Origin of the sequence: Staphylococcus caprae (genome assembly GCF_003966625.1) — a bacterium.
In the GTDB taxonomy this organism is placed as follows: domain Bacteria; phylum Bacillota; class Bacilli; order Staphylococcales; family Staphylococcaceae; genus Staphylococcus; species Staphylococcus caprae.
In genome coordinates, this window is record NZ_AP018587.1 from 2,421,132 (window position 1) to 2,536,474 (window position 115,343).

96 protein-coding genes, 10 tRNA genes, 7 rRNA genes, 1 other RNA gene and 2 riboswitches (1 of these 116 only partly in view) are annotated in these 115,343 nt (G+C 36.0%); of the genes, 19 read left to right on the plus strand and 95 right to left on the minus strand.

Features of this window, described 5'->3' with window-relative positions:
* Nucleotides 1–585: the 5' portion of a pyridoxal 5'-phosphate synthase lyase subunit PdxS gene (gene pdxS, locus JMUB898_RS11695; RefSeq protein ID WP_002441054.1), read on the minus strand. It extends 303 nt beyond the left edge of the window; the window shows 585 of its 888 coding nt (coding positions 1–585); it begins with the start codon at nucleotides 583–585; its stop codon lies beyond the left edge, outside the window.
* 97 nt (nucleotides 586–682) lie between these two features.
* Between pdxS and pdxR the strand changes: the two genes are divergently transcribed.
* Nucleotides 683–2,062 (plus strand): MocR-like pyridoxine biosynthesis transcription factor PdxR, encoded by a 1,380-nt coding sequence (gene pdxR, locus JMUB898_RS11700; RefSeq protein ID WP_002441051.1) that lies wholly within the window; start codon nucleotides 683–685, stop codon nucleotides 2,060–2,062.
* Nucleotides 2,063–2,731: 669 nt separating this feature from the next.
* Here the strand turns inward: pdxR and rrf (JMUB898_RS11705) are convergent.
* The 66 genes from rrf (JMUB898_RS11705) to gltB form a co-directional block, all read right to left on the minus strand.
* Nucleotides 2,732–2,846: ribosomal RNA gene (rrf, locus tag JMUB898_RS11705) — 5S ribosomal RNA — on the minus strand.
* A 69-nt stretch (nucleotides 2,847–2,915) separates the two neighbouring features.
* Nucleotides 2,916–5,837, minus strand: a 23S ribosomal RNA gene (locus JMUB898_RS11710).
* 145 nt (nucleotides 5,838–5,982) lie between these two features.
* A tRNA-Ile gene (locus tag JMUB898_RS11715) sits at nucleotides 5,983–6,059 on the minus strand.
* Between the two features lie 97 nt (nucleotides 6,060–6,156).
* Nucleotides 6,157–7,707: ribosomal RNA gene (locus JMUB898_RS11720) — 16S ribosomal RNA — on the minus strand.
* 132 nt (nucleotides 7,708–7,839) lie between these two features.
* Nucleotides 7,840–7,915, minus strand: a tRNA-Ala gene (locus JMUB898_RS11725).
* Nucleotides 7,916–7,933: 18 nt separating this feature from the next.
* Nucleotides 7,934–8,007 (minus strand) — tRNA-Pro (locus JMUB898_RS11730).
* Between the two features lie 30 nt (nucleotides 8,008–8,037).
* Nucleotides 8,038–8,111, minus strand: a tRNA-Arg gene (locus JMUB898_RS11735).
* Nucleotides 8,112–8,121: 10 nt separating this feature from the next.
* A tRNA-Leu gene (locus JMUB898_RS11740) sits at nucleotides 8,122–8,210 on the minus strand.
* Between the two features lie 7 nt (nucleotides 8,211–8,217).
* Nucleotides 8,218–8,292, minus strand: a tRNA-Gly gene (locus JMUB898_RS11745).
* Between the two features lie 18 nt (nucleotides 8,293–8,310).
* A tRNA-Lys gene (locus tag JMUB898_RS11750) sits at nucleotides 8,311–8,383 on the minus strand.
* 6 nt (nucleotides 8,384–8,389) lie between these two features.
* Nucleotides 8,390–8,465 (minus strand) — tRNA-Thr (locus JMUB898_RS11755).
* A 5-nt stretch (nucleotides 8,466–8,470) separates the two neighbouring features.
* A tRNA-Val gene (locus JMUB898_RS11760) sits at nucleotides 8,471–8,546 on the minus strand.
* Nucleotides 8,547–8,559: 13 nt separating this feature from the next.
* Nucleotides 8,560–8,674: ribosomal RNA gene (rrf, locus tag JMUB898_RS11765) — 5S ribosomal RNA — on the minus strand.
* The 16S, 23S and 5S rRNA genes sit together here with 9 tRNA genes alongside, the layout of an rRNA operon.
* 522 nt (nucleotides 8,675–9,196) lie before the next feature.
* Complete coding sequence (lysS, locus tag JMUB898_RS11770; RefSeq protein WP_002445679.1) at nucleotides 9,197–10,684, minus strand: lysine--tRNA ligase; 1,488 nt, start codon at nucleotides 10,682–10,684, stop codon at nucleotides 9,197–9,199.
* Between the two features lie 13 nt (nucleotides 10,685–10,697).
* Nucleotides 10,698–10,937: a tRNA-dihydrouridine synthase gene (locus JMUB898_RS11775; RefSeq protein ID WP_002445680.1), complete on the minus strand. Its 240-nt coding sequence runs from the start codon at nucleotides 10,935–10,937 to the stop codon at nucleotides 10,698–10,700.
* Entirely contained in the window at nucleotides 10,934–11,413 is a 480-nt protein-coding gene (folK, locus tag JMUB898_RS11780; RefSeq protein WP_002445681.1) for a 2-amino-4-hydroxy-6-hydroxymethyldihydropteridine diphosphokinase, read from the minus strand. The genes JMUB898_RS11775 and folK overlap by 4 nt, the downstream gene beginning before the upstream one ends.
* Nucleotides 11,414–11,779 carry a dihydroneopterin aldolase gene (gene folB, locus JMUB898_RS11785; RefSeq protein ID WP_037541880.1) on the minus strand — a complete coding sequence of 122 codons (366 nt, stop codon included), beginning with the start codon at nucleotides 11,777–11,779 and terminating at the stop codon, nucleotides 11,414–11,416.
* Nucleotides 11,757–12,560: a dihydropteroate synthase gene (gene folP / locus JMUB898_RS11790; RefSeq protein WP_002445684.1), complete on the minus strand. Its 804-nt coding sequence runs from the start codon at nucleotides 12,558–12,560 to the stop codon at nucleotides 11,757–11,759. Before folP ends, folB begins: the two co-directional genes overlap by 23 nt.
* A gap of 311 nt (nucleotides 12,561–12,871) precedes the next feature.
* Nucleotides 12,872–13,804 (minus strand): cysteine synthase A, encoded by a 933-nt coding sequence (cysK, locus tag JMUB898_RS11795; protein WP_002445685.1) that lies wholly within the window; start codon nucleotides 13,802–13,804, stop codon nucleotides 12,872–12,874.
* 320 nt (nucleotides 13,805–14,124) lie between these two features.
* A complete protein-coding gene (hslO, locus tag JMUB898_RS11800; RefSeq protein WP_002445686.1) occupies nucleotides 14,125–15,006 on the minus strand; it encodes an Hsp33 family molecular chaperone HslO in 882 nt (293 codons plus the stop codon).
* A 301-nt stretch (nucleotides 15,007–15,307) separates the two neighbouring features.
* Nucleotides 15,308–17,437, minus strand: a complete 2,130-nt coding sequence (gene ftsH / locus JMUB898_RS11805) for an ATP-dependent zinc metalloprotease FtsH (RefSeq protein WP_002445687.1) — start codon at nucleotides 17,435–17,437, stop codon at nucleotides 15,308–15,310.
* A 299-nt stretch (nucleotides 17,438–17,736) separates the two neighbouring features.
* On the minus strand, nucleotides 17,737–18,276 hold the full coding sequence (gene hpt, locus JMUB898_RS11810; RefSeq protein WP_002445689.1) for a hypoxanthine phosphoribosyltransferase: 540 nt from the start codon (nucleotides 18,274–18,276) through the stop codon (nucleotides 17,737–17,739).
* 2 nt (nucleotides 18,277–18,278) lie between these two features.
* A complete protein-coding gene (tilS, locus tag JMUB898_RS11815; protein ID WP_002445690.1) occupies nucleotides 18,279–19,577 on the minus strand; it encodes a tRNA lysidine(34) synthetase TilS in 1,299 nt (432 codons plus the stop codon).
* A 205-nt stretch (nucleotides 19,578–19,782) separates the two neighbouring features.
* Nucleotides 19,783–20,187: a S1 domain-containing RNA-binding protein gene (locus tag JMUB898_RS11820; protein WP_002445691.1), complete on the minus strand. Its 405-nt coding sequence runs from the start codon at nucleotides 20,185–20,187 to the stop codon at nucleotides 19,783–19,785.
* A 96-nt stretch (nucleotides 20,188–20,283) separates the two neighbouring features.
* Entirely contained in the window at nucleotides 20,284–20,685 is a 402-nt protein-coding gene (divIC, locus tag JMUB898_RS11825) for a cell division protein DivIC (RefSeq protein WP_002445692.1), read from the minus strand.
* Between the two features lie 23 nt (nucleotides 20,686–20,708).
* The gene (locus tag JMUB898_RS11830; protein ID WP_002445693.1) at nucleotides 20,709–20,972 is read right to left on the minus strand and encodes an RNA-binding S4 domain-containing protein; all 264 of its coding nucleotides are present in this window, start codon (nucleotides 20,970–20,972) and stop codon (nucleotides 20,709–20,711) included.
* The gene (locus JMUB898_RS11835; RefSeq protein ID WP_002445695.1) at nucleotides 20,969–22,159 is read right to left on the minus strand and encodes a MazG nucleotide pyrophosphohydrolase domain-containing protein; all 1,191 of its coding nucleotides are present in this window, start codon (nucleotides 22,157–22,159) and stop codon (nucleotides 20,969–20,971) included. Before JMUB898_RS11835 ends, JMUB898_RS11830 begins: the two co-directional genes overlap by 4 nt.
* Nucleotides 22,156–23,697 (minus strand): polysaccharide biosynthesis protein, encoded by a 1,542-nt coding sequence (locus tag JMUB898_RS11840; protein ID WP_002445696.1) that lies wholly within the window; start codon nucleotides 23,695–23,697, stop codon nucleotides 22,156–22,158. Before JMUB898_RS11840 ends, JMUB898_RS11835 begins: the two co-directional genes overlap by 4 nt.
* Nucleotides 23,687–27,187, minus strand: a complete 3,501-nt coding sequence (gene mfd, locus JMUB898_RS11845; protein ID WP_172594859.1) for a transcription-repair coupling factor — start codon at nucleotides 27,185–27,187, stop codon at nucleotides 23,687–23,689. The genes JMUB898_RS11840 and mfd overlap by 11 nt, the downstream gene beginning before the upstream one ends.
* Before the next feature lie 5 nt (nucleotides 27,188–27,192).
* Nucleotides 27,193–27,765, minus strand: a complete 573-nt coding sequence (pth, locus tag JMUB898_RS11850) for an aminoacyl-tRNA hydrolase (RefSeq protein WP_002445698.1) — start codon at nucleotides 27,763–27,765, stop codon at nucleotides 27,193–27,195.
* A 427-nt stretch (nucleotides 27,766–28,192) separates the two neighbouring features.
* Entirely contained in the window at nucleotides 28,193–28,849 is a 657-nt protein-coding gene (locus JMUB898_RS11855; protein ID WP_002445699.1) for a 50S ribosomal protein L25/general stress protein Ctc, read from the minus strand.
* Nucleotides 28,850–29,021: 172 nt separating this feature from the next.
* A complete protein-coding gene (locus JMUB898_RS11860) occupies nucleotides 29,022–29,987 on the minus strand; it encodes a ribose-phosphate diphosphokinase (RefSeq protein ID WP_002445700.1) in 966 nt (321 codons plus the stop codon).
* 147 nt (nucleotides 29,988–30,134) lie between these two features.
* Nucleotides 30,135–31,490 (minus strand): bifunctional UDP-N-acetylglucosamine diphosphorylase/glucosamine-1-phosphate N-acetyltransferase GlmU, encoded by a 1,356-nt coding sequence (gene glmU, locus JMUB898_RS11865; RefSeq protein WP_002445701.1) that lies wholly within the window; start codon nucleotides 31,488–31,490, stop codon nucleotides 30,135–30,137.
* 225 nt (nucleotides 31,491–31,715) lie between these two features.
* Entirely contained in the window at nucleotides 31,716–32,030 is a 315-nt protein-coding gene (spoVG, locus tag JMUB898_RS11870) for a septation regulator SpoVG (protein ID WP_002445702.1), read from the minus strand.
* A 63-nt stretch (nucleotides 32,031–32,093) separates the two neighbouring features.
* Nucleotides 32,094–32,474, minus strand: a complete 381-nt coding sequence (locus JMUB898_RS11875) for a RidA family protein (RefSeq protein WP_002445703.1) — start codon at nucleotides 32,472–32,474, stop codon at nucleotides 32,094–32,096.
* A 19-nt stretch (nucleotides 32,475–32,493) separates the two neighbouring features.
* On the minus strand, nucleotides 32,494–33,318 hold the full coding sequence (gene purR / locus JMUB898_RS11880) for a pur operon repressor (protein ID WP_002445704.1): 825 nt from the start codon (nucleotides 33,316–33,318) through the stop codon (nucleotides 32,494–32,496).
* Between the two features lie 14 nt (nucleotides 33,319–33,332).
* A complete protein-coding gene (gene ispE, locus JMUB898_RS11885) occupies nucleotides 33,333–34,181 on the minus strand; it encodes a 4-(cytidine 5'-diphospho)-2-C-methyl-D-erythritol kinase (protein WP_002445705.1) in 849 nt (282 codons plus the stop codon).
* 427 nt (nucleotides 34,182–34,608) lie between these two features.
* Complete coding sequence (veg, locus tag JMUB898_RS11890; protein ID WP_001832193.1) at nucleotides 34,609–34,872, minus strand: biofilm formation stimulator Veg; 264 nt, start codon at nucleotides 34,870–34,872, stop codon at nucleotides 34,609–34,611.
* A 99-nt stretch (nucleotides 34,873–34,971) separates the two neighbouring features.
* On the minus strand, nucleotides 34,972–35,862 hold the full coding sequence (rsmA, locus tag JMUB898_RS11895) for a 16S rRNA (adenine(1518)-N(6)/adenine(1519)-N(6))-dimethyltransferase RsmA (protein ID WP_002445706.1): 891 nt from the start codon (nucleotides 35,860–35,862) through the stop codon (nucleotides 34,972–34,974).
* Nucleotides 35,863–36,414: a ribonuclease M5 gene (gene rnmV / locus JMUB898_RS11900; RefSeq protein ID WP_002445707.1), complete on the minus strand. Its 552-nt coding sequence runs from the start codon at nucleotides 36,412–36,414 to the stop codon at nucleotides 35,863–35,865.
* Nucleotides 36,415–36,649: 235 nt separating this feature from the next.
* A complete protein-coding gene (locus tag JMUB898_RS11905) occupies nucleotides 36,650–37,423 on the minus strand; it encodes a TatD family hydrolase (protein WP_037541881.1) in 774 nt (257 codons plus the stop codon).
* A gap of 27 nt (nucleotides 37,424–37,450) precedes the next feature.
* Complete coding sequence (gene metG, locus JMUB898_RS11910) at nucleotides 37,451–39,421, minus strand: methionine--tRNA ligase (RefSeq protein WP_126502009.1); 1,971 nt, start codon at nucleotides 39,419–39,421, stop codon at nucleotides 37,451–37,453.
* Nucleotides 39,422–39,636: 215 nt separating this feature from the next.
* Entirely contained in the window at nucleotides 39,637–40,476 is an 840-nt protein-coding gene (gene rsmI, locus JMUB898_RS11915) for a 16S rRNA (cytidine(1402)-2'-O)-methyltransferase (RefSeq protein WP_002445710.1), read from the minus strand.
* 1 nt (nucleotide 40,477) lies between these two features.
* A complete protein-coding gene (locus tag JMUB898_RS11920) occupies nucleotides 40,478–40,726 on the minus strand; it encodes a GIY-YIG nuclease family protein (RefSeq protein WP_002445711.1) in 249 nt (82 codons plus the stop codon).
* A complete protein-coding gene (locus JMUB898_RS11925) occupies nucleotides 40,719–41,444 on the minus strand; it encodes a tRNA1(Val) (adenine(37)-N6)-methyltransferase (protein ID WP_002445712.1) in 726 nt (241 codons plus the stop codon). The genes JMUB898_RS11920 and JMUB898_RS11925 overlap by 8 nt, the downstream gene beginning before the upstream one ends.
* A gap of 98 nt (nucleotides 41,445–41,542) precedes the next feature.
* The gene (gene yabA / locus JMUB898_RS11930; protein WP_002445713.1) at nucleotides 41,543–41,890 is read right to left on the minus strand and encodes a DNA replication initiation control protein YabA; all 348 of its coding nucleotides are present in this window, start codon (nucleotides 41,888–41,890) and stop codon (nucleotides 41,543–41,545) included.
* A 16-nt stretch (nucleotides 41,891–41,906) separates the two neighbouring features.
* Complete coding sequence (locus JMUB898_RS11935) at nucleotides 41,907–42,710, minus strand: PSP1 domain-containing protein (protein WP_126502010.1); 804 nt, start codon at nucleotides 42,708–42,710, stop codon at nucleotides 41,907–41,909.
* A gap of 1 nt (nucleotide 42,711) precedes the next feature.
* The gene (locus JMUB898_RS11940) at nucleotides 42,712–43,638 is read right to left on the minus strand and encodes a hypothetical protein (RefSeq protein ID WP_002445715.1); all 927 of its coding nucleotides are present in this window, start codon (nucleotides 43,636–43,638) and stop codon (nucleotides 42,712–42,714) included.
* 315 nt (nucleotides 43,639–43,953) lie between these two features.
* Nucleotides 43,954–44,283, minus strand: a complete 330-nt coding sequence (locus JMUB898_RS11945) for a cyclic-di-AMP receptor (RefSeq protein WP_002445716.1) — start codon at nucleotides 44,281–44,283, stop codon at nucleotides 43,954–43,956.
* A 28-nt stretch (nucleotides 44,284–44,311) separates the two neighbouring features.
* Complete coding sequence (gene tmk / locus JMUB898_RS11950) at nucleotides 44,312–44,929, minus strand: dTMP kinase (protein WP_037541882.1); 618 nt, start codon at nucleotides 44,927–44,929, stop codon at nucleotides 44,312–44,314.
* A gap of 1 nt (nucleotide 44,930) precedes the next feature.
* A complete protein-coding gene (locus JMUB898_RS11955) occupies nucleotides 44,931–46,265 on the minus strand; it encodes an Orn/Lys/Arg family decarboxylase (RefSeq protein WP_037541883.1) in 1,335 nt (444 codons plus the stop codon).
* A gap of 36 nt (nucleotides 46,266–46,301) precedes the next feature.
* Nucleotides 46,302–46,829: a GNAT family N-acetyltransferase gene (locus JMUB898_RS11960; protein WP_002445719.1), complete on the minus strand. Its 528-nt coding sequence runs from the start codon at nucleotides 46,827–46,829 to the stop codon at nucleotides 46,302–46,304.
* A 765-nt stretch (nucleotides 46,830–47,594) separates the two neighbouring features.
* Nucleotides 47,595–47,709, minus strand: a 5S ribosomal RNA gene (rrf, locus tag JMUB898_RS11965).
* Nucleotides 47,710–47,778: 69 nt separating this feature from the next.
* Nucleotides 47,779–50,700, minus strand: a 23S ribosomal RNA gene (locus JMUB898_RS11970).
* Nucleotides 50,701–50,966: 266 nt separating this feature from the next.
* Nucleotides 50,967–52,517 (minus strand): 16S ribosomal RNA (locus JMUB898_RS11975).
* 804 nt (nucleotides 52,518–53,321) lie between these two features.
* Entirely contained in the window at nucleotides 53,322–53,918 is a 597-nt protein-coding gene (recR, locus tag JMUB898_RS11980) for a recombination mediator RecR (protein WP_002445269.1), read from the minus strand.
* A 6-nt stretch (nucleotides 53,919–53,924) separates the two neighbouring features.
* Complete coding sequence (locus JMUB898_RS11985) at nucleotides 53,925–54,242, minus strand: YbaB/EbfC family nucleoid-associated protein (protein WP_002434018.1); 318 nt, start codon at nucleotides 54,240–54,242, stop codon at nucleotides 53,925–53,927.
* A gap of 87 nt (nucleotides 54,243–54,329) precedes the next feature.
* On the minus strand, nucleotides 54,330–56,036 hold the full coding sequence (gene dnaX, locus JMUB898_RS11990; protein ID WP_037541800.1) for a DNA polymerase III subunit gamma/tau: 1,707 nt from the start codon (nucleotides 56,034–56,036) through the stop codon (nucleotides 54,330–54,332).
* A gap of 70 nt (nucleotides 56,037–56,106) precedes the next feature.
* Nucleotides 56,107–56,637, minus strand: coding sequence for a GNAT family N-acetyltransferase (locus tag JMUB898_RS11995; RefSeq protein WP_037541799.1), 531 nt, complete (start codon nucleotides 56,635–56,637; stop codon nucleotides 56,107–56,109).
* 201 nt (nucleotides 56,638–56,838) lie between these two features.
* Nucleotides 56,839–57,108, minus strand: an RNA gene (gene ffs / locus JMUB898_RS12000) — signal recognition particle sRNA large type.
* Nucleotides 57,109–57,229: 121 nt separating this feature from the next.
* A complete protein-coding gene (gene treR / locus JMUB898_RS12005; protein ID WP_002445264.1) occupies nucleotides 57,230–57,949 on the minus strand; it encodes a trehalose operon repressor in 720 nt (239 codons plus the stop codon).
* 22 nt (nucleotides 57,950–57,971) lie between these two features.
* Nucleotides 57,972–59,606, minus strand: a complete 1,635-nt coding sequence (treC, locus tag JMUB898_RS12010; protein ID WP_037541798.1) for an alpha,alpha-phosphotrehalase — start codon at nucleotides 59,604–59,606, stop codon at nucleotides 57,972–57,974.
* A 32-nt stretch (nucleotides 59,607–59,638) separates the two neighbouring features.
* Nucleotides 59,639–61,090 carry a PTS system trehalose-specific EIIBC component gene (gene treP, locus JMUB898_RS12015; protein ID WP_002445261.1) on the minus strand — a complete coding sequence of 484 codons (1,452 nt, stop codon included), beginning with the start codon at nucleotides 61,088–61,090 and terminating at the stop codon, nucleotides 59,639–59,641.
* A 179-nt stretch (nucleotides 61,091–61,269) separates the two neighbouring features.
* Nucleotides 61,270–61,362 (minus strand) — tRNA-Ser (locus tag JMUB898_RS12020).
* Nucleotides 61,363–61,423: 61 nt separating this feature from the next.
* A complete protein-coding gene (locus JMUB898_RS12025) occupies nucleotides 61,424–62,887 on the minus strand; it encodes a glutamate synthase subunit beta (RefSeq protein ID WP_002445259.1) in 1,464 nt (487 codons plus the stop codon).
* Nucleotides 62,888–62,908: 21 nt separating this feature from the next.
* Nucleotides 62,909–67,405: a glutamate synthase large subunit gene (gene gltB / locus JMUB898_RS12030; protein WP_002445257.1), complete on the minus strand. Its 4,497-nt coding sequence runs from the start codon at nucleotides 67,403–67,405 to the stop codon at nucleotides 62,909–62,911.
* Between the two features lie 203 nt (nucleotides 67,406–67,608).
* Here gltB and gltC point away from each other — a divergent pair, with 203 nt between their 5' ends.
* From gltC to JMUB898_RS12045, 3 genes are all read left to right on the plus strand, one after another.
* The gene (gltC, locus tag JMUB898_RS12035; RefSeq protein WP_037541797.1) at nucleotides 67,609–68,490 is read left to right on the plus strand and encodes a glutamate biosynthesis transcriptional regulator GltC; all 882 of its coding nucleotides are present in this window, start codon (nucleotides 67,609–67,611) and stop codon (nucleotides 68,488–68,490) included.
* 154 nt (nucleotides 68,491–68,644) lie between these two features.
* Entirely contained in the window at nucleotides 68,645–69,757 is a 1,113-nt protein-coding gene (locus JMUB898_RS12040; RefSeq protein ID WP_002445253.1) for a YibE/F family protein, read from the plus strand.
* A complete protein-coding gene (locus JMUB898_RS12045) occupies nucleotides 69,754–70,545 on the plus strand; it encodes a YibE/F family protein (RefSeq protein WP_002445251.1) in 792 nt (263 codons plus the stop codon). The genes JMUB898_RS12040 and JMUB898_RS12045 overlap by 4 nt, the downstream gene beginning before the upstream one ends.
* A gap of 111 nt (nucleotides 70,546–70,656) precedes the next feature.
* On the opposite strand, the gene JMUB898_RS12050 is transcribed toward JMUB898_RS12045, so the two are convergent.
* Both JMUB898_RS12050 and JMUB898_RS12055 read right to left on the minus strand, forming a co-directional pair.
* The gene (locus JMUB898_RS12050) at nucleotides 70,657–71,124 is read right to left on the minus strand and encodes a GNAT family N-acetyltransferase (protein ID WP_002445250.1); all 468 of its coding nucleotides are present in this window, start codon (nucleotides 71,122–71,124) and stop codon (nucleotides 70,657–70,659) included.
* 15 nt (nucleotides 71,125–71,139) lie between these two features.
* Nucleotides 71,140–71,529, minus strand: a complete 390-nt coding sequence (locus JMUB898_RS12055; protein WP_002445248.1) for an NUDIX hydrolase — start codon at nucleotides 71,527–71,529, stop codon at nucleotides 71,140–71,142.
* A 179-nt stretch (nucleotides 71,530–71,708) separates the two neighbouring features.
* On the opposite strand from JMUB898_RS12055, the gene JMUB898_RS12060 reads away from it, so the two are divergent.
* Complete coding sequence (locus tag JMUB898_RS12060) at nucleotides 71,709–71,981, plus strand: hypothetical protein (protein ID WP_002445247.1); 273 nt, start codon at nucleotides 71,709–71,711, stop codon at nucleotides 71,979–71,981.
* 216 nt (nucleotides 71,982–72,197) lie between these two features.
* Complete coding sequence (locus tag JMUB898_RS12065) at nucleotides 72,198–73,700, plus strand: glycosyltransferase (protein ID WP_044466962.1); 1,503 nt, start codon at nucleotides 72,198–72,200, stop codon at nucleotides 73,698–73,700.
* A 69-nt stretch (nucleotides 73,701–73,769) separates the two neighbouring features.
* On the opposite strand, the gene JMUB898_RS12070 is transcribed toward JMUB898_RS12065, so the two are convergent.
* The 6 genes from JMUB898_RS12070 to JMUB898_RS12095 form a co-directional block, all read right to left on the minus strand.
* Nucleotides 73,770–74,774, minus strand: a complete 1,005-nt coding sequence (locus JMUB898_RS12070) for a LysM peptidoglycan-binding domain-containing protein (RefSeq protein ID WP_002445244.1) — start codon at nucleotides 74,772–74,774, stop codon at nucleotides 73,770–73,772.
* A 435-nt stretch (nucleotides 74,775–75,209) separates the two neighbouring features.
* The gene (gene gmpC, locus JMUB898_RS12075; RefSeq protein WP_002445242.1) at nucleotides 75,210–76,055 is read right to left on the minus strand and encodes a dipeptide ABC transporter glycylmethionine-binding lipoprotein; all 846 of its coding nucleotides are present in this window, start codon (nucleotides 76,053–76,055) and stop codon (nucleotides 75,210–75,212) included.
* A 49-nt stretch (nucleotides 76,056–76,104) separates the two neighbouring features.
* The gene (locus JMUB898_RS12080) at nucleotides 76,105–76,764 is read right to left on the minus strand and encodes a methionine ABC transporter permease (RefSeq protein ID WP_002445240.1); all 660 of its coding nucleotides are present in this window, start codon (nucleotides 76,762–76,764) and stop codon (nucleotides 76,105–76,107) included.
* A 2-nt stretch (nucleotides 76,765–76,766) separates the two neighbouring features.
* Nucleotides 76,767–77,792 (minus strand): methionine ABC transporter ATP-binding protein, encoded by a 1,026-nt coding sequence (locus JMUB898_RS12085; protein ID WP_044466964.1) that lies wholly within the window; start codon nucleotides 77,790–77,792, stop codon nucleotides 76,767–76,769.
* A gap of 216 nt (nucleotides 77,793–78,008) precedes the next feature.
* Nucleotides 78,009–79,154, minus strand: a complete 1,146-nt coding sequence (locus JMUB898_RS12090; protein WP_002445237.1) for a bifunctional cystathionine gamma-lyase/homocysteine desulfhydrase — start codon at nucleotides 79,152–79,154, stop codon at nucleotides 78,009–78,011.
* Nucleotides 79,147–80,055 carry a PLP-dependent cysteine synthase family protein gene (locus tag JMUB898_RS12095; protein WP_002445236.1) on the minus strand — a complete coding sequence of 303 codons (909 nt, stop codon included), beginning with the start codon at nucleotides 80,053–80,055 and terminating at the stop codon, nucleotides 79,147–79,149. The genes JMUB898_RS12090 and JMUB898_RS12095 overlap by 8 nt, the downstream gene beginning before the upstream one ends.
* A gap of 326 nt (nucleotides 80,056–80,381) precedes the next feature.
* Here JMUB898_RS12095 and JMUB898_RS12100 point away from each other — a divergent pair, with 326 nt between their 5' ends.
* Complete coding sequence (locus JMUB898_RS12100) at nucleotides 80,382–80,921, plus strand: pentapeptide repeat-containing protein (RefSeq protein ID WP_002445235.1); 540 nt, start codon at nucleotides 80,382–80,384, stop codon at nucleotides 80,919–80,921.
* A 120-nt stretch (nucleotides 80,922–81,041) separates the two neighbouring features.
* Nucleotides 81,042–81,590 (plus strand): hypothetical protein, encoded by a 549-nt coding sequence (locus tag JMUB898_RS12105; RefSeq protein ID WP_002445234.1) that lies wholly within the window; start codon nucleotides 81,042–81,044, stop codon nucleotides 81,588–81,590.
* Between the two features lie 84 nt (nucleotides 81,591–81,674).
* Here JMUB898_RS12105 and JMUB898_RS12110 read toward each other — a convergent pair whose 3' ends face one another.
* The 5 genes from JMUB898_RS12110 to JMUB898_RS12130 all read right to left on the minus strand — a co-directional run bounded on the left by JMUB898_RS12110 (nucleotide 81,675) and on the right by JMUB898_RS12130 (nucleotide 85,854).
* Nucleotides 81,675–83,003 (minus strand): sodium-dependent transporter, encoded by a 1,329-nt coding sequence (locus JMUB898_RS12110; RefSeq protein ID WP_002445233.1) that lies wholly within the window; start codon nucleotides 83,001–83,003, stop codon nucleotides 81,675–81,677.
* 154 nt (nucleotides 83,004–83,157) lie between these two features.
* Nucleotides 83,158–83,406, minus strand: a complete 249-nt coding sequence (locus JMUB898_RS12115; protein WP_037541794.1) for a hypothetical protein — start codon at nucleotides 83,404–83,406, stop codon at nucleotides 83,158–83,160.
* A gap of 37 nt (nucleotides 83,407–83,443) precedes the next feature.
* Nucleotides 83,444–84,172 (minus strand): alpha/beta hydrolase, encoded by a 729-nt coding sequence (locus JMUB898_RS12120; RefSeq protein WP_002445227.1) that lies wholly within the window; start codon nucleotides 84,170–84,172, stop codon nucleotides 83,444–83,446.
* Nucleotides 84,173–84,300: 128 nt separating this feature from the next.
* Nucleotides 84,301–85,152 carry a patatin-like phospholipase family protein gene (locus tag JMUB898_RS12125; protein ID WP_044466965.1) on the minus strand — a complete coding sequence of 284 codons (852 nt, stop codon included), beginning with the start codon at nucleotides 85,150–85,152 and terminating at the stop codon, nucleotides 84,301–84,303.
* Between the two features lie 24 nt (nucleotides 85,153–85,176).
* A complete protein-coding gene (locus JMUB898_RS12130; protein WP_002445224.1) occupies nucleotides 85,177–85,854 on the minus strand; it encodes a phosphatase PAP2 family protein in 678 nt (225 codons plus the stop codon).
* A 335-nt stretch (nucleotides 85,855–86,189) separates the two neighbouring features.
* Here JMUB898_RS12130 and JMUB898_RS12135 point away from each other — a divergent pair, with 335 nt between their 5' ends.
* Nucleotides 86,190–86,435: a hypothetical protein gene (locus JMUB898_RS12135; protein WP_080981431.1), complete on the plus strand. Its 246-nt coding sequence runs from the start codon at nucleotides 86,190–86,192 to the stop codon at nucleotides 86,433–86,435.
* A gap of 42 nt (nucleotides 86,436–86,477) precedes the next feature.
* Here JMUB898_RS12135 and JMUB898_RS12140 read toward each other — a convergent pair whose 3' ends face one another.
* The 3 genes from JMUB898_RS12140 to JMUB898_RS12150 form a co-directional block, all read right to left on the minus strand.
* Nucleotides 86,478–86,846: a Na-translocating system protein MpsC family protein gene (locus JMUB898_RS12140; protein ID WP_002445221.1), complete on the minus strand. Its 369-nt coding sequence runs from the start codon at nucleotides 86,844–86,846 to the stop codon at nucleotides 86,478–86,480.
* A gap of 114 nt (nucleotides 86,847–86,960) precedes the next feature.
* Complete coding sequence (locus JMUB898_RS12145) at nucleotides 86,961–89,531, minus strand: DUF2309 domain-containing protein (RefSeq protein ID WP_002445219.1); 2,571 nt, start codon at nucleotides 89,529–89,531, stop codon at nucleotides 86,961–86,963.
* Between the two features lie 15 nt (nucleotides 89,532–89,546).
* Nucleotides 89,547–91,046, minus strand: a complete 1,500-nt coding sequence (locus JMUB898_RS12150; protein WP_037541793.1) for an NADH dehydrogenase subunit 5 — start codon at nucleotides 91,044–91,046, stop codon at nucleotides 89,547–89,549.
* Between the two features lie 601 nt (nucleotides 91,047–91,647).
* Between JMUB898_RS12150 and JMUB898_RS12900 the strand changes: the two genes are divergently transcribed.
* From JMUB898_RS12900 to JMUB898_RS12170, 4 genes are all read left to right on the plus strand, one after another.
* Nucleotides 91,648–91,716: an alpha-1/alpha-2 family phenol-soluble modulin gene (locus tag JMUB898_RS12900; RefSeq protein WP_103213502.1), complete on the plus strand. Its 69-nt coding sequence runs from the start codon at nucleotides 91,648–91,650 to the stop codon at nucleotides 91,714–91,716.
* Nucleotides 91,717–91,809: 93 nt separating this feature from the next.
* Nucleotides 91,810–91,881, plus strand: a complete 72-nt coding sequence (locus JMUB898_RS12905) for a PSM-delta family phenol-soluble modulin (protein WP_095323428.1) — start codon at nucleotides 91,810–91,812, stop codon at nucleotides 91,879–91,881.
* 250 nt (nucleotides 91,882–92,131) lie between these two features.
* The gene (locus JMUB898_RS12165; RefSeq protein ID WP_080981430.1) at nucleotides 92,132–92,395 is read left to right on the plus strand and encodes a hypothetical protein; all 264 of its coding nucleotides are present in this window, start codon (nucleotides 92,132–92,134) and stop codon (nucleotides 92,393–92,395) included.
* 129 nt (nucleotides 92,396–92,524) lie between these two features.
* On the plus strand, nucleotides 92,525–93,904 hold the full coding sequence (locus JMUB898_RS12170) for an MFS transporter (RefSeq protein ID WP_002445213.1): 1,380 nt from the start codon (nucleotides 92,525–92,527) through the stop codon (nucleotides 93,902–93,904).
* Between the two features lie 356 nt (nucleotides 93,905–94,260).
* Here JMUB898_RS12170 and JMUB898_RS12175 read toward each other — a convergent pair whose 3' ends face one another.
* The 11 genes from JMUB898_RS12175 to xpt form a co-directional block, all read right to left on the minus strand.
* Nucleotides 94,261–95,463, minus strand: a complete 1,203-nt coding sequence (locus JMUB898_RS12175) for a GTP-binding protein (protein ID WP_002445211.1) — start codon at nucleotides 95,461–95,463, stop codon at nucleotides 94,261–94,263.
* A 173-nt stretch (nucleotides 95,464–95,636) separates the two neighbouring features.
* On the minus strand, nucleotides 95,637–96,020 hold the full coding sequence (locus JMUB898_RS12180; RefSeq protein WP_002445209.1) for a VOC family protein: 384 nt from the start codon (nucleotides 96,018–96,020) through the stop codon (nucleotides 95,637–95,639).
* 430 nt (nucleotides 96,021–96,450) lie between these two features.
* A complete protein-coding gene (locus JMUB898_RS12185; protein WP_002445207.1) occupies nucleotides 96,451–97,626 on the minus strand; it encodes an MFS transporter in 1,176 nt (391 codons plus the stop codon).
* A gap of 17 nt (nucleotides 97,627–97,643) precedes the next feature.
* Nucleotides 97,644–98,855: an ATP-grasp domain-containing protein gene (locus JMUB898_RS12190; protein ID WP_002445205.1), complete on the minus strand. Its 1,212-nt coding sequence runs from the start codon at nucleotides 98,853–98,855 to the stop codon at nucleotides 97,644–97,646.
* The gene (locus tag JMUB898_RS12195) at nucleotides 98,852–100,099 is read right to left on the minus strand and encodes an ATP-grasp domain-containing protein (protein WP_002445203.1); all 1,248 of its coding nucleotides are present in this window, start codon (nucleotides 100,097–100,099) and stop codon (nucleotides 98,852–98,854) included. Before JMUB898_RS12195 ends, JMUB898_RS12190 begins: the two co-directional genes overlap by 4 nt.
* A 3-nt stretch (nucleotides 100,100–100,102) precedes the next feature.
* The gene (locus tag JMUB898_RS12200) at nucleotides 100,103–101,818 is read right to left on the minus strand and encodes a hypothetical protein (protein ID WP_002445201.1); all 1,716 of its coding nucleotides are present in this window, start codon (nucleotides 101,816–101,818) and stop codon (nucleotides 100,103–100,105) included.
* Between the two features lie 2 nt (nucleotides 101,819–101,820).
* Nucleotides 101,821–102,060, minus strand: coding sequence for a ferredoxin (locus JMUB898_RS12205; RefSeq protein ID WP_002445199.1), 240 nt, complete (start codon nucleotides 102,058–102,060; stop codon nucleotides 101,821–101,823).
* 525 nt (nucleotides 102,061–102,585) lie between these two features.
* Nucleotides 102,586–104,127, minus strand: a complete 1,542-nt coding sequence (gene guaA, locus JMUB898_RS12210) for a glutamine-hydrolyzing GMP synthase (protein WP_002445197.1) — start codon at nucleotides 104,125–104,127, stop codon at nucleotides 102,586–102,588.
* A 170-nt stretch (nucleotides 104,128–104,297) separates the two neighbouring features.
* Nucleotides 104,298–105,764, minus strand: coding sequence for an IMP dehydrogenase (gene guaB, locus JMUB898_RS12215; protein WP_002445195.1), 1,467 nt, complete (start codon nucleotides 105,762–105,764; stop codon nucleotides 104,298–104,300).
* 36 nt (nucleotides 105,765–105,800) lie between these two features.
* The gene (pbuX, locus tag JMUB898_RS12220; protein WP_002445193.1) at nucleotides 105,801–107,069 is read right to left on the minus strand and encodes a xanthine permease PbuX; all 1,269 of its coding nucleotides are present in this window, start codon (nucleotides 107,067–107,069) and stop codon (nucleotides 105,801–105,803) included.
* Nucleotides 107,069–107,647 carry a xanthine phosphoribosyltransferase gene (gene xpt / locus JMUB898_RS12225; protein ID WP_002445192.1) on the minus strand — a complete coding sequence of 193 codons (579 nt, stop codon included), beginning with the start codon at nucleotides 107,645–107,647 and terminating at the stop codon, nucleotides 107,069–107,071. The genes pbuX and xpt overlap by 1 nt, the downstream gene beginning before the upstream one ends.
* Before the next feature lie 287 nt (nucleotides 107,648–107,934).
* A riboswitch (purine riboswitch) is annotated at nucleotides 107,935–108,037 on the minus strand.
* 213 nt (nucleotides 108,038–108,250) lie between these two features.
* Between xpt and JMUB898_RS12230 the strand changes: the two genes are divergently transcribed.
* The 5 genes from JMUB898_RS12230 (at nucleotide 108,251) to JMUB898_RS12250 (ending at nucleotide 113,446) form a co-directional block, all read left to right on the plus strand.
* The gene (locus JMUB898_RS12230) at nucleotides 108,251–108,658 is read left to right on the plus strand and encodes a YflT domain-containing protein (protein WP_002445190.1); all 408 of its coding nucleotides are present in this window, start codon (nucleotides 108,251–108,253) and stop codon (nucleotides 108,656–108,658) included.
* A gap of 148 nt (nucleotides 108,659–108,806) precedes the next feature.
* Complete coding sequence (locus JMUB898_RS12235) at nucleotides 108,807–109,475, plus strand: hypothetical protein (RefSeq protein ID WP_037541792.1); 669 nt, start codon at nucleotides 108,807–108,809, stop codon at nucleotides 109,473–109,475.
* Nucleotides 109,476–109,592: 117 nt separating this feature from the next.
* Nucleotides 109,593–110,447: a hypothetical protein gene (locus tag JMUB898_RS12240; protein WP_002445185.1), complete on the plus strand. Its 855-nt coding sequence runs from the start codon at nucleotides 109,593–109,595 to the stop codon at nucleotides 110,445–110,447.
* Between the two features lie 264 nt (nucleotides 110,448–110,711).
* Nucleotides 110,712–112,100, plus strand: coding sequence for an L-cystine transporter (locus JMUB898_RS12245; protein ID WP_002445184.1), 1,389 nt, complete (start codon nucleotides 110,712–110,714; stop codon nucleotides 112,098–112,100).
* A gap of 278 nt (nucleotides 112,101–112,378) precedes the next feature.
* Nucleotides 112,379–112,480: riboswitch (TPP riboswitch) on the plus strand.
* A gap of 54 nt (nucleotides 112,481–112,534) precedes the next feature.
* Nucleotides 112,535–113,446 (plus strand): ABC transporter substrate-binding protein, encoded by a 912-nt coding sequence (locus JMUB898_RS12250; protein ID WP_002445182.1) that lies wholly within the window; start codon nucleotides 112,535–112,537, stop codon nucleotides 113,444–113,446.
* Nucleotides 113,447–113,547: 101 nt separating this feature from the next.
* Here the strand turns inward: JMUB898_RS12250 and nfsA are convergent, their stop codons facing one another.
* Nucleotides 113,548–114,303 carry an oxygen-insensitive NADPH nitroreductase gene (gene nfsA, locus JMUB898_RS12255; RefSeq protein WP_037541791.1) on the minus strand — a complete coding sequence of 252 codons (756 nt, stop codon included), beginning with the start codon at nucleotides 114,301–114,303 and terminating at the stop codon, nucleotides 113,548–113,550.
* A 144-nt stretch (nucleotides 114,304–114,447) separates the two neighbouring features.
* On the opposite strand from nfsA, the gene JMUB898_RS12260 reads away from it, so the two are divergent.
* On the plus strand, nucleotides 114,448–115,227 hold the full coding sequence (locus JMUB898_RS12260; RefSeq protein WP_002445178.1) for a 2-keto-4-pentenoate hydratase: 780 nt from the start codon (nucleotides 114,448–114,450) through the stop codon (nucleotides 115,225–115,227).
* The last annotated feature ends 116 nt before the right edge of the window (nucleotides 115,228–115,343 follow it).

Below are 115,343 nucleotides of genomic sequence, written 5' to 3' on the forward strand. Positions count from 1 at the left end.
TTCAAAAGGCGCACCTAATTCTTTCGCAAATGTCATGATTTCATCATCGTTCATAACAGTCAGACGACTCACTTCAGCATTTACACGGCGCATATGACGAACAGCTTCAACAATATTACCTGTACCTGGTTCACCTTTAGTTCGTAACATTGCTGATCCCTCACCAATACGGCGTGCAGCTTCACCTAGGTTACGACATCCGCATACAAAAGGTACTGTAAATTGATCTTTTCTTAAGTGATATTCTTCATCAGCTGGAGTTAATACTTCAGATTCATCAATGTAATCGACACCCATTGCTTCTAATACTCTAGCTTCAGTAATATGTCCAATGCGGGCTTTAGCCATAACAGGTATTGACACTGCGTTCATTACTTCCTCAACAATTTTAGGATTAGCCATGCGTGCTACACCGCCTGCTGCTCTGATGTCTGATGGAACGCGTTCTAGTGCCATAACTGCAACCGCACCTGCTTCTTCAGCAATCTTAGCTTGTTCTGCATTGACAACGTCCATAATGACGCCACCTTTTTGCATTTCAGCCATTCCTCTTTTTACTCGTTCTGAGCCAACAATTTTTGACATGTTATTTACCCCTTTACTTCTTGATTAAATTCATTTTAAAAGATAAACTGATATTTAAAAAGGTACAATTTGCACATAAAACAAGGGGCCAGTTTATATGAAATCAACACAACCACTTTACTTATCCCTATATGAAAAATTAAAAAAACAAATTATTGAAGGTCTATACCATTCTAATGATAAATTTCCTTCTAAACGACAACTGAGCGAACATTTATCAATGAGTCATACGACTATTGAACATGCATATCAACTACTATTAGATGAGGGGTTTATTTATTCAAAACCTAGATCAGGTTATTATGTATCAGATATAGAATCTCTACCTGTTGTCAATACAGAGTCTTATCATGATTATATGGGGAATGAAATCAATGAAGAAACTTATAACAATGATGGGCCTCAATACGCTTTTAACCTAGCTGAAATAGATTCAGAAAGCTTCCCTATGCACATATTCAGAAAATATGCCAAAGATGTCTTCGAAGATGATCAACTCGATCTATTACAACGTGGCGAAGTTCAAGGAGTTTATGCGTTACGACAACAAATTGCACATTACTTATTTAACAGTAGAGGCGTAACATGTCATCCTAATCAAATCATCATTGGTTCTTCTACGAGTCAACTGCTTGATATGATTACCAACTTACTGAAACATGAAAAATTTATTATTGAGAAACCAAGTTACCCTCCAATTAAACACGTTTTAGATAAAAAGAATATGAATTACTTACAAGTTCCAGTTGATAAAAACGGTATACAAATCCAACCTATACTAAATTCACAAAATAACGTCTTATATATTACACCATCCCACCAATTTCCAACTGGCCACGTCACTAATCTCAAAAAAAGAACGCAACTTATCCAGTGGGCTCAAAAAGATACGCATCGTTATATTATTGAAGATGATTATGATTCAGAGTTTAGATACTTTGGCAAACCAATTCCAGCTTTACAAAGTTTAGATACTAAAGGAAAAGTTATATATATCAGTACATTTTCAAAATCACTATTTCCTAGTTGTAGAATTGCATACATAGTACTGCCTGAAAAAGTAATGAACACTTATAAACAAAGAAGATTTAAAGAAGGAAATACTGTACCCGTTCATCTTCAACATATGGTTGCAAGATTCATGAGTAGTGGCAGCTTTGAAAGACATTTAAATAAAATGCGAAGAATTTATAGAGATAAATTGAATTATATATTAAAAAAACTCGCCCAATATAGTGAACAGTTAAAAATAGAAGGCGCTTTGACTGGTATGCATTTCACCTTAACTGTAATGAATGGTTTGAGTGTACCCCAATGCTTAGAGAAAGCAAAAAAGAACAATCTAAAATTAGAATTGTATAACTATGAAGATAAACCTTCTATATATCCTAAATTCATTTTAGGTTTCGGCGGGATTAAACAAGATGAGTTAGAAGACCATGTGAACGCCCTGATTAACTCGTTAATTATAAAGTAACACTTCTTTTTTAAAAGTTAGTGTTACTTATGCGATAGCTTTTAGGCTATCGTATTTTAATTAACATTTGTGAAAAGAATCATTCTTTCTCCATAGCTAATAGACTACGTACCTTCGGGGCGCCGATTGATTTTTAGGCATAAAAAAAGAGACCTTTCGGTCTCGATTCGGCTCATCGCATCCATACGATTTACTTGCCTGGCAATTATTTCAGTGGTTCTTAATGGCTTTATGCCATTAAGTAAGAGGGAGTGGAACAGAAATATAATTTAACAAAATTATTTTCGTTGTCCCACCCCGGCAAGGATGGCTAGAATTGAAAGAAGCTTGATATAAGCGCACTTTCAATTCAGACATCTACTGCCAATATGTTAAAGAAAACTGAGACAATTAATTATGCCTCAACCTCCTTTAGACGTAAGCCGGGCTACCATCTGGCGCTAAGGTGCTTCCTCTGCTTGAGTCAAGCGTTCGCATCTTTCTTCATTCGCGTCTCTCGCTGACTCATTTAGCTCGACTAAACTCGTGGCGCTCGTTCCTTAATTCATCAGCTTCAATCGCTTTCTCTTCGCAGAGAATCATTCTTTCTCCATAGCTAATAGACTACGTACCTTCGGGGCGCCGATTGATTTTTAGGCATAAAAAAAGAGACCTTTCGGTCTCTGACTTGCCTGGCAACGTCCTACTCTAGCGGGACGTAAGCCCGACTACCATCGGCGCTAAGGAGCTTAACTTCTGTGTTCGGCATGGGAACAGGTGTGACCTCCTTGCCATTGTCACCAGACAAGTGAATGAATTATACATTCAAAACTAGATAGTAAGTAATGATTTTGCGTCGCAAAACATTTTAAAATTGATTAAGTCTTCGATCGATTAGTATTCGTCAGCTCCACGTGTCGCCACGCTTCCACCTCGAACCTATTAACCTCGTCATCTTCGAGGAATCTTATAACCGAAGTTGGGAAATCTCATCTTGAGGGGGGCTTCATGCTTAGATGCTTTCAGCACTTATCCCGTCCATACATAGCTACCCAGCTATGCCGTTGGCACGACAACTGGTACACCAGAGGTATGTCCATCCCGGTCCTCTCGTACTAAGGACAGCTCCTCTCAAATTTCCTACGCCCACGACGGATAGGGACCGAACTGTCTCACGACGTTCTGAACCCAGCTCGCGTACCGCTTTAATGGGCGAACAGCCCAACCCTTGGGACCGACTACAGCCCCAGGATGCGATGAGCCGACATCGAGGTGCCAAACCTCCCCGTCGATGTGAACTCTTGGGGGAGATAAGCCTGTTATCCCCGGGGTAGCTTTTATCCGTTGAGCGATGGCCCTTCCATGCGGAACCACCGGATCACTAAGTCCGTCTTTCGACCCTGCTCGACTTGTAGGTCTCGCAGTCAAGCTCCCTTATGCCTTTACACTCTGTGAATGATTTCCAACCATTCTGAGGGAACCTTTGAGCGCCTCCGTTACCTTTTAGGAGGCGACCGCCCCAGTCAAACTGCCCGCCTGACACTGTCTCCCACCACGATAAGTGGTGCGGGTTAGAAAGCCAACACAGCTAGGGTAGTATCCCACCAACGCCTCCACGTAAGCTAGCGCTCACGTTTCAATGGCTCCTACCTATCCTGTACAAGCTGTGCCGAATTTCAATATCAGGCTACAGTAAAGCTCCACGGGGTCTTTCCGTCCTGTCGCGGGTAACCTGCATCTTCACAGGTACTATGATTTCACCGAGTCTCTCGTTGAGACAGTGCCCAAATCGTTACGCCTTTCGTGCGGGTCGGAACTTACCCGACAAGGAATTTCGCTACCTTAGGACCGTTATAGTTACGGCCGCCGTTTACTGGGGCTTCGATTCGTAGCTTCGCAGAAGCTAACCACTCCTCTTAACCTTCCAGCACCGGGCAGGCGTCAGCCCCTATACATCACCTTACGGTTTAGCAGAGACCTGTGTTTTTGATAAACAGTCGCTTGGGCCTATTCACTGCGGCTCTTCTGGGCGTGAACCCTAAAGAGCACCCCTTCTCCCGAAGTTACGGGGTCATTTTGCCGAGTTCCTTAACGAGAGTTCGCTCGCTCACCTTAGAATTCTCATCTTGACTACCTGTGTCGGTTTGCGGTACGGGCACCTGTTATCTATCTAGAGGCTTTTCTCGGCAGTGTGAAATCAACGACTCGAGGAAACAATTTCCTCTCCCCATCACAGCTCAGCCTTACGAGTGCCGGATTTGCCTAACACTCAGCCTTACTGCTTGGACGTGCACTCCAACAGCACGCTTCGCCTATCCTACTGCGTCCCCCCATCGATTAAAACGATACTAGGTGGTACAGGAATATCAACCTGTTATCCATCGCCTACGCCTGTCGGCCTCAGCTTAGGACCCGACTAACCCAGAGCGGACGAGCCTTCCTCTGGAAACCTTAGTCAATCGGTGGACGGGATTCTCACCCGTCTTTCGCTACTCACACCGGCATTCTCACTTCTAAGCGCTCCACATGTCCTTGCGATCATGCTTCAACGCCCTTAGAACGCTCTCCTACCATTGTCCTACGGACAATCCACAGCTTCGGTAATATGTTTAGCCCCGGTACATTTTCGGCGCAGTGTCACTCGACTAGTGAGCTATTACGCACTCTTTAAATGATGGCTGCTTCTAAGCCAACATCCTAGTTGTCTGGGCAACGCCACATCCTTTTCCACTTAACATATATTTTGGGACCTTAGCTGGTGGTCTGGGCTGTTTCCCTTTCGAACACGGACCTTATCACCCATGTTCTGACTCCCAAGTTAAATTGATTGGCATTCGGAGTTTGTCTGAATTCGGTAACCCGAGAGGGGCCCCTCGTCCAAACAGTGCTCTACCTCCAATAATCATCACTTGAGGCTAGCCCTAAAGCTATTTCGGAGAGAACCAGCTATCTCCAAGTTCGATTGGAATTTCTCCGCTACCCTCAGTTCATCCGCTCACTTTTCAACGTAAGTCGGTTCGGTCCTCCATTCAGTGTTACCTGAACTTCAACCTGACCAAGGGTAGATCACCTGGTTTCGGGTCTACGACCAAATACTCAACGCCCTATTCAGACTCGCTTTCGCTACGGCTCCACATTTGCTGCTTAACCTTGCATCAGATCGTAACTCGCCGGTTCATTCTACAAAAGGCACGCCATCACCCATTAACGGGCTCTGACTACTTGTAAGCACACGGTTTCAAGTTCTCTTTCACTCCCCTTCCGGGGTACTTTTCACCTTTCCCTCACGGTACTGGTTCACTATCGGTCACTAGAGAGTATTTAGCCTTAGGAGATGGTCCTCCTAGATTCCGACGGAATTTCACGTGCTCCGTCGTACTCAGGATCCACTCAAGAGAGAATATGTTTTCGACTACAGGATTTTTACCTTCTTTGATTCATCTTTCCAGATGATTCGTCTAACATGTTCTTTTGTAACTCCGTATAGAGTGTCCTACAACCCCAACAAGCAAGCTTGTTGGTTTGGGCTCTTCCCGTTTCGCTCGCCGCTACTCAGGGAATCGATTTTTCTTTCTCTTCCTCCGGGTACTAAGATGTTTCAGTTCTCCGGGTCTGCCTTCTGACATGCTATGAATTCACGTGTCGATAACATGACATCACTCATGTTGGGTTCCCCCATTCGGAAATCTCTGGATCAACGCTTACTTACAGCTACCCAAAGCATATCGTCGTTAGTAACGTCCTTCTTCGGCTTCTAGTGCCAAGGCATCCACCGTGCGCCCTTAATAACTTAATCTTTAAGATATGTTATTAATCTGTGAGTGTTCTTTCGAACACTAGCGATTATTTATGAATTCAAGCTTATTTAAAACTCTATTCACTCGGTTTTGCTTGGTAAAATCTATTTACTTACTTATCTAGTTTTCAATGTACAATATAAATGGTGGGCCTAAGTGGACTCGAACCACCGACCTCACGCTTATCAGGCGTGCGCTCTAACCAGCTGAGCTATAGGCCCATTATTAAAAAGAATGTCATAAACATTCAAAACTGAATACAATATGTCACGTTATTCCTTTTCATCTTCGTAGAAGATGTTCCGAATATATCCTTAGAAAGGAGGTGATCCAGCCGCACCTTCCGATACGGCTACCTTGTTACGACTTCACCCCAATCATTTGTCCCACCTTCGACGGCTAGCTCCAAAAGGTTACTCCACCGGCTTCGGGTGTTACAAACTCTCGTGGTGTGACGGGCGGTGTGTACAAGACCCGGGAACGTATTCACCGTGGCATGCTGATCCACGATTACTAGCGATTCCAGCTTCATGTAGTCGAGTTGCAGACTACAATCCGAACTGAGAACAACTTTATGGGATTTGCTTGACCTCGCGGTTTCGCCACCCTTTGTATTGTCCATTGTAGCACGTGTGTAGCCCAAATCATAAGGGGCATGATGATTTGACGTCATCCCCACCTTCCTCCGGTTTGTCACCGGCAGTCAACTTAGAGTGCCCAACTTAATGATGGCAACTAAGCTTAAGGGTTGCGCTCGTTGCGGGACTTAACCCAACATCTCACGACACGAGCTGACGACAACCATGCACCACCTGTCACTCTGTCCCCCGAAGGGGAAAACTCTATCTCTAGAGGGGTCAGAGGATGTCAAGATTTGGTAAGGTTCTTCGCGTTGCTTCGAATTAAACCACATGCTCCACCGCTTGTGCGGGTCCCCGTCAATTCCTTTGAGTTTCAACCTTGCGGTCGTACTCCCCAGGCGGAGTGCTTAATGCGTTAGCTGCAGCACTAAGGGGCGGAAACCCCCTAACACTTAGCACTCATCGTTTACGGCGTGGACTACCAGGGTATCTAATCCTGTTTGATCCCCACGCTTTCGCACATCAGCGTCAGTTACAGACCAGAAAGTCGCCTTCGCCACTGGTGTTCCTCCATATCTCTGCGCATTTCACCGCTACACATGGAATTCCACTTTCCTCTTCTGCACTCAAGTTTTCCAGTTTCCAATGACCCTCCACGGTTGAGCCGTGGGCTTTCACATCAGACTTAAAAAACCGCCTACGCGCGCTTTACGCCCAATAATTCCGGATAACGCTTGCCACCTACGTATTACCGCGGCTGCTGGCACGTAGTTAGCCGTGGCTTTCTGATTAGGTACCGTCAAGACGTGCATAGTTACTTACACATTTGTTCTTCCCTAATAACAGAGTTTTACGATCCGAAGACCTTCATCACTCACGCGGCGTTGCTCCGTCAGGCTTTCGCCCATTGCGGAAGATTCCCTACTGCTGCCTCCCGTAGGAGTCTGGACCGTGTCTCAGTTCCAGTGTGGCCGATCACCCTCTCAGGTCGGCTACGCATCGTTGCCTTGGTAAGCCGTTACCTTACCAACTAGCTAATGCGGCGCGGATCCATCTATAAGTGACAGCAAGACCGTCTTTCACTGTTGAACCATGCGGTTCAACATGTTATCCGGTATTAGCTCCGGTTTCCCGAAGTTATCCCAGTCTTATAGGTAGGTTATCCACGTGTTACTCACCCGTCCGCCGCTAACGTCAGAGGAGCAAGCTCCTCGTCTGTTCGCTCGACTTGCATGTATTAGGCACGCCGCCAGCGTTCATCCTGAGCCAGGATCAAACTCTCCATAAAAAATTATGATGTTTGATTAGCTCATAAATACTAAATAGTTTGTAACTCTCGTTACTGTTTGTTTGGAATTAACGTTGACATATTGTCATTCAGTTTTCAATGTTCATCTACATATTAAGAGTAAAATATAAATGGTGGAGACTAGCGGGATCGAACCGCTGACCTCCTGCGTGCAAAGCAGGCGCTCTCCCAGCTGAGCTAAGCCCCCAAAGTATTTAGAAAGAAGTCGGGAAGACAGGATTCGAACCTGCGACCCCTTGGTCCCAAACCAAGTGCTCTACCAAGCTGAGCTACTTCCCGTATGTAGTTAAATAATCAATAATAAAATAGCGCGCCCGATAGGAGTCGAACCCATAACCTCTTGATCCGTAGTCAAACGCTCTATCCAGTTGAGCTACGGGCGCTTTATTAAGATGGTGCCGAGGACCGGAATCGAACCGGTACGGTGATCTCTCACCGCAGGATTTTAAGTCCTGTGCGTCTGCCAGTTCCGCCACCCCGGCAAAATAATGGAGCGGAAGACGGGATTCGAACCCGCGACCCCCACCTTGGCAAGGTGGTGTTCTACCACTGAACTACTTCCGCATATTAATAAAATCGTAATGAGCCATAGAGGATTCGAACCTCTGACCCTCTGATTAAAAGTCAGATGCTCTACCAACTGAGCTAATGGCTCAAAAGATGGTGCCGGCCAGAGGACTTGAACCCCCAACCTACTGATTACAAGTCAGTTGCTCTACCAATTGAGCTAGGCCGGCTATCATGGTGGAGAATGACGGGTTCGAACCGCCGACCCTCTGCTTGTAAGGCAGATGCTCTCCCAGCTGAGCTAATTCTCCGATTTATAATATTGCCTGGCAACGTCCTACTCTAGCGGAACGTAAGTCCGACTACCATCGGCGCTAAGGAGCTTAACTTCTGTGTTCGGCATGGGAACAGGTGTGACCTCCTTGCCATTGTCACCAGACAAAATTAACTTACTTTATTAATAATACACACTTTTTAAAGTCTTTGCAACGGTCAATTTTACACTCCGTTAAAATTCCGTTTACATTTTCGTAACAAGTGCGCTCGTTTTTGACGACTTTTATATGTTACTTCATTCAGACAAACAAGTCAACACTTTTATAAACATTTTTAAAAAATAATGTCGGAAAGTTCTTTATATAACTTGCTTCTTTTCACTCGTAATATTCTATCACATGATATCAGCTAAATCTATATCAATATTTTCAATTTTATACTGCATTTGTATATTTTATTGTGAAAATAACCAGTCTTTTCAACAAAGATAAGTCAATAACTAACCAATCGAAACGAAACAACTCTTTCGACCTAGTAACAATTACCTACAACATATGACTTGAATATGTATTTTCACTTCATCTATTTCCTTAACCACCTCTATTAATTAGGTCGACTTTCATAATAAAAAAACACTGATCACATAAATGCGACCAGTGCTGTATATAACATAATGTTAGACTTATTATTTCTGTCTCATATATGGGAATAATAATACGTCTCTGATTGATGGTGAATCTGTAAGTAGCATGACTAGACGATCAATACCGATACCTAAACCGCCTGTTGGAGGCATACCATATTCTAGCGCTTCAATGTAATCTTCATCCATTTCATGCGCTTCATCATTACCCTGCTCTTTCTCAACAAGTTGTGCTTCGAAACGTTCACGTTGATCGATTGGGTCATTAAGTTCAGTAAAGGCATTCGCGTGTTCTCTACCTACAATAAACAATTCAAAACGATCAGTAAATCTTGGATCTTCTGGGTTCTTTTTAGCTAAAGGAGAGATTTCAATTGGATGACCATAAATGAATGTTGGTTGAATTAATGTTTCTTCAACTTTTTGTTCGAAAAATTCATTTAAAATATGACCATATTTCATGTTTTCAGTAATTTCAATACCGTGTTCCTTAGCAAGTGCAACCGCTTCTTCGTCTGATTGAACATCATAGAAGTTCACTCCAGTTGCTTCTTTAACTGCATCTACAATGTGAAGTCTTCTCCAAGAAGATTCTAAATCGATTTCTTCACCATTATATTGAACTTTAGCTGAACCGAAAACTTCTTGAGCAATGTGTCTGACCATACTTTCAGTTAAATCCATAATATCATGATAATCAGCATACGCTTCGTATAATTCAATCATTGTAAATTCCGGATTATGACGAGTAGAAACGCCTTCGTTACGGAATACGCGTCCGATTTCATAAACTTTTTCTAAACCACCAACAATTAAACGTTTCAAGTGTAATTCAATGGCAATACGCATATATAACGTAGCATCTAATGCATTATGGTGTGTAACGAATGGGCGTGCTGCAGCACCACCAGCGATTTGATGCATCATAGGTGTTTCAACTTCTAAGAAACCTTGTTTATTTAAATAATTACGCATTTCTTGAATGATTTTACTACGATTAATGAATGTACGTGTACTGTCTTCATTTGTAATTAAATCTAAGTAACGTTGACGATATCTTTGCTCAATATCTTGTAAGCCATGGAACTTATCTGGTAAAGGACGTAATGATTTAGATAATAATGTAAACGACTTAGCTTTAACTGATATTTCTCCAGTATTCGTCTTAAACATGACACCTTCAATACCTACGATGTCACCTAAGTCAGCGATTTTCCAAATATCAAATTGTTCTTCTCCAACTTGATCTTTTCTTACATATATTTGAATTTGTCCTGATAGATCTTGAATATGAGCAAATCCAGCTTTACCTTTACCACGTTTTGTCATTAAACGACCTGCAATTGCAACGTGACTTTCGTCTTCTTTTTCATGTAATTCTTCTTTTGAGTATTGATCCCATTGCGCTTTCAGTTCACTAGAAGTCGCACTACGATCGAAACGATGTCCGAACGGATCAATTCCTAAATCAATTAATTCTTGTAGTTTTTGACGACGGACCTGCATTTGGTCATTCATTTCTTCTGACATAACTTTCTCTCCTTTAAGCTTCTTGTATTTCTATAGATTGTTCCATGCGTTCTTGTTGGGAATTTTGTAAAACATCTCTTATTTCAGGTTCGATTTCAGCTTCGTTTAGAGCTTCAGTTGTTTGACCGTTACCTTTGACACCCTTAAGATACCATGAAGCATGATTTCTCATTTCCATAACGCCAATCTTCTCACCTTTTAATTCTACAAGACGGCGCAAATGTAATAAAGCAATTTCTACTTTATCTCTCATTTCTTATACTTCTTAACTGTATCGTCTGCCGTTACTAAATTTCCAATAGTTTGATTGGAACGAGGTTCGATTTGATTTGAGGCAATATCATTCAAAGGTATAAGTACAAACGAACGTTCATTCATTCTCGGATGTGGTACCGTTAAATTTTCTTCTTCAATAATTTGATTGCCATATAATAATATGTCTACATCTAGAGTTCTTGGCCCCCAACGTACGACTCTCACACGATGTAATTGTTGCTCGGTCTCTAAGCAACATGACAAGAGTTCGCGAGGTGCCAATGTCGTTTCTATTTCAACACATAAATTTAAAAAGTTAGGTTGCTCAGTATATCCCACCGGTTCAGTTTCATAAATATCGGAGACTTGAGTCACTTTAATACCTTCAAAGTTATTCAGAATCTTTATCGCTTCATCGAGTTGAGCTTCACGTTCTCCAATGTTACTCCCTAAACCTAAAAAAGCTTTAACCATTTAGCAATTCTCCCTCACTATTTCAATTCCAACGCCGTCATAATGGCCTGGGATGGGTGGGTTTTCTTTAGTAATTCTAACTTTCGTTTCCATTACACGATTATAGTGTGAATTTATACGTTTTGCAATACGTTCAGCCAGATGTTCAATTAACTTAGAAGGCTCACCTTCAACGATAGTCTTCACATCTTCAAACACTTCTCCATAATTCACTGTATCTTCTACATCATCTGATTGGCCTGCATCTTTCAAATCGACTTTCAAAGTAACATCTACAATGAATACTTGACCGATTTCATTTTCAGCTGGCAATACTCCATGATACCCGTAAAAACGCATACCATTAAGAAAGATTATGTCGTTCATATTCATTCTCCTTTAAGAAATCCATACTCTGAGCTAAACGGGCATTCAATTGAACGTTATGAACTCGAACAGCTTTAACACCTTTCATTATACCATAGGCAGTCGTTGCTGCTGTTGCTTCATCTCTTTCTAAAGGCGTGGTATCCGTACCAATCATTTCTTTAATGAATCTTTTTCGACTCGTCGCTAGTAATATAGGATACTCAGTCGCTACAAGCTCATCCAAACGTGCCATTACTTCATTTTCTTCTTCGCGCGTTTTCGCAAATCCAACACCTGGATCCAACCATATCTTTCCTTGAGGAATACCAGCCATTTCTGCTTTGTTAGCTTGAGCCATGAGCGACATGAGCATTTCGTCTACAACTGGGTCATCTCTATGTCCGTCTCCATTATGCATTAGGACGATTTCCGCTTCATAGTGAGCTACAACTTTAAACATTTTAGGATCATATAATCCAGCCCATTGATCATTAATGATCGAAGCACCTAATTTAAGACATGCTTCAGCAACTTCACTACGAAATGTATCTACAGAGATTTGTACGTCATATTGTGAGATTGCTTCAACAACTGGTATCACTCTCTCCATTTCTTCCTCTAATGTTACTTCTTCATGGCCTGGTCGTGTTGAAACGCCGCCTACATCGACAATATCCACGCCCTCATCCATCATCTCTTTGACGCGTTCAATCGCTTTATCAACCGAATTATATTGACCTCCATCCGAGAATGAATCAGGCGTGACGTTCAGTATGCCCATAATTTTTGTTTTCGCCATTTGCTTCACCTTTTTTCTAATTTATAACTTTATTTGTAGATGTATATGTATTTTTCTTAATTTTGAAAATTAAAATACAAATACTACACGACTTACTATCAATCATATCATTCATAGACTACGCTTTTGAGTATATTTTTCATTTTTAATTAAAAATATAAAATTACAGAACATGATATGTTTTCACAATAACAAAAAAGACGAAGATGCAGGGCCAATCAGTCTTTACAATATCAATGTTCAAAATACATCGATATCATAGCAACTTAGCCAACATCTTCGTCTATATATATAACTTTAATTATTTAATATTAGTCATCAAATGAATATAAAGGAGTAGATAGGTAACGTTCACCATTACTTGGTAATACTGTTACAACTGTTTTACCTTTACCTAATTCTTTTGCTTTTTGGATAGCAGCATAGATTGCAGCACCTGAAGAAATACCAGCTAAGATACCTTCTTCTTTAGCTACTCGACGAGCCATATCCATTGCAGTCTCATTACCAACTTTAATAATACTATCATAAATTTCAGTGTTGAGTGTATCAGGTACGAATCCTGCACCTAAACCTTGTAATTTATGTGGACCAGGTTCGCCACCGCTTAATACAGGAGAAGCTTCTGGTTCAATCGCCACGATTTGAACGTTAGGATATTCTTTTCTTAAGACTTTACCAACACCTGAAAGTGTACCACCTGTACCTACACCTGCTAAGAAAGCATCAATTTCTTTACCTTCAAATTGCTCTACTAATTCTGGACCAGTTGTAAGTTCATGGATTTCAGGGTTAGCAGGGTTTTCGAATTGTTGAGGTTCGAAATAGCCGTGTTCTTCTTTAAGTTCTTTCGCTTTTTTAATAGCACCTTTCATTGCTTCTGACCCTGGAGTTAATACAAGTTCTGCACCATAAGCTTTTAATAAGTTACGACGCTCTTGACTCATTGTTTCAGGCATTGTGAAGACAGCTTTATAACCTTTTGCTGCACATACAAATGCTAAACCGATACCTGTGTTACCACTTGTTGGTTCTACAATTGTGTCGCCAGGTTTAATTTTACCTTCGCGTTCGGCTTTTTCAATCATTGCTAATGCGATACGGTCTTTAACTGAGCCACCTGGATTTTGATATTCTAATTTGACATAAATATCTGCTGCGTCTTCATCAACTACGTTTCTTAATTTAACTACAGGTGTGTTACCAATAATTTGTGTAACGTTATCTACGGGTTTTTGTGCCATTAAAAACACTCCTTTTTGTTATATAATTATAAAACTTAGTTTTCCTATCGGATATAGATTTATTCTATCAGAATTTTCTAAAAAGAGAAACAGAATTGTCTTGTCCTCAATAAAAAACCTATACTTAACATATACATTAGAATTTTTCCCTACAGAAATCAAATTAAACGTAAGGAGATAACTGAACCATGAATGAAGATTAACTACTACGATACCGTCAAATTGGTGATATCGAAAACGTCAATCTTAAATTTCATGGGTTCAACTATCTCCCCTAAACATACTTTTCAGCTATTATTCAATCCCATTTAGCGTCATACTTACTTCATTGTCGCTAATAAATCTTCTAATTCGCCTTCACTATATTGATATTTATTACCACAGAAATGACAAACTGCTTCAGCACCATGATCTTCATCAATCATACTTTGTACTTCTGCTTCACCTAAGCCTTTGATCGCGTTTAAGAATTTTTCATGACTGCAATTACATTCAAATTGTGCAGGCATCGTATCTAAGATTTGAACATTATCTTCTCCTAGAACTTCATTAAGAATACCTTCAGGTGTTAATCCTTGTTCAATTAACTTAGAAACTGGTTGCATTTGATTAATTGCATTCTCTAAACGCGTCACTGTTTCATCTTTAGCCCCAGGCATAACTTGGATAATAAAACCTCCTGCAGCTTTAATTGAGTTATCAGGGTTAACTAGAACACCTAATCCAACTGAAGATGGTGTTTGTTCACTTGTAGCATAATAATAAGTAAAGTCATCTCCAAGTTCACCGGATACTATCGGACTTGCTCCTGAGAAATAGTCTTTCATTCCTACATCTTTAACCACTTGAATTGAGCCATCAGTACCTACTGCACGACTCACATCCAACTTACCTTGCGCATTAAGTGGGAAGTGTGTTTGTGGATGGTCGACATATGCACGTACGTTTCCTGTTGCGTCTGCATCTGCGATAATTCGTCCTATTGGTCCTTTGCCGTCTACTGTAACAGTTAACTTTTGATCGCCTTTTAACATTGCACCCATCATAACTGTTGCAGTCATCGTACGTCCCATTGCAGCTGATGCTGTAGGCCACGTATAGTGTCTAGTTTGTGCTTCTTGCACAGATTCTGTAGTGATTGCTGCATAGGCTCTGATTTCGCCATCATATGCCAATCCTCTTACGATATAATCATGTGTCATTTGTCATTCTCCTTTTAATTTTTAATCTATTTCATAAGTTTTATTTTTAAATTCATTACTGATTGACTATTATACATCTGTTGTTTAGTAATATGAAATGTGTTGCTCATTTTGAAAATAAACATTCGAGTAGCCCGAAATAAATCAAATAAGCCTACCTCATTATGATTAATTTTAAACAAGCATACCTTCGAAATACCTTACGTTTCTATCATTCCACACTGAGCATCATCTCACACTAAAAAAAGCCTCTTCCTACTTCAATGATTGAATGAGTAGAAAGAGACTTAATTCAACTTAACTAATGTCTGTTATCAGGATTACTTGGATCATATGGTTTATCGATATTTGGTGATTGTTCATGTCCAGTCGCTTCTGAATCAGAATCATGGTCTGATTCGCTTCCTGAACGATCACGATCTTCTTGTTGACGTCTTTCTTTATCGATTTCACGATCTTCTTTACGATCTTGTTCTTCTTCCTTATGGCCTTCTTCTAGTTGTTCTTTACGAATATCGTCGTAAGATTTGCCATATTTACCATCACTATAATCTGTATCTTCATCTTTAACTACTTTTGCAGCGTCATAATCAACTTCAGGTAATTTACCTTCGTTAAATAATGAACGGATTTGTTCTGCAACTAATGTTTCTTCAGTAAGCAATGTCTTAGCAATCAGTTTAAGTTGTTCTTCATGTTCTAATAAGATTTGTTTACAACGTTCGTATTGTTCTTTAACGATACGTTGAACTTCTTTATCAATTTCATAAGCAATTTGACCAGAGTAATTAGGCTCGCCTTGCATATCTTTTCCAAGGAATACTTGGCCACCGCTACTACTAGAGAATTGTAACGGTCCGAGTTTCTTACTCATACCATATTCAGTAACCATTGATCTGGCAATTTGTGTTGCACGTTCAAAGTCATTTGAAGCACCTGTTGATACTTCGCCAAAGTTGATATCTTCAGAAACACGTCCACCAAGTAAACCACAAATTTTATCTAGTAATTCTGGCTCAGTCATTAAGAAGCGATCTTGTTTCGGTAACATCATCGCGTAACCACCAGCTTGTCCACGAGGGACGATTGTTACTTTGTGCACGACTTCTGCTTCATCAAGCACCATACCAATAATAGTATGCCCTGCTTCATGATGTGCAACAATATTACGTTCTTTCTCAGAAATAACACGAGATTTCTTAGCTGGACCTGCAATTACACGGTCTGTTGCTTCTTCAATGTCACGCATGTCAATTTTATTTTTACCTTCACGAGCAGCAATTAATGATGCTTCGTTAAGTAAGTTTTCTAAATCAGCACCAGAGAAACCAGGTGTTCTTTGAGAAATTGCCTTCAAGTCAACTGTTTCATCAAGTGGTTTGTTTCTAGCGTGTACGTGAAGAATTGCTTCACGACCTTTAACATCCGGACGTCCAACTTGAATTTGTCTATCGAAACGACCAGGACGTAATAAGGCTGGGTCCAAGATATCAGGACGGTTTGTCGCAGCAATCATGATGATGCCTTCATTTTCCCCAAAGCCGTCCATTTCAACTAACAATTGGTTAAGCGTTTGTTCACGTTCATCATGACCGCCGCCTACACCAGCGCCACGTTGACGACCTACTGCATCAATTTCATCAATAAAAATGATACATGGTGCGTTTTTCTTAGCATTTTCGAATAAATCACGAACACGGCTTGCACCAACACCAACAAACATCTCTACGAAGTCAGAACCACTGATAGAGAAGAATGGTGCGCCAGCTTCCCCTGCAACCGCACGTGCTAATAATGTTTTACCTGTACCTGGAGGTCCAACAAGTAAGACACCTTTAGGAATTCTAGATCCCATTTGTTTAAATTTCTTATTATCTTTTAAGAAATCTACAATTTCGATTAATTCTTGTTTCTCTTCATCAGCACCTGCAACATCAGAGAAACGAACGCGACGTTTATTACTGTCGTACATTTTAGCTTTAGATTTACCAAAGTTCATCATACGACCTCCGCCGCCACCACCTTGGGCTTGGCTAAGGAAGAAAATAAATAATAATGCAATGATTAATACTGGAATCAGTGTTGTTAGAATACTAACAAAGACACTTTGTTTTTCTTCTTCTTTAACTGTAAATTTCAGACCATCTTGTTTCTTAGCTGTGTCTGTAATTTTTTGTAAGTCTTTTTCATTGTTATATAAAACTGTTGATGAGTAATCGTCACCACTTTTAGTTTTACCACTTACCATATATACATTTTGTTCAGGTTGGATTTCTAAAGATTTTAAATCGCCTTTATCCAACTTATTAACAAATTGAGTGTATGTAAGTTGTTTAGGCATATTTCCATTACCGTTTAAGAACGAAAATACCCCAAATATAATAACGCCTATAATTGCGATAACTAGCACATTGCGAAAAGCTTTCTGCATGCGTCATTTCCTCCTACTTCCAATAATAAAACTAACAAAAATTGTAACACAATACTTCTTAGACAGGCTAGTATTTCAACTTTCGTATTGATTCTTCAATTTTAGTCAATTCCAACTATATATTTCTTTAAATTTTGCTATCTTATTCATTTATCATGTAAAGACAAATACGACTCACTTCAAAAAGGACCTATAGCGTATAAATCGAGTCTACACTATATCTAGCGACACGCATAGTTATAATGTACGCAATACGCAAATCAATAGTGCTTGTATTCACTTAGGTTCCACCCATACATTTATTTAGAATAAACTTCAGGTTTTAACGTACCAATATACGGTAAGTTTCTATATAATTCCCCATAATCTAAGCCGTAACCAACAACAAATTCATCTGGGATTTTTTTACCAACGTATTTCGCTTCTATATCCGCTTTACGACGATTTGGTTTATCAAGTAGTGTTACAATTTCTAAAGACTTAACTTTACGTGATTGTAATAACTCAGTTATAGATTTTAATGTTGTTCCTGTTTCTAAAATATCTTCAATGATCAGTACATCTTTATTTTCAATTGATGAACCTAAATCCTTTATAATTTGAACTTCACCCGTTGATTCTGTACCTCCGTGATAACTTGAAACATCCATAAAATCGATGGATAAATGTGTATCGATACGTTTGATTAAATCTGCCATGAACATGACTGATCCTTTAAGAATACCTACACATACAAGCGGACGATTTTGATAGTCTGCTGTAATCTTTTCACCTAATTCTTTACAAATATTTTGAATGTCTTCCTCTGTTAATAAAACATCCTTTAAATCGTTATGCATTATTATTCATCTCCATTATCCGTAATCATTATTAAGTCTTTAAAACGCTCATGGACATATAAGCACCCTATAGCTAAGATTTCATTAGAATTATCAACCACTACAGGTATACGCTCTCGTTCATCAGCGATAATTTTTTGATCTATGAACAAACGACTTACTTTTTTATGCCCTTTTTTACCGTTGAGTTTAAACACATCACCATGACGTCTCACTCGAATTTTTAGAGGGTATGACGTCTCAGGTAAGTGTTGATTAATATCAATTTTATAGCCATTGAATCGATATGTACCTGGCTGTTCTATCGTAATACTTGTTATGCTATTTTCTCTGTCTACTGATTTAGCCATTATTATTAATGTATCATATGCAATTTGAATTATCCATTTTTCTGTAACATCTATATTAAATTGAGATTTGTTATTTTGAAATTGTTGAAACCATTCATCGTATGTTTTTTGAGGTATTGCAAAGTGAAGTTTCAAATTTTCAAATAGTTGATCCATTACTATTGTTTTAACATTTGAATTGAGTGTATTAAAGGCTTCCCTTGAAAATGAATAGCCCATCTCGTCTTTATTTTCAAATACGAAGTGAGTGATAAAATGTTGCGCATATTCATTTAATAACTGTAATTCATTGTCATGCCAGTCCTTTAACCTCAACAAATGATGTGTATCGAGAAATGGATTGCGATTGATTGTCGGAAGGATTCGCTGTCTAATATCATTCCGCACATATTTCGTGTCTTGATTGGAATCATCTTCAAAGTAAGGAATAGTGTTCGAATGTTGGTAAGCTAAAATGTCCTCTTTTGATACTTCTAATAAAGGACGACAAACACGATAATGTTTATAATTTGATATGAGTGACATACCTAAAGCACTACGAGTAGATCGACCACTTAGTAAACGATAAAAAATCGTTTCAAGCTGATCATCAAGATGGTGTGCTGTTAACAAGGCATCAGCATCGATTTTTTGAATGATTTCACCAAACCAATCATACCGGCGTTGCCTTGCTTCATGCTGAATACTATTACCCTTTTCTACTATTTGAGATAAATCGAGATGTTTCACATATAATTCAATATGATGCGCTCTGCAATAATCTTTAAGAAACTGTTCTTCTTCAACAGATTGATGACGCAAACCGTGATTCACATGAACACAAGTTAGTTTGCGATATGTATTATGATAATCATGCAACAAACTATGTAATAAAGACATGCTATCAACCCCTGTTGAAACAGCAACCACTAAGTGCGCATCTTTAGACCATCCTTCTGTGTTAAGCTCCATTATCTCACCTCACTTCGAAAATAAAATAGGAGTGGGCGAGAATTCAAAAGAGTTATATTTGAATTCGTCGTCCCACCCCGTAAGAGTGATACATGTGTTCAATCACCGACCAACATCTCTCTTTGATGGCCACCACATTTTGTTCTTATCCACCATTATTCATTGTATTAAATATGGCTCGATGTATGTCTAAATCTATTTTATATTAACGTCTTGAACCTTTACCGCCACGACGTGACTCTGTTTGACGTTTGATTGAAGTTAATTTGTCTTCACTATCCTTTAGGAAGTTACTTAATTTCTTCTCAAAGTCTTCAGTTTTTTGAACTGGCTTTCCATGATTAGATTTATTATTATGGTGAGGTTTACGAGGACGATCTTTAGCTTTTTTAATCGATAGACTAATTTTACCGTCATCAGCGATTGATAATACCTTTACTTCAACTTCGTCACCAACTGATAAGTGGTCTTCAACATTTTCAACGTAATTGTCAGCAACCTCACTGATATGTACTAAACCACTTTTTCCTTCAGGTAATTCTACAAATGCACCAAATTTTTTGATACCTGTAACTTTACCTTTAAGCTTGTTTCCTACTTCGATTGACATTTTCTAAATAAATCCTCCTGGTTAGATTCGATTTTATTCTTATTATATTCCTGTTCGCGTAATTTAACAATGCTATAATCAGATTATTTTATCATCCTAGTTATCGTCATCATCGGATGATTTAGATTTAGAGGATTTATTGTCACCTGGTAATCTAAATATAACTTCGCCCTTATTACTTAAATAATAGTCATCTCGAGCTACTTTTTCTATATAATCCTTATCATTTAAGTTATTTAATTTCTCTTTTAGAGCAATTTCCTCATCTTGTTGTTTTTGGAATTGGGCTTCTTTATGTTTTCTTTCAACCGCATCTTGATCGTTACTATGCTTTTGAATGACAAGCAACACGATTAAAATCAGTATAGCTGCTAAAAGTATGCCACCAAATACAGCAATACGTTTACGTACGACACGCATTTTCATTTTTTGACGCTGCTTTTTCTTATTTTCTTGTGAGGTATACTGATTGCCTATATTCTCTACTTTATTACTCATTGCTTGTCACCTCCTTGTACATTTCACGCTTCATTAATGCGTTCTTCTTTAATTAATTCATACATGCCTTTTGCGTTTTCTTTTGTAGCATGTTCATTTAAACCCGTAACTTTAACAGTAACTAACTTCTGGCCAAAGCGAATGACGAGTTCATCATTTTCTTTAACATCAGTTCCTGCTTTCGCTACATTTCCGTTTACAGTTACACGACCTTGATCGCTAATTTCTTTAGCTAACGTACGTCGTTTAACAAGTCGTGAAACCTTTAAATATTTATCTAATCTCATGATTGATTCTCCCCTTGTTGTAAAAAATTTCTGAGGGCGTCTTCGTCAAAGTGTTTATTTTTGGTTTCATCATACAACTTCAAGAAATGCTCTGCAAATACTTTCTCGAATTTCACACGAGGCTTTTTGCCTTCTTTATCTTTCGCTGCAGACCAAATCTCTTTTAAGTCTTCCACAGAATCAGCTTGTGCTTCTCCAAATATATGAGGATGACGACGGATCATCTTGGCATTAAGGCTTTCAATGACTTCTTTGATATCCATATAACCTTCTTTTTTGCCAATACTTGTGTGGAGTAAGACTTGTAGTAAGATGTCACCTAACTCTTCTATCATATGCCAATCATCTTCATTGTCAATCGCTTCGAATAATTCAAACGTTTCTTCTAACAAATACCGTTTAAGTGTTTCATGCGTTTGAATTTTATCCCAAGGACAACCTTTCTCGTCATCTACAAGTAAATCAATTGTTTGTACCGCAAAGTCAAAGTCTTGATAAAATGCTTTATCATCGTTCACTTTAGGAATGTATAAACTTGTAAGATTATTGAATTCATTTTCATGATGATCAATTTCATAAAGTGGGCATGTAATTACTTGAGAACCACCACTATGCGCACCTGTCACAATCTTCACTTCCCAATCGTCAGGGTAGCGTTCCATCAACGTTAACTTCAGATCAGCCGCCACCATTGCACTATACACTTGTGTAATCATCGTATGTGTGCGTATATTCAGCATTGACTCTTCTAAAGCTGTGCCATCTAACAACGTAAAGCCATCGTTAGGGTCCACATTTACCGCTTCAAAGATATCATCGATAAAGCTTTTACCACCCAAAGTTTCTACATTAATATCATCATGCGATTGACTATATTCGATCAACTTTGCCGTCGTCGTCTCGGCCACGCGAGGATGACCCGGAACTGCATAAACAATATCTTCGAATTGTGCACGTTGTATCAATTCATTCACAATCGTTTCGTACACTTCTTCGAAAGTTGCATTATCCTCATAAATATCATCAAAACTTTCGAAGTGAAGTTCTTTCTTCAGTTCTTCGACCACGGGGTGATCTAAAGTTCTCGCATAGATTTTGGGTTTATTTTTTAAAAAGCGATAAATGCCTAGCGGTAAATCATCAATACTGTAATTACCTAAACCAACAATTGTAATAGTGTGACTCATGAACGTCTTCCTTTCTTAAAATGATAAAGTTTATCTCCAAAAGGTAAATATTTCAACTCTTTATAGCTTAATACATCAAACATCATGATATATATAATCAGAATGCCAATTCCTACGAAAGCACCGATGAATAATTCAATCAATCCCATCATTCGTCCGTGACTCGGAATCAAGAACATTACCGCTTGCACAGCTACACTCATAACAACCATGCCACCTACTAATTTAATAATAAACGAGCGCATCTGACTAAAACGATAATACTTCAATACTTCTATTTGTAACACACCCACAAATATAAATAGCGATAGCACGGTGCTTAAACTGGCACCCAAAATACCAAATTGACTGATGCATATAACATTTAAAATAGCTTTAGACATCAATCCAAGTGTAATGCCAATCAATATAGGTCGTATATGATTTAACACTTGTAACAACGCAATATTCATCATAATGAGTGATACACACATTACTGTAACCATATAGACGCTTAGTGTTGCAGTGAGTGCATTGTTCTTGAAAAAGACACGATTCATCAGTGGAAGCAAATTGATTAAGCCAATTCCCGCTGCCGAACTCATCAACACAGTAATCTTTACTGATGCATTCGCATAGCGATTCTTATGAATATCATTACGATGTTGAATAGCTTCAGTGATTAAAGGTATGAGCACGAAACTAAATGTTGTTGTGACGATTAAGCCCATTTGGATAAAGGATGCACCTCTATCATATATACCTTTATGCTGGATGGCTTCTTTAAACGAGAGCCCACTCACTTGTAACGTGTGTATAACAGTGAAACTATCGACAACTTGCCACAAGATGACGATAAGTTGGCTCAATGCATAGATTAATATAGATACGAATAATTGTCGCCAATTTACATGCACTGTGTTGTGCTTTAATTTTAAGGAAAATGGACGCGTCAGCACTAAATAAAGCATGGAACCTAAAAACCCAATAGATGAAGCCAGAATTGCTAATGTCCCTGCTTGGTAAACTGACCAGCCATGAAGAGAAAATAAGACAATCGCAATAATAATTAAGCCAACCCGAATGAATTGTTCTATTACCTGGGAAATAGCTGGGATATTCATCTCTTGTTTCGTCTGGTAAAATCCACGCAACACGCCTAAGATACCAATGAATATAAAGCTAAAACTCGCCATTCTTAACATTGGCGTTAATCTGTCATCACCCATCCAAACCGCAATAGGATGTGCACAAATAAAGATGACGACAAATATGGCAAATCCAACATATTGCAAACGTAACATCACTTTCGAATAAGTCGAAATAGAGCTATTGACACCTAAAACTTGAGTGACGGCACTCGGTATCGCATTCATGGACAGAATCATACCTAATGCCACGATGGGATAGACCTGTTGATATGCATATAATCCTTGATCTCCAAGTACATTCTGATATGGCACACGATAAATGGCACTCAAAACTTTAACAATAATGAGCGCTAACGTCAGTATGATGACACCATTAAACGCTGTTTTAGGCTGTGATTTACGCTTCATCTTCAATCGCCATACTTTCTTCGATACATTTAACTAAGAATTTCAAGCTATCTAGCCACTGTTTAGATTTAGTAAGCGTCACGCGCATTGCGTTATCTTGAACGCCTACTTTCATGGCTCTACCTAGTGGTTGCGACTGTTTGAATAGTTCTTCGCCGTTAATATTTTCAGTAGCTTTTGTAGAAAGCGATACCTCAATTGTCTTGCCTTTATCTTTAATCAATGTAATACCCGCATGGAGGGCATGTACTTTAATTTCAACAATATCTAAAAGACGTTCCACCTCAACTGGATAATCATTGAAACGGTCGATAAGTTCATCTTTAACATCGAATAATTGATCTTCGGTCTCAACTTTACGCAATTTTTTATAAATTTCAATTTTAGCTTGTTCATTTTGTATATATTCAGCTGGCAAATAAGCGTCGAGATTCAGTTCCACTTCTACTTCTGGCGCATCTGGTGTTTCTTCTTTAATGCCACGCTTTTCATTAACCGCTTCTTCAAGCATTTGTGAGTACAAGTCGAAACCAACTGAATCGATAAAGCCATGCTGTTGTTTACCTAGTAAGTTTCCAGCGCCACGAATATTGAGATCTCGCATTGCGATTTTAAAGCCAGAACCAAGTTCAGTAAATTCTTCAATCGCTTGTAGACGTTCTTCAGCTGTTTCATTTAAGACCTTGTTAGCTGGATGGAGGAAGTAAGCATACCCGATTCGACTTGAACGTCCTACACGTCCTCTAAGTTGATACAGTTGACTAAGACCAAAACGGTCAGCTTCTTCGATAATCAGTGTATTGGCATTAGGAACATCCACACCTGTTTCAATAATCGTTGTTGTAACCAAGATATCATATTCATGGTTGATGAAACTAAGCATTGTCTCTTCTAAATCACGTTCAGTCATTTGACCATGCGCAACCGCAATATTAGCATCTGGCATTAGCATTTGCAGTTGTTCGCGCTTTTCATAAATAGATTGAACTTTGTTATACAAATAGAACACTTGCCCATCACGAGACAATTCACGTTCTAATGCTTCTTTAATAAAGTTAGTGTTTTGTTCTAACACATAAGTTTGGACAGGGAAGCGGTTCTCCGGTGGCGTTTCGATAACAGATAAATCACGAACGCCTAACATACTCATGTGCAAGGTTCTTGGTATAGGTGTCGCCGTTAAAGTGAGCACATCCACGTTCTTTTTGAGCGTTTTAATGCGTTCTTTGTGTCGTACACCGAATCGTTGTTCTTCATCGACAATGAGTAGACCTAAATCTTTATACTGGATATCTTTGCCGAGCAATTTATGAGTACCGACCACGATATCCACGTATCCAGATTTCAAGCCTTCTTTCGTCTCTTTAATTTCCTTCGTAGTACGGAAACGACTCACAAGCTGAATTTCAACAGGGAAGTCTTGCATACGTTCAATCAGCGTCTCATAATGCTGTTGAGCCAGAATGGTAGTAGGAACAAGAAAGGCCACTTGTTTCCCTTCCATCACTGCTTTAAATGCTGCACGCACAGCAACTTCCGTCTTACCATAACCAACATCACCACATAATAAACGATCCATAGGTCGTTCACGTTCCATATCGCTCTTGATTTCTTCAATTGATTTGTCTTGGTCAGGTGTTAACTCATATGGGAAGTCATGTTCAAATGCTGATTGTTCTGCAGTGTCCTCCCCATATTTGTAACCCACCGACATTTCACGTTCTTTATAAAGGTCTATCAATTCATCTGCAATATCTTCAACACTTTGTTGAACTTTGGCTTTCGTCTTCTTCCATTCTGTGCCGCCCAATTTGTTTAATCTTGGGGATTTATCTTCAGAAGCAACATATTTTTGAACCTGGTCCATTTGATCTACAGGCACGAATAATTGGTCAGTACCTTTATACTGCAATTTAATATAATCACGATGTGTATCGCCTACTTCAAGCGTTTCAACACCTAAATAACGTCCAACCCCGTGATGTACGTGAACGATATAGTCTCCTACGTTTAAGTCTTGATAAGATTTGATCTTTTCAGCGTTCGATAGCGTTTTGGTACGCTTACGTTGTTTCTTTTGTTTTGTCTTGAAAAGTTCTCTCTCCGTAATCACCACTAATTGCATGTAAGGTAATTCAAAGCCTTCAGACAAACTACCTTCTGTAACGATGGCTTGTCCGCTATCAACCTTTTCATGGATATGAGAGACCGTCGGAATGTGCATTTCATTTAACATGGATTGAATACGTTCAACTTTCGTTTCCGTCTCCACAAGTACCATAATTGTATAGTCATTATGAATAAATCTTTGAAATTCTGAACGCATGATGTCGTATTGACCATAGAATTGCTGAACAGGTTTACATGAGAATTTAATAATATGTTCTAGCGGCACTTGCATGGAGGATGTGAATAATGTGAAATAGGCCACGGGACGCTTTTCAAGTAATGTTTCGAAACCATCATATTTCATGAAACTTTGTCCGATAAACCCATTTCCACTCTCAATTAAGTTGCCAATAAAGTCATCCACTTCTGTTGTTAATGTCTCTTCCGTTTCTTTCACACGGTTAAATTCATCTACTGCGATAATCGCATCATCTCGGAAATAATCAATAATTGTAGATGGTTGTTCATACATAAACGCAACTAAACGTCGTAATAATTGATGATCAAAGAATGTAGATTCAAATAATTTGAAACTTTCATACGTTTCTTTTAAATCATTACGCACAGATTTTTCAATTTTAGGACGTGTATGTTCGTACGCTTCTTTTAGATGTGTCTGTAAATGCTGAATAACCTCATCTGTAATGATATAGTCACTCGCAGTAGTGATTTCGACTTCTTCAATATTTTCATTAGAGCGCTGCGTTTCAACATCGAAGTCTCTAATTGAATCGACTTCTGTATCAAATAATTCTATTCTTACAGGCGTACCTATAAGTGGATAAATATCGATGATACCGCCACGTAGTGAGAATTCCCCAATATGAGAAACCACACTTTCTCTGCGATAGCCCATATTCACTAATTTGTTTAGAAATGCATCGACATCTATGTCTTCTCCTACTTTAAGCGTCATTTGATGACTCTGCCACATTTCTACAGGGGTTAACCATTTTTTGAAACCATTTAATGGCACAATAAATAACCCTTTCACGCCTTGGGCTAGCGCCGTCAATGTTCTCACACGTTCACTCATTAATTGAGGACTCTGTGTTGAGAATTCTTCAGTCATAATATCTTGTACTGGGTACTTATACACTTCAGAACCATCAACGTATTGTAAAAGGTCTGCTTCAATTTTGTCCGCTTGGTATAAATTATTCGTTACGAGTAACAATTGCTTATGATCTTTAAGATACTTTTCAGCGATAATTGTCGCTTTAGCAGAAGGGGATAATCCCGTAACTAATATGTTATCTTGACCAAAAACGTCATCTAATTCCTGAAAACGTTTATCTTCACTTATATAATCTGTAATCATTGATTTCAATTGACTTCACCATTATATTCATTCATGACATGATCAAATCGTGATGACTCAATGAAAGCTTCGACAGCTCTAGCAGAGTGCTCAATCACCTTTTCCATCGTAACCATTTCTTCTTTTGAAAAGCGTTGTAGTACATAGTCAGGAACTGACATACCGTTCGTTGGTCGTCCAACGCCAATCCGAATACGTTTAAATTGATCAGTACCAAGCATCTTGATGATTGATTTCATCCCATTATGTCCTCCTGCGCTCCCCTTCTGACGCAAACGAACTTGTCCCTGTTCTAAATCTAAATCATCATATAATACGATTAAATCTTCTGTATCTACGTTATAATAGTCCATTAATGGCGCAACTGCTTCGCCTGACAGGTTCATCATTGTCATCGGTTCAATGAATAATACTTTGTCACCGTTTAAACGTTCAATCGTATACGCGCCTTTAAACTTTTGTTTATCTAACGTAAATTGATTACGTTCTAATAGATAGTCGATCACTTCAAAGCCAATATTATGCCTTGTAAGTTCGAAACGTTTACCTATGTTGCCTAGGCCGACAATACACTTCATCTTGCTACCTCCATCGTTATTCTTAATCTATATTCATCTACGTGAGTTTTATTTTTGAAAATGAAGGGACGGCTCCTAACACGAAAGTGTCATGCCAATACGTCCTATCCTTCATCCAATTTCAAATAATTAATCATTCCTTATAATAACACAAAAAGCACCATGCTTATTAGTATAAGCACAGTGCTTCAGACTGTAGACAAACTCTTTTTGAAGATTAGAATATGATATCAATACTTCGTATTGTTTAGCTCCCTTGCCGCGGGCATGGCTTGAGCTTGTAGTCTCAAGACGCATGCTATTCCTGCAGGCGTGTCGCCATCAATACTCAGTTTAACTATTCTAAATAAAACTTTTCTCTCAGACTTTTGTTTGTAATTATTAATCTAAAGTCATCGAGTGATGATTGTTAGATGACAAGTCCGAATTATTCTTCTTTGTTGTCTTCTTCAGATTCTTTGTCTTCACCAACAACTTCTGGTTCTTCAGTTGCTGATTCGCCTTCCATAGCTTCTACTTCTTCTTCAGAAGGTTCGTCTGTTGGAGGAACTACTGTTACGATAGAGTCTTCTGGGTCATTTTCGATAGTGAAGTCACCAGAAATTTTAACGTCAGCAACAGAGAAGCTATCGTTGATTTGTAACTCACTGATATCCACTTCGATTGATTCAGGGATATTTTCTGGAGTAGCTGTTACTTCTAAGTCGAATAATGGTTGTTCAACTACGCCGCCTTCTTTAGCGCCTACAGCTTCACCAACTAAGTGAACTGGTACTTCTACAGTACGTTCTTCGCTCATGTTGATTGCTAAGAAGTCAATGTGAGTGATTTGGTTCTTTAATGGGTCAAATTGGTAATCTGAAACCATTACTTTAATTGTTTTAGAACCAACGCCTAAATCGATAACACCGTTACGTCCTACTTCACGGATGACTTTGATAAATTCAACTTCATCAACTTTAACTGAAGTATTTTTAGTACCGTAACCGTATACTACTGCAGGTACTTTACCTGAGTTTCTTAATTGTTTAAGGTCAGAACGAGTTTGTTTACCTTGACGGATGATTGACTTTAATGAAGCCATTCAAATTTCCACCTTTCAAATTTTGCAGTTCGAGCAATCATCAGATTGTCTTATCTGCTCCTCACTTGCCCATCAACGTTATCGTTGCTTGCAAGTGTTTATTTGTCCGTAAATTCACGAACGAATGTATTATACACGTTGATAGTGAATACGTCAAACGCATTTGTAACCTTTAGTCAAATAATACACTTACTGATTCTCTTTCATACACACGGATAATTGCTTTTCCAATTAAACCGGCAACTGAAAGTTCTTTAGTGTTTGTAGGTTTTCTACTTTCTTCTAATTGAATTGAGTTCGTAACAATTAATTCTTTAATTGCAGAGTTTTCAATACGTTCTTTTGCTGGACCTGATAATACAGGGTGCGTACAACAAGCATAAACTTCTTTAGCACCTTTATCTTTAAGTGCTTGTGCAGCTAATGTAATTGTTCCAGCAGTATCAATAATGTCATCAATGATAATGGCTGTACGTCCTTCAATCTCACCAACAATATTCATGACTTCTGCCACATTTGGTTTAGGACGACGTTTATCAATAATTGCAATTGGAGTTTTTAAAATGTCTGCTAATTTACGTGCACGCGTTACACCACCATGGTCTGGTGAAACAACTACACACTCTTCTGGATTGATATCTGGGTCATTTTCAAAGTGTTGAGCAAGAATTGGTACACCCATTAAGTGATCGATTGGAATATCGAAGAATCCTTGAATTTGAGGGGCATGTAAATCTAACGCAATCATACGATTAGCGCCCGCAGTCTCGATAAGGTTCGCTACTAACTTAGCTGTGATTGGTTCACGGCTACGTGCCTTTCTGTCTTGACGCGCATAACCATAGTAAGGTACTACGATGTTAATATTTGCAGCTGATGCACGTTTACATGCGTCAATCATAATAAGTAACTCCATTAAATGAAGGTTTACAGGGTATGAAGTCGGTTGAATAATAAACACATCACAACCACGAATACTTTCTTCAATATTGATTTGAATTTCTCCATCACTAAAACGTTTTACTGAACATTTCCCTAGTTCAATTCCTACATGATCCGCTACTTCTTGTGCTAAGGGTTCATTTCCTTTAAGCGAAAAGATCTTCAATGATGAATTCTTATATTCATTATTTAACATTTATAGTCCTCCAATTATTTACTTACACAGTTTTATTATATAGAAAATAGAACTTTATTACTATGTTATCAGACGAATCAAAATAATTTCGATGATAAACTCATTTCCACTTTAATCATTTGATTACACGCTTTACGTTTTCGCTATTTACTTCTTCAAATAACCTTCTTTATTAACTTGTCGCGCACGCGCTAACGCTAAACTGTCTTCAGGAATGTCATCCGTAATCGTAGAACCTGCTGCAATAAGTGTATGGTCACCTACTGTCACAGGTGCAATTAGATTTGTGTTACATCCTATAAATGCGTCCTTACCTACGATAGTTTTAAATTTATTTACGCCATCGTAATTGACAGTGATTGAACCACAACCAATATTCGTACGTTCTCCAATTTCAGCATCGCCAATATAGCTTAGATGTGATACTTTCGCGCCATCTTTAAGACTTGCTTTCTTCACTTCAACAAAGTTTCCAACTTTTACATCTGCACCAAGATTTGAGCCTGGTCGCAATTGGGCAAATGGTCCTACTTTTGTTTTCTCGCCTACAATTGAGTCGTTGATGATAGATTGTTTGATGTTAGCATTCGAATGAATCGTACTATTATTAATTTCAGAGTACTGACCAATCAGTACATCTTCACCGATTGTTGTATGGCCTCCAATACGCACACCTGGTTCGATTGTTGTATCCATTCCAATTTCCACGTCTGGACCAATATATGTTGAGTTTGGATCAAGAATCGTTACGCCATTTCTCATATGGAAATCATTAATACGTTTTTGGAATGCTTTTTCAGCTTCACTCAACATCACTCGATCATTGACGCCCATAATTTCATCAAAATCATCTGTATGATAAATTTCAGCTTTACCGCCATCCTCTAAGATGAGTGATAAGACGTCAGGTAAATAATATTCTCCTTGTGCATTGTCGTTTTTCACTTGTGCTAATTTATCGAATAATACTTGGTTATCGAAGGCAAAAATGCCTGAGCTAATTTCGTTAATCTCACGTTCAATGTCACTCGCATCTTTTTCCTCAACGATACGTTGTAGCAAATGGTTTGAATCTCTAACAATTCGACCGTAGCCATGTGGTTGGCTAGTTGAAGCTGAAAGAACAGTTACTTGTGAATTTGTACCTTCATGATGATCGATAAGAGATTGTAGTGTTTTAGATGTAATTAATGGCGTATCTCCACATACAACTAAAGTTGTTCCTTCTTTATCCGCCAAGTGTTCTTGTGCCGTCTTTACAGCATGTGCTGTTCCAAGTTGCTCTTCTTGAAAACTGTATAATGATTGTTCGCCTAAAGTTTCTTTGACACTTTCTGCGCCGTGCCCAACGATAGTTACAATATGATTAACTCCAGATTGTTTAACACTGTTGAGAACATGTTCAATCATTGATTTGCCAGCAACTTCATGTAGCACTTTATATTTTTTTGATTTCATTCTTGTGCCTTTACCTGCTGCCAAAATAATCGCATGTCTTTGCATGAATGCTAACCCTCCATAAAAATTTACACTTCATAATTATTATAATTTAACAACTAATAGACTTTCAACTTTTAAAAGTTTTTGTTAACTAATCGTTAATTTTTTATAAACATTTTTACTTTTGTAAGTATCAATGAACAATTACACGTACCATGGACAAAAAAAGGTCAACGCCCCTCTCTCGAAACGTTGACCATTTTTCATACTTTAATTTTATATTTTTATTTAAGCTTCATCTGTTTCTTCATTATCTGAATCTGAAGTCGCATTTTTATCTGGAATGACTTCGTCTGTTTCATCATATACTTTCATCACGGCATCTTGAATTTCTTGTCTCATATCAGAGTTGATAGGGTGCGCGATGTCGCGGAATTCACCATCTGGTGTACGTTTGCTTGGCATTGCGACGAATAGACCTGAGTTTCCTTCGATTACACGTAAGTCATGAATTACGAATGCCTCATCAAGTGTAATGGAAACAAGTGCTTTCATTCTGCCATCTGTTTGTATTTTTCTAAGTCTTACATCTGTCACTTTCATGTAGTGAGCCCCCCTAGTATATCTTTATATTATTAGAAGCTTGACAATATTTTTAAAAGAAAATTATAAATCCTTAACTTTACCTATCAATTCAATTTCAACCTTCACGTCTTTTGGTAAACGTGCGACTTCAACACAGCTACGTGCTGGTTGTGTTTCGCCGAAATAGTTTCCATAGATTTCATTTATTTTTTGGAAATTATTCATATCAGAAATAAAGATTGTTGCTTTTACAACAGAATCTATATCAGAACCTGCTTCTTTTAATACCACAGTTAAGTTTTCTAAAACTTGCTTAGTTTGTTCTTGTACATCGTCACTTACAATTGTTCCATCAAGTGTTAATGGAATTTGACCTGATGTAAAAACTAAGTCATTGATGACTGTAGCATGTGAATAAGGTCCTAATGCTTCTGGTGCTTTGTTAGTGTTAATCGTTTTCATGATGTGTAATGCTCCTTTTTTAAGAAAATTTAGACAAACTATTGCCTGGTTCTACTTTAAATTCCTGATTGTACTCATCAACATCTGATAATCTTACTAAGGAAGTATAATCTTCAATCAATCTTTGTTTTACTTCTTTCGATTCTACAAGTACTGATACCCCTTTTACGTGAGCTTTAAACTCGTTCATTAAATTCATAACTCCGTTAATAGAGCCTCCAGCTCTCATAAAATCATCTACTACGAGGACATTGGAATTTTCAGCTAAAGTACGTTTTGATAACACCATAGTCTCTATCTTTCTAGAAGATCCAGAAACGTAATTGATGGATACAGTAGAACCTTCAGTTACTTTATTGTCCTTTCTAATAACCACTACAGGTAAATTTAATACGTTTGCTACTGCATTAGCAAGCGATATACCTTTCGTGGCAATCGTTACAACGGCATCGAGTTGTTCATCCATATAAATACTTGCAATCAATTTACCTACTTTATTAAGTAAAGTAGGATTCCCAACTAAATCAGATAAGAATAAGTAACCGCCAGGCAATAAGCGTTCCTTTTCTTGTAAATGCGTAATGACTTCATTCACGACATCCGTCGCTTCCGCTTTACTCATCTTCGGTTTATACGTTACGCCACCACTTGCGCCGGCAGTAGTAATAACCGTTCCCAATTCTTCCTTCTGAAAAGTATTCTTTATAATTTGTACATCTTCACTAATAGAAGATTTCGCTTGTTTGAATTTTTTTACGAAAAAAGTGAGAGGTATTAATTTATTCGGATGATTCATAAGGTACTGTGTCATAAACACGATACGTTCGCTTCTTTTATATCTCATTGTGTCAAACCTTTCTATCCTAATAATCTTACTAAATATACTTCATTACAACATCCGTTGACTGCATTAAAAATATTCTTAGCTTGTCGTTCCTTTTGCGCTAAAGCATAAACAGTTGGTCCACTCCCACTCATTAATGCACCATCTGCGCCACATTGCAACATATTATCTTTAAGTTTCTTTATTTCCGGATGCATAGATATTGAAATAGGTTCTAATCGATTAGATAAGCTTTTACATAACAGTTGATAATCATTCGTTTTTAATGCTTGTTTACACAAATCATTATACACGACATGCTGTTCATTTAAATTTAATGCTTTAAAGACATCCGGTGAGGATATTCCTAAATCCGGTTTAGCCAAAACTACCCATGCAGAAGGTGGTTTATCTAGAAAAGTCACCTTCTCACCTCGCCCAGTGCACACAGCAGTCTTATTATAAATACAAAAAGGGATATCTGTACCAATTTGAATACCTAGTGCTGATAAATCATCTAAAGACTTACCTAATCTAAATAAACGATTCATCCCTCTCATTGTAGCTGCTGCATCTGCAGAACCGCCTGCTAATCCAGCCGAAACTGGTATATCTTTATCAATGGTAATCGTAATCCCTTCTTTAATATTATAGGTCTCCACCATCAATTTAGCCGCTCTATAGGCAAGATTTTTATGATCGTTAGGAACATAATTATGTTCGATATCTACAACAATCTTTTTATCTTTACGCTTTTGAAAAGATAATCGATCATTTAAATCGATTGTAGTCATAATCATTTCAATTTCATGGTAACCATCGTCTCTTTTAAAAAGGGTATCGAGCGTAAAATTTATTTTGGCTGGTGCCGTTTCATATATCATTTTTCCGCCCTCGCTTCGAATTGTTATTAAGATGATTTTAACATAAAGGTCTTAAATATTTGATAGATTATCTTCAATTTTTCGTAAAATCTTAATGAAATACATTTTGAAAAGTAATAATATACGTTTTTTGATTTTTTAAAATATAAAATTGAATAAAGAGTGTCGAACAAAAATATCATTTAGCAATATTAATTTCGTTGGCATGTACCCAACTTGCATTGTTTGCAGAATTACTTAAATATGCTTGATGGGAAAGACATAATAAATAATGTCCCGACCTCTTCATTGACCTTGAGCAATGATCCACAATACTTTTCAAGACAGAAAAAAGAGCATTGAACCTACTGCCCAATACTCACCTTAATAAATATAATATAAAACTATAAATTTTAGAGTAATACATCACTCTTATATATGTTTCTGATTAGTGTGCAACTGCTTCTTGATGATTATCTTCTTCAAATGAAACTTGTACGTTTTCAGTAAGCACATCAGTGTATGTATAAGATACGCGTTCAAAGTTGTGTTTGTCTTGATCTAATTCGACAATGAATACTGAAGGATACGTTTCTTTTAAAACACCTGAGCGTTCAATTGTCTTTTTGCGTCCACCATTGGCTTTTAGTACAATACGATTTCCTAAATGACAATCAATAGAATTTTTGATGTCCAAAATTGATTTTGGCATATTGCCCCACCTCGCTACAAGTTACATAATACCATATTTATAGCGATTTCGTCAAATAAAATTTAAATTTTATCAAGGTAAAAGACCTTTGTCAATATTTTAATTTTCTAATTCAGGGAATTTTTTCTTTTCTTCATATAATTTTGCAAAATCCTGTATTGTAAGCGTTTCGCCACGTCGTTTAGGATCGATTCCTGCATTTTCTAACCAATTCAGAATAGAAGATTTATACTGTTTCCCATCTTTGAAAAAGTTTTGATAGTTATTGTTAATTGTTTTACGTCGTTGTGCAAATGCCGCTTTCGCTAATTTGAAAAACGCTTCTTCGTCATCGATATCTACAAGGGGTTCCTCGCGTTGCATCAGTTTTACGACAATTGAATCCACATTTGGAGGTGGCATAAACACTGATTTAGGGACGGTCAAAACTTTACTTGTTTCAGTGTAATATTGTGCGACGATAGAAAGCGACCCATACGCTTTAGTACCTACACTAGCGTTCAGGCGCTCACCTACTTCTTTTTGCATCATCACTACATAACCATCGATAGGAATATCCTGCTGCATTAAATTAAGTAATATAGGTGTCGTAATATAATAAGGCAAATTAGCCACAACCATAATTTTATCGCAATCATCAAGATATGTATTGACCGCTTTTCCAATATCAGCTTTTAAGATATCTTCGTTAATAATTGTGACATTATCATAAGGAGAGAGTGTATCGTTAAGGACAGGTATAAGTCTTTGATCTATTTCAAATGACATGACTTTTTTTGCGTGTTTAGCAAGTTGCTCAGTTAATGATCCCATACCAGGACCAACTTCAATGATACCTGTTGTTTCATCAATTTGACTGGCTTCAATAATCTTATTAATGATATTCACATCTACTAAGAAGTTTTGTCCTAAACTCTTCTTAAAATTAAATCCATATTGATCTAGTAAAGCACGGGTACGAGATGGTGTAGCAATATCTTTATGTTCCATTTATTTCTCCCTTCTTTCTTCATCAAGTAAAGCGTCTCTTACATCTTGCTCAGTATAACCAAAAGCGTTCAGCTTTTTTAATAATTGTTTACCATTAGAATGACCGATATGCAATTTACGTCCTAAGATTTCTCGTCGGCGTCTAGCGTCTTTCCCAATAATTAGCCCTAAATCAATCAAGACACTTTTATCAATGGTTTCTTCCGCTTCTTCAAATGGTGAACTCACATGCATCAATGCTTCTCTAATGTCTTTAACATCCGCATGTTCAACACCAATTTTACCTCTTCTGTTCTTTGCCTTTTCTTTATCTAAATACGCATGTTTAACGCCAGGTACATTGTCACGGATGGTATGTCTGATTTTATCACCCGGGAAATCAGGATCAGTCAATACAATCACGCCTCTACTTTCTTGCGCATGACGAATAACATCTAATGTTTCTTGGTTTATTGCACTTCCATTTGTCTCTATTGTATCGCATTCTACAGCAGTTTTAACACGCTCTGTGTCATCTCTGCCTTCAACTACGATAAATTCATTAATCTTCATATTTATACCTTCCAACAATGTTTAAGTCGTTTATCCTTATTTTATAAAAGTAAATCAAAATAATAAAATACTAACAAACTTCTTCATTCATTTTACTTTATCAACGAGCTTCACTACATTTCATATTTTACTATGCCGGCACTCTAACTTTATAAAAAATAAGAAAGATGTCTCGAACTTTTAAAAGTGTGATGATATTCATCCCTTTAAAGTTGGACACCTTTCTCACTGTAAATTATTGTTTTAATTTAAATAAACGCTCAGCATTTTCAGTCGTTTGGCGACATACTTCTTCATATGTCATGCCACGTAAGTCTGCAATTTGTTGTGCTACTAATGTGACACGTTCTGGCTCATTGCGTTTACCTCTATATGGATGAGGCGACAAGTATGGTGCATCTGTTTCACATAATAAGCGATCCATTGGCACATGTTGCGCAACTTCTTTAGGTTGTTTCGCATTTTTGAAAGTAACTGGGCCACCTAGAGAGACGTAGAAATTCAATTTGTTAATAACTACATCTGCAATTTCAGGTGAGGCACTGAAACTATGCATAATGCCACCCACTTCTTCGGCATGCTCTTCCATCAAGATATCAACACAATCTTGAGTCGCTTCACGATTATGAATAATAATAGGTAATTGTACACGTTTAGCTAGAGCGATTTGCTTTCTAAATACTTCCTTTTGAATGTCAGCAGGAGATTTATCCCAGTGATAGTCTAAGCCCATCTCACCAATGCCGATAATCTTAGGATGTTTAGATAGACGTTCAATCCACTCTAATCTCTCATCCGTACAATCAATTGCATCGACAGGATGCCAACCGATAATACCATAGACAAATTCATATTTATCTATGAGTTCCATAGTACGTTCAATTGTAGGCGTATCAAATCCCACTACAAACATTCTATCTACGCCTGCTTCTCTCGCACGTGATATCACTTCATTTAAATCTTCATCATATTGTTCATCATTTAAATGGACATGTGTATCGATTAACATCATTATCTCTCCTATCTCTCTGCAATATTATTTAACAATTGCTCCGTTTGGAATTGCATTTGGTAAACTTACCAATGTAAGAACGCCATCTTTTTCAGCAGATAAAATCATACCTTCAGATTTTTGACCCATTAATTTTGCAGGTTTTAAATTTGTTACTACAGCAACTTTTTTACCAATAATATCCTCAGGTTTATAGAACTTCGCTATTCCTGATACAATTTGACGCTGCTCACTATCTAAATCAATTTGAATTTTTAATAGTTTATCAGATTTTTTCACATTTTCAGCATCTATAATTGTTGCTGCTTTAATTTCAACTTTATCGAAGTCTTTAATATCAATTTGTTCTTTACTTGGTACTTCTTCTTTTTCCTCAGATTTAGGTGGCTGCATTGATTCTTTAATATAAGAAATTTCTGCTTCTGTATCTAATCTTGGGAAAATTGGTGATGGCTTTTCAGTAACCATAATCGGTTCAGTGAGTGCACCGTAACTTTCGAGACTTTCTAATTCTGTTAATTTAGGATTATTGATATTAAGTTGCTTAAACATTTCTCTTGGTGCATGTGTTAAGAACGGCTGTAGTAAAACAGCTGAGAAACGAATATTCTCAACAAGGTGTGCCATCACATTGCCGAGCATGTCACGTTGACTTTCATCTTTAGCTAATACCCATGGTTGTGTCTCATCAATATACTTATTCGTACGGCTAATAAATTTCCAAACCGTAGACAATGCAACAGAGAATTGTAAACTTTCCATGTTCTCATTAAAGTTCTTAACTGTTTCAAGCGCCATTGCTTCCATATCCTCATCAAGTTCGTGTTTTGGACCTTGGTAAGCTGGTAATTCACCATGGAAGTATTTATTAATCATTGAAATTGTACGGTTAACTAAGTTACCTAAGTCATTCGCCAAGTCATAATTCGTACGTTCAACAAAGGCTTCTGGCGTGAACACACCATCAGAACCGAATGGTAACTCACGCATTAAGTAGTAACGTGTTGCATCTAAACCGTAACGATCAATTAATACATTCGGATCAACGACGTTGCCTTTAGATTTACTCATTTTACCATCTTTCATTAAGATCCAGCCATGTGCAAAGACTTTCTTAGGTAGAGGTAAATCTAATGCCATTAATAAAATCGGCCAAATAATAGAGTGGAAACGTACAATTTCTTTAGCCATCAAATGAATATCTGCTGGCCAATATTTGTTAAATAACGTTTCATCCTCTGAAAGATAACCCAATGAAGAAATATAGTTAACTAGTGCATCAATCCATACATATACCACATGCTTAGGATTTGATGGAACACGAACGCCCCAGTCAAATGATGTACGAGAAACAGCTAAATCTTCTAATCCAGGCTTGATAAAGTTATTGATCATTTCATTCTTTCTAGATGGTGGTTGAATAAAGTCTGGATTTTCATCATAAAATTCTAATAGTCGATCTGTGTATTTATTAATATTGAAGAAGTAACTTTCCTCTTTCACAAGTTCAACTTCATGTCCAGAATCTGGGCTTTTACCGTCAACGATTTTACCATTTTCATAAACTGGATCTACGAGTTGTGATTCCGTGTAGTACGTTTCATCTGGAACAGAATACCAACCTTCATATTCACCTAAATAAATATCGCCTTGTTTTAATAATCTTTCGAATACTTTTTCCACAACTTGCTTGTGACGTTCTTCAGTAGTTCGAATAAAGTCATCATTTGAAATCTCAAGTTTATCCCATAAACTTTTAATTCCAGCAATCATTTCATCTAAATATTCTAATTCTGTTTTACCAGCTTTTTGAGCTTTTTCTTGAATTTTTTGGCCATGTTCATCCGTACCTGTTAAGTAACGAACATCATATCCTTGCATTCTTTTATAGCGCGCAATGACGTCGCCTGCAACAGTTGAGTATGCATGACCGATGTGTAAATTCCCACTTGGATAATAAATTGGGGTAGTTATATAAAACGTATCTTTAGCCATCACTGGTCCTCCTCATTAATTACATAATAAATGATATCTAAATTTATTTTTCTTTTCAATGAAGTAGCGCACTACTATGTATCCGTGTTTACATTCTCACATCATTTGAAAATTAATTGTCATCATCTTTACTACAATACCATAAAATCAGTGTTTTATGGTGGTTTTCATACGAATTCATCACTAATAAAATATATATGAAAACATGAAAGTTTTTAGTCTATATCATGATAAATATTATAAACTTCTCCAGTTTTCATACCACGATCTGAAGCAACCGTTTTAATCGCTTGTTTCGGTTTAACTTTATCATTTTCAATGTAATGATTTACATGGTCCTTAACAGTTAAATCTTCGAACCATGAATGATTCGTAATAGGTGAAGCGCCTTCGATTAGAATGACGAATTCACCTTTCATTGGTATATCACCATTCTGGATTGTTTCAAGCATCTGTGTTACTGGCAAAGTCATAAGTTGCTCAAACTTCTTAGTTAATTCTCTACCGATTGAGACACGTCTCTGAGAATCTACCTTCGCAATTGCTTTCAACGTATCTGTCACTCTATGAGGGGATTCGTAAAGTATTAGCGTACTGTCTTGATACATTCTAAGTTGTAAGACATCTATTTTTTCTTTCTCTTTTCTAGGTAAAAAGCCTAAAAACGTATACGTAAAGGAAGGTAGACCACTCGCCATTAGGGCTGTTAACCCTGCATTAGGACCAGGGACAGTGACTACACTAATATTCTGATGACGTGCTTCCACAACGAGTTCATAGCCTGGATCACTGATTAAAGGTAGTCCTGCATCAGAAACTAATGCGACATCCAATCCAGATTGCAATTGTTCAATTAAATAAGTTGTTTGTTGTTCTTTATTATGTTCGTGATATGATTTCAGAGGTGTTTTTATTTCGTAGTGATTGCATAACTTGCGTGTTACTCTTGTATCTTCACATGCAATCATATCTACGTTATTCAATGTGTCTATTGCGCGATACGTCACATCCGCTAAATTGCCAATGGGTGTGCCCACTAAAAATAACGTTGCCATGCTATCCCTCCTTAATCATTTTTAATTTCCGTTGTCTTGAAAATGTTTTTATTTCGTATTCTCTCTTTAACGCATCGGATTTAGTTTCATACATTTCTTGATAAACTAACTCTACCGGACGTCTTATTTTGGTATATTTGGCACCTTTACCATCATTATGTTTCGCTACGCGTGCTTCAACATCTTTTGCATAACCCGTATACAGACTACCATCATTACATTTAACAATATAAACAAAATGTCTATCCATAATATATGCCCTTCATTTCATCACTATATGTCCCATCTTCATTGTATATATAGAAAGGTTTTCGGATCTCTAATCCTTGTTTTCCACCTTTTCGACCTTCAACTACAATCGTCTGAGCAGTTTTATTCACTTTGCTATATATAAATGAGAGCTTCTTTGGTTCAATTTTAGCATTTCTCATTTCATTTAAGACATCCATAAGCCTCTCCGCACGATGAACTAAAACTAATCGTCCACCTTCTTTTAGTAAATGTCTCGCCGATTTTACACAATCTGCAAGATTACACTTCACTTCATGACGTGCAATTTTATGTGCTTCTTTCTGATGTTGATTCAGTTGATTCGTTTTAAAATAAGGAGGATTACAAGTAACTAATGTATATTGAGAAGGTTTAAATGTATCATATACATTGTTTAAGTCCATTAGATGCATGGTTAATCGTTCTTCTAAATCATTTCGTTCAAAACTACGACGTGCCATATCAACTAATTGGCTTTGTATCTCAATGCCCTCAATATCTTGGTTACACTTTGCAGCTAACAATAACGGAATCACTCCGTTACCTGAACATAAATCCATAATGCGATCGTTCTTCCTCACTTCAGTGAGATATCCCAACAATAAGGCATCCGTTGAAAATGAAAAGACATCATCATTTTGGATAATCTCATAACCTTCTTTAATTAAATAATCAATTCTTTCATTATCCTTAAGCATCCTACTTACTCCTAAAAAAAGGATGTCATTATAGCATGATTGAAATGTCATACTTATAATACACCCTTAACTTTAATCATTTCGTCCTCAATTGAACTTTAATCGCTTAATACATTTAGACACAAGAGACAATCTTCGCCTTGACGGTGTTTACCGAACAATTCACCTTTACATATATGAAAGCCTTCCCTATACAACATAGCTAAATTGTCTTTACTAGGAGACGGTGTTTTAATGTGCTTAGAATGCGACTTTTCATCATTATGCTCTGATGACGCTTCACCTTTGTCCATCAACCTTTTTAAATTGTCATTTTCAACTTGCAACGCTACATTCTCTTCGACGAGTTCAACAGCTAAATCTTTCAGTTCAGTCATATCCTGGGTCAACTGACCTACATTACGTTCAAGTCTCATTAATCTCTCAAATAATTCATTTCTATTCAAAGGTCGCTAAACCTCCTTAGTTCATTGCTTCAATTTCTTCCATCTTATATTCTAGTGGTTGTTCAAGACCTTCTATTTTTACTTGCATAGAAATATCTAAAATATTTAATCCAATTACCTTTCCACTGCCATCAGGTGTTTGTACTGAAGCACCTACGTCTGGCAACTGCGCTCTTGCTTCTTCATAGTGGTCATTTTCATACTTAAGACAACACATTAAGCGACCACAAGCACCTGATATTTTAGTTGGATTTAATGATAAGTTTTGATCTTTTGCCATCTTAATTGATACAGGTTCAAAATCTCCTAAGAAAGTAGAACAGCAAAGCGAACGTCCACATGGACCTATGCCACCCAATAACTTCGCTTCATCTCTTACCCCAATTTGACGTAATTCAATTCTAGTTTTTAAATTTTGAGCCAATACCTTTACTAATTTACGAAAATCTATTCGATCATCTGCCGTAAAATTAAAGATAACTTTTGACTTATCTAATGTATACTCACAATTAACTAGACGCATGTCCAAATTTTGATTTTTAACAACTTTCTTACATAATTCTAATGCTTGCTCAGCGTCACGCTCATTATTATAATACTGTTCCTCGTCTTCTTCATTGACTATTCGAATGATTTCCTTTAAAGGTAAAGTCACATCACCATCAGCGACATCTTTCGGTGGAAACTTTACCAAACCTATTTCAATGCCTCTTTTGGACTCAACGACAACTCTGTCGCCAACATTCACATCTAGCTGATTAGGCGCATAATATTCCGATTTCCCTGCCTTTTGAAACTGAACACCTACAACATTTGGCATTTTATCTCACACCTCTTATAACTATTTGTTCAAATACGAGTGTTGGATTAACGTTTTGATTCAATTTTTTGTGTGCTTCTGTAATTTGATCATACATCAGAACCATTTGGTTAAACGTTAAACTTTCCGCATATTTTTTCATTTCAACACTCAAATCACTATAGATAAAATGATTTTCTATATTCACTTTTGCATGCATCATATCTTCGAAAAATCCATTGACAGCAGCTAATGTTAACAATTGTAATTTACGATTTTTAGCTTGTTTAAGCAAGTCTATAATGCCAATTAAAGCCATTGATTTATTTGATAAGATTAATTCACACCAACGAATAATTGATTTTCTTAAGGAAGTTAAATCATATTCTTCATTTAATGCTACTGCTGTTTCAACTTGAGTCGTATGTGTACTTACCATTTCTGCTACAGGTCTCGTTAGAGATGCTTCAACTAATCTCTCAATAAACTGCTCTCTATCAATGGGTTTAAAATAAACATGCTGACATCTAGAATGTATCGTATCTAAAATCTGTTCAGGTTTCGTAGATAGTAAAATCGCAATTGTATTCTTCGGTGGTTCCTCTAAAAATTTTAATATACTATTTTCACCTTGAACAGTTAATTTTTCAAATTCTTCAATAATGTACACTTTATAATTACCTTCTATAGGTAATTGATTCATATGATGTACAAGTTGTTCAATTTGTTCTTTCTTTATCGTATTTTCATCTGAGGAAACATACAGAAAGTCAGGATGATTAAACGTATCAACTTTCAGTTCACATTGATGATTTTCATCACATAAAATCAATTTCGCAAAGTTGACAGCCACATGTTTCATTGATTGTGCATCATCACCTTCAAATAAATAAGCATGTGACAATTTATTTGAATGATACGCATGAGCTAACTGTTGTTGTTCATCCATGATTTACTACTCCCTCTTTTAATTCTTATATAAAAAAGGCTACTCAAACCATAGCTTTAGACTGTAGACATGTTTCTTCAATCAAAATGACTCGATAAGCATCCTTCACTTGACTGCAAATGACAACGAATTTCAATGCTACAACTGAAAGGATAAAAATCATAATTATGAATCAATATGCCATCAATCTTAAACTACATTTAAAGCAGCCCAACATTGTAAAATAATTGCTGTTTTTCTGAAATGAATCTATTTTTAGTCGCTAAAAGTCAGTTCTATACTTATGTAGAAGACGTAGCGACAACTCAACGTTCATTAAAATTGGTGAAATGCTTCAATTGGCATAACAAATACTGTTGCGCCACCCACTTCAACCTCAACTGGGTATGGAATATATGAATCTGCACTTCCACCCATAGGCGTAATAGGAGAAACAAGCTGTTCTCTATTACCACAAGTGTTATCAATTACAGATAGTATTTCATCGACACGTTCATCATTAACACCGCATAAGAATGTAGTGTTACCTGCTCTTAAAAATCCACCTGTAGTTGCTAATTTTGTTGCTCTAAAATTATTTTTTACGAGTTGGTCTGAAAGTTCTTGACTATCTTGATCTTGGACGATCGCTATAATCATCTTCATTTTTATAACACCTCTTCTTGATATTATATCACAAATTTTTTAAATATTTGATGATAGATTGGTACGCTTCTTCGACTACATTTTCCAAATTCTGATTTGCATTCACTTTAACAAATCGTTCTGGATTTCCTTCTATCACTTTATGATAACCTTCTATCACTTTTTCATGGAATGCCTTATCTTCTTGGTCTAAACGGTTTTGATCACGATTATTTTTGAGAATTCGTTGGCGTCCAACTTCAGCGCTAACGTCTAAATAAATCGTTAAATCGGGATACAATCCATTAATTGCAAATTCATTTAAAGTTTGAACTTCTTCAATACCTATACCCCTTGCATAACCTTGATAAGCTAAAGAACTATCAATATATCTATCACACAGAACAATTTTTCCATCTTTTAAAGCTGGGATAACTTTTTCAACGAGATGTTCACGTCTTGATGCTGCAAATAACATTGCTTCAGTGCGAATATCCATGTTATCTCCATCTAATACGACACGACGAATTTCTTCTCCGGTAGGTACGCCACCTGGTTCACGTGTAGTAATAACATCAAAGTCCTCAGCTAATTTTTGACTTACTTTTGTGATTACAGAAGTTTTGCCTGCGCCCTCAGGCCCTTCAAATGTTATAAAAGCTGACATTTTATTCATCCTTAACTAATATTTTTTTATCCTTCAAACCTTCTACTTTAATACCTAAGTTTGAATAATATTGTAATAATTTTATCATATGTATTGTAATAAGTTCTCCTCTAAACATTACTGGAATTCCAGGAGGATAAGGTACAATATGTTGTGCTAATATTTCATTTTCTGCTTGTTCTATTGCTATTTCTTTTGTTTTTGGAAAATGAATTGCCTGATACTCACTCGTCTCCAACATCAAATTCGCTGCTTTAGTATATGACTCTCTTTTTTCAGGAAGAGGTATGGCATGAATTCTAGCTTTCAATAATTCAAATGGAAATGCATCATCATGATGCCACAATGGTAATATAAATAAAACTTGATATTCATCCGCAAGTTCAACATAAATATGTTGCTTTTCAAACCATTGCTGGACTTCATATCCTTTAAAACCATCATAACTTATTATTAATTTTAAAGGATCTTCAGGCTCTCCAACATTAAAACCTTTCATTTTGAGTACGTCTATGAATGTTTTTCTTTTTTCAAAGAACAGTTCCGATTCAAATTCTTCATAAAACGACTGGGCATATTCTAAACTAGACATCACAAGGTAAGAAGGACTTGAAGTTTGAAAATATGTTAAATACTCAATAATTTGTGTGCGTAATGGTGCATCTTTGTGTATAAACAAAACGGAACCCATTGTTAAAGCTGGCAACGTTTTATGGTATGACTGAACCACATAATCTGCCCCAAAATTCATCGCAGATTTTGGGAAACCTTTCAAATCAAAGTGTGCACCATGTGCTTCATCAACCAACACTGGAACATCATCGTCATGTAAGTTACTAATGAAATGGCCAACATCAAATATCTCTCCATAGTAATTGGGGTATGTACATATGCCTAATTTGTAATCTTCAACCGGACCATCGATGACAGGCTCTACATATTGGTTTGTTAAACGACTTTGAGTCATAGCTGTAAATGTAGCATGCGCTTTCGTTAAATCTAGACCATGAAAGACTGATTTATGAACATTTCGACTTATAAGATATCGACCTTTCTCACTGGAAAATGCCTGTATCACAGCAAGTATGCCTGAAGTCGTACCATTAACAAGTAGAAATGCATCATAATCCTCATGTTTGCTAAATTGAGACATACTCTCTAAAATAATGTCTTCAGGATGGTGCATATCATCAAGTCCTGTGATTTCTGTCATATCCATATTCAACTTTAATTGATTCAACTTACCGATTGTCATGTTTTTATGACCTGGCACATGCATAGAAATTGCGTCATTATTAAGCAATTCTTGGAGTTTATTTGTAATTGGTTTATTCATTTTAGTCACTCTTTTCAATTCCATCAATTTAGCATTTTATCGTATATGCGATAAATCATCATCATGTTTATTAATCCAATTTCTCTTTAACAGTCCCATCACATAACAATCTCTATACTCTCCTCTTGTATAGAAATGTTCTTTCAATGTACCTTCAATTTCAAAGTTATTACTTTTATATATGTGTACCGCTTTTTCATTTTTAATATCTACATATAAATAGACTTTATTCATATTTAACACTAAAAACGCATAATCAATTGCCATTTTGAATGCTTTTTTAGCATAACCACGATTCGCATACTGAGGATCTATAATAATTAAAACTTCGCATGTTCGATGTATAAAGTTGATTTCCAATAATTCTACTACACCTATGGATATTGAATCCTCCTCAACAATGAAACGTCTTTCAGATTCATCCAAAATATGTTTTTTATATAAATTTTCTAATTCACTTAAGGATTGGTAAGGTTCTTCAAACCAATAAGACATGATTGAATACTCGTTATTTAAATTGTGAACAAAACGCAAATCTGTTTCCTCTAGCGCTCTAATAATCATATAAATGCTCCTCTAATTTAATACTCATTTAATACTAGTGTATTAAAAAAGCACAAAATTCTCTAATACTTCACTAATATTAGATAAATTTGTGCTTATTCGAAGGAAATAATTTTGTTTCTATAGATAATCGCCTACTTTTCTTTAGAAGTAAGCCGGGCTACCATTTGGCGCTAAGGTGCTTCCTCTGCTTGAGTCAAGCGTTCGCATCTTTCTTCATTCGCGTCTCTCGCTGACTCATTTAGCTCGACTAAACTCGTGGCGCTCGTTCCTTAATTCATCAGCTTCAATCGCTTTCTCTTCGCAGAAAATTATTCTTTCTCCATAGCTAATAGACTACGAACCTGTGGGGCGCCGATTGCTTTTTAGACATAAAAAAAGAGACCTTTCGGTCTCGATTCGGCTCATCGCATCCATACGATTTAATTGCCTGGCAATTATTTCAGTGGTTCTTAATGGCTTTATGCCATTAAGTAAGAAAAATTAAGGATTAACACCCTTATTTTTCTTTAGAAGTAAGTCGGGCTACCATCTGGCGCTAAGGCGCTTCCTCTGCTTGAGTCAAGCATTCGCATCTTTCTTCATTCGCGTCTCTCGCTGACTCATTTAGCTCGACTAAACTCGTGGCGCTCGTTCCTTAATTCATCAGCTTCAATCGCTTTCTCTTCGCAGAGAATCATTCTTTCTCCATAACTAATAGACTACGTACCTTCGGGGCGCCGATTGTTTTAGACATAAAAAAAGAGACCTTTCGGTCTCTAGATTGCCTGGCAACGTCCTACTCTAGCGGGACGTAAGCCCGACTACCATCGGCGCTAAGGAGCTTAACTTCTGTGTTCGGCATGGGAACAGGTGTGACCTCCTTGCCATTGTCACCAGACAAGTGAATGAATTGTACATTCAAAACTAGATAGTAAGTAATGATTTTGCGTCACAAAACGTTTTAAAATTGATTAAGTCTTCGATCGATTAGTATTCGTCAGCTCCACGTGTCGCCACGCTTCCACCTCGAACCTATTAACCTCGTCATCTTCGAGGGATCTTATAACCGAAGTTGGGAAATCTCATCTTGAGGGGGGCTTCATGCTTAGATGCTTTCAGCACTTATCCCGTCCATACATAGCTACCCAGCTATGCCGTTGGCACGACAACTGGTACACCAGAGGTATGTCCATCCCGGTCCTCTCGTACTAAGGACAGCTCCTCTCAAATTTCCTACGCCCACGACGGATAGGGACCGAACTGTCTCACGACGTTCTGAACCCAGCTCGCGTACCGCTTTAATGGGCGAACAGCCCAACCCTTGGGACCGACTACAGCCCCAGGATGCGATGAGCCGACATCGAGGTGCCAAACCTCCCCGTCGATGTGAACTCTTGGGGGAGATAAGCCTGTTATCCCCGGGGTAGCTTTTATCCGTTGAGCGATGGCCCTTCCATGCGGAACCACCGGATCACTAAGTCCGTCTTTCGACCCTGCTCGACTTGTAGGTCTCGCAGTCAAGCTCCCTTATGCCTTTACACTCTGTGAATGATTTCCAACCATTCTGAGGGAACCTTTGAGCGCCTCCGTTACCTTTTAGGAGGCGACCGCCCCAGTCAAACTGCCCGCCTGACACTGTCTCCCACCACGATAAGTGGTGCGGGTTAGAAAGCCAACACAGCTAGGGTAGTATCCCACCAACGCCTCCACGTAAGCTAGCGCTCACGTTTCAATGGCTCCTACCTATCCTGTACAAGCTGTGCCGAATTTCAATATCAGGCTACAGTAAAGCTCCACGGGGTCTTTCCGTCCTGTCGCGGGTAACCTGCATCTTCACAGGTACTATGATTTCACCGAGTCTCTCGTTGAGACAGTGCCCAAATCGTTACGCCTTTCGTGCGGGTCGGAACTTACCCGACAAGGAATTTCGCTACCTTAGGACCGTTATAGTTACGGCCGCCGTTTACTGGGGCTTCGATTCGTAGCTTCGCAGAAGCTAACCACTCCTCTTAACCTTCCAGCACCGGGCAGGCGTCAGCCCCTATACATCACCTTACGGTTTAGCAGAGACCTGTGTTTTTGATAAACAGTCGCTTGGGCCTATTCACTGCGGCTCTTCTGGGCGTGAACCCTAAAGAGCACCCCTTCTCCCGAAGTTACGGGGTCATTTTGCCGAGTTCCTTAACGAGAGTTCGCTCGCTCACCTTAGAATTCTCATCTTGACTACCTGTGTCGGTTTGCGGTACGGGCACCTGTTATCTATCTAGAGGCTTTTCTCGGCAGTGTGAAATCAACGACTCGAGGAAACAATTTCCTCTCCCCATCACAGCTCAGCCTTACGAGTGCCGGATTTGCCTAACACTCAGCCTTACTGCTTGGACGTGCACTCCAACAGCACGCTTCGCCTATCCTACTGCGTCCCCCCATCGATTAAAACGATACTAGGTGGTACAGGAATATCAACCTGTTATCCATCGCCTACGCCTGTCGGCCTCAGCTTAGGACCCGACTAACCCAGAGCGGACGAGCCTTCCTCTGGAAACCTTAGTCAATCGGTGGACGGGATTCTCACCCGTCTTTCGCTACTCACACCGGCATTCTCACTTCTAAGCGCTCCACATGTCCTTGCGATCATGCTTCAACGCCCTTAGAACGCTCTCCTACCATTGTCCTACGGACAATCCACAGCTTCGGTAATATGTTTAGCCCCGGTACATTTTCGGCGCAGTGTCACTCGACTAGTGAGCTATTACGCACTCTTTAAATGATGGCTGCTTCTAAGCCAACATCCTAGTTGTCTGGGTAACGCCACATCCTTTTCCACTTAACATATATTTTGGGACCTTAGCTGGTGGTCTGGGCTGTTTCCCTTTCGAACACGGACCTTATCACCCATGTTCTGACTCCCAAGTTAAATTGATTGGCATTCGGAGTTTGTCTGAATTCGGTAACCCGAGAGGGGCCCCTCGTCCAAACAGTGCTCTACCTCCAATAATCATCACTTGAGGCTAGCCCTAAAGCTATTTCGGAGAGAACCAGCTATCTCCAAGTTCGATTGGAATTTCTCCGCTACCCTCAGTTCATCCGCTCACTTTTCAACGTAAGTCGGTTCGGTCCTCCATTCAGTGTTACCTGAACTTCAACCTGACCAAGGGTAGATCACCTGGTTTCGGGTCTACGACCAAATACTCAACGCCCTATTCAGACTCGCTTTCGCTACGGCTCCACATTCGCTGCTTAACCTTGCATCAGATCGTAACTCGCCGGTTCATTCTACAAAAGGCACGCCATCACCCATTAACGGGCTCTGACTACTTGTAAGCACACGGTTTCAAGTTCTCTTTCACTCCCCTTCCGGGGTACTTTTCACCTTTCCCTCACGGTACTGGTTCACTATCGGTCACTAGAGAGTATTTAGCCTTAGGAGATGGTCCTCCTAGATTCCGACGGAATTTCACGTGCTCCGTCGTACTCAGGATCCACTCAAGAGAGAATATGTTTTCGACTACAGGATTTTTACCTTCTTTGATTCATCTTTCCAGATGATTCGTCTAACATGTTCTTTTGTAACTCCGTATAGAGTGTCCTACAACCCCAACAAGCAAGCTTGTTGGTTTGGGCTCTTCCCGTTTCGCTCGCCGCTACTCAGGGAATCGATTTTTCTTTCTCTTCCTCCGGGTACTAAGATGTTTCAGTTCTCCGGGTCTGCCTTCTGACATGCTATGAATTCACATGTCGATAACATGACATCACTCATGTTGGGTTCCCCCATTCGGAAATCTCTGGATCAACGCTTACTTACAGCTACCCAAAGCATATCGTCGTTAGTAACGTCCTTCTTCGGCTTCTAGTGCCAAGGCATCCACCGTGCGCCTTTAATAACTTAATCTTTAAGATATGTTATTAATCTGTGAGTGTTCTTTCGAACACTAGCGATTATTTTATGAATTCAAGCTTATTTAAAACTCTATTCACTCGGTTTTGCTTGGTAAAATCTAATTTACTTACTTATCTAGTTTTCAATGTACAATATGAATTATTTAGTCAATTCTTTAAATAATTTTGTTTGAATGTTAATAAACATTCAAAACTGAATACAATATGTCACGTTATTCCTTTTCATCTTCGTAGAAGATGTTCCGAATATATCCTTAGAAAGGAGGTGATCCAGCCGCACCTTCCGATACGGCTACCTTGTTACGACTTCACCCCAATCATTTGTCCCACCTTCGACGGCTAGCTCCAAAAGGTTACTCCACCGGCTTCGGGTGTTACAAACTCTCGTGGTGTGACGGGCGGTGTGTACAAGACCCGGGAACGTATTCACCGTGGCATGCTGATCCACGATTACTAGCGATTCCAGCTTCATGTAGTCGAGTTGCAGACTACAATCCGAACTGAGAACAACTTTATGGGATTTGCTTGACCTCGCGGTTTCGCCACCCTTTGTATTGTCCATTGTAGCACGTGTGTAGCCCAAATCATAAGGGGCATGATGATTTGACGTCATCCCCACCTTCCTCCGGTTTGTCACCGGCAGTCAACTTAGAGTGCCCAACTTAATGATGGCAACTAAGCTTAAGGGTTGCGCTCGTTGCGGGACTTAACCCAACATCTCACGACACGAGCTGACGACAACCATGCACCACCTGTCACTCTGTCCCCCGAAGGGGAAAACTCTATCTCTAGAGGGGTCAGAGGATGTCAAGATTTGGTAAGGTTCTTCGCGTTGCTTCGAATTAAACCACATGCTCCACCGCTTGTGCGGGTCCCCGTCAATTCCTTTGAGTTTCAACCTTGCGGTCGTACTCCCCAGGCGGAGTGCTTAATGCGTTAGCTGCAGCACTAAGGGGCGGAAACCCCCTAACACTTAGCACTCATCGTTTACGGCGTGGACTACCAGGGTATCTAATCCTGTTTGATCCCCACGCTTTCGCACATCAGCGTCAGTTACAGACCAGAAAGTCGCCTTCGCCACTGGTGTTCCTCCATATCTCTGCGCATTTCACCGCTACACATGGAATTCCACTTTCCTCTTCTGCACTCAAGTTTTCCAGTTTCCAATGACCCTCCACGGTTGAGCCGTGGGCTTTCACATCAGACTTAAAAAACCGCCTACGCGCGCTTTACGCCCAATAATTCCGGATAACGCTTGCCACCTACGTATTACCGCGGCTGCTGGCACGTAGTTAGCCGTGGCTTTCTGATTAGGTACCGTCAAGACGTGCATAGTTACTTACACATTTGTTCTTCCCTAATAACAGAGTTTTACGATCCGAAGACCTTCATCACTCACGCGGCGTTGCTCCGTCAGGCTTTCGCCCATTGCGGAAGATTCCCTACTGCTGCCTCCCGTAGGAGTCTGGACCGTGTCTCAGTTCCAGTGTGGCCGATCACCCTCTCAGGTCGGCTACGCATCGTTGCCTTGGTAAGCCGTTACCTTACCAACTAGCTAATGCGGCGCGGATCCATCTATAAGTGACAGCAAGACCGTCTTTCACTGTTGAACCATGCGGTTCAACATATTATCCGGTATTAGCTCCGGTTTCCCGAAGTTATCCCAGTCTTATAGGTAGGTTATCCACGTGTTACTCACCCGTCCGCCGCTAACGTCGGAGGAGCAAGCTCCTCGTCTGTTCGCTCGACTTGCATGTATTAGGCACGCCGCCAGCGTTCATCCTGAGCCAGGATCAAACTCTCCATAAAAAATTATGATGTTTGATTAGCTCATAAATACTAAATAGTTTGTAACTTTCGTTACTGTTTGTTTGGAATTAACGTTGACATATTGTCATTCAGTTTTCAATGTTCATTTTTCTTACCGACAAGAATTAATTATACTCTTTTGAAAAGTTGAAGTCAACAACTTTTTATAATTAATTTTAATGTCTGTTTAAGATTTCAGTTGATTTGTTTCGCTCAACAAATAAATACTATACAGGCTTTAGAGCTTTTTAACAACGGTAAAATTTACACTAGCTTAACAATTCTAAAACATCCAAACTCCAATATCCGAACTTAAAATACAAAATAAAGATTTAATAATCGCCTTTCCCTTTTAAAATTTGCTTTGCCACAATTCATAGATGCACTAGCTCCTTCATTTCACAAACTTTAACTTTTTTTAAAAGTTTTTTCAATTTATTTAGAATCTACCCTCAATACCAAACTTTTTGTACTCTGCAACAGCGTTCGATGACTTTCCATACTTACATCCTCACACTTTTTCTATCAAATATCCTATTCCCTACTCAAATTCCTTTCCTCAAATAAAAAAGAAGCTGGGACATAATTAATCGTCTCAGCTTTCTTTAACATATTGGCAGTAGATGTCTGAATTAAAAGTGCGCTTATATCAAGCTTCTTTTAATCCTAGCCATCCTTGCCGGCGGGGCCCCAACACAGAGAATTTCTTAAAAAGAAATTCTACAAACAATGCAAGTTGGGAGAGGGACAACGAAAATAATTTTGCTAAATTATATTTCTGTCCCACTCCCTTTCAAATTCAATCTACATTTCAGTTCTTCCAGCAATGGCTTTAGATAATGTCACTTCATCTGCATACTCTAAATCTCCACCTACGGATAAACCTTGTGCTAAGCGTGTAACTTTGATTCCAATTGGTTTCACTAACCTTGAAATATACATAGCAGTTGACTCGCCTTCTAAATTCGGATTCATTGCTAAGATCAATTCTTTAACTTCATCACTTTTCAGGCGCTCAACTAACGCTGGAATATTAATATCTTCAGGTCCAATGCCATCCATTGGCGATATCGAACCATGTAACACATGATATAGACCTTTGTACTCGCGCATTTTTTCCATTGCAATAACGTCTTTATCATCTTCAACTACACAAACCACTGATCGATCGCGTTGTTTATCTTCACAAATGTAGCAAGGGTCATTTTCAGTGATATGACCACAAACGCTACAATACGTAAGTTCTCGCTTTACGTCTACTAACGATTTAGCAAACTGAACAACATCGTCTTCTTTCATATCTAAAGTATGAAAAGCCAGACGTTGAGCCGTCTTAGGACCAATGCCTGGCAGTTTCATAAAACTGTCTATAAGTTTAGAAATAGGTTCTGGATAATGCATTATTTATCACATTCCAGGGATGTTTAAGCCTTGAGTATGTTTACCTAAACGTTCTTGAGTTAACTCATCAGCTTTGTTCATCGCTTCGTTTGTAGCAGCTAATACTAAATCTTGAAGCATTTCTACGTCATCTGGATCTACTGCTTCTTCTTTAATTTCTACATCTACCACTTCTTTATGACCAGTCACTGTTACAGTAACCATGCCACCGCCTGCTGTTCCGGCAACACGTTCTTCTTTTAATTTTTCTTGTTCCTGAGCCATTTTCTTTTGCATTTTTTGCATTTGTTTCATCATTTGTTGCATATTTCCGCCACCGCGCATAATATCATTTCCTCCTTGAAATTAAACAGTCTCATTAATAAATCGCTTTTATTACATTATACATACGAATATATTGCTTGTCATGTATCAGTCTTCGTCTATCATATGTACTGTTTCCTCACCAAATAAATCTTTAGCTTTTTGTGCTACATCAACTTGTTTTGGTTGGTGTTCTTCTCCAGATTCACTACTATTATCACCGTTTGAATTACGATTTTGTAAATATTCTGCTCTTACTCTGAGCCATTGATCTGAGGGAACACCTACGACTTTAACAGATTTATCTACTATATTACATACAACACTCTCTATATTATTACGTTTTTCATCATCTTTATTAACGATTTCACAATGAATTTCTTCTTCAAATTTAACTAACACGTGGTCTTCGCTAGCTGCGACAGGTTCTGAGTTTTGCAACAGACTCACTAATGATTTTTTATCATTGCTTTTCGCATGGTCAATCACTTCTTGCCAGTGATCTTTCAACAATTTGATATCTTCTTTATTCGCTTTGTCTAGTACTTTTGCTATTTGTTGCATTGAAAATGCATTTTTAGAGCGTTGAACAGTACGTGTAGGTTTCTTAGGTTGTTGTGTTTGACCTCCGTTTGGAACACCTTGTGCTTTCAGTGTTTTTAATTCATTTTCAAGCTGTTCCATACGCTGAAGCAATACATCATTATCAGGTTCTGTCGCTACAGTCGTCGTTGCTACATTCTGAACAGTTTGTGGTTGTGCTTTAATCATTTCAGCAAGTTTGACTAATAATACCTCAAAGTGAACATTCTGATTCACACTAAATCTTATAGAAACTAAGGTGTCATTAATAATATCAATCATGCGATAAAGCATATCCAGTTCGAAATCGATGAGGGCATCAAATTCAATCGTTTCATTCGATGTTTTATTCATAATCGTATCTCTAACAAAATAAATCATGTCGTTGATGAGACGATTCACTTCTTTACCTTCAGATATAAAGTGATGATATCTACCGAAAGCTGCTTTTACATCTCCATTGACCACATCTTTAAATAGTTCGTTTAACGCCGCTTCATCAACACTTCCTGTCACATTTAATGCATCTTGCAATGTTAACTTTTCCTCTCCAAAGGCAATCGCTTGGTCCATGATACTCAGTGCATCACGCATGCCACCTTCTGAAGCCTTTGCAATAAATTCTAACGCCGCTTCATCATAGTCCAACGATTGAGAGTCTGCTACGAATTTCAAACGGTCTACAATTTGATCCATGCTAATTGCTTTAAAATCAAAACGTTGTGCTCTCGAAATAATCGTAGGAGGAATTTTATGTGGTTCAGTCGTTGCAAGAATAAAAATTGCATGTGCCGGAGGTTCTTCAAGCGTTTTAAGCAACGCATTAAACGCCCCAGTCGTTAACATGTGAACCTCATCAATAATATATACTTTATATTTAGACTCACTTGGTGCATATTTGACTTTATCTCTAATATTTCTAATCTCATCTACACCATTATTACTCGCAGCATCTATTTCAATGACGTCAGAATTGGTACCTTGAGTAATTCCTCTACAAATCTCACATTCATTACAAGGTTCTCCATCATCACTGTTAAGACAATTAATTGCCTTTGCAAACACCTTTGCGATACTCGTTTTCCCAGTTCCTCTGGGTCCACTGAAAATGTACGCATGGGATTGTTTCCCTTTGGATATCGCATTACGTAACGTTTTAGTGACATGTGTTTGTCCAACGACATCATCAAAACTTTGCGGTCTATACATTCGATACAAAGCTTGGTAATCCACTGTAGCACCTCCATTAACAATTACTCACCATTATATCATGCTCGTCACTTTTCTTTTCAATGAAAATAAATTATTTCAACACTTCAGGAAGTTCTACTGTCATACCAGAAAAACGTTCTCCATTTGAATTTAGGAATTTAACATACAAATCGTGTTCTTTCTGTTCTTCATCTATGCCAATATCGAATTGTTGAGCATCTTTATAATCTAGATTTTCAAAATAATCCGTATCACATAAAACAAAAATCGCCTCATAGCCTTGCGCTTTAGCGCGTTCCTCTACCGCTTGAATCAGCGCTTTACCTAAACCTTGTTTACGTACCTCTGAATTGACCGATAATGCACCTATTGCAAGAGCAGTTTGTTTATCATTTTGTGAGGTCAGCGTGATTTCTGCTAATAATACATGCCCTACGACCTCATTTGACTCATTTTTAGCAATGACTTCCAACTCATAATTGTAATTCTCAGACTTTCGAAGATTCTTAACACGTGCGCGCTCTTTCCAACTTGTTTCAGGATCTTGATCATAATTTCTTTCAATACTATCAAGGGATTTATCATAGTCAACTTCTGTTAACGTACTTAAAAAAATTTGCATGTCTCCTCCAAGATTCATATGAATTCATCAATTTATTTTTATCGTTTATCACTCAATATTTTTCATCGTCATTTAGTTTATTTCGGTATAACCTTAACAAATTATGTGAAATTAATCCATTTAATAAAAAAAGAGCGACTTCATCATATGATAAGCCACTCTTTCATCTATATCTTATTTGCTTTAATCTCAAAATAAAAACCATGCACCTTTGTATCGAACGCATATCATAAACGTAACCGAAGTCGACAGCTAAATCTCGGCTACCCTACGGCACATATGAGGATCCACTTAATGCTGCTTCCGTCAGGACCTGACATGATTCATGGGTTCATATTGCATAGGACCGAAATCTTCAAACACTACGTGCTTCGGGCAGACTTCACAAAAATGCGCCCTCAACAAAGGAATTAAGTCTCGCATAAAGCGGATTTCGAGTACAGGGAACCGCTACCTCCCCACCTAGCACGGTAAGATTTATAATACTATAATTTCGCATCGATTTGCAAGCGTAAAAATTTCATCTTCATCTCACAATACGCTTTTACATACATTTAAAATTGCATTAATGATCCAGTCATCACGTCACTTTTTATCGTCTTCTAGAAAACTCTTTAAACTTAAAATCAGTCGCAATATGCTTCGAAATATTGTACTGGAAACATGTCGTGTCTTTAAGATAAACATGACTTCTAACAGTAGCTGTATACGGCGTAAGTTGGTTTCCAAATATTTTATATTCTATAGAAGAAAAAGGTTCAAATGTAATCGATTTACTTGAATAACTAATATTCAAATTTAAATCCTTTTCTAAGTACGCATATATTGAATCTTTGGCTATATCATCAGAAATATCATCAACTACAGTTTTTAAGAAAAAGTCTTCGTCAAAAATCTTCACTTGATTATTTATGCGACGTGTTCTTTGAATATGAATCAATTCTTCTCTTTCAGCAATCTTCAATTCTCTTTGAACATTAGGGTATTCACGTGCTTTTACCACTTCATTCACAATGACTTCTGTCTGATAATTAAGGCCTAATCGCTCTTTTATTTCTTTAAAACTGATCAAGTCAGTAAATGGAAATTCGGTGATTTCTTGAAAAATAACGATCGAACCTTTACCACGCATTTTTTGAATCATTCCATCTCGTTCAAGCAAATTTAATGCTTTTCTGACGGTCTCACGAGAGGCATTATAAGTGGCAACTAAATCATGTTCGGAAGGTAATTGATCACCATAATTTAAATCTTGCGATAAAATATTATTTTTTAAATCTTCATAAATCATTAGGAACTTATTTCGCTTCATGAACATGCCTCATTCACTATCATTAATGTGTTTCGATGACAATCGCCCCGAAACCTGATATTTCGTCATTCGTTATTGTACCATTTTGAATAATGATATCTCCTTCAGTATCTAAATCTCTTGGAATCATCACCGCTTCTTTTGAAAAGTTTGCAATCACAAGCCACGATTTAGATTGATAATTACGACGGTAAATAAAAAGTTGATCATGTGTCATATATAAAGGCGTAATATCTCCATAAGTGAGAATGTCGTGGTTATGACGCAAATCAATCAAGCGACGATACATGTGAAATACTGAATGATCATCTTCAATTGCTTGTTCAACATTCACCTCTTTATAATTCGGAGCAATATCAATCCATGGTTGCCCACTTGTAAAACCGGAAGCCTCTCCATTCGTCCATTGCATAGGTGTGCGTGAATTATCTCTCGATTTTTGATCGAGAATTTTCAAAATATAATCTTCCGAATAGCCCTTACGCTTCAACTCTTGAAAGGCATTTAAAGACTCAACATCTCGATATTGATTCATCATTGAAAAATGAGGGTTCGTCATTCCTATCTCTTCACCTTGATAAATGTAAGGTGTCCCTTGAAGCATATGCAATGCAATTGCCAAAGTTTTCGCACTAGCTTGACGTAATTCCTCATTAGAATCATCACCAAATCTGGATACTACTCTAGGTTGATCATGGTTACACCAAAATATTGCATTCCAACCTCCACCTTGATGAATACCTAATTGCCATTCCATCAAAATATTTTTTAACTGGTGAAAATCGTAGTCAGCATAAGTCCATTTGTCTCCATTTTCATAGTCCACCTTTAAATGATGAAAATTAAAAACGCTGCTTAATTCTTGTCTTTCAGGTTTAGTATACTTAATGCAATGATCGATTGTCGTAGAAGACATCTCTCCTACAGTCATCAAATCTTTACCTCCAAATGTATGACGGTTTAACTCATTTAAATAGTCGTGAACACGTGGACCATCTGTATAAAACTCTTTTCCGATTTTAGGTGAATCTTTAAACGCACCTTTCGATATAAGATTAATAACGTCAAATCTAAAACCATCTACACCGAAATCAATCCAGTAATTAACAATTTTATGTAATTCTCGTCTTACTTCAGGGTTGTCCCAATTTAAATCAGCTTGAGAAACATCAAATAAATGCAGGTAATATTCATCCGTTTTATCATCATATTGCCATGCATTTCCACCAAATTTAGACTCCCAATTCGTCGGTGGGCCATCGTTTGATTCTCTAAAGAAATAATAATCTCTATACGGACTATCTTTTGAACGCATAGCTTCCTTAAACCATTCATGATGTGTCGACGTATGATTAATTACAATGTCTAACATAATTTTTAAATCTCGTTGATGCGCTTCCGCAACTAGTCGCTTAAAGTCTTCAATTGTTCCAAACTGTTCATTAATTTTAAAATAATTACTAATATCATATCCGTTGTCGTTCATCGGAGATTCATAGATTGGTGTAAGCCATAAATAATCCACACCCAAATATTTTAAATAGTCTAGTTTCTCAATGATGCCATTTAAATCTCCTTCACCATTGCCAGTCGTATCATTGAATGATTTAGGGTAAATTTGATAGACAACTGATTTTCTCCAATCATTTTGCGCCATACTTTCCCACCTCATATCTATTTTTTTAAAGCTTACTCACTTTCTTTTTCTGCTTCTGGTTCATCTACTATTTCTTTAGCTTCTTGTTTACTCCATTTTGATAGGAAAATGGTTACAAAAAATGGAATAATGACCGCTGCAAGTGTGACAATGCCATAGACTAGCCAATATTCTTTTTGTATTGAAATGATAGCTGGTACACCACCGACGCCTACTTTTCCTAGAACCTGATTTGCACCAATCACGGCACCTAACACGCATGAAGTTGAAATCGCTGCGATAAATGGATATTTCAATGGTAAATTGACTCCAAACATAGCTGGTTCAGTCACACCTAGCATACCCGAAACACCTGACGTTAAAGCTAAACCTTGTTCTTTAGCCATCTTACGGCGTTTATAGACATACCATGCCCCAAACGCTGCAGAACCTTGACAAATATTAGAAATCGCTACGATTGGCCATAAATAAGTACCACCTAGTTTACTGCCCATCAATTGGAAATCCACAGCTAAGAACATATGGTGTAATCCTGTAATGACAAGAGGCGCATAAACTAAGCCATAAATTGCTCCTCCAAGCCAACCAGCATGCTCAAACACAAATGTAACTGTATTCGTAATTCCAGTACCAATGATTAATGCGACGGGGCCAATAACGATAAACGCTAAGAATCCAGTAACAAGTAAGGCAACTGGCCCAACAACTAGCATTTTAATCGAATCATGTACGACTTTGTTTAAAACCTTTTCAATCTTAGCTAAGACAAATGTCGCGATAAGTACAGGTAACACTTGACCTTGATAATTAAGCTGTTTGATATGCAATCCGAAAATATCCCAAGTCGGTATTTTAGTTTTCCCAATATCATACTGAGACACAAGTTGCGGATTCATTAAGATTAAACCAAGCACTAATCCAAGAATCGGACTACCGCCAAATACTCTCATACTACTCCAACCAATTAAGGCCGGTAGGAAAATAAAGGCCGTATTAGCAATTACATTAATGATATTCGAAATATCAGCGATTTGAGGATACATTTCAATTAATGATTTAGCACCAAATAGCCCCTTCATGGTGAGAATATTATTAATTCCCATAAGCAAACCAGCTGTAACAATAGCCGGTAGTATTGGAATAAAAATGTCTCCCAACAATTTAATTAAACGTTGCAGCGGATTACCTTTTTGTGCTGCCGCATTTTTAGCGTCATCTTTAGAAGACGCTTCTACACCTGTTTCTTCAACAAATTGTTTGTATACTTCATCTACTGTACCAGGACCAATGACAATTTGATATTGGTGGTCTGCTTTGAATTGTCCCTTAACTAAAGGATTTTCACTTAATGCGTCTTTATCAACTTTACTGTCATCATTTAGCACGAGTCGTAAACGTGTCACACAATGTGTTGCTTTGTCTATATTGTGCTTTCCTCCAATTGCTTCAACAATGGCTTTTACATCGTTTCTTTTTACAGCCATGGGCTTCACTCCCTTAATTTCTTATAGAGAGTATAACTTGTCTATACAAGTTATGTAAAGGCTTACATGCCATTTTCAAAATATCGTCGATGGTATATTTGACAAAAATAAAAAAGGCAAATACTCATTAAGATAAGTACTTGCCTTTTGTATCTATTAGTCTTGGATTTTAATTCTAATGGCGGAGGAAGAGGGATTCGAACCCCCGCGGCCCGTTAAGGCCCTGTCGGTTTTCAAGACCGATCCCTTCAGCCGGACTTGGGTATTCCTCCAATGAACACAATAACAATCATATAATAGCGCTTATTAAAAGTCAATAAAATTATTTTGTGTCTACACTAGAACCTTTTTACTTAAATATTGGTCTACAGATTGAGCAACAGCACGTCCTTCTTTGATTGCCCATACTACTAAACTTTGACCGCGACGAGCATCTCCAGCCGCAAAGAATTTAGGGTGATTCGTTTGGAAATCTGTATCGTTTGCGACAATCTTATTACGTTCAGTTTTAATACCAAACGCATGAGGTATAGTTGTTTCAGTCCCTACGAACCCAATGGATAAGAGGACCAAATCAGCTGGCCAAAATCTCTCAGGGCCATCAGCCATTACCATGCCTTCTGGTGTTTCTTGTAATATTTGAGTATATAATCCTCGAACATTTCCAATGTTATCTACATCGTAACGCATCGTTTGCACACCATATGCTCTAGGCTCTTGACCAAATTTCGCTTCACATTCTTTATGCGCATAGTCCATTTTAAAAACTGGCATTGCTAAAGGCCATGACGTATTACTTTCAAACGTAATTTCTTCGGGTTGTTTGGTATACTTATTAAATTGAACAATAGATTTACAATTTTCACGTAAAGCTGTAGCAACACAGTCTGCACCAGTATCACCAGCACCTATAATAATCACGTTCTTATCTTTAGCCGTGATAGTGACTTCATCAATTTCACCATTTAGATACTGAGTTTGTTCAGTAAGGTAATCCATTGCAAAATGAATGCCAAAGCCCATACGTCCTTCTAAAGGTAAGTCTCTCGCATTTTGAGAACCTGTGCACAGAATAATAGCATCGAACATTTCTTCAAGTGTTTCTCTATCCATATCCACACCAATTTCAACGCCTGTTTTAAAAACAATGCCCGCTTCTTCCATCAATGCTATACGACGGCGTACAACATCCTTATCTAATTTCATATTAGGAATACCGTACATAAGTAGTCCACCTGGCTCATTCGCCTTTTCGAAGACGGTGACTTGATAACCTTTAATATTAAGCTCTTCAGCGGCTGTTAAACCAGCTGGTCCACTTCCAACAATCGCAACTTTTTGACCTTTGCTATCTTCGGGATACTTCGGTTGAACCCAGCCATTGTCATACGCTTCATCTATAATCGTTCGCTCAATACCTTTAATCGCAACAGATTCTCTATTAATTTTCATTACACATGAATTTTCACAAGGTGCAGGACACACACGTCCAGTAAATTCAGGGAAATTATTTGTCTCACTTAACCTTTCATAAGCCGACTTAAAGTCTTGATGGTATACTAAATCATTCCATTCCGGGATATAGTTACCGATAGGACAACCGATTGTTTCTCTTCCATAAGATAGACCGGTTTGACAAAATGGTGTACCACAATCCATGCAACGTGCACCTTGAATGGAGGCATCATCCTTAGAAAAACGCTGTTGAAACGCATCATGGTTAGAAAGACGGTCTACTAAAGACAATTCTGACAAAGACTGTTTGTTATATTTCATAAATCCTTTAAATTCGCCCATGATTTATCTTCCCCCACTTCTCTAATAAACTACTGCTGGGTGCAATGTTTCTTCAATACTTTCTCTATCATCGTAAAATGCTGCGAGCATCGCTTCATCTACACGTTCAAATTGTCGTTTTTGTAAATCAATTTTTTGCATCATCAATTGATAATCCTTTGGAATGACTTTAACTACGTATTGGCTCACATTTTCAAATTGATCTAAAATATCTCGTGCCTTTAGACTGCGCGTATGCTTATAATGTGCTTCAAGCATCTCTTTAATTAATGCTTTCTCCTCGTCATAATGCACACTGCTAAATGCTAGCGTTTCGAGCGCGTTATCCTTTTTGAATCGTTCAATATCTGAAGGGAAGATATAACTGACGCCACCACTCATACCTTGGCCAAAGTTCTTACCTACATCACCTAAAATAATGACATGTCCGCCAGTCATATACTCAAGACCATGATCTCCAATACCTTCAACAACAACATCAGCACCACTATTTCTAATACAGAAACGTTCTCCTGCTTTACCATTGATAAAGGCCTTACCTCTTGAAGCACCGTAAAAGCTCACATTACCAGCGATAATTTCATTTTCACGTGCTTCATTTGGAGCATTGACTATCACAGTTCCACCTGATAACCCTTTACCTACATAGTCGTTTGCATCACCAGTATGGTGAATAGTTAATCCACGTGGCGCATAAGCTGCGAGACTTTGACCAGCATGACCTTCAGTATAAGCAAATATTGTATCCTCTGGTAAGCCTTCTTCACCGTATTGTTTCGCGATGGCACTACCTGTAATCACTCCTACATCACGTTGTTCATTATTTACAACATAACTTCCTGTGAACGAATGACCATTCTCAATACTATGTTTAGCATCTGGATATAAATAATTTAAATCAAAACCAATATCTAAATGATGATCTTGTAATATTTGTTTTGTGTTAGGTCCTTCAGACTGCTCGATAAGGTTTTCAATTTGAATTGCAGCGGCTTTACTACCAGGTCTTAGTTGTGATGAACGTTGTAATAAGTCTGTTCTTCCTACCAAATCTTCAACAGTTTCTAATCCCAATGAAGCTAAAATTTCACGCAATTCTTCTGCAATAAAATACATAAAATTAACAACGTGTTGTGCTTTACCATTAAATAACGCACGTAAATCTTTGTTTTGCGTAGCAACTCCGACTGGACATGTATCGTTATGACACACGCGCATCATAATACATCCCAACACTACAAGTGGCGCAGTTGCAAATCCAAACTCTTCCGCTCCAAGCGCACAAGCGTACGCTACATCTTTACCAGTCAGCAACTTACCATCTGTTTCTAACTTCACACGACTACGTAAATCATTTAACTTCAACGTTTGATGTGTTTCAGCTAATCCAATTTCCCATGGTACACCTGCATGTTGAATGCTTGTCTTAGGCGAAGCCCCAGTTCCTCCGTCATAACCGCTAATGACGATTTTATCAGCGAATGCTTTCGCAACTCCCGAAGCAATCGTTCCTACACCCGTTTTCGATACAAGTTTAACTGCGATATCCGCTTCTTTATTTGCGTTCTTCAAATCATGTATCAATTGAGCTAAATCTTCAATTGAATAAATATCGTGATGTGGTGGCGGAGAAATCAATCCAATACCTGGTGTCGATCCTCTTGTTTCTGCTATCCATGGATACACTTTAGATCCTGGTAGTTGTCCACCTTCCCCTGGTTTAGCACCTTGCGCAACTTTAATCTGAATCTCTCTAGCATGTTGAAGATAATCACTTGTTACACCAAATCGTCCAGACGCAACTTGTTTAATCGCACTCGTCTTATTACTTCCATCCTTTTGAATTCCATATCTTGACGGGTCTTCTCCGCCTTCTCCACTATTACTTTTACCACCAATTTGATTCATAGCCTGCGCTAGAGTTTCATGTGCTTCAGCTGAAATTGAACCATAACTCATCGCGCCAGTGTTGAACCGTTTAACAATTTCACTCGCTGGCTCAACGCGACTAATATCAATCGGACGTTGCGTTTTAAACTCTAATAAATGTCGTATATGATCCGTACGTTGATGATTGACTGTCTCGGAAAATTCCTTAAACAACTCATAATCATTATCTCGACAAGCATGTTGTAGTAAGAAAATAGTACGAGGATTAAACGCATGATGTTGACCTTGTTGTCTCCATTGGAATGTACTTCCTGATTCAAGGTAGTCTGATGTATCACTCTGTCTTGCTTGATTTTCTTTATCGATTTGTTCAATACTAATACCTGATAATTTAGATTGCGTACCAGTAAAGTATTGATCGATGACCTTTTGAGATAAACCAACTGCTTCAAAAATTTGTGCCCCTTGATAACTTTGTACAGTGGAAATCCCCATTTTAGCCATCACTTTAATCACACCTTCAGATAGCACTTGCGTATAAGTTTCAACATTGTCGGTAACTGAACCTGCTAACTGACCTTTAAGTGTTAACTGTTCTACCGTACGCTGTGCTAAATAAGGCACTACTGCATTAGCTCCATAACCAAGTAAACATGCTACATGATGTACTTCTCTTGTTTCACCTGATTGCGCAACTAGGCTGGTTTCCATTCTTAACTCTTCACGGATTAATAATTGGTGGATATGACTTAATGCCAACAACATCGGCATCGCGAATCCTTCTTCAGATACAAGTGACTGGTCATCTAATACTAAGATTTTCGCACCAGACTTCACAGCTTCTATAGCTCTTTCACCAAGATCCTCTAATGCTGCCTCAAGACTTTCTGTATAAACTGTCGATAAATGAGTCACATTAAAACGTGATTGATCTATGGCTGCTAGTTGTGCTTCCGTAAGGACTGGTTTCTTCAATTGAATACGCTGTAAAGCCGTTTCATCAGGGTGAAGTAAATTCCCTTCAGCGCCTAAGTATGATAATTCACTTGTTACGATCTTTTCTCGATAGGCATCAATAGGCGGATTTGTTACTTGTGCGAATAATTGCTTGAAATAATTAAATAGTGATTCTGGTTTGTCATTGAGCACTGCTATCGGCGCATCGTACCCCATTGCACCAATCGGATCTTTCTTGCTTGTTACTAAATCTGCCATATACTTGTTTATATCTTCTTTTGTGTAAGCAAACTGCTTTTGCAGACGGAATAATGTAGACTCATCCCAATCAGAAGGCTCATATTTAACCTCTTCAAAGTGATTATCGATCTTACACTCCTCTAACCACTGTAAATAAGGTAATTCACTAGCAATATCAGCTTTCAAATCATTATTTTCTACAACTTTATTCTGTAAAAAGTCGACAAGAAGCAACTTTCCTGGGTTAAGTTGACCTTTGAAAGCAACGTTCTCCTCAGGTACATCAACAACACCCACTTCAGAAGAGAAAACGATGAAATTATCTTTAGTTATAGTGTAACGACCTGGTCGTAAACCGTTTCGGTCAGTAAGGGCACCAATTTTATCGCCATTACAAAATGAAATCATTGTAGGCCCGTCCCATGGTTCCATCAAATAGCTATAATATTCATAGAAAGCACGGACATTCTTATCATTAGACTTGTTGTATAACCACGGCTCTGGAATTAACAACATAGCAGCTTTTTCAGGTTCCATTGCTAGAGAAAGAAACTCGAGCGCATTATCCACAATTGCTGAGTCACTTCCATCCTCATCAACAATAAAGTGGACCTTATCCTTCTCATCGCCAAATAAAGTCTCAACTAACTTATTTTGACGTGCTCTCATCCAGTTTACATTACCTTTAATTGTATTAATTTCACCGTTGTGCATGAGCATACGGTTGGGATGCGCACGTTTCCAACTTGGAAATGTATTTGTACTAAATCTAGAGTGCACAAGCCCTAACTTCGACTGGAAATCTTCATTCTGTAGGTCTAAGTACAACCCTTTAATTTGATCTGAACGTAACCAACCTTTATATACAATTGTTCTTTTAGATAAACTTGTGAAATATAGTTCTAGAGATTGTTCTTCTCCATAACGCTCAATTTGCTTTCTAGCTAAATACAATTGTTTCTCAACGTTTTCAACACCTCTGATATCTAAAAATACTTGTTGAATATATGGCATTGTGTCTGCAACATGCTTAGCAATCGCATTTGTATCTACAGGCACATCTCGATATCCGATAACATTAAATCCTTCACTTTCAAAATATGAATTAAACACGGCTTCATGTGCTGAATCTTTTACTTTTTCTTTAGAAAAAAATAATCCCACGGCATAATGTCCTTCACCGGGAACTTTGATGTCAGTTAATTGGTCAAAAAACTTAAATGGAATTTCAGTCATTATACCGGCACCATCGCCAGTGATTCCGTCAGCTCCTACGCCACCTCTATGATCCAATCGTCGCAACATTTCTAGAGACTTTTCTATAATATCGTGAGATCTTTTATTATCCATATTGGCATAGAATCCAATACCACACGCATCATGTTCTTCACGATAATCATACAAACCCTTTTTTAATTTCTCATTGTACATGATGCACACTCCCTTATTAGAATTTTCTGACAATTTTAGTTTGATAATAATTACTATAATGTAATATATTTATCTGTTCAATATATAAATTAGATAAGACTCATCTAAAAATTAGAACAAATTCACATCATACTGCTATAATGTATTTATATCATTTTACTTTTCAGAATTTTTCGTCATTTGTAAAACAGGGGGTATACATCATGGAGATGAAACAACTTAAGTACTTTGTGGAAGTTGCACGACGAGAGCATATTTCTGACGCAGCACTAGAGTTAAACATTGCTCAGTCTGCCATCAGTCGTCAGATTGCACAACTTGAAAAAGAATTGAATGTGACCCTTTTCAAAAGAAGTGGCCGAAACATCATTCTTACTGCAGAAGGTAAGCAACTCTTATCGGAAGCCACTCAAATTCTGGACCAACTAGATAAAACCATTCAACTATTCAAACAACAATCCTCTACAGATCAGCGAACCATTTATATCGGATATGAGGAAAGTGATGTGTCACAAATGATGTTGCCACTCGTGCAAACATTTGAACAACAAAGCAAGAGTCTTGCTACACCACAATTGATGACTCACGAAGATATTGTAGAACAAGTGGTATCTGGGCAATTAGATATAGGATTTGTAGAGTTAACCAAAGAGATTTCGGCGCAATCTCAACTACATACAACGTCTCTATTTGAAGAAAATTATCATATGTATGTGCCCAAGGATCATCCAATTGCAATGACTACTCAACCGCCATTAACACAATTTGAGAACAAACCATTATACTGCTTAATGCCTTTCTCAAATACTATAAAAAATAAACTAGAATATTTGATTAAATCACATGTGTATGTCGTATCCAATAAACAACTTGCGCAATATATATTACGTAAAAATAAAGGTTTCGTCGTCTGCAACCAAAACATTCACCTGCCTTCTCATCAAGATTGGACGTACATACCTCTTTCGCACACCGAATTAAAGCGAACAATGTGCGCAATTTCTAAATACGATAATAAAAAAACAGATATCGACCTCATGTGGCAATTCATTCATACTATGATGAATCAGACAGCTCAATTTTAGCTAATTATAGTAACAGCGTTTATTACGCGCTTTTTTGGTAAATTGAGATAAAAATTTAAATGGTCTTATTTCACAATTTTTTGTATTCAGTTACTATTGGGCGTATAATCACTATGTCAATTTAATATACTAAATTGAGAATTGAGGTTTTAACATGCAGTTCAAGACTTTATTTAAACAACCTTTCACATGGATGATTGTCGCTTTCTGCTTTATTTTCCTTAGCTTATTTATTTTTACGTGTTTTAACGATAAATTTTACAATATGCCTATAGGAAAAATCACAAACGTCACGCCAATTCATTCAGAAAAGATAACGGATGAACAACATAATAAAGATATTAAATATAAAGAAAAACTCACCTTAAAAATTCTAAATGGTAAATTTGAAGGCCAGTCAGCAACGATTAACCATCAATATGTAAAGTCTCAAGCCGATTCGGAAGCATTTTCTAAAAATGACAAAGTATTACTACATATTTCTAAAAAAACGAACGACGCTAACATTATTGAGAAAAAAAGAGATGGCTTAGTTGTCGCAATAACAGGGCTTTTCCTTCTCATTGTATTAATTGTGGGTAAAAAGGTCGGTTTACAATCTATATTGTCACTTATTATTAATACCATTGCTGTCATCGGGGCAATATATATACATAATCAACATGGCCAAATAAGCTTATTCCTATTAATGACCTTTGCGATTATCGTCTCGACCACCTTCACATTGCTACTGGTTACCGGATGGCATATGCGAACGCTCGTGACAATCATAAGTACGCTTATCGGAACATTTCTTTGCATCGGAGTTACGGAATTGATTATTCAATTGACTGGAGGTAATGGCATTAAATACGAAACAATGACCTTCCTTACACTCCCACCTAAAGAAGTCTTTCTCGCTTCCGTCTTAATCGGGACATTAGGTGCCGTCATGGACGTCGCTATAACGATTTCTAGTGGAATGTATGAAATCCTCCAACGCACACCAGATATCACGATGGGACGTTGGGCTTTAGCAGGACGTCATATCGGTCAAGATATTATGGGAACGATGACGAATATTTTACTCTTTTCTTACCTATCTGGTAGCTTACCAATGTTCCTTATTTATTTGAAAAATGCTAACACCATTACGTATACCATTTCAATGAACTGGTCACTAGAAGTAGCTAGAGCGATGACCGGGGGTATCGGCATTGTCTTAACCATTCCTATTACGATTGCATTAATGGAAGTTTGGCTAAAAATGCGAGGTGCTAAACAATGAGCGCAATAACTATTTTAGGATTATTACTATTAGTACTAATGATTATTTTCGGAGGTAAGAAAGGACTCGTCTCATTCTTCACGTTATTTTTAAACTTCATTATACTCATTGTTAGTATCATTTTAATTATTTTTGGCGTGCCCATTTACTTAGTAACCTTTGTCTTCTGTATCGTCATTGCTGCAGTGAATCTCTTTGTGTTAAACAGCTATAATGTCAAAACTCAAGCGGCGTTTATCGGTACTATTGTCACAACTCTAATATTAATATTAGTCATTTTTCTTTCCGTAAAAATGGGACACCTTCAAGGATTTGCAACTGAACAACAAGACGAAACATATGTATATTCAATGAATATAGGAATCGACATGGTACAATTTATGGTTTTCACAATTGTCTTAGCAGTAATTACTGCTGTCATCGACTTAGCTATTACAATTAGTTCACCTATGTATGAATTAAGTGAGACCAATCCAGAACTGAATCAAGGACAATTATTCAAGTCGGGTATGCGTGTAGGTCGAGAAATTTTAGCAACGTCAGCTAATACCATCTACTTAGCATATTTTGGCGGACAATTAACTTTATTTTTCTGGTTTTTCAAATTACATTATTCATTTGGTCATATCATCAATTCCAAAATTTTCGCGCAAGAATTCGTCTCGATATTACTTGGAGGCATCGCAGTGGCACTCAGCATTCCTATTACAGCATGGGTTACAGCATTTATGATTAAACGTAAAAAACATCAGAACCACACTACAACACAATATTCTGAACATGATTAACATGTAAAATGCCCCACCACTCAACGATGTACCGGCCCTCAAAAGTTGGACTAAAATCTAACTTCATAGGTTACACATCATGAATGGTGGGGTTTCGTGTATTGTCATATTTTATTTCAAATCTAGTGTCATCACGTGAACGGGACGGCCAACCAACTCACTATCATGAGTATGTTGATAACCCGCTTGTTGATATAAATCAATCGCTCTTTTATTATCAGTATTTACCGCCAGCGTAATTTCATTAATATGCGGATAGCAATCTTTCACATAACTAGGTAATAATTCAATCGTCCTCTTGCCAATGCCACGACCTCTATAACGTTGATCGACACTAAACGACCTAAAGAAAATGGCTTGAGAATTATCAGTATAATCTTTAGGACCATCCCCTTCATGTAAAGTGAAAAAGGCCACACATACACCATCTTTCATAACTAAAGTAGGATGTCTATCAGCATCTTCTTGTGCTGATTTTATATTTTCAAGTGGCGTTTTAGTAAATTTCGAGTCACTCTCTAAAACTTCTAAATTTGCAACTTGATGATACAGTTCTGGCTTATACGCTTTTATGTACATGAGTCCTCCTAGTTTCTAATCCTTTTTCGAAAATTGATTAATCCAAGTGATTACCGCAGGAGCAATATATTCTGTATCTTTAATATCGAACCATTGAATGTCCGTAATTTCATTATCTGTAGTTACCTTCGACCAATCAATCGATCTCGTCGTTCTAAATCCATTCAATTCAGTACGTGTGTCAGGTTGTGGGTATGCCTCCCCTACGACAGTACCAATAAATTCCAGTTCTTCTTCAGCTAAATCTAAACATAACTCTTCTTTGAGTTCGCGTTGCAATGCTTCAACATAACTTTCACCATCGTCAATTTTACCACCCGGGAAATAATATTTTTCCCTATTTCGAACTTGAACAAGTAAGATTTTGTCATCTTTTTCTTCTACTAAACATACACATTTAATCATTTCACAAGCGACCTACCCTATTCTTTATTACTTCAAAAAGCTTAATATATTTAGTAATATGTTATCATATATTAAATCATGAAGTGATTAAGTTCAAAATTCATAATTTTAAAGGAGGTTGAGATAATCAATGATGTCTCAGCCTTTATGTATAAGATGACTATTGGAGGGGATTTTTTATGGCAAAAGAAACTCGCGCAGCGCGTTTATCTAACTTATTCAATATGGCAGGTTTTATCGTTGATGGTTACAACGGTATCCGTCATGATGCTAAAAATAAACAATTAGTATATTTATCACTAGGATTAAGTGCAATTGGTACAATTATAGACTTTTATGTATCTGTAAAATCACCATCTAAACTACGTAAATTAGGCGCACTTACTTCTTTCGCAATTAACGGTTTACGCTTATTTACAAGCTTCCGTAAAGTTAAAGATGAATATCAGTAAATTGTTGAACCGAATCGCTTAAGACTCGGATCATTTCAATTTTAGGTATCTTTTAAGGGACGAAACATTGAAATCATTTATAATAAAGTGATTTCTATTTCGTCCTTTTTTTATTCAAATCACTTGTAATTTTTATAAAAATCTTTAATATGTGAAATAATCTATCTTTGAAACATATAAAACTCTATGAGGGTAACTATTAAAGGAGATATTCGCATGCTTTACACAGTAACAACAACACTCCCTATGTCCCATGGTGGGAGAACACAGTCTTTATTACGACGTATCAAACTTATTGACGAAGAATTTGGTTTACCGACTAAAATCCTCACTACAAATTATTACGGCAATTATCCAAGTGTCTATAAGCATTTTTTAAAGGAAAATAAAATCACCAAAAATATAGAGTTTGAAAATATGTATGAATGGCTTTCAAATTTCGAGTTATTTAAAGTTCCGAAAACATTAATAACTAAAAATCCTAAATACAATAAAACTAAACGTAAAATTAAAGGGCTAAAACATGAATTTGGTAAAAACCAAAGCTACGTCCATTATTATAATGACAACACGTATGTGCAATTTCGTAAATATTATGGTCAATCAGATGTATTACAATATGAAGACTTTATTTCTCCTTTAACAGGTTTAAAGTACGAACGTCATGAATATAATTTATTTGGTCAACTTCATAGAAAGATATTTTATTATAGTGATTCTTCTTTAAGACATAGCGATGAACTCATCGATTCTAAAGGTTTCATGTATTGTAAAAGATATTTTCATAATAATGAGAAAAATAAAATCAATGGGATAGAATTATACAAAGGTAAAAAAATCTATAAAACATTTAAAAATGATAAAGCCCTCGCACAGTATTATTTCGAGGCACGTTTTAAAGATAATGATATTGTATTTAATGATGCGCGATTTTTAGATGCGCCACTCATTAAACAAACGCATCAAACTAAAAACATACTTGTTTTTCATAGCTCTCATTTATCTGGCGACAAAACTAAGAAATCTTACAAATATGCTTTAGAACATAGTGCGCATATTGATAAATATATTGTGCTGACACATCAACAAATGCATGATATTCAAGAAGTTTATCCTATTGAAGATGAACAATTTGAACTTATCCCTCATTTTATAGAGTTGAACCAAAGTAACGTTGAAACGAACATGAATAAAGAAGACCGATTTATTTATATAGGAAGATTTGTAAAAGAAAAACAATTGGATCATTTAATTAAAGCATATCGAAAATTTTTAGAAAGTGGCCATCAAACAAAGCTATATTTATTTGGTAAAGACGAAGATCATCAATTAGCAATGATGAAAGACTTAATTTCAGAATACCAACTTGAAGATATGGTGAAAATTTCAAATTATACTAAAAAGCCTCTTGTGGAATTTGGAAAATCAAAAGCCTCTTTATTAACAAGTAAATACGAAGGCTTTGGTTTAACGATAATGGAAAGTATTGAAGTAGGTTGTCCTGTGTTATCCTACGATGTCCGTTATGGACCTAATGAAATTATCAATCACGGAAAGAATGGTTATTTAATCGAAAGGAATAATATCGATAGTTTAGCCCAACATATGGTAGATATTATCGAAAATCCTATGCAACATGTAAAAAATCAAGATAAGTTGAAATATTCAGCAGCAGTTAAGAATTATCAACATTTACTCCAAACGTTCAATCTATTATAGAAAAAACACTAAAAAAGCTGGCATGGATGAAATATCCACGTCAGCTTAATCTATTGTTAACGTATTTATTTAGTGAATAAATTTATAATTTCTAACTTGATATGCTGGAATTGTTCTATATGTCATGTAACCAGGTGCTGCACTCCAGTTCATTTCTGAAACTAAAATACTACCATCGCTATTTACGCGTTCTACAAACGCAACATGTCCATAGTAACCAGCATCAGTTTGAGCGATTGAACCTACTGTTGGATTGTAATCGATTGTATAGCCATCTGCAGCTGCTGCATTATCCCAGTTATTCGCATTCCACCAATATGTGCTAATGCCTTTCCCAATTTCTGAACGACGGTTGAATACGTGCCAAGTACATTGTCCCCAAGTGTATAGGTTTTGATGATAGAAAACAGGTGTATAGTAACCACCGCTTGAAGTTGATTTACCAGCAGATGAATTACTTGAACTTCCACTACCACCACCTGGCACTTTTAATTGTTGTCCAGGATAAATGAAGAAATTAGAAAGTCCATTTAAACTCATGATTTTTTGGTATGTAGTGCCGTATTTACTTGCAATTAATGATAATGAATCACCATATTGAACAGTATATGTTGAAGTACGACCAGTACTCTTCGACTTACTAGCTTTAGAGCTACTTGACGAATTTGATACTGAACCAGATACTTTCAATTTTTGACCTGGTAATATTAAATAATTATTCAAACCATTTAATTGCATGATTTTTTTATAAGTTGTGCCATATTTAGCAGCAATAGATGATAATGAGTCTCCTGCTTTAACAGTGTATACTGAACCACTATTAGATGTAGCTCTAGATTTTGTTGTACTAGACGATGATCCAGATACTTTAAGTACTTGATTAGGGAAAATCAAGTTTGATTTTAGGCCATTAAGTGATTTCAATTTAGCTATTGAAATTCCGTATTTGTGAGAAATTGACCATACTGATTCTCCACTTTTTACTGTATGCGTTGTAGCCGCATGCGCTTGCGTAGTTGCTAATGCACTAATTGCAGTTGTTCCGATAAGGGCAGTAATATATTTTTTTTGCACTTAAAATCCTCCTCTACTTGTCTTTTTTCTATCCCCGAATTTTATAATACACGCACATTATACTCCTAAATTATGTACACGATGTTTGCGTTTGATGACATTCTGATTACAAATATTATTACTTTTAAATAATAGGGCTCCATTAAGATGTCTTATACCTATTAAAATTAATATACATTCTCTTGAATTACAATGTCATTTGTATTACAAATTCGTAAATTATACCCTTCAATTCAGTTATGTACCCTTTCGAATATAATTTTTCTTCTATTTAAAAAGTTTTCCTAAATACAAAATGAATTGAGAAAATAGAGCATTTTAAACAAATTTAATTTTCATTGTGTCTATATACATATCAGGGCAAACATACAAAAACTGGCAACAAAGTATAAGTCTTTGTTACCAGTTATGCATTTAAGCTAAGCGTACTCGTTATTATTTTTTAGCTAATTCATCTTCAATATCTTTAATTTCTTTTTGGGATAAATCTACTATTTTCTCACCGTCTTTAGTATCTTCTTTAAGTGCTTTTTGTGCTTCTTTTGAATGATATAAGTCAATAATTTTTTTATACGTTTTGTTATCCATATCTTTAGAATTTACAGCTACAATATTAATATACGGTTTTACAGCATCTGAACTAGCACTTTCTAAGTAAATCGGATCTTTCTTCGCATCTTTTCCAGCTTTAGTAGCAACACCATTATTGATAACTGAAATATCAACGTCCGATAATGCACGTGCAGTTTGTTGCGCATCTACCGCTTTAATTTTAAGGTCTTTCGGATTACTTTCAATATCTTTCGTAGTGCCATTTAATCCGAAATTCTTTTTAAGTTTAATTAAACCTGCTGATTCTAATAGTTTTAGTGCACGCGCTTGGTTTGAAACATCATTTGGAATTGCTACTTGTGCACCCTTTTTAACATCTTTTATATTTTTAACTTTGTCAGAATAAATACCGAGGGGCGCTAAAACTGTTGTGCTTAAAGCTTGTATCTTAGCATCTTTATGCGCCTTTTTATATTGATCTAAAAATGCAAAGTGCTGGAAGGCATTCATATCAATATCTCCATCACTTAAAGCTTTATTCGGTACATTATAATCAGAGAAGTGTTTGATTTCTAAATCAATACCATCTTTTTTGGCTAATTCTTTTACTTTCTCCCAAGCTTTGGTATCATTTGAAGCCACGCCAATCGTTACTTTTTTATCATTATTCCCGCCACAAGCAGCTAAGACGATAACTGCCGCTATAATTAATCCAATTATTTTCTTCATTCGCAAAATGCCTCCTAAAAATAAGTTTTATCAATATATAATTAAGTACTTAATTTCTACGAATTAATCTCGAAATAAAGTTACCTAATGACTGAATGATTTGTACGATAATAATTAATACAACAACCGTGATGATAATAACCATCGTATCGAAACGCTGATATCCGTATACTAATGCAAGATCACCTATACCTCCACCACCTACAGCACCAGCCATCGCTGTACTACCAATCAATCCAATCACAGCTGTGGTTATGGCTAAAATAAGTGAACCTAATGCTTCAGGTAATAAAAAGTAGCGTATAATTTGAAATGGTGACGCACCCATCGCTTTTGCCGCTTCGATAATACCTTCATCTACTTCTAGTAGAGAGTTTTCAACCAAACGGGCTATGTAAGGTGCAACATAAACGGTTAACGGTACAATTGCTGCCGTCGTACCTATTGATGTTCCCACTAATAATTTCGTGAATGGTACAATCGCTATTAATAAAATGATAAACGGGATAGAGCGCAATATATTAATGATAGGATTTAAAATTTGATGCAAAACGATATTGGGCCATATTCCATTTTTCCGTGTAACCACTAACAAGATGCCTAGTGGTATACCAATGAGCGCACCAATGATAAGCGCCACCGTAACCATGTATAACGTTTCATATAAAGCTTGAAATAATTGTGATGCGTCTAAACTTGAACCAAACATATTTATTGCACCTCCTCAAATTGAATGTGGTGTTGGGAGAAATACGCTTCCGGACTAAAACGTTTAAATTGTTCATCATGTTCAAAGCGTATCCACATGTAACACACGGTCTCATCTTGAATGTCTGACATAGATGAGAATAAAATATTCACATTGAGTTGATGATCATGCACTAATTCATTTAATATAGGGTGCTTAATTTGTTTCGCATCTAAGAATAATTTATAATCACTGTAATCTTCGCTATCACGGTCGTTAAATGACTCACGTAGACTTTGCGAAGGTTCAGTACGAATGACTGTTGAAACAAAGTTCTTAGCTGTACTCGTTTGAGGATGACTAAAGACATCTTTAACCGTTCCAATCTCAACGACTTCACCATTTTCCATAACAGCTACTCGATTACATATCTTCTGTATAACGCTCATTTCATGTGTAATCATCATAATCGTAATGCCAAATGTGCGATTGACATTACTTAGCAACTTGAGTATTGAACTTGTCGTCGCTGGATCTAGTGCACTCGTCGCCTCATCACAAAGTAATATTTTAGGATTTGTTACCAATGCACGTGCAATCGCCACACGTTGTTTTTGACCTCCAGACAATTCATCTGGAAATTGATTTTTCTTATCCGCCAACCCTACAAACTTCAACATTTCAATAACTTTCTCTCTAATCTCGCTTTTACTCTTCTTACTTAAAATGAGAGGCATAGCAACATTTTTATAAACTGTCTTAGAATTTAATAAATTGAAATGTTGAAATATCATTCCAATATCTTTCTTAATTCCACGTAAATCTTTTTCTTTATATGTAGCAATCTCATGTCCATCCACGATGACTTGACCATCTGTAACCGTCTCAAGTTGATTAACAAGTCGGACTAATGTACTCTTACCAGCACCACTGTATCCAATGACGCCGAATATATCGTGTTCGTCTATCGTAAATGAAACATCTTTCAAAGCATGTATTGTCTCTCTCTTTTTGTGAAAGACCTTATTCACATTGCGAAATTCAATCAATTCGACTCACCCTCATCAATTCTGATTATACTTATCTGAATATTTGAATTATATTGAATTGTCACAACATCGTCAATACTATTTTTTTAATTTTCCGAAAATTAATTAATATTCTAATAACTACTCTCTTTAGCAATTGAATGACACTGATAACATCTCTCCAACTAAAAAAGCTACCCTCACACAAAAGTAAGGATAGCTCGCAAAATATAAATTCTATTTTAATGTGTCTAAAGCAGCTTCTAAATCATTCACTAAGTCTTCTGTATCTTCAATACCGATGGATAAGCGAATTAAACCATCAGTAATACCTTCTTTAGCACGTACATCTGCAGGAATAGAAGCATGTGTCATTAGTGCCGGCACGGAAATAAGACTTTCAACTGCGCCAAGGCTTTCTGCTAAAGTGAAATATTGTGTTGCATGAATCACTTGTTTAGCAGCTTCTGTATCTTTAACTTCAAATGCGATGACGCCTGTATGACCACTCGCTTGAGATTGGTGAATATCATGATTCAAATGACTTTCAATACTTGGATGGAACACTTGTTGAACTGATGGATGGCTTTGTAGCATTTTTACAATACCATCCACATTACGATTAATTTGTTCCATACGTAAACCTAATGTTTTAATCCCTCTTATTAATAAATAACTATCTTGCGGTCCAAGTACGCCTCCTGTTGAATTAGAAATAAAACCAAGACGTTCTCCTAATTCATCGTCAGCAGTAGCAACGAGACCGGCCACAACATCACTATGTCCACCAATATATTTTGTGGCAGAATGTAATACGATATCAATGCCAAAGTCTAAAGGATTTTGATAATAAGGCGTCATAAATGTATTATCTACAACTGAAATTAGATTATGTTTTTTAGCAATCTCAGCAGACGCTTTAATATCAGTGACACGTAAAAGTGGATTTGAAGGTGTTTCTATATATAACATTTTAGTTTCTGGCTTAATGTATTTTTCTACATTTTCGATGTGAGTTGTATCAACAAAGTCCACTTCTACACCGAAACGTGTAAATACTTTAGTCAATGCACGATATGTGCCACCGTAAACGTCTGAATTTAAAATTAAGTGATCCCCTTTATCTAAAAGCATGATGACTGCACTGATCGCAGCCATACCTGAACCAAATGCAAAGCCATGTTTACCGTGCTCTAAATCAGCAATCACGCTCTCTAATGAAGCACGCGTAGGATTTGCTGTACGTGAATACTCATATCCTTGTCTTAAATCGCCGATGTCATCTTGTAAATACGTGCTTGTTTGATAAATCGGTGTTGTTACTGCCCCTGTATAATTATCTGTAGTATGTCCACCATGAATCATTTGCGTTTTTTTATTCATTGTCGTTACGCTCCTTATAATTGAAAATTTGTTTTGACATATAACGATCACTACCATCTGGAAAGATTGTGACGATAACGCCTTCGTTAATGCGTTTCTTAAGTTCTAAAGCACCTTGTAATGCAGCGCCAGAAGAACTCCCTACTAATAACCCTTCTTTATTGGCAATCAGTTTTACATTATTAAATGCATCTTTATCTGTAATTGTAAATATTCCGTCTACTAAATCCTTTTCTAAGAATGTGGGCCATTTCTCTGCACCAATACCTTCTGTTGCATGGGCATGCATCGGACCGCCATTTAAAATAGAACCTTGAGGCTCAACAATATAATTTTTAACATTATAATGTTTCATATGTTGTGCCACGCCAGTAAACGTGCCTCCCGAACCTACACCTGCCACAAAATAATCAATACGAGGTAGTTGGTCTGTAAGTTGTTTAGCTAATGTATGTGTATACGCACCCGGATTATCTTCAGTGCCAAACTGGTTCATATATAAAGCATCATATTTTTCAGCGTATGTTTTAGCTTCTTTTTGTGCACCAATCATACCGTCAGCTTTACGTGTGCGCCTTACATCTGCACCTAATGCTTTCATAATTGAAATTTTTTCTTCGGAAAAGCCCTCCGGCGCATAAATGACACATTTAACCTTGTACCGGTTCGCAACAATTGCAAGTCCAATACCAGTATTTCCAGCAGTAGCCTCAACAATGGTGCCACCTTCTTTGAGACGCCCGTCCTCAATAGCTTTTTCTACTAAATATTTACCCAATCGATCTTTCACACTGCCACCTGGATTAAATTGCTCTAATTTGGCATATATTTTTACATTTTCATCACTAAAGCTTTCTAATAATACAAGTGGTGTTTGCCCTATCAAGTCATAAGCAATCATAATTTATCTTGTTCAACCAACGCATGATGAGTGGTTTGAACATAACCTACTTTCTATCTTTATAATTCTTACTTAACAGGTATGAATTATAACTGAAACTGTTCGCTTTTGCAATTTTCTAAAATGAATGAAATACGTGAAAACGAATCATATAAACGCATTTACTAGTTATAAAATTTTTATAAATCCTATTAAACTTCAATCGTATGTGAATAAATGGTCAACATGTTATCATAGTCATGAATACTAATAAATGAATATACATTGACTACATTATTGAGAGCAAAATTTGATACCAATAATTAGGCTAAAGGAGATTATTATTTATGACAAAACAGGACTTATCTTTATCTGTATTTACGAAGGAAAACTTTAAAAACCTTCGCCATACATCTTCAAATTTCAGAAATTCAATGTATGACGAATTAGAAGTTAACAAAAGTCGTTTCAAAAACTGTAATTTTAACGAAGGCATTTTCAAAAATATTAAAGCCATTTCTAATACTAAATTCATTACATGTGGATTTAACAATTGCATCTTTGAAAGCGTCCATTTTTATAAAGACTTATACAAAGATTCAACCTTTGTAAATACATCATTTGATGAAACAGTTCTTAATAATCTTACATTTCAAGATATATTATTCGAAGACAACCTCGCTCGCAACGTCAAAATGACAGATACAGTGTTTAAGAACATTAAATTTACAAATATTGAAGTCGACAATGCCACTTTTGAAAATGTTAAATTTAAAAATTGTGCATTTGACAATGTAGCTATAAGAAACGCTTCAATGCCTCAAAAACTTATAGACGAATTACAAAAACAACAAGTTGAATTAGATAACGTACACCCTTCAAAATAACTTGTAGGTAAACTCATTATGATATTCTCTTAACTTAATGCATTACTTAATTATGTTTATATCTAGAAGATAACGGGGTAATTAAGAGAGTAATATACAGATGATGAAGGAGAACCTAATATGAATGTCACAGGTCATTATGAAGAATTCGATAAGAGCAATTTAACTAAAGAAGATTTAATTTCATTTGATGAAATTAAACAAGATATTGAGAAACTGAAACAAAGTGAGAATAAAAAATCAGACGAGAATGTGAAGTTAGAACAAAAGATCAAAAATAGTTTAAGTGACTGGAAAGATTATCTAAAAGATGAATTCCGCCCAGATAACCAGCCTGAAAAAGAACGTTTATCCAACATTAACGACAAAGTAAAGAGCGACTTAGATGCGGCATTTAGTTATAAAGATGGCGCTAAAGTGATGAGTTTATTGGAGCCCGCATACCAACGTGGCAAACGTGATTTACCTTATGGTAGAGCACTCATCATTTACAGTGATGATGATATCGTTGATAATGCTAAAAATTTCTTTGATTCCAGTGACGAAAATGAAAAATTAGCACATTTTATCCTAGATAAAAATATTGAGTTAAGCGAAGAAATTATGTCAGATGATTTCGTAGAATTACTCAAATTAGATAAAGAATATCTTGATGCTTACTTTAATTAAAAAACAAGCTCTAAGACGATTTCTCAAATGAGAAAAATGTCTTAGAGCTTTTATTTTTGACGTTTAAATTTTTGCATCTAAACTTTATATTAATTGAACGATAAATACTAATATAATCACTACTGGCATTACAAATTTAATAAGATAATACCAAGGTGAAAATAATTTGAACTTATCTTTGCCAAAGTTTTCTTTCAACAGCTTTTTATCTAATAACTGACCAACAACTAATGTTGTTCCTAAAGCGCCTAAAGGCATGAGAATGTTTGAAACGATAAAATCCATGTTATCAAAAATCGTACCTGCCCCAAATTTCACACCACTTAAACTACTAAATGAAAGTGTCGCCGGTATGCTAATGACAAACACTAATAAGCTCCCTATTAAGGCAACAGGTTTACGTTTACGGTTATCATTTTTAGTAAAGTTTGAAACATTTAACTCTAGTAATGAAATGGAAGATGTTAATGCTGCAAATAAGAACAATACTAAAAAGATGAAGTAAAAAATTGCCCCAAAATGCATTTGACTAAAAACTAAAGGTAAAACTTTAAATAGTAACCCTGGACCCTCTTGAGGTTGATAACCGAAAGTTTTTAAAGCAGGAAAAATTGCTAAACCTGCTAGCACAGAAACTAAAATATTCATTATAACAATTGAAACTGCTGAAGATTTAATCGTCATTTCTTTAGGGGCATAACTCGCGTAAGTAATCATACCAGTTGTACCTAGAGATAAAGTAAAGAAAGACTGTCCTAAGGCAAATAAAATACCTTGCATTGAGATGTCATGTAATCTCGGTTGTAAAATATAGCGCGCGCCCTCTAGCGCACCGTCTAAAGTTAAAGATTTAGCCACTATAATTAATAAAAATATAAATAATAGAGGCATCATAATCTTTGATGCTTTCTCTAAACCTTTTTCAACACCGAGCATCACAATAATCATTGTTAAAAAGATAAAAATTCCTTGCCCTAGTACTGTGAGCCAAGGATTGCTAATAATTTCTTCAAATTTAATATCAGTTAAGGAAATGGATTTAAAAGAAAGTGCTTGTAAAATCACATTGCCCATATAAATAATAATCCAACCACCGATAACACTATAAAAACCAAATAATATAAATACAGCTAAATTCCCATTCCATCCAATAAGATTTAGCCATTTTTTACCAGTTAATTTACTGTAAATTTGGGTCGTGTATGTGCGCCCCATTTTCCCTACAGTAAATTCCATAATTAATAACGGAAGCCCTACAAATATTGTGAAAATCAAAAACATAAATAAGAATGCGCCACCGCCATATATTCCAGCCATGTACGGGAATTTCCACATTGCACCTAATCCAATTGCAGAACCTGCGCTAGCTAGGATAAAACCGGTAGATGTCTTCCACTGTGATTGATTACTCACATTACCAACTCCCTTTAAAGCGCTAAAGTGTTTTTATACTTAAATCCCACTTTATCATGAGTTGATTTTAAGTGCAATGTGCCTATAGATTGTCAGAATAATTAGATTTAATTATTTTTAAATGTTTGTAAGACTTCCATATTTCGAAATCATTTTATTCATCGTTCAATCCATAAACTATATTTTGACCTTCAGAGACTTCTTCGATATCTAAACTTTCAATGTGATCTACATTAATATAATGAACAACATCTTTTTTAATAAAAAGGTATGGTAATTCATCAAATTCATCTATAATACGTCGCACACATGTGTCGTAATCGGGGCCATTTTCAAAAGTTTTAAATTCAGTATATATTTTACCTGAAATAGTTGTATAAGTGAGTAAAAAAGTACGTTTCATAAACTTCATCTCCTCTAAAAATGATTAATTTAATTATTTATTGTCTGAAAAACTGAACAATTTCATGTTCTAATTCATCTCGTCCTTTACCATGTGTCATGAGATGACCACATTGCGCAAAGGAATTCAATTCTTTATTACTAGTACCTAAATGATCATAAATAAATTGTGCGCTTAGGGCATACGCCTCATCATCCTGCTCACCATACATCATCTTACTTGGCACTTTAACGTCTTTAAGATGTGTCATGATATCTTCAATAACTTTTTGAAATAGTTCAATTTGATGATTGTAGTCGTGAATCGTATTCATTTGTTTAAGTTGTTCTTCATCATCAAAGTTTAAAATTTGATTCATTCTTTGTCCGTATTTTTCAATTCTTTTAGCAATGCCACTTTCACCTTTTTTATGTGGGGCAGACATGACAACGATACGCTCTAAATCAAATTGTTCGGCCAATCTAAGAGTGAATAAACCTCCTAAAGAAACACCTGTTGCACTGATATGTTGGTAACCTTCATTTTCTAGGAAATGGTAAGCATCTTTAACTTCATTCCACCAATCATCAATATCATATTGTGTAAATTGATCTAAGGGCAAACCATGCCCCGGATAATTAGGAACATAACACGTGAAACCTTGCGAATTTAACGTGGTTGCTAGATGCTTCACATCGCGCACAGTACCTGTAAATGAATGTAACAAGAGTATCGCTTGATGACGATCTCCTTTCAAATAAATTGATTGAGGTGCTTTAATCTTCACTTCTCTATTTCACTCCTACTTAAATTGCTATTTTTTTAAAATAAGACCCCCTTCACTAAGAAGGCAGTCTCAAAACCTTCAACTCATTCTGAGCATTGCGTACCGGACAATCTTGTAATTAAAATTGACTACTCAATCCAAGCAGGATGATGTTGTCTGATTTCTTTTGCGACTTGCATACCTTGTTCATATCCAGCATGCCCGATATCAATTATATTGTCAGGACTATAAATATTCTCTCCAATAGCATTTTGACTTTCGCTATTAGGCGTGATGGTTATGACGCTACTATTTTCATCTAACACTTTCGCATCATCTTTCACACTAGGGAGATTACCGTAGCCATCAGCTAATGGCGCTATAATCATAATGTTCTTGAAATCTTTGGCAATCATTGCATTTGCTGGTGACGTCATTCCTCCATCAATCCAATCTTGCTCGAGTACACGAATGTGTGGCCATAAACCTGGAACAGCTCCACTAGCTCCGACCGCTTCTTCTAATGCAATGTGACTTTGTTTATTAAATGTAGCAAGTTGACCTGATTTAGCATTAATCGCAGTAATAATTAGATTATCTGTCCACTCTACATTACCTAAGCGCTGTCTAATGGCATGCATACGTTTATCGAGTGGTAATTTAGAAGGGTGTGTATAGATGATATCACCTAGCATCTGTCCTACTTTGACAGGATCATCTTTACCAACGACAAATGCATTTTGCCAGAGGCGATATAAATCTGAACTCATCGCACCACGATCATCCGAACTAATTTGTGATGGTAATTCTAAATAATATGATTTCATATCCTCTTGATTCGCTAATACAGCACCTATGAATGAACCAGCTGAAGTGCCTATAATTGCATCTGCTGTAGATACATCAATATTGCTATCATTTAAACCTGCTAGCACGCCAGCTTCCCATGCCATACCAGTAATACCACCGCCACCTAGTACCAGTGCTTTATCATTTTCCATATTATCCAATCTCCTTAAATCACTTTAATTTTTATCGTTTCTCCATAAAGTAAATAAAGGATAAGCCATTACAAAGAGTAATACCCATAATACAGCTAAACTCACGCCACCAATGACATCTGAAAAGTAATGTGCGTGAAAATACATTCTACAGAACAAAATGCTTATCCATAACATTGTTGAGATTGTAGCTACAAGTATTTGAGCAATTTTTCCTTTTAACATCGGAATAACTACAATCACGATGATAATAATGAATAAGGTACTCGCATTTGAGTGACCACTAGGGAAAGACAAGCCTGAATCAATGTTTAAATGACTCAACGGGCGTTGTCTTCCCACGGTTTGTTTAATCAAATAATTTATCCACGTACCTGTCGTCATTACTAACAATACCCAAACTGCTTGAGATTTATTTTTAAAAATAAATAATAGTACAACGAGGATGAGCGTCAATTTCAGCATTGCACCTACATCACCAATGGTTGCACAAAACGTCATATAGCAATTAAATAGACCGTCTTCATATATCCTCTGGGGGTTACCAAAATAGTGTGTAAACCACTCTAAAGAGGACATATCTATCATTTTCAGAAAATGATTATGCGTCAAAACGCCACTCATCATAAAACTAAAAATAATAAATGCGATAATAAATAATGAAATTGTTATTTTTGCAGAACCTAATTTTTCATACTCCATATTAACACCTGTTTCTCTACGTTGTGTCAGAAGAGGATTAACTTCTTATTCACGCTTTAAACGCATTTTCTATCACTTGTTAAAATCACACTATTGTCTAACAAAATCATGCGCCTTAAGCTACACTTTATCAATCAATTTACTCTAACAATTATTTATCGTCTCCCATTCTACACCAAATTCAAATGATTTCCTTTTTCAAACTGTCCCTCGAATCAAATTAACCACCAGACACTCATTTAACATTAAAATTTCATACATATCGCATATATTTTAATGTATAATGTAGCTTATATCTATGACACACACTGATGTCGACATAAGGAGGACGGACTTTGAAAGATAGGAGAATACTCATTTATATTGCCCTCATCATCACACTTATCCGATTTTTCATACCTTTCCATCCTAATTTTGATACTTTACTATTATGGTTATTTATTCTGTATATTATACCTATCCTTTTATGTGTATTTGCATTCAAATCTGAAAAGTTAATAGCCACGATGGTCATTATTCCTAATTTAATGGGCGTGTGTTATCGATTAATTGTATATTTCAATTATTTACTCCATTTATAATAAAAACAGTACTACCCCATGGATAGCACTGTCATCTTTAACTTATTGGTTCATTCTTTTTTCAAAATTATCTTCTAACTTAAAGACAATCACACGTTCACCAGTTACGGTACTTAAATCACTATGAAAGCTCACAACTTTTAACCCTATTAAATCATAAATAATATTATTTAAATCTTCTTGGCCTGATTCAACAAGTTCAGAACGTGTGCGTTTGATATTTAACAAACCTTCATTTGTCTTACATACACGATATTCTGCTGGCGTTAATATACCTTGCAAATTGATAATGACCATATCACGCAAAATATCCGTTTTTACAGATAACGAACCTCTTCCTAGAAAGTCTTTTTCCCACTGTGTTATGGCTTTACTGATTTCGGCTTCATAAATACCTTTAGTCTTTTTCATACCTAGACTGCTCCTATTTCTTGATTATCTATAGTTTAACATTATTCTAGATATTTCCGAAATCTACTTATTTTAGTGATCATTTTTTTGCATTTTCGATGAACGACGCTAGAATTACCAATCTTTCCAGCTGTTATGCTCATCGATACTTGCAAGTCTTACCCAATGATGATCTACTTTCTGACGAAAATGACTATTTTCATTGAGCAAACGTTGAATGTGTGAATCAGGCGCTTGAATAACAACGAGTAGTCGTATCGGTGAATGGTACATGTCATTATCACCAGCCATTACAGATTGCCAAGGCAACCCATACATTAAATCACTAGAGTTCCCTTGCATCACACCAACGCCTGATGTAACAGATTGCGTAGTTTTATTCCCACTTCCATAAAAATGAGGTGCAACAGTTGATGCATAATATTGTAAGTTAATCCACTGTGCAACTAATGCAGGGCCTGAAATGATCGTATTTAATATTTGGCCATCATTATCTTTAGACCAATCATAATTGTGTAGAAACGCACGCCCTTCTAAATCACTATTTTCAGTAATCTCTCGCTTACCAATAATGAATTCTGCATTTTTAGCTAATCCCCATTCAGGTCGTATCTCACTCCAATCACTCGCATAGCGACGGGCTTCTCCAACAGGGTCTTTATGATGGCGATCTATACTTGGCAAATGAGCTAATCGTTCTAAGTTTGCTTTATAGCTTACTTTTGGCATTGCTGTCTTCAATTCATCAAATGCATGCTGTGCAGCCTCGGTTAATTCCGGCACATAAATATACTCTAGATCGTCAACTGATGTTTTGTGTTCAGCAGCAATAAAGACCGTTTCATCAGGAATTTGAATACCCTCTTGAGCTAAACCTTCTCTTACGGATGGCATATTGCACATCGTAGCTAATAATTTTGCATTGAATCCACTTGAAGCCCCTCCGCAAGCACCGCATTCTAAAGTTGCATGATACGGATTATTATGTGATTCACTTCCGTGACCTCCTAAAACGACAAGCGGTGCAAAATCTTTCGTTAAATCCATCAATTGTAGTGCATTTTTGGAGAACTGAATTTGTTCTTCTGACGTAAATCCAACAGGTAATTCAGAATATTGTCCATGTTCTCGTTCAATTGTTAATTTTGCTTCAGGTTTGCGAAGCCATCTTTTCGTAAAACGATTGACAAATTGATACGCTTTTTTCGGTAAAATTGTATTAGCAATCGTACTAATACTCAAGAATGGTCCACTTAATTCAGGTAATAATAAACTTGGTAACACATTATGCTTCATAAGTTTAAACGTGTAAAACATCGATGTAACCGAACGTTGTTGTTGATTATACATATTTAACTCGTGGCGTTCAGCGTATTCTTTAATTTTATAAGCTGGTTCTACCATAACTGGTAAAGAATTATGCGTAAATTGTTCATCAAGTGCTTCCTTCTGAATTGGTAATCCAAAGAACCCAGCAATTCCTATTGTTTCGAAAGGACCTTCACTTTCTAAATGACGTCTAAAAGGTTCAGAGCGTACATCAATACAAAATGCTAGTTGAACTTGTGTGGATTGCTTATCATTGGCTTCAGATGATGAATCATAAATTTTTTCAACTAATTCGCGTTCATGCGTTTCTTCCCATGCTTCAAGCCACAGTTTTTGAAAATATGCTGAGTTAAACGTTTGAACTAATTTTAAATAATCATGTTGTTTTGACTCAGGTAAGTCTAACCATTCATCAACTGTCATTTGACTATTCAATAACAACGAACGGAGTAACTCTAAGCCCTTTTTAATATGAAAAGGTTGGGCCGAAGTCGTATCAAATTGACTGTTAAGGAGCAATGCCTCCATAGACAATCTAATAGCAATATAATCGGTAAGTAAATCTTTTTCATGTTCATTTTTCTCTGCACGGTAGTACATCATTCCCGCCCAACCAGGAAGTGATAATAAATGACTTTCTATATACGCTTGCTGATTTTCTTCATTAATTGCTAGCTGTTTAAATGCTTGGTGTATCGCTTCATTCGCATTGTGTGGTAATCCTTTAATTTTTTGACGTTGTTCCTTCTTAAACATTGGATCATATTGGGCCAAGTGTAACCATGCAGTATAAAAACCTTTATCACGTTGAGGCATTGTCCAACTTGATTGAAAATCATCAATATATAATTTTGACCATTTAATCATATGTGCATCCAAAATATCGATAAGTGTCTCACCATGTACGTTTAGACGGTCGGCACTCTTCGCTCTCACAATCTTTGTAGTTTCAAATTCTTTGAAATTGTGTTTTATCCATTTCTCTAATTTTGCATGTTTTTCATCAGAGAAATCATCTTCGCTCAAATGTGGCACACTTTTAGCATTATTGATATATGAAAGTATTTCATTTTCAGAAAGCGAACTGTCATACGTATCTAACTCTCTCTTTAAAAGGTCATCAAATACTTCAGTATCAATTTCCCCTTTATCAATTGCTGCTTGAATAGAAGCATGATTGGGATAGATATCAATATCTCTGACATCTTTTAACCACAGTGCAACCTGATCAAATGTACGATCCTCGAGACCTTCCCACGGGTTACGAGCTGCAAAAATTGAAATTGGTGATAAGGGGGTAATGACACGTTTAGCACGTGATACTATTTCATTCATATCTTGTTGATGTTGAGTCATAACCTTTCTCTCCCTTTACAAATATTTTTTCAAATAAGTTGGATGACTTTCAATAGACTGCGCTTTGGCTTCACCTAGTTTAACAAGCCATAAATACAATATTGCGAATGCTTTAGAATCTCTTTGTCGAGCAACCCAAATGCTGAGAATACTTCCTAAGACAAGGATGATAATACTAATAATGATGCTTATCACTGGTGGGTGTGCAATATGCATATAAACGGTATTTAAAGTATTATAGAAATAATGGTGAGTAATAATATACACGATCGCAACAATAACAATCATCATGACGCCGACAACTCTACCTATTAAACCTCGACTAAATGCTACCATTTGATTCCATGACACCATAAGGGACCAAGCTAATATTAAGGCACTGATAATTTCATACGGGCTGCGGTCGCTATTTAACCAAAATGCTACAGCAATCACGATCGCTAATAGACGACCTAACACGACCCAACTATACGAACGCTTGGCACTCGGTGGAGTTGGGATATTAAAGCGTTTCACTACAGAACCTGACTGTAAGAATAATGTAGCTTTAAAAACCCCATGTAAAATCAAATGTATAATAGCCGCTGAATAAACACCTAACGCACATTGAACAAGCATGAAGCCCATTTGGCTCATCGTAGAACCTACAAGCTGTCGTTTGTAATCAACGTGTACCAAACTGATTCCTGAACCTAATAATACTGAAACACTAGCGATAATAAGCAAAATTGTAATCGCGAATGAATTGTCAAAAACAGGCGAAAAACGCGTTAAAATAATTCCTCCAGCATTAACTATTCCAGCATGCATAATTGCCGAAACTGGTGTAGGCGCCGCTACAGATTCAATTAACCAGCTTTGAAACGGAAATTGAGCTGCAGGAACAATCACTGCTATGACAATAAGAATATCAATAATGAATTTCATCCCACTATTAATAGTATTGTCGTAAGATGAAGCGATATTGATGTGCCAATCTCCAGTACTAACGAATAATAAGACAACTGCAACTAGTAATGCGAACCATCCTAATGCAAAAGATTTTCCAGAAATTTTAGCTGCTTCATGTGGAATTTTCCATGAACGATTCACACGAATGAGTAATGTTAAAGATAACAGCGTTGCCCCCCAGAACAGAACCATTAACCTTAAATCACCACTCAACCACGCTACAGATGCAAATGATGTAATCAACGTAAATAATGGAAAATATTTGCGATAGTTACGATCACCTATTAAATAACGAGCTGAGAACTTTTGAATAATAAATCCTAAAACTAGAATAAAACTTCCCATCAACCACGCAAGATGATCTAAGGTAAACGGACCGATTTGTTCTCTATCTTTAACAGTAAGCAAACCTATGATGCCAATAATTATTGGTAAAAAAACAAGATATAAATGTATGTTTATGTATTTAATTGGTACTGATTGGTTTAAAAATAACAATCCACTCAGTATAGCAATGACAAGTGTTATAAAAAATATTGTTAAAACGAAACTCATACTTAACATTGCACGTCCCCCACTTTAAAAATTTATTTCCTTATTTAATCAAATTTCACAACAAAAAAGCCTACAATAGCAAAATCCTTCCATTATCCTTTCTAAAATAATGTAAAAGAATTTATAACTACTGTAGGCTTCAATTCAACTCAAGTATGTATAGATAACTCATCCACAAGTTATCTTTTATTTTCTTTATTTAAATAAGCTGCCTATATATTGTTTGTAGCAAAGCAAGAACTCTTTCTTCTCCATCAATTAAGATATAAAATCCAGAATTGCTAGAGTAAGACTTAGTTGTTACTTTTGCGCATATTAACACAAATATACTTCAAATAGTGTCACAAGTCAATTAATTACGTACATTCATCCCTCTTTCATCTACCTAAAATAAGGTTAAATTAGGAAAAGACATCATTGCTATAAACGTGAATATTAAGGTTTTGTAAAGGTTTACAAAGATTCTCTACAATTAGGAAGTATTGTGTGTGATTAACTGGCCTAAAAATTTCACTTAGGACATTGAATATACGAGTTAGGAACTTTTACTCTACCCAAAGTATTATCTCGTTACAATAAAGATATCAAATAAGCAAAGGAGGTAATTTTAATGAGTGATATCATCAATCAAATCGTTAAAGTACTCAAAGGCTTAATTGACAAACTTACAAAAAAATAAGTTTATTGATTCATCTAAAGCTATTACTTATGGCTTATGAGTAGTCAATAAAAATTCTCTAACATACACCGATACGAAGGGAGGCCACTAAACATGGGTATCGTTACAACAATCATCGAAATCGTTAAAACTATCGTAGACTTAGTTAAAAAATTCAAAAAATAGTTCATACTAATACTTCAACCACTATCCCTACGGATGGTGGTTTTTTTATGACTTATTATCCTTGTATGCATTGATGCATCTATCCACACAAACAAACTCTCGCGCCATTTCTTTTGAATATTTATATTAAAGCTAAAAATAACTATTGTAATAAACATATGTATACATATAATAGTATGTATAGCATACAATTTGCTAATTCAATTGTAATGCTAAGATCATAAAACGACATCGAAAGGAACGACAATATATGAAAAGACTCTCAATATTAAATATTTTATCCATTATTTTTACACTAATCAGTGTTTTTATTTGCTATACAACAATGTTTACTAATTTATATAACGAAAGTGGCTTTAGTTTTTGGTATTTCCCAGGTGCAACTTTCTTTGTGATATCTATTATTATTAACATCATAGGAATGTTTAAAGCCAACCAACCATTAAACGTCACTTTATTCTTAATTAACTTTTTCGTACTACTCATTTTCACTACGCCATTTGCTATAGCTTAATTTTAATAATAGTTGAATTGACAATTTAAATGAAAGAGTTCAGAAGATAAATTCTTATAATGTTTATACCAATTAAGACAGTTTCTAGACTAATGATTTATAGAAGAAAAAGTCGGGGAGGTATTATAGATGAATTCTTCTAAGTATTTCGATCATTTAGTTGTTTTTACAGCAGGAATAGGAATGTTTTTATCCACTCTCGATAGTGGAATTATCAATGTAGCATTACCCACTTTATCAAAATCTTTTAATGTTGATATTTCTTTTATTACTTGGAGTGTTACGCTGTATACTTTGTTATTAACAGGTACAATTATAATATTTGGGAGATTAAGCGATAAATACAGTCGCTTAAATATTTATATCTTCGGATTAACTATTTTTTTAATTGCTTCTATTTTATGCGGATTTTCAAATGATATTATACAATTAATCGTATTTCGGGGTTTACAAGGCATAGGTGCAGCAATGTTACAAGGAACTGCTACAGCTATTATTACTACGACTATTCCTGAAAATAGACAAGGACCGGCATTGGGAACTTTAAGTATTCTATTAGGGATAGGTCCAGTTTTGGGGCCAAGTATCGGAGGTCTTTTAATATCTATAGGGAATTGGAGATGGATATTTTGGATTAATATTCCCATTATACTTATAGGTTTAATAGGCTGTTTACTTTTAAAAAAGTATATTACAGAGCAAAAAAGTACGTCTATTCATTTAGATATACGTGGAAATTTATTATTATTTTTATCTATATTTTGTTTACTGATAAGTTTAACCTCTTGGTCTTATCACTCAATTTTTAATATCTCAGTATATGGAAATTTTTTAATCTTTATTGTTGCTTTTTGCTTATTTATTATGTGGGAATTAAAAACAAATCATCCTATCATCGATTTACGTTTATTCAAAAATATGTCTTTTTCGTCTCCTATATTTGCGATATTTGTTTTTGGAGGTACAACTTCTTTAGGTTTTATAGTTCCTCCATATATTTTAGAAAAAATTAATCATCTTTCATCTTGGCAAATAGGATTAGTAAATTTAACCTCTCCTTTAGGATTAGTACTTATTTCAAAAATAACTGGAAAATTAATTTCTCGCATTGGCAATATTATATTAATGACTATAGGATTAATTATTATGATTGTTGCATATACCAACTTAGGATTATTACAATATATATTAAATCCGATAACAATAAGTCTATTGTTATTACTATATGGTATAGGCGGAGGTTTTTTCCTACCTTCTAATACTTCAGCAATAATGAAAACTGTATCACAAGATATGCAAGGTACAGTTGGAGCAACTCAAAGAATGGTTCAAAATATCGGTATTGCTTTTTATACAGCAGTCACTTCATTATTTATTAGTAATTCATCAAATTCAGGTCAACTCGTAGAAGGAGCAAGTCATGCATGGCTATTCGCATCACTCACACTCTTTTTAGCACTATCACCTTTTTTATTAAAATTATTAAAGAGGAAATCTGAATCTAAATAATATATCCAACACCCATAAGAGTTAATACTTTTAATTTTTATTAGATTCTATAATAAATTAAACTGATGAGCAAAATACTCATCAGTTTTTTCAATCTTTTTGAATATAAAAAGAGCTCAATTAACTTAATATTTATAAGTGACGAAACCAATAAGAAGGAAAGTAATGCGCCTTTGTCTAGTTTCACACTATTAACACTTGGAATCAAAGATAAGAATTTACATTTTGAGAATAGATTTTTTGATTTGAATTCGCTTGTTACGAGTTTATTTTCTTAACTTAGTAAAATTTACGTATTCAATATCATAATTTAAATCTTTGATTTCCTCACTAAACTCAACCTACTATAGTTTCCCTTACATCCTTTTATCATATTTCCACTGATAAGGATCATGAAGCAAACGCCAATCTTGATCCATTTCTTCAGTATTAATCAAGCACGCATCTAGTTGTCTAGTAATCTTCTCTTGGTCTAATTCCGTTCCAATAATAACGAACTGCGTATGTCTATCACCATATTCTAAATCCCATTCAGCAGCTATCTCTTCTCGGGCCATAAGAATTTCACGTTGTTTTAGTTCAGGCATTGTCGCCACCCAATATGTGACTGGACGAACTTCACAAGAAGACCCTGCCTGCGAGAGTAAACATGCAACACTATTGTGTTGTGCGAACCAAACAATACCTTTGGATCTTACAATATTGCTAGGTAAATGATCGAACCACTCTTTAAAACGATCAGCGTTGAAAGGAAGTTTTCTACGATACACAAATGATGAAATGCCATATTCTTCAGTCTCAGGCGTATGATGTTCATGTCCGCCATGTGTGAGTTCTTTTATCCACCCGGCAGACTCACTTGCCTTCTCGAAATCAAATAACTGAGTATTCAACACTTCTGATAAATCAACTTCTGCATTGACTGTTTTGATCATCCTCGCTTCAGGTTGTAATGCACGAAGTGTTTTCTCCAGTTTTGCCAATGCTTCTTTACTTACTAAATCAATTTTATTAATAATCATGACATCACAAAATTCAACTTGATCGATGAGTAAATCAGCAATCGTACGGTCATCGGCGTCTCCGATGCTTTCATCTCTATCCATCAATAAATCTTCTGATTGAATATCATTAATAAAGCGATTGGCATCAACAACGGTTACCATTGTATCTAATCTGCATATAGCAGTTAAATCAATCCCTAATTCTTCATCTATATACGAAAACGTTTGAGCTACTGGTACAGGTTCTGAAATTCCTGTGGATTCAATGACAATTTGATCAATGCCACCCTTTCTCACTAAACGTTCAACTTCTTTAAGTAAATCATCTCTCAAAGTGCAACAGATACATCCATTTGAAAGTTCTACAAGTTTCTCATCCGTCCTAGAAAGTCCTCCCCCTTGTGCTACTAAATCCTTATCGATATTGACTTCGCTCATATCATTAACAATCACTGCGATACGGCGTCCCTCTCTATTTTTCAAAATATGATTCAGTAATGTTGTTTTTCCAGAACCTAAGTATCCACTTAGAACTGTCACGGGTATTTTAGCCATTTAAAGAACTCCTCTTTATGTAAATAGTAATTATTACGTTTTACATTTTAAAGAAGTTAATCCTATTAATCAATACTTTATTTTTGAAAATGATTTTACTCCCCGCATACATTAAAAAGGTTAGTTGAAAATACATGCACGTTTTCAACTAACCCATCGAACAATATTTAACTTTAAAAAGTACCATCAATAAAATAATTAAAAACCCAAGTAATACCATTCAAACGATCTTTAACTTCAGCATGATACGCGTTAAAAAATGTTTTATATAATTTTACTTTAATATGTCCACCATCGTCGATTAAACGTTGATATACACGTTCTAATTCTTCTTTAGAATCACAATCGACAAGAAGATGTGGATTTTTAGAAATAGAATGTTTATGAAAGGTATCAGAGAAATGAACGAACGTGTTTTCTCCGATAATAAGTTGGGCATGATATGTTTTACCATCTTTAGCTATTAAAATTTCAGTGTTTGCTTGAAAGACATCTTTGTAATAACTTAATGATTTATCTACATCCTTTACATATATAAATGGATTGACGCTCTTCATAAATCCCTCCGAATTGTTAGACTTAAAGTTTGTTTTACAAATATATATTAAACTTTCAAAAATTTCAAAAATCTAAATGTTGATTTTTTTGACGTTTTACTACAATCTAATACAACAAAACCACTCCCTAATGGAGTGGCCATCTATTTAAAATTTAGGTGCACCATTTACTAAAATACTTCTTAAGAAATCGAAGACTTTTTTCGCGAATTGAATTAAATCACTCATGAATTTCATCTCCTCTCAATTATTTTTTTACATTTTCATTATAAAACCTTAAAACTACAATGAATCAATTTTGCCTAACTGACAAACATCAATACATAAATGTTGAAATTACAACAAAATATTACAATTAAAATCTATATTTATACACTTAGGAAGTTAAATATACAATCACCAACTTAAGATAACTATCTCTTCATAATGATTATGCAAGTTTATTACTTTTATAGAAAAATAATATACTGAATGAAGTTATGATAGATAATAAACCAAATAACAACCAATCTTGTTGAATACGGTCTAAACATAAACCACCTATAATTGGTACCAACAGAGCACCTAGATTTTGTAACCCAGCTAACGAATAATACGTACCTTTATAATTACAATCGGATAATTCATCAATCCGTATATCCATCATTGTAAACACCAGCATTTCACCCAAGGTAAACACTACCATTGCGATACATTTGAAGATAATATCATCAACTGTCCCTAGCACAAATAAACTCATGGGCAATAAAGCAGCTCCTGTTATCATTGCTGTCTTAATGGATGTGCGTTTGCTAAAGAAATAAACGAAAAATTGGCATGTTATAACTGTAATTCCATTTATTGAAAGTAACAGCGCAAATAACTTTGAAGCGTCAGTATTTTGATAATGCGACGCAAAGAATTGGGGCAATATACTAGTCATAACGGTATAACCAAACATAAATAGGACTAATCCAATGACTAAACACGAATATGCTCTATCATCACGAAATGTAGTATATATGCGATTAATATCAATTTTTAAAGTATTATTTTTATTTTTCAAATCTAATTTAAGTATGAAAAATGCATAAACAAATGCATTGAAATTGATACAATAAGCCATAAAAATGATGTAACAAATGATATTAACGCCTAAAAATTGCAACTGTACTGACAATAATGGAGCCAATGTAGCTGAAATATTAACAAGATAATAGCGTACATTAAATACCAATTCCTTATCCTTTTTTTCAGTGAATAATGCCAAAATTGTTTTATATGTCGGAGAAAGAAGACTACTTCCTATACTATTAACTAAAGCAAATATAATGAAAAAAATATATTTACTGATTAAAGGGAAACACAGAAAACTCATTGACGATAGAAATAAACCAGAAAAAATAATTATTTTTTTATCTATTTTATCGATAAAAGGGGCCGCTATAAAACTCATAAATAAAGATGTGATCGCAAAGGTCGAAACAACCAACCCTATTTCCAAACCACTAAAATGATAGTTTTGAGCTAAATAAATTGATAAAAAAGGTATGATTAGAAAATAGCTAAATCTTTCAAGAAATGTAGCTAAAAATAGTATATATGTGATTTCAGGTAAATTTTTCAACAAAAATCTCCTTTATTCTAATGATGTTGTTCCCATATAACATTTTTTTCATACCAATCAGTGACAATATTAATTCTAGAAATAAGTTCTTGTTCATTATTGCCTTCTATTAAAACAGATATGATATGATCCACGCTAAATTGCGCATCGTTATAGGTTTTATTTTTTTGAGCAGTATTTTTAAATTTTACTATCCAGTCATAAACTAAGTGTTTCTTAATACCTTTATAAACACCATTTTGAGGTGGTAGTAAAACAAAGCCAGAGTATCGTTCAACAGATTCTTGTTGAATTGTACATGCATGATCCTCATACATTTGCATATATAAACTTTCTTTATTCAAGTGAATATTCGTCGAGTTCTGAATGACGTTTCCTACTTCTGCACCTCCAGTTCTACTTCCTATTTCACAAAAATATATCTCACCACTATCAGTTAAGAAAAATTCGGCATGAAATGAACCGTTTGGAAAGCTAGGTAATATATCTATGACTTTTTCAGCTTGTGCTTTGAAAGTGATATTTAATGCATTACTTTCATCAACCATATAACTCGCTAAAGGTTGATTTTTTTGAAATTCTAAGCAACCTTTATAATATTTAGAAACATAAGAAACGATGACTTTATTATTATGAATTAGTCCATCAACATGATACATATCTCCATTTATAAACGCTTCGATTTCATAATTATTTATATTTCTATTTTCTTCAAAAAAGGTGTCTATATCTTGTTGATTTTTAGCTATAAATACATCCATAGAACCTGAACCATAGATGGGTTTTAACACCACAGGATAGTTAGTTTGTTGTACAAAATTTTCAACTTGTGCTTTAGAAATGACTTTTTCAAATTTAGGAATATTTACAGATGAACCGTGAAGTAATTGCTTCATCAATAGTTTATCTCTATATGCTTCCGCACTTATTAATGACTGACCGGGACAATGTAGAATCTCTCTTAACTTTGCACTTCGCACAACGTCAAATTCTGAGATAGATAATATGTTAGTGATATTGTACTTTTTGCTTAACTGTATCGCTTTAATTTCAACATCCACGTTATCCACGTAGTTCTCAAATGATTCAATGAATAAAAAATGATGTTGAATAAACGTATGTTCTTTTTCTTTCGGGCAAAAAAGAATGATATTTTCTTCTGCATTTGGAAACCACGCATCATAAGGCGTTTTGTTTCCATCGGTATTAGACAATATAATGACAGTCATTGTATCTCCACCTTTATAAATGATTCGATTTCTCCGATGATGTTTTCAATATCTTTAGTGCTTTTTCCTTCTAAAATAATATTGGCAATGAAGCAACTAGAGAAATGTTCAGGTGGCATGATGACTTCGTCACCTTCTTCTTTCAAAGGTATGACAGCTATGACGCCAGGTATTTCCATAATAGAATCGAAACCTACAATTTTTTTGAATGTTCCACTTTGATGTGCGCGTATACTATAAAAGCATAATTTCTTATTACCATTTTCATAATCTGGCCAACGATCTTTAACATGATGTCCAACAGCAACATCGATAATTTTTTCAATAAATGAATGCCCTGAAGATAGTCTGATAAGATGTGATGTTATAAATCCGCCAGCTGGTCTTGCCGCAATCTCTATCACTTTGAACCCAGATTTCGTTAACCGACCTTCTAAATGAAAAGCACAGTGATCAATATCTAAACTTTGAATCGCCAATTTAGTTTTCTTTTTGATTTCATCTTTAACTTTTTTAGGCTTATCAGAAGGAAAAAATGCAATATATTCTAAAGAGAATTCAGCTGTTACGCTTTTATCAGTAATCCCAGCTATAAATATTTCTTTATTTTGCACAACACCTTCAACAGAGACCTCTTCTCCTTCAATGTATTCTTCATAAATATATTGGTTAGGATAGTAACGGTAAACTTTATCTTTTTTAGGAGAGGTAGAATCCAATAATAAATTAAACATATCTTCTAAATGTGCTTTACTTTCAATTTTAAAAATGCCTTTACTACCAGAGGCGCCAACTGGTTTTAATATACCTGGTATTCCAATCTGAGTGACTGCCTCTTTTAAATCGTTCAAGCTTTCAACCTCTTGAAATTTCGGGCAAAGCCCCTCAACATTCGACATCGCACGTCTCATCAAATATTTATTTCTCACATTTTGCACAATTTCTGGATTTATACCAGGTAAACCCAATTCTTTGTTTAAAAAAGACACAAGTTCCACATCTTTATCTGACCAGGTAAAAACACCACTTATTTTTATGTTTTTGTTATATTCAATAACTGTATTAATCGTTTTTTGAATTTCATAAGAATTAATAATAATTAATTCATCTAATAAATGACCGATTAACTTAGGGTCTTTATCTGCCATTAAAACTACTCGATATCCTAAATTTTTAGCTTCTATAATAGGTTGAATTCTCTCTACCTTATGGCTTCTTAAGTTTATAAATAGTAAGGTTTCCATATCCTAACCACCCACTTTATCTGTAATATATTCATTTTGGTACCATTCTCTGCTATAAATAGTGATATTGATTTCTTGCTTAGTTCTCTTACATACATCAAACCAAGATTGAAATAATAGCTTCAATATCTCTTTATAATATATAGCGATGACAAGGTCATTCTCACTGTAATCACTTCCACTTTGTTTCATTAATCTTAAATCAAAAAATGCGTTATATATCGTCGCCCCATTTTTAATAGAGCCTGGACAACGAATGGCATGTCTGACTTTAGCGAACACATGCCCTTTATGATGCTGATCACTCCACTTGGTGATGTCAGCCATAACAGGCGGAAAATAGAAATGACGCGTGATCCTTGTTTGATTATTCAAAAAATTTCCCGGGGTATAATGCCAACTATTGTATTCCATTCTTTTACTTATAGCGGTAAGCACGCCAGCTAGTATCTTAGAATTATTTTGAAAGGCACTTTTCATGAGTGCACTTGGGACTACACAACAAAAATATTCATTTTGTCCCCAATTAAAAATCTCTTCTAGCTCATCTTTTTGGTGAGCTTCATAAAATTTTAGTGGTGCTCTAAACCCTCTTGCCATACCTATATCAGATGAAGTGCGAGAAATTGCTCTATTTATGATTGTATGCATCATTTTTTCAATGATTTGATAAGGTTCTTTATCAAGATTTTTCTCTATAATTTGGCAAAAATAATGATAGTAATCTTTTGAGAATTTTACAGAGGTTAATCTTTCTAAATCTGTTTTTAAACAATCATCGTTCTGTTTAGACAATTCTCTATTGTCAATATATCTTTCCTCTTTATGTAAATTCAGGCCATTGATAAACCTATATATTAAATAGTGATTTTCTATTTCTTTTCTCATTGAAAATATAAGTACCGCTTGTTTTTCTAAACTAAAATCACCATCCGTCTTTCTTTTCAATATTTGACTATATTCTTTGATTTTTTGATTAAAATAATCTTTTAAAAATGACAGTGAGAAATGTATACCGTTTACTTCTTCTCCACGTGAGGGAGGTCCGGATTTAAGTAATAGATACATATTAAAAACAAAAATTTTTTCTGCTTTCTCCCAATTTTCAATATTTTTATAAGGCAAATCATTTAATAAAAATTCATCTGTATCTCCATCGAATTCTTTTATTAAATTATTATAGTTATAAAATGTACTAAAAGTTTTATCGTTGACATAAAGTAATATCGGAGCCATGTGATATATATTAAACTTTATAAATTTTAATATATCGTTGATTTCGTCTTTACTTTTATCTTTAAAAAACGAGTTTACTTCTCCATTAAATATTTGTTCTTCTATCTCTATTTTTTGTCGGATATTGTCTTTTATGACTTTTATCACGTGTTCATCAACTTCGAAGTAACCGAATGTAAATGTGTAGTTATCCAAAAAATAATCCGCACCCAAAAGTAATCTTCCATATTCAGTTATTCCGAAATATATCCTATTTTCATCTACATTTTCTAACTTTGAGGTAAACACGACTTTACAATTTAGCTCTGTTAAATTTTGGTATATGACACTTTGTTCTAAATTGAGACTTTTTATTCCAACGGACGTATCTATTTTTCCATCTAACGTAAAAAGCGTACGAATAATTTCGGATGGATGTTTCAAACAATAGACTTTATTTTGAACTTCTAACAATAACTTGCCGAAACCATTTTTATTCATCATTATCACACTTCCTTTTTATTAAATGGATGTTGTGATATTTTGATTGATTCCGTCGGACAACCCTCACATGCATTTTTCAAATGTTCAATTTCATTAAATGGAATAGGTTCACATCCACAGTTATTATCTAAGCACCCATATGCAATATCTTCTACATCATATTTAAATAAATTAGGAGCAGCTACTCCACAGGCAGCACAGGAAATACAATTTTCTCTATCTACATAAGTGTAATAGTTCATAAGAATTCCCCCTTATATTCAATTTTCAATGTGCACGTGGAAATATCGATGTTAAACTTCATTTTTTAAATGAATGATAGTGAGAAAAACATTGCTTTTATAAAAGATAACTTTTCCAAAATCAGATTACTTTAATTTAAATATAAATCCCCTTTTTCCAACAATCCCAAAAATATTTTAACTGTTTCGGTGCAATTTTGCAATAAAGATGAAAATATAAATTAATAAAATAATAGAAGTTAGCTTTATTTAACAAAAATGTAGAAAGAAATACTTATACTTTAAATATTTTGTTAACAAAAATTTTATTTTTACTATTTTCATGATAGAAAGTAAATAAATAGTGGTAGATATCTGCGGAGCCATAACTGATGTAAACTTTCGACACAACTTCCTAATTTTTATAATCAAATACGTACAATGACAACTTACCCTCCCCCATTGTTTTCGTCCTTTATTCAAATGAATGACAAAACAAAAAAGCCTTCAACCACAAGGGTTAAAGGCTTTAATAATTTATATTTCTTACTCCCATTCTATTGTACTTGGGGGCTTAGAAGTAATGTCATAGACGACGCGGTTAACGTGATCTACTTCATTTACAATGCGACTTGAAATCTTTTGTAACACTTCCCAGTCGATACGAGCAAAGTCACTTGTCATCCCATCAATGGATGTTACTGCTCGAATACCTACTGTATGATCATACGTACGATAGTCTCCCATGACCCCTACTGATTGGATGCCAGGTAGCACTGTGAAGTATTGCCAGATATCTCTTTCAAGACCCTCTTCTCGCACTACTTCACGTAAAATCGCATCAGATTCACGTACGATTTCTAATTTATCTTCAGTAATTTCACCAAGTACACGGATACCTAAACCAGGGCCTGGGAAAGGTTGCCTCCATACTAAATGTTCAGGAATACCTAACTCGATACCTAAGGCACGTACTTCATCCTTAAACAATGTATTAATTGGTTCAATCAGTTCAAATTCCATGTCCTCAGGTAATCCACCAACATTATGGTGGGATTTAATAGTTTGCGCCGTTTTAGTTCCTGACTCAATCACGTCAGTATAAAGTGTGCCTTGCGCTAAGAAATCAACATCTGTTAACTTAGCCGCTTCGTCATCAAATACATAAACGAATTCGTTACCGATGATTTTACGTTTTTGTTCTGGATCAGATACACCTTTTAATTTATCCATGAAACGCTCTTGTGCATTAACACGAATAATGTTCATATCAAATCCTTCACCAAACTGCTCCATTACCATATCGCCTTCGCCTTTACGAAGTAAACCATGGTCAACAAAGATACAAGTTAATTGGTCACCAATCGCCTTATGTAACAGTACTGCTACGACTGATGAATCAACCCCACCGCTCATTGCACATAACACTTTACGGTCGCCAACTTGTTCACGAATCTTCTCAATTTCGATTTCGATGAAGTTTTCCATCGTCCATTCGCCTGTACAATTACACACACGGCGCACGAAGTTTCTTAATAAGTCGTTACCGAATTCAGTGTGACGTACCTCTGGGTGGAACTGCACACCATAAATACGACGCGTTTTATCTTCAATAGCTGCATAATTCGTACTCGGACTATCTGCAATCACTTCAAATCCTTCAGGAATTTCAATCACTTTGTCAGAATGACTCATCCAAACTGTTTGTTCCGAAGGCAAGCCGAAGAATAGCTCATCAGACTTAGCATTAATGATTGCTTTACCGTATTCACGCTCATTCGCGCGCTCTACCTTACCGCCTAATAGTTTTGTTGTTAATTGCATGCCGTAACAAATACCTAAGACCGGAATCCCTAAATTATAAATTTCAGGGTCAACAGTAAATGATCCTTCCTCATAAACTGAATTTGGACCACCTGAAAGAATGATACCTTTAGGATTCATACGTTTAATTTCTTCAATTGAAATCTCATGATCATGTAATTCACTGTATACGCCCATTTCACGAATACGTCGTGTAATCAATTGATTGTATTGGCTACCAAAGTCTAAGACAAGAATTAACTCTTGCTCTTTCGCCATTTCCATAATTGCGAATCTCCTTTATTGTTTTTGATTTATGTAATACTTAGAGAAACGCTCCCTCAAATGATAACGTATGGTCTATTTCCATTACTTTTAAAAATGAATTAAACAAACCCATACGTCACCGTTATAAAGAGCGTCCTCTAAAATGATCAAACTTCTTCATACTTTATTTAGAAAGAATAGTTTGGTGATTCTTTAGTAATTTGTACATTATGAGGGTGGCTTTCTGCTAAACCAGCAGGACCCATACGTGTAAATTGTGCTTCTTCACGTAATGTTTTCAAGTCAGGAGAACCAGTATAACCCATACCAGCTCTTACACCGCCCATAAGTTGATAAACTGTATCTTGTAGTGGGCCTTTATAAGCTGTACGTCCTTCGATACCTTCTGGAACAAATTTTCTTGGTGCTTTATCTTCTTGGAAGTAACGATCGTTTGATCCTTTTTCCATAGCACCTAATGAACCCATACCACGATAAACTTTATATTGTCTACCTTGGAAGACTTCAGTAGCACCAGGACTTTCTTCAGTACCAGCTAATAAGCTACCTAACATTACCGCGTGGCCACCAGCCGCTAATGCTTTGATAATATCTCCTGAGAATTTAATACCACCGTCAGCAATAATCGCTTTACCATGCTTACGTGCTTCTGTCGCACAATCATATACAGCTGTGATTTGAGGTACACCGACACCTGCAACAACACGTGTCGTACAAATTGAACCTGGTCCAATACCTACTTTAACAACGTCAGCACCTGCTTCAAATAATGCACGCGTTGCTTCTGCAGTTGCGACATTACCGGCTACAACTGTGATTTCAGGATATTTTTCTTTAATATGTTTAACTTGCTCAATTACGCCTTTAGAGTGACCATGTGCGGTATCAATAATTAATGCGTCAACACCAGCTTCGACTAGTTTTTGAGCACGAACTTCCGTATCTTTAGACGTACCGATAGCCGCCGCTGCTAATAAACGACCATGTGCGTCTTTCGCTGCGTATGGGAATTCTAATACTTTTTCAATATCTTTAATTGTGATTAAACCTTCTAGTCGTCCATTTTCTACTAATGGAAGTTTTTCAATTTTATGGTCTTGAAGAATCGCTTCCGCTTCATCTAAAGTCGTGCCAACTGGAGCTGTAATTAAATTTTCTTTCGTCATTACATCTGAAATCTTAATTGAAAAGTCTTCAATGAAACGTAAATCACGATTAGTAATAATACCTACTAAATTTCTGTCATCATGATTATCAACAATTGGGACACCTGAAATACGATATTTACCCATCAAAGCTTCTGCTTCATAAACACTTTCATCTGGAGTTAAGAAGAACGGGTTAGTAATGACACCATTTTCAGAACGTTTAACTTTTTGTACTTCATCAGCTTGTTCTTCAATGCTCATATTTTTATGGATGACACCTAATCCACCTTGACGAGCCATAGCAATTGCCATTTTTGATTCAGTTACCGTATCCATACCTGCAGAAATAACAGGAATGTTTAATTTAATTCTATCTGATAATTCTACACTTAAATCTACGTCGCTAGGTAAAACATCTGATTCAGCTGGAATGAGTAATACATCGTCGAACGTCAAAGATTCTTTAGCAAACTTATTTTCCCACATTTAAAAACAGCCTCCAATTTAATATAGTTAGTTACATTATTTCACATTTTCGTCGCTTTGTTTATAATTTATACCATTAAAAAAGAAATTTAAGATAATTGCAGAAATTGCACCTAGAACAATGCCATTTTGAGTTAACCAAGCAAATTGTTCTCCTAAACTTTTAAATGCTTGAGGGACTGCACTAATACCTGTGCCTAGTCCTACAGAAACAGCGATAATTAATAAATTGTTTTGATTTTTAAAATCAATACTACCTAAAATACTTACACCATACGCCATAACCATGCCAAACATTGCAATCATTGCGCCACCTAAAACAGGTAAAGGGATGATGTTAGCGAGTGCACCTAACTTAGGTATGCAACCACAAACGAGTAATAAAACCACCATGCCATAGATGACGTTATTCTTTTTAGCCCCTGAGAGTGACACAAGACCTACATTTTGTGAGTATGCGGTGTAAGGGAAAGAATTAAATATAGATCCTAAAATGATTGCTAGACCTTCCGCAGTGTAACCTTTACGAAAATCCTTTCGCTCAAGCTTTTTCCCAGTAATCTCACTAAGTGCATGATAGACACCTGTGGACTCTATTAAGCTTACGACTGCAACAATAAAGAAGACGAGTGTTGAGCTTAAATCAAAGCCAAAACCGGAGAATCTAAATGGTAAAGGTAAGCCAACCCAATGGGCACTCCCTACTTGTTTAATATCTACCAGACCGAACACAGCTGCTAAGGCTGTCCCTAATACAAGACCTATGAGGATAGCAATTGATTTCAAGAAGCCTTTCGTAAACCTTTGTAAAATTAGAATGATGACCAATGTCACGCCACCTAAAATCAAATTTTTAGGGTCTCCATAATTTTTAGCACCTTCCCCACCAGCAAGATAGTTCATTGCTACAGGCATAAGATTAATACCAATAATCGTTACGACACTTCCTGTAACAACAGGTGGAAAGAATTTAACTAAATAAGAGAAGAAAGGCGCAATAATTACGACTAAAATTCCTGAAACAAATAATGAGCCGTAAAGTACGCCAAGACCTTTCGTTTGTCCGATAAGTATCATTGGTGCTACTGCAGTAAACGTACAACCTAATACAATGGGTAAACCTGTTCCAGTAATCTTATTAGCTTGTAAAAAAGTAGCAATACCACACATAAAAATATCAACTGTTACTAAATAAGCAATTTCTTCGGAAGAGAATTTTAAGCTAGTTCCTACGATTATAGGGACTAAAATCGCTCCGGCGTACATTGCTAAAAGATGCTGAACACTTAGAATGAAATTCTTCATTATTGTTCACCTAAAAGCGTAACTTTATTACCTTTTAATGATGCCACTTTACATAATGAAGATACTTTCAGTCCTTCATTTTCTAAACGTTGACGCCCATCTTGGAAACTTTTTTCAACAACGATACCGATACCAACTGTAGTCGCCTTTGCTTGTTGCACAATTTCATTAAGTCCTAATGAGGCATCTCCATTTGCTAAGAAATCATCAATAATAAGCACTTTATCATTTTCATCTAAAAATTCTTCAGAAACGATAACTGTACTCGTCTTATTTTTAGTGAATGAATGAATATCTGTACTGTAAAAACCATCTTTTAATGTGCTAGGTTTAGCCTTTTTAGCAAATAAACAAGGAACATCGAAATGGAAAGAAGCCATGATAGCTGGGGCGATACCTGATGCTTCTATGGTTAAAATTTTGGTAATACCCTCGTCTTTGAACTGTTCATAAAACGTTTTTCCTACTTCATTCATAAGCGAAGCATCGATTTGATGATTTAAAAAACCGTCCACTTTTAAAATTTTCTCATCAATCACAACGCCGTCCTCTTTGACCTTACGTCCTAACGACTCCACTCAAAAAACCTCCTCAAATTCTTTGGTATTGATTTCTAGATACAAAAAAACCCTCAAACTAAAGTATAGTTTCAGGATCTATGAGTGAACGAGCAATACATTGCGAGGTTGCAAATTAAGAAGAAGATACGCCAACTTAGTCCTAAAAACGTATGATTCAATTTCGATATAAATAAACTAAAATTGTGACAATGCTAAAAATGTTAGATGCCAATTTAATGAGTTTTATTACGAATCAAAACGTCTTTCACTTTCCCAGTTATGTTTCAACGCTTTAAACTACTCCTAAGTATTGTGTTGTTACCCATAGTCATGTCGTTAATGGCGACATGGTAGAAACTTCTAAAGCCATATTCTCTAGATTATATGAGTTTAATAAATTATTTAATGATGATAGCAAACTTTTCATGTATTTTCAATATCATTTAAAATAGTTCAAAGCTGAGAAATCAACAATTTATTATGTAATCGTTTTAATTTCAAATATAGATTCTTATTGGAAAATCAACATCAAAATTATATAATTATATATGTAAAAGTTTTATAAAAACGGACTAGGGTATAACTTTATAAAGCAAGTTTAATCATGAAGGGGCGATAATTATGGCAGATATTATTGTAGTTAACGACAAAAGTGAACTATACAATGTAATCAACCAAAAGAAAACAGAAGGCTATTTAGAAACTGAATTAGCTGTTATCAGTAAAAGTAAATTACATTTAGACGACCTACACAACTCTCAAATTTCAATGATAGCTACAAGCGGTTCATTTAGTGATCGCATGTCTCGTCTATTAACTGGTGAAGATGGTGAAGAAGCTGTTCTTTCACGTTACAACTTAACTGAAGAACAACTTGAAGAACACAAACAAGATATATTAGATAATAAATTATTACTAGTAGCAAATCGTGATAATTCTTCCCATGACGAAGTTGAAGATCACAATGCAGCATACAAAGAAATCGACATTACACATTATGCTGCTGAATCAAAGGGTCCTAAATCTTAATTGATTTTAAAGTTTCAATGATAGACACCATCATGTTTACGTAATGAAGCGTATGCATCGTGGTGTTTTTTTATTTATGTGACACATGAGAAGTGATTATATAGTAGGATTATCCTATAATATAGTAAATATTAACGGGGGTAATGCTATGGAGTTTAAAGCAATTCAATCAGCCAATGATCCTTTATTTGAAAAAGCACTTGAACTATACGACGCGAAATTAGATATTGGTTTAGATGAAGATCGCAAAATCTTTAAACGTTCTTTAGAAAACAACAAAACGGAGAAAGATTACGCATTCGTAGTAGGCGTCGAAAATAATCAAGTTGTCAGCTTAGCGACTGCACATTATGAAGCAACCACGAATGCAGCATTCCTTATCTATTTAATAGCCAAAGACGGTCCTAATCACGATGAATTAATGACTTTAACTTTAAACGAAGTGGAACATCAATTAAATCATTTATCTCATGATATACATGATAGAAATATCAATTTTATTATGTTAGAAGTTCCTAAAGAGCCACATCATGTTGATGAACAAACTAACAAAATACTTGAACACCGTCGCCAATTTCTTTACGAAAATAACTTTGAGAAACAAGAAGAAATTGATTATATTCATCCGAATTACACATTTGATGAATCTCCTTTTAAAGTAGACCTATTTATAAAAGCAAATATTGAATTAACCAAAGATATTTACGGGACAAGTGTAAAATCTAATTATATTCTTAAGTATGTCTTCGCAAATGGCATTTCTCGAGATATTATCTACCCACTTTTAGAAGAAATGAATTTAAGAAAGCCTTTATAACAACACTTGAAATCACTATTAATTAGGGGTAAACTATCATATGAAGTAAGACTGACGTTTCACTGACCGTAGACAAACGTCGGTATACATAAACCAAATGATGAAGGGGCTTTTTCAATGTTAACCAAAGAATTTGCACAACGTGTCGAACTAAGTGAAAAACAAGTCCGTAAAATTGTACAACATTTAGAAGAACGTGGATATCAACTTAGTAAAACTGAATATCGCGGACGTGAGGCTACTGATTTTAAAGAAGAAGATATCGAACTATTTAGAGACATTGCTGATAAAGTAAAACAAACAAATAGTTACGACTTAGCATTTGATGAATTAGAAAAAGAGAAAGATTTCTTACAAGTGATCGTTAAAGATGAGGACAGTCAATTACCAACTGACCAAAACGTCGCTCAATTAGTTGAAGATTTACGTAGCGAAATCCAAAAAATGCGTGAAGAACGTCAAATGCTCGGTCAAATGATTAATCAAGTTCATCAACAACAGCAGGAGCTTAAAGAATTACAAACAGAAATTACTAGTAAAATTGATGCCAATACAGAATCTTTAAAATCAATCCAAACTTCTCAAGAAGCTATACAGTCATCACAAGAGAAACAAGCGAATGAAATTGCGAAGACAAATCATAAATCAAATGAATCAACACAATCGCTAAATAATAACAAATCAAGCGAAAGTAACTCAAACTCTCAGAGTGAACAAGAAAGTACTTCAGAAGCACCTAGCACTTCTGATTCAGATTCTCATTCCGAAAGTGCAGTAGCATCAACTAGCGAAACTACTTCAACTTCACAATCAAGTAGCCTTTCAACTCGTACATCGGAAATATCAAACTCAACTTCTAATGATTCAACTTCTAACTCAGACATGACAACAACAGAAGATCATTCTCAATCATCAAACAATCAACCTAAAGAAGAGAAAAAAGGGTTCTTCGCTCGTTTATTTAACTTATAATCAAGAAACAAACTTCTCAACACTTAATTGAGTATGTGTAAAATGCAACTACTCATTTAAGTGTTTTTTTATTTCTATTTTCCCTCCCTATATTTCATATACCCACGTGTACAAGCATGCCTTCCATTAATTTTACCGAGATAATATTTTGTTATTTCATTTCATAAAATCACTATAACTATCTTGAATTTGTTATTTTCTAGTAATATCCTTATTACATATGTCGGAATACTATATTTTATACAACAAAGGAGCGTTTACGATATGGAGGCACTTTTCACTATGATTAACGTAGTAGTGTTAATTATTTTCATTATTATGTTAAACATAATGGCTAGGAAGCATATTTCATTCCCTAAACGTGTATTTAGCGCTTTAGGTATTGGAATCGTTTTGGGAATAGCTTTACATCTTATCTTCGGAGCAGAATCAAAAGTATTAAAACAAACTTCAGATTGGTTTAGCATTATTGGGGACGGTTATGTTGCTTTATTACAAATGATTGTCATGCCACTTATTTTTGTATCTATTGTAGCAGCATTTAGTAAAATCCAAATTGGGGATAAATTTGCGAAAATCGGTACCTTTATTTTTATGTTTTTAATTGGAACCGTAGCGATTGCAGCCATTGTCGGCATTATCTATGCATTGATTTTCGGTCTAGACGCTTCATCGATCGATTTAGGAAGTGCTGAGCATTCACGTGGCTCAGAAATTAGTAAGCAAGCTAAAGATTTAACTGCTAATACATTGCCACAACAAATTCTTGAATTATTACCAAGCAATCCATTCTTAGACTTTACAGGTCAACGTACCACTTCAACTATCGCTGTTGTGATCTTCGCAACTTTCGTTGGTTTCGCATACTTACGTGTAGCGCGCAAACAGCCTGAACACGGTAATTTATTAAAACGTGGTATTGAAGCTGTATATGACATTGTAATGGCTATCGTCACTTTCGTTTTACGTTTAACGCCTTATGGCATCTTAGCAATTATGGCTTCTACACTTGCCACAAGTGACTTTGGAGCGATTTGGACTTTAGGAAAATTCCTACTCGCTTCTTATGCAGCATTAATAACGATGTATGTGATTCACTTAATCATTTTAAGTGTATTAGGTATTAATCCAGTTAGATATGTTAAGAAAACGTTAGAAGTATTGATCTTTGCATTCACTTCTCGTTCAAGCGCAGGAGCCCTACCTTTAAATATTCAAACTCAAACGCAACGTTTAGGTGTTCCAGAAGGTATTGCTAACTTCTCTGCAACATTTGGATTATCAATTGGACAAAACGGTTGCGCTGGAATCTACCCAGCTATGCTAGCAATCATGGTCGCGCCTGTCGCACATGTCCATATCGATTTCCAATTCATCATTACACTGATTGCTGTAGTGATTATTAGTTCATTTGGTGTCGCAGGTGTAGGTGGCGGTGCAACATTTGCATCAATTTTAGTATTATCTACATTAAACTTACCTGTCGCACTTGCAGGTGTACTTATTTCTATCGAACCTTTAATTGATATGGGACGTACCGCATTAAATGTGAATGATTCAATTTTAGCCGGAACAGGTACTGCACGCTTAACTAAAAATTGGGATAAAGACACATTTGAATCTAACCATTACGGAGAATTATCATCTAGTTAATTTTTATTAAAATGAATTTTAAACGAATAAGTATATGGTTCCATTATCTATCATATGCCTCACAAGCTTCTTATTTAAGGAGTTTGTGGCGTTTTTATTTAACTTTAGAAATAAGATTGAGTTATCAACTACTATACAACTGTCTTTGTCCAGAAAATCAACGATTCAAATACTTCATTATAAATTAATACTCTATTTAAACTGTTACGCTCTTCTTCGATTAATTCATCATTTATATACGCGTTTTTATAACTATGCTATGTTAGAAGTTAGGTATAACAAATCACTAGGGGTGCATGTTGCATGCTGAGAGAAAGGTACCCTTTCAACCCTTGAACCTGTTGGTTAGTACCAGCGTAGGAAAGTGAAATATATTTTTTATTTCTTTCAAATTCACTTTTTTACGAAAATTTGTTTGTTGGAGGAATTTTTTTATGGAAAAATTAGTAGTCGGTTTAGAATGGTTCTTAAATCCTGATCATTTGCCTTTAATTTTAGGAATGGAAAAAGGTTGGTTTAGCGAGCAAAACTTAGAAATTGAAATGATTGAACCTGAACAACATTTTGATGCTTTAGAAGAAATTGAAAATGGTTCAATGGATATCGCGATTACTGAGCCTATCCATCTTGTTGAATATAAAGCGATGAATGAAAATGTAGTTGGCTTCGCTCGATATCTACATACAAATGGCGGTGTGATGTACAACAAAGACAAAGGTATTCAATCACCTAAAGACTTAATTGGCAAACGTCTTCAATATCCGGGTGCTCCTGGATCAGGAGGTATAGCAATTGCTAAAACTATGATTGAAGCTGATGGAGGCATGTATAATGTAGGAGATATCGTCCCTATAAACAATAGCTTTTATCATACTGATGCATTGTTAAATGACAAGGCAGATGCAGCTACACTCATTTTTGAGAATTTCGAAATACTTGAAGCGAGAAATGCAGGATTGAATGTAGATTATTTTGCTTTAAAAGATTACAATGTCCCAGACTTTTGTCAATTAATTTTTATTACTACACCTGATAAGTTAGAAACAGACAACCAGAAACTCAAAAAGTTTATTAAGGTCATTCAAAAAGCTATACAATATATCAACAATAATTTAGAAGATGCCATCAATATATATGCAGATTACACCCAAACAGATATTAATAATAAATTAAATAAAGACACCATTGAAGCAACAGCTAAATGTTTTACTAATGATTTGTCTATGAGTTCAGACTTCTATAATGACTTACAATTATGGTTACAAAGTACAGGTAAAATCAAGCATACGATAGATGCAGAAAAATATTTTACAAACCAATTGTTATTCAGTAGATATACCAAATAATAGGAATAAGCTACAGAAAATAAGTTAAAAATCCTAAAATTATAGCCTATAAATGAATTCGGGTTTGAAAGTTCATTTATAGGCTTTTTTCCAATTATGAATTATTTTTTGATGAATCCAGCTTTATGCAATTGGTCTAACATATCAGGTCGTGTTTTACTACTTAAGAATTGCTCAATTTGTTCGGACCATGTTTCAGTACGCTCCCCATTTGTACGTTCCTTATAATAGTCACTTACAATTTGATCATACGCTTCTAATTCACGACGTTGTTTATCATTACTTGCGTCGTAGCTATTTTTATGGAAAATGTGTTCAAACGGTAATCTTGGTTTCGGCGCACCATTCTCATCCTCAGCAGGTTCACCTACTGCCATACCAAATAGAGGGAAGGTATAATCAGGTAAGTCTAAAATTTCACGTACACGCGCCACATCATTACGTAGAGAACCTAAATAAACGATGCCATATCCCATATCTTCAGCAGCTACAGCCATGTTTTCAGAAACAAGTGCGACATCTATAGAGCCGACTAGCAAGCCTTCTGCTGATGAAAAAGAAATACTCATATCTGATTCAGCGTTTTCATTTACAAGACTATGACGATAATAATCTAAAACAAATACAAATAAGTACCCATTATCTACAACATACGGTTGACCAGAAACTTCTTTTAAATCTTCTTTGATTTTAGGATCATCAATACCAATGATTGAATACGTTTGAAGATAACTTGACGTTGATGCTGATTGACCAGCTTCCACTATCTTCTTCACTGCGTCATCGCTAAGCGGACTTTCTTTGAACTTTCTTACTGAATGATGCTTTCGCATTAAATCGTAAACATAATCTGACACAAAATTCACTCCTAATAAAATATATCTTCATCGTTGGATACCATTTTATACCCTAAATATGAAACTTTTAAATCTATTTGCACACACTTCGTTTAAAAGTTATCATAATAGTAGTAATTTTCAGATATTTTAAGGAGAGATATCATGACACAACCCAACAAAAATATTTCTAACGCCCTTTTTAAAGCATATAGAAGTAGAAGACCTATCGATTTCGTTAGCGAATCTTATCAAATTAGTGAAGAAGAAGCATATCTAAACCAAGATGATTTACTCGAACAATTAAAATTTAAAGACAATACCTACGTTGCTGGCTATAAGGTGAGTATGACGAGTAAGACAACACAAGCTATCGCCAATACAAATGAACCAGCATATGGAACAATTTTATCTAATAATATTTTAAAAAATGGTGACTCAGTATCACTTTCTTCATTATTTTCTCCATTATTAGAACCAGAAATTATGTTTATAGTGAAGGAAGACTTACCTTATGATGCTGATTTGCAAACCATTGTTTTAAATACTCAAATTGCTGCTGGTATTGAAATCCCAGATGCTAGATATAAGAATTGGTTCCCGAATTTCACGTTGGGCGATTTAATTTCTGACAACACTGCGACTGGTATGATTGTTGTAGGCGAAAGCGTAACCCCTCTTGATATAGATGCATTCGCAAATGTGGATTTAAATTTATACAAAGATAATGAATTAATTGCTACAGGATCTTCATCAGAAGTGTTAGGGAACCCTGTTCATGCAGTGCATTGGCTTATCAAAAAGTTACACTCACATGGTAAACAATTGAAAAAAGGGCAAATGATATCTTCCGGCACATTTATCTCACCACTTAAATTAGAATTTGGAACTTATCGAGCAGAATATAGTGGTATTGGTACGGTTGAGTTCACAGTTAGTAAATAATCAACAAAATAAACAGAGATTAATTCAGAATGAGTGATACGACTCTGGATTAATCTCTGTTTTATTTATATAAACGGTCGTAAAAGAAAATTTATAGCTCAGATGTTATCATTAAG

Excerpts from the sequence above, each read along its gene's own strand:
- pdxR (WP_002441051.1), top strand. The coding sequence starts at position 683 with ATGAAATCAACACAACCACTTTACTTATCCCTATATGAAAAATTAAAA.
- lysS (WP_002445679.1), bottom strand. The coding sequence starts at position 10,684 with ATGTCAGAAGAAATGAATGACCAAATGCAGGTCCGTCGTCAAAAACTA.
- JMUB898_RS11775 (WP_002445680.1), bottom strand. The coding sequence starts at position 10,937 with ATGAGAGATAAAGTAGAAATTGCTTTATTACATTTGCGCCGTCTTGTA.
- folK (WP_002445681.1), bottom strand. The coding sequence starts at position 11,413 with ATGGTTAAAGCTTTTTTAGGTTTAGGGAGTAACATTGGAGAACGTGAA.
- folB (WP_037541880.1), bottom strand. The coding sequence starts at position 11,779 with ATGAACGACATAATCTTTCTTAATGGTATGCGTTTTTACGGGTATCAT.
- folP (WP_002445684.1), bottom strand. The coding sequence starts at position 12,560 with ATGGCGAAAACAAAAATTATGGGCATACTGAACGTCACGCCTGATTCA.
- cysK (WP_002445685.1), bottom strand. The coding sequence starts at position 13,804 with ATGGCACAAAAACCCGTAGATAACGTTACACAAATTATTGGTAACACA.
- hslO (WP_002445686.1), bottom strand. The coding sequence starts at position 15,006 with ATGACACATGATTATATCGTAAGAGGATTGGCATATGATGGCGAAATC.
- ftsH (WP_002445687.1), bottom strand. The coding sequence starts at position 17,437 with ATGCAGAAAGCTTTTCGCAATGTGCTAGTTATCGCAATTATAGGCGTT.
- hpt (WP_002445689.1), bottom strand. The coding sequence starts at position 18,276 with ATGCATAACGATTTAAAGGATGTTTTATTAACAGAGGAAGACATTCAA.
- tilS (WP_002445690.1), bottom strand. The coding sequence starts at position 19,577 with ATGGAGCTTAACACAGAAGGATGGTCTAAAGATGCGCACTTAGTGGTT.
- JMUB898_RS11820 (WP_002445691.1), bottom strand. The coding sequence starts at position 20,187 with ATGTCAATCGAAGTAGGAAACAAGCTTAAAGGTAAAGTTACAGGTATC.
- divIC (WP_002445692.1), bottom strand. The coding sequence starts at position 20,685 with ATGAGTAATAAAGTAGAGAATATAGGCAATCAGTATACCTCACAAGAA.
- JMUB898_RS11830 (WP_002445693.1), bottom strand. The coding sequence starts at position 20,972 with ATGAGATTAGATAAATATTTAAAGGTTTCACGACTTGTTAAACGACGT.
- JMUB898_RS11835 (WP_002445695.1), bottom strand. The coding sequence starts at position 22,159 with ATGAGTCACACTATTACAATTGTTGGTTTAGGTAATTACAGTATTGAT.
- JMUB898_RS11840 (WP_002445696.1), bottom strand. The coding sequence starts at position 23,697 with ATGAAGCGTAAATCACAGCCTAAAACAGCGTTTAATGGTGTCATCATA.
- mfd (WP_172594859.1), bottom strand. The coding sequence starts at position 27,187 with ATGATTACAGATTATATAAGTGAAGATAAACGTTTTCAGGAATTAGAT.
- pth (WP_002445698.1), bottom strand. The coding sequence starts at position 27,765 with ATGAAGTGTATTGTCGGCCTAGGCAACATAGGTAAACGTTTCGAACTT.
- JMUB898_RS11855 (WP_002445699.1), bottom strand. The coding sequence starts at position 28,849 with ATGGCTTCATTAAAGTCAATCATCCGTCAAGGTAAACAAACTCGTTCT.
- JMUB898_RS11860 (WP_002445700.1), bottom strand. The coding sequence starts at position 29,987 with ATGTTAAATAATGAATATAAGAATTCATCATTGAAGATCTTTTCGCTT.
- glmU (WP_002445701.1), bottom strand. The coding sequence starts at position 31,490 with ATGCAAAGACATGCGATTATTTTGGCAGCAGGTAAAGGCACAAGAATG.
- spoVG (WP_002445702.1), bottom strand. The coding sequence starts at position 32,030 with ATGAAAGTGACAGATGTAAGACTTAGAAAAATACAAACAGATGGCAGA.
- JMUB898_RS11875 (WP_002445703.1), bottom strand. The coding sequence starts at position 32,474 with ATGAAAACGATTAACACTAACAAAGCACCAGAAGCATTAGGACCTTAT.
- purR (WP_002445704.1), bottom strand. The coding sequence starts at position 33,318 with ATGAGATATAAAAGAAGCGAACGTATCGTGTTTATGACACAGTACCTT.
- ispE (WP_002445705.1), bottom strand. The coding sequence starts at position 34,181 with ATGATATATGAAACGGCACCAGCCAAAATAAATTTTACGCTCGATACC.
- veg (WP_001832193.1), bottom strand. The coding sequence starts at position 34,872 with ATGCCAAAATCAATTTTGGACATCAAAAATTCTATTGATTGTCATTTA.
- rsmA (WP_002445706.1), bottom strand. The coding sequence starts at position 35,862 with ATGGAACATAAAGATATTGCTACACCATCTCGTACCCGTGCTTTACTA.
- rnmV (WP_002445707.1), bottom strand. The coding sequence starts at position 36,414 with ATGAAGATTAATGAATTTATCGTAGTTGAAGGCAGAGATGACACAGAG.
- JMUB898_RS11905 (WP_037541881.1), bottom strand. The coding sequence starts at position 37,423 with ATGTTAATCGATACACATGTCCATTTAAATGATGAACAATATGATGAA.
- metG (WP_126502009.1), bottom strand. The coding sequence starts at position 39,421 with ATGGCTAAAGATACGTTTTATATAACTACCCCAATTTATTATCCAAGT.
- rsmI (WP_002445710.1), bottom strand. The coding sequence starts at position 40,476 with ATGGCAACGTTATTTTTAGTGGGCACACCCATTGGCAATTTAGCGGAT.
- JMUB898_RS11920 (WP_002445711.1), bottom strand. The coding sequence starts at position 40,726 with ATGGATAGACATTTTGTTTATATTGTTAAATGTAATGATGGTAGTCTG.
- JMUB898_RS11925 (WP_002445712.1), bottom strand. The coding sequence starts at position 41,444 with ATGCTTAAGGATAATGAAAGAATTGATTATTTAATTAAAGAAGGTTAT.
- JMUB898_RS11935 (WP_126502010.1), bottom strand. The coding sequence starts at position 42,710 with ATGCCAAATGTTGTAGGTGTTCAGTTTCAAAAGGCAGGGAAATCGGAA.
- JMUB898_RS11940 (WP_002445715.1), bottom strand. The coding sequence starts at position 43,638 with ATGGATGAACAACAACAGTTAGCTCATGCGTATCATTCAAATAAATTG.
- JMUB898_RS11945 (WP_002445716.1), bottom strand. The coding sequence starts at position 44,283 with ATGAAGATGATTATAGCGATCGTCCAAGATCAAGATAGTCAAGAACTT.
- tmk (WP_037541882.1), bottom strand. The coding sequence starts at position 44,929 with ATGTCAGCTTTTATAACATTTGAAGGGCCTGAGGGCGCAGGCAAAACT.
- JMUB898_RS11955 (WP_037541883.1), bottom strand. The coding sequence starts at position 46,265 with ATGAATAAACCAATTACAAATAAACTCCAAGAATTGCTTAATAATGAC.
- JMUB898_RS11960 (WP_002445719.1), bottom strand. The coding sequence starts at position 46,829 with ATGATTATTAGAGCGCTAGAGGAAACAGATTTGCGTTTTGTTCACAAT.
- recR (WP_002445269.1), bottom strand. The coding sequence starts at position 53,918 with ATGCATTATCCAGAACCTATTTCTAAACTTATAGACAGTTTTATGAAA.
- JMUB898_RS11985 (WP_002434018.1), bottom strand. The coding sequence starts at position 54,242 with ATGCGCGGTGGCGGAAATATGCAACAAATGATGAAACAAATGCAAAAA.
- JMUB898_RS11995 (WP_037541799.1), bottom strand. The coding sequence starts at position 56,637 with ATGCAAATTTTTTTAAGTACGTTAACAGAAGTTGACTATGATAAATCC.
- treR (WP_002445264.1), bottom strand. The coding sequence starts at position 57,949 with ATGAAGCGAAATAAGTTCCTAATGATTTATGAAGATTTAAAAAATAAT.
- treC (WP_037541798.1), bottom strand. The coding sequence starts at position 59,606 with ATGGCGCAAAATGATTGGAGAAAATCAGTTGTCTATCAAATTTACCCT.
- treP (WP_002445261.1), bottom strand. The coding sequence starts at position 61,090 with ATGGCTGTAAAAAGAAACGATGTAAAAGCCATTGTTGAAGCAATTGGA.
- JMUB898_RS12025 (WP_002445259.1), bottom strand. The coding sequence starts at position 62,887 with ATGGGCGAATTTAAAGGATTTATGAAATATAACAAACAGTCTTTGTCA.
- gltB (WP_002445257.1), bottom strand. The coding sequence starts at position 67,405 with ATGTACAATGAGAAATTAAAAAAGGGTTTGTATGATTATCGTGAAGAA.
- gltC (WP_037541797.1), top strand. The coding sequence starts at position 67,609 with ATGGAGATGAAACAACTTAAGTACTTTGTGGAAGTTGCACGACGAGAG.
- JMUB898_RS12040 (WP_002445253.1), top strand. The coding sequence starts at position 68,645 with ATGCAGTTCAAGACTTTATTTAAACAACCTTTCACATGGATGATTGTC.
- JMUB898_RS12045 (WP_002445251.1), top strand. The coding sequence starts at position 69,754 with ATGAGCGCAATAACTATTTTAGGATTATTACTATTAGTACTAATGATT.
- JMUB898_RS12050 (WP_002445250.1), bottom strand. The coding sequence starts at position 71,124 with ATGTACATAAAAGCGTATAAGCCAGAACTGTATCATCAAGTTGCAAAT.
- JMUB898_RS12055 (WP_002445248.1), bottom strand. The coding sequence starts at position 71,529 with ATGATTAAATGTGTATGTTTAGTAGAAGAAAAAGATGACAAAATCTTA.
- JMUB898_RS12060 (WP_002445247.1), top strand. The coding sequence starts at position 71,709 with ATGGCAAAAGAAACTCGCGCAGCGCGTTTATCTAACTTATTCAATATG.
- JMUB898_RS12065 (WP_044466962.1), top strand. The coding sequence starts at position 72,198 with ATGCTTTACACAGTAACAACAACACTCCCTATGTCCCATGGTGGGAGA.
- gmpC (WP_002445242.1), bottom strand. The coding sequence starts at position 76,055 with ATGAAGAAAATAATTGGATTAATTATAGCGGCAGTTATCGTCTTAGCT.
- JMUB898_RS12080 (WP_002445240.1), bottom strand. The coding sequence starts at position 76,764 with ATGTTTGGTTCAAGTTTAGACGCATCACAATTATTTCAAGCTTTATAT.
- JMUB898_RS12090 (WP_002445237.1), bottom strand. The coding sequence starts at position 79,154 with ATGAATAAAAAAACGCAAATGATTCATGGTGGACATACTACAGATAAT.
- JMUB898_RS12095 (WP_002445236.1), bottom strand. The coding sequence starts at position 80,055 with ATGATTGCTTATGACTTGATAGGGCAAACACCACTTGTATTATTAGAA.
- JMUB898_RS12100 (WP_002445235.1), top strand. The coding sequence starts at position 80,382 with ATGACAAAACAGGACTTATCTTTATCTGTATTTACGAAGGAAAACTTT.
- JMUB898_RS12105 (WP_002445234.1), top strand. The coding sequence starts at position 81,042 with ATGAATGTCACAGGTCATTATGAAGAATTCGATAAGAGCAATTTAACT.
- JMUB898_RS12115 (WP_037541794.1), bottom strand. The coding sequence starts at position 83,406 with ATGAAACGTACTTTTTTACTCACTTATACAACTATTTCAGGTAAAATA.
- JMUB898_RS12125 (WP_044466965.1), bottom strand. The coding sequence starts at position 85,152 with ATGGAAAATGATAAAGCACTGGTACTAGGTGGCGGTGGTATTACTGGT.
- JMUB898_RS12130 (WP_002445224.1), bottom strand. The coding sequence starts at position 85,854 with ATGGAGTATGAAAAATTAGGTTCTGCAAAAATAACAATTTCATTATTT.
- JMUB898_RS12140 (WP_002445221.1), bottom strand. The coding sequence starts at position 86,846 with ATGAAAAAGACTAAAGGTATTTATGAAGCCGAAATCAGTAAAGCCATA.
- JMUB898_RS12145 (WP_002445219.1), bottom strand. The coding sequence starts at position 89,531 with ATGACTCAACATCAACAAGATATGAATGAAATAGTATCACGTGCTAAA.
- JMUB898_RS12150 (WP_037541793.1), bottom strand. The coding sequence starts at position 91,046 with ATGTTAAGTATGAGTTTCGTTTTAACAATATTTTTTATAACACTTGTC.
- JMUB898_RS12165 (WP_080981430.1), top strand. The coding sequence starts at position 92,132 with ATGAAAAGACTCTCAATATTAAATATTTTATCCATTATTTTTACACTA.
- JMUB898_RS12170 (WP_002445213.1), top strand. The coding sequence starts at position 92,525 with ATGAATTCTTCTAAGTATTTCGATCATTTAGTTGTTTTTACAGCAGGA.
- JMUB898_RS12175 (WP_002445211.1), bottom strand. The coding sequence starts at position 95,463 with ATGGCTAAAATACCCGTGACAGTTCTAAGTGGATACTTAGGTTCTGGA.
- JMUB898_RS12180 (WP_002445209.1), bottom strand. The coding sequence starts at position 96,020 with ATGAAGAGCGTCAATCCATTTATATATGTAAAGGATGTAGATAAATCA.
- JMUB898_RS12190 (WP_002445205.1), bottom strand. The coding sequence starts at position 98,855 with ATGACTGTCATTATATTGTCTAATACCGATGGAAACAAAACGCCTTAT.
- JMUB898_RS12195 (WP_002445203.1), bottom strand. The coding sequence starts at position 100,099 with ATGGAAACCTTACTATTTATAAACTTAAGAAGCCATAAGGTAGAGAGA.
- JMUB898_RS12200 (WP_002445201.1), bottom strand. The coding sequence starts at position 101,818 with ATGATGAATAAAAATGGTTTCGGCAAGTTATTGTTAGAAGTTCAAAAT.
- JMUB898_RS12205 (WP_002445199.1), bottom strand. The coding sequence starts at position 102,060 with ATGAACTATTACACTTATGTAGATAGAGAAAATTGTATTTCCTGTGCT.
- guaA (WP_002445197.1), bottom strand. The coding sequence starts at position 104,127 with ATGGAAATGGCGAAAGAGCAAGAGTTAATTCTTGTCTTAGACTTTGGT.
- guaB (WP_002445195.1), bottom strand. The coding sequence starts at position 105,764 with ATGTGGGAAAATAAGTTTGCTAAAGAATCTTTGACGTTCGACGATGTA.
- pbuX (WP_002445193.1), bottom strand. The coding sequence starts at position 107,069 with ATGAAGAATTTCATTCTAAGTGTTCAGCATCTTTTAGCAATGTACGCC.
- JMUB898_RS12230 (WP_002445190.1), top strand. The coding sequence starts at position 108,251 with ATGGCAGATATTATTGTAGTTAACGACAAAAGTGAACTATACAATGTA.
- JMUB898_RS12235 (WP_037541792.1), top strand. The coding sequence starts at position 108,807 with ATGGAGTTTAAAGCAATTCAATCAGCCAATGATCCTTTATTTGAAAAA.
- JMUB898_RS12240 (WP_002445185.1), top strand. The coding sequence starts at position 109,593 with ATGTTAACCAAAGAATTTGCACAACGTGTCGAACTAAGTGAAAAACAA.
- JMUB898_RS12245 (WP_002445184.1), top strand. The coding sequence starts at position 110,712 with ATGGAGGCACTTTTCACTATGATTAACGTAGTAGTGTTAATTATTTTC.
- JMUB898_RS12250 (WP_002445182.1), top strand. The coding sequence starts at position 112,535 with ATGGAAAAATTAGTAGTCGGTTTAGAATGGTTCTTAAATCCTGATCAT.
- JMUB898_RS12260 (WP_002445178.1), top strand. The coding sequence starts at position 114,448 with ATGACACAACCCAACAAAAATATTTCTAACGCCCTTTTTAAAGCATAT.